We start from the raw sequence: 113,506 nt of genomic DNA, 5'->3' as shown, positions 1-113,506 counted from the left end.
CTGGCTGGGATCCAAGATCGCCAGACCACCGATGTGCATGTGCCAGCCCGCCGTTTCGGCTGACCAGAACGCCGCGTCGACGCCCGAAAGTCGCTGCATCGACCGAGACTAGCGCCGAACCCCCGGTCGCCGGACGCGGTTTGCCGTTAAGTTCCGGTGAATCAGTTGTCGGCCGCCACGTGCTTGGCGTGCACCTCGTCGGCAGGACGGGCTTCGGTCTGCTCCTTGGCCCAGCGGTAGTCGGGCTTGCCGGCCGGTGAGCGCTTGACCTCGTCGACGAACCACAGGCTGCGCGGCACCTTGTAGCCGGCGATCTCGGTGCGCGCGCAGGTGTTGATGTCCTCCAGAGACGGCCGGGCATTGCCGCGTGCCTGCACCACCGCGGCGACGTGCTGGCCGTAGCGGGCGTCGGGCACCCCGACCACCAGGGCGTCGAACACGTCCGGGTGGGTCTTGAGGGCTGCCTCGACCTCCTCGGGGTAGATCTTTTCGCCTCCGGAGTTGATCGACACCGAGCCGCGGCCCAGCATGGTGACGCTCCCGTCGGCCTCGACCTGTGCGAAGTCGCCCGGGATGGCGTAGCGCACCCCGTTGATGGTTTTGAAAGTCTCGGCGGTCTTCTTCTCGTCCTTGTAATAGCCGACCGGGATGTGGCCGCGCTTGGCGATGATGCCGCGCACGCCGGAGCCGGGCTGGACCTCGTTGCCGTCCTCGTCGAGCACCACGGTGGTCCTGTCGATGGTTACCCGCGGCCCGCCGGTGTGCGCTTCGCCCTTGGCGACGACGCTGGTGCCGCCGAACCCGGTCTCGCTCGACCCGATGGAGTCGGTGATGATCCGGTTGGGCAGCAGCTCCAGCAGTCGCTCTTTGATGCTGGGGCTGAACAGCGCCGCGGTGGAGGCCAGCAGGAACAGCGACGACAGATCGTAGTCAGCACCGTCGCTCGCGGCGACCAGCGCGTCCAGCAGCGGTCGCGCCATCGCATCCCCGGTGAAGAACAGCAGGTTCACCTTGTGGTCGTGGATGGTGCGCCACACCTTATCGGCGTCGAATTCCGGTGCCAGCACCACGGTTTGGCCGCTGAACAGCGACATCCAGGTCGCCGACTGGGTCGCGCCGTGGATCATCGGCGGTATCGGGTGGCGGATCATCGGCGCGTTGGCGGCGGCCTGCTTGGCCAAGTCGTACTCGTCGGCGATCGGCTCACCGGTGGCGAAGTCGGTGCCTCCGAACAACACCCGGTAGATGTCCTCGTGACGCCACATCACGCCCTTGGGGAACCCGGTGGTGCCGCCGGTGTAGAGCAGGTAGATGTCGTCAGCGCTGCGCGGCCCGAAGTCGCGCTCCGGTGAGCCCTGTTCGAGCGCCGTCTCGAACTCCACACCGCCGTAGCGGGCGTAGTCCCCATCGCTGCCGTCCTCGATCACCAGGACGGTCTTGAGATTCGGGGTCTCGGGCAGCACGTTGGCGACCCGGTCGCTGTACTGGCGCTCGTGCACCAGCGCGACCATGTCGGAGTTGTCGAACAGGTAGCGCAACTCGCCCTCGACGTAGCGGAAGTTGACGTTGACCAGGATGGCGCCGGCCTTGACGATGCCGAGCATCGCAACGACGATCTCGTTGCGGTTGCGGCAGTACAGGCCGACCTTGTCGTCCTTCTTGACGCCCTGGGCGATCAGATAATGAGCCAGCCGGTTGGCCTTCTCCTCCAGCTGCCCGTAGGTCAGCTGGTCGTCGCCACAGATCAGGGCAACCCGATCCGGAACGGCGTCGATGGCGTGTTCGGCGAGATCCGCGATGTTGAGAGCCACAACACACAAACTAGAACGTGTTACATTTCGTTTTCAAGTCGAGGCCCCAATCCGGAAAGGCGGACGTCGGTGAGCGAGTCGTCACAACAGCCCCACGCCCTGGTGGAACAGCGCGGACACACGCTGATTTTGACGCTGAACCGGCCCGAGGCCCGCAACGCTCTGAGCGGCGAAATGCTGCAGATAATGGTCGAGGCCTGGGACCGGGTGGACAGCGACGACGAGATCCGCTCGTGCATCCTGACCGGCGCCGGCGGTTACTTCTGCGCCGGCATGGACCTCAAGGCGGCCAACCAGAAGGCGCCCGGCGACTCGTTCAAGGACGGCAGCTACGACCCGTCGCGCATCGACGGGCTGCTCAAGGGCCGCCGGTTGACCAAGCCGCTGATCGCCGCGGTGGAGGGCCCCGCGATCGCCGGTGGCACCGAGATCCTGCAGGGCACCGATATCCGCATCGCCGGCGAGAGCGCCAAGTTCGGCATCTCCGAAGCCAAGTGGAGCCTGTACCCGATGGGCGGATCCGCGGTGCGACTGGTGCGCCAGATTCCGTACACGATGGCGTGTGACCTGCTGTTCACCGGTCGGCACATCACCGCCGCCGAGGCGCTGGGCATGGGCCTGATCGGCCAGGTGGTGCCGGACGGGCACGCGCTGACCAGGGCTCTGGAGATCGCCGAGCAGATCAACAACAACGGTCCGCTGGCCGTACAGGCGATGCTGCGCACCATCCACGAGACCGAGGGCATGCACGAGAACGACGCCTTCGCGATCGACACCAAGATCGGCATCAAGGTGTTCTTGAGCGAGGACGCCAAAGAGGGTCCGCGGGCTTTCGCCGAGAAGCGCAAGCCGGAGTTCAAGAACCGCTGATGCAGGTCGCGGTCACCGGCGGTACCGGCTACGTCGGCGCCCACACCGTCAAGACGCTGCTGGAAGCCGGCCACTCGGTACGACTGCTGGTCGCGCCGGGCTGCGGTTCCGAGCCCGTCATTCCCCGGCTTCGCGAGTTGGGCGCCCTGGAGGTGCTCGACGGCGACATCCGCGACGCCGGCGTGGTGGGGTCGTTGCTGGACGGCTGCGACTCGGTGCTGCACGCCGCCGGGGTGGTCGGCACCAACGACCGTCTGGAAAAGCTGATGTGGGACATCAACGCCCACGCCACCGAGGCGATCCTTACCCGGGCGGTGGAAGCCGGCCTGGATCCGGTGGTGTCGGTCAGCAGCTACAGCGCGCTGTTCCCGCCGCCCAACGGTGTGATCGGCCCGGACTCGCCGACCGTGCCCGGTCGCAGCGCCTACGCCCGCACCAAGGCCTACGGCGAGCGGGTGGCCCGACGATTGCAGGATGAGGGCGCCCCGGTGGTGGTCACCTATCCCTCCAGCGTGGTCGGTCCGGCCTTCTGGACGGCGCCGGGCGTCACGGAGCGGGGCTGGGCGCCGATCGTGAAGTACCGGGTGGCGCCGGTGGTGCGCGGCGGAATGGCGATGGTCGACGTCCGCGATGTCGGCCGCGTGCATGCCGCGTTGATGAAGCCCGGTCGCGGCCCGCACCGCTACCTGTGCGGTGGGATCATGGTCGGCTTCGACGAGATGATCACCGCGGTGGAGCAAGGTCTGGGTAAGCCGGTGCGACGGATCTCGGTAGCCCCCAGTGCGTTTCGCGGTATCGGGCGGGTAAGTGACCTGGCCAGCAAGCTGCTGCCGCTGCCCGAGGGCCTGAGTTACGAGGCGGCCTGGTTGTTGACCTCGGCCACCCCGACCGACGACTCGGCGACGTTGGCCGATCTCGGCATTACGTGGAGTTCGCCGGTCGAGGCGATTGTGGAGACGATGCGAGCAGCGGCTTAGCCCCTTCTCGACGCAGCCGTGGGTGCCGTTGGCGTGAACACCACCGGCATCGACTCCGGGCCGCTGACGAAGTTCGCCGGCCGCAGCGGCACCTCGGCCCCGTCGACCAGCCGCAGATCGGGCAGCCGCTGCAGCACCTTGCCCACCATCACGTTCAGCTCGAGGCGAGCCAGCTGGTTGCCCGGGCAGAAGTGCGCCCCGAATCCGAATGCCACGTGGCTGTTGGGGTCGCGCCGGATGTCGAACCGATCCGGGTCGTCGAAGACGGCTTCGTCGAAGTTGGCCGACTCGAACAGCAGCATCATCTTCTCGCCCTGACGCAGCTGGGTGCCGTGGAACTCGGTGTCGGCGGTCAACGTGCGGCACATGTTCTTCACCGGCGACGTCCAGCGCAGCATCTCCTCGACGGCGCCGGGCAGCAACTCCGGGTCGCGCTGTACCGCGTCCCACTGGTCGCGATTGCGCAGCAGCGCCAGCGTGCCGCCGCTCAAGGTGTGCCGGGTGGTCTCGTCGCCGCCGATCAGGATCAGCAGGGTCTCCATGACGAGCTCGTCGTCGGACATCCGCTGCCCGTCGACCTCGGCGTTGATCAGGACCGAGTAGAGGTCGTCGGTGGGTTCGGCGCGCCGTTTGGCGATCATGTCCATGGTGAACGCGGTGTAGCCGGCGAAGGCCTCCATCACCGCCTGGAAGATCTCCGACTCCGGGTCCAGGTGCGAACTCTGCCCGGTCACCAGGTCGTCGGACCACTTGAGCAGCATCGCGCGTTCGGTCGGCGCCACCCCGAGCATGTCGCCGATCACCGCCATCGGCAGCGGCGCGGCGATGTCGCGGACGAAGTCACACTCCCCGCGTTCACAGACCGCGTCGATCAGCGAGTCGCACAACTTCTCGATCGACGGGCGTCGGTCCGTGACCCGCTTGCGGGTGAAGCCGGCGTTGACCAGCTTGCGGCGCACCAGGTGCTCCGGGTCGTCCATGTCGATCATGTACGGCATACCCGGCTGGTCGGGACGGATGCCGCCGGTGTTGGAGAACAGCTCGGGGTTGCGCTCGGCATCGATCACCGCGGCGTAGCTGGCCGCCGCGGCCTGCCCGTTGCGGTCCCGGAACACCGGCTCGTGCGCCCGCATCCACTTGTAGGCGGCGCGCGCCCCGCCGTCGGCGTAGAACGTGCCGTCGGTCAGGTCGACGTCGGGCTTGGTCGTCGGCTTTACATCAGCCATTACCTCGGTCATCAGCGTCCTCCGGATTACAGTGGGCGTCATGGCTCTTTCGCAGCACACCATCGCTGGCACTGTGCTTACCATGCCCGTCCGCGTCCGTCAGGCAGATGTGCATAGCGCGATGTTCTCGGTTCCGTCAGACGCCGCACAGGCGATGATCGACTACAGCGGCCTGCAGGTTTTCCAGCACCGGCCCGGGCGGGCGGTGGTCAACCTGATGCTGGCCCGCTACATCGACGGCGATCTCGGTAAGTACCACGAATTCGGCACCGCGGTGATGATCAACCCGCCGGGTACGTCTGCCAGCGGCTGGCGCGCGCTGGGGTCCGCCGGCGCGTTCATCCATCACCTGCCGGTGGATCAGGAGTTCACCCTCGAGGCCGGACGCACCATCTGGGGATTCCCGAAGATCATGGCGGACTTCACCGTTCGCGACGGTAAGCGGCTGGGTTTCGACGTCGCCGCCGACGGCGAGCACATCGCCACGATGGAGTTCGGGCGCGGGTTGCCGGTGCCGGGTCTGTTCACCTCCCAGCCGCGGACATTGCAGGCGTTCAGCCACCTCGACGGTGTGACTCGCCAAGTAGCCTGGGAGATGCGGGTTTCCGGAGTTCGCGGCGCGATGGGCGGTACGACGCTGCGGTTGGGTACCCACCCGTACGCCCGTGAGTTGGCCGCACTGGGCCTGCCGAAACGGCCGATGATGTCATCGACGGTGGGGCATGTCGAGATGACGTTCGGGGATGCCGCTGTGGTCGGGGGCTAGCGAAGCTTCCCTTTGGGGATCGGCGGCGGGGGCGCGGGGTCTGTGATATCAAACCCCTGTGCGGCAAGCCATTTGGGGGCGTCATCGGCGCTGTCGGCGGCGGCGAGTAGGCCTTGGATGACGCCGACGATCTTTGTCACCGCCGCCCGGCTGGCAACGGCGGCATCGCTGTTGACGCGGTCTTTAATCGCGTTGAGTTGGGTGAGCTTGTCGGCGTCCGGCGCAGTCGAGGCGGCCGCCGCATTGCAGGCTTGATCCCCGGCTTCGCAGATTTCGGTGAGCCGGGCGCGCAGGTGGGTGACCGCAGCGGCTGCCGTCGTCCACGCCTGTTTCTTGTCAGCGGGATTCAACTCCGCTGTGGTCTCGGATTCCAACAGCTGCGTTAGTCCGGCCATCGCCGCACCGCACGGCGACCCGTCTGGTGCGCTCATACCGCGTGCCTGACCGGGGTGACCGCCTGATGCCAGGCCAGGTGGTAGCGGGCGAGTTCTTCGCTGCCGTCGATCAGGGCGTCGATGGCCGCCAACAGCATCCAGTCGGCGACATCCTTAGGGGCATGGTGAGGATAGGCCGACAGCACCCGGCCGGCGGCACCGGTGACCACTTCCCGGAACAGCTCGATTTCGTTTTCGGCGACACCGGATCTGCGGGCCACGGCGTGAGCGACGGTCTGCACGATGCGCGGCAACCACGAACTGGCGCCGGCCGCATCGATCAGGGTGGGGCCCAGTTCGTCGACGCGCTGGCCGTAGCGGGCGCGCTCCCCGGTCCCAGGCGCCGGATCGCCTGGGCCGGCGTCAGCTACATAGGTGTTGGGCTGATGTGTTGCGGTGGCGACGACCGCGCCGAGCAGATCGACCACGCTCAGGTCGTGACGGCGCTGTGCGGGGGCGAGCAACGTGACGCCAGGAGGCAATTGGACGTAGGGGGGGGTCCAGCCGCCGGCCAGGTCGGTGACCAGCACGGTGGTGGTCTCGTCGTCGCGCAGCCCGGCCGCCCACGCCAGGTTCGGTGCCTGACGGGCCACCGCATCAACCTTGCGCTGCAGATCGTCCTGTTCGGCCATCCGCTTGGCGGCTGTACCTGCCCCCGCCCCGGCCGTACCTCCGGCGGCCGCACCGCCGGCCAGCGCCGCACCCGACTGCCCACTTGTGCTCGCGGTTGGTTTGCCCGGCGCGAGACGATCACCGGAGGACGTGACGGCGGTTCCACCGGAGGTGGGTGTCGTGGGTCCGCCAGGCGGCGGTGACGTGGCGGCCGGAGGCCCGCCTGGGAGAGCTGGTGCGGCCGGCGCGGCGGCCCCGGCTGGCCGTAGATCCGCCCCGTAGCCGGGCAATGGGCCCGACGGCCCTGCTGGCCCGGCGCTGATCGGCGCCGACGGTACCGAGGCCGGCCCGGCTGTCATGGGAGGGGGCGCCGGTGTCGCCGCCGGCGCACCCGTGGTCGGAGCCGTCGGGGCGACCTCCGGGCTTGTGCCGCCCAGATGGCTCAGGTTGCCGAGCATGCCGCCCGCCATCGGCGTCACCGACGGCGACGGCGAAACCTGCGGACCCGACGACTGGCCAAATCCAGAGGAATCCGCCCCGCTCTGCGCCCACGGAGGTTGCGGTCCGCCTGGCCCTCCTGGCCCGGCCGGCCCCCCGGGCGTACCCGAGGCGAACGCCTGGCTCGGACCGCCGCCCGAAGGACCAGATGCGGTTGGGGCGCCGCCACCACTGCCACCGCCGAGGCCGGACATCGATGACATGGGTGATGCGCCAGCGAGTCCGCCGCCGGACCCACCGCCACCGGGGGTACCGATCCCCCCGCCGCCTCCAGTAAACCCAGGGGCGCCGCCCGGCGATCCGACGCCTGGGCCCGGTCCACTGCCGATGCTGCCACCACCGTTGGCCACCGTACTTGCGCCGCCGCTGCTACCACCGCCATTGGCCGCACTACCACCACCGCTGCCACCGCCGTTGGCCGCTGTTGTAGCGCTACCGCTCCCGCCACCATTGGCCCCACTACCACCACCGCTGCCACCGCCATTGGCCGCTGTTGTAGTCCCACTTCCGCCGGCGCCGCCGCCGTTGGCTCCAGTAGAAACGCCATTACCTCCACTCGGGGTGGCGTTGCCGCCGTTAGCACCGGCTGAAGCACCTCCGGGGTTGCTACCACCTCCGTTGCCGCCGCCACCCACGAAAGTGCCGCTGCCCCCCGCGTTTCCGCCGTTCCCGGCGGCTCCACCGTCGCCACCGCTGCCACCCGTTGTTGTTTGTGTACCCGTTCCGCTTCCACCGGCAGCCCCACCGTCACCACCGTTTCCGCCGGTGGTCGCAGGCGTACGCGCTCCACTCCCGCCGGCAGCCCCACCGTCACCACCGTTTCCGCCGGTCGTTGTAGGCGTATTACCTCCGCTTCCACCGTTACCGGCGGCTCCACCGTCACCCCCATTTCCGTTGGAAGTTGTAGGTGTACTACCCCCGCTTACACCGGCAGCGCCAGCTCCACCGTCACCGCCGTTCGCGCTATCGCCGCCGGCGGGTTGCGAACCGTTGGTGCCGAGACCGCCCTGTCCGCCGGCGCCGCCATCGCCATCAGGGTTTTGCGTTCTGGCTATCTGTTCGGCAGTGAGGGGTCCTCCCGGCGGTGGCACATCGAGATTCGCACCGTTGTTCTGCAGCCACTTTCGTGCCGTGGCATCAGCCCCGGTTTCGTCAAACATCTGTTGAGTAGCGTCGACTATTGCATTTATTGCAGTCGTCGCGGCATTGCCGGCGTCGGTGTTAGCTGTGAAGATTGCTGCGTTAACTTCGGGTAGTTTGGTTTCGATCGATCCTTGTCTTTTAAGGATCTCGTCGATTTTGTTGTTGCCGTCGTTTGCAATCGTTTTGAGGCGATCCCGCAGATGATTCACCGCCTCGGCGACGCTTTTATTCGCCTCGCTTTTACTACGACAGTGATGGGCAACACTGAGAAGACGTTTTTTGCCGAGGCGTAGACGAGTTAGCATATCTTCTGCCGTGTGGCCACTGTTGCGTTGCCCGAGCCAGGTAATAAGGTTGTCGATCTCTTGGGCTTCTCGCTGTTTGACGTCCTTGTGGCCGGACCAATAGGCGACTGCATCAGCCGGCCCGGTGGGCGGCGCAGGCCACCATGCGCCGATCAGTATCGGCGTGAATGGTCTCGAGTCGGGAAGATCAGTCACCGCACAAGCCCTTCATTGTGCGGTCCTTTGCATTCGTTTCATCGACAGCCGCCTGCCATTCACTCGGACTCGACATGCCGCGAGTACCTTTTGCGGCCATCTTTTGGTAGGAACCAGCTAGAGCGCGTGCGGCGTCTCGATACTTGCTTTCGAGTGCTGGATTCGCCGAGGCGGTCTCAAGGATCAAAGCGCCATTTGACATAGCGACCCGCGCTAACGCAACATCTCCGTCCGGAGCAGTCTCGATGCTCATCGCGTGCGCCGCGAGAAGGTATTGATCACATAATTGCGTCTTCGCCTCAGTCTTTTGCGCAGCCGTATAGGTAGGTTCTGCCCCTGACCCCGGCCGAGTAAGCGCCACGATCAGCGCCGCGGCGGCGAGGACGACCGCCAGGATGGCGAGGGCTGTGGCTAGCCAAGTACGGGGACGGCTGGGCTGCGGCGGCGTCGGCCAAGGCTGCGTCATGGTCACGTCACGGATGGTATCCCCGGAAGCCGCATTCGCGCTTACACCGTTGCTTCCGCTACGAAAATGCAGGCGGAGAGCCGATCTGCGGTGGGCGCGTATCGAGCGTGGTCAGGATGTAAACGGGATCCGGGCCGGTCGGCTATGTTTCCGCATGACGCCCCTTCCGTTGCTGGTCGGCTCCGCTGGGCTGGCGGCGTTGGCGGCGCCAGGCGTTAGCCGACGAGTCTGGGGTGACCCCGCCCGCGGCGGTGGCCTCAAATTGGCAGCGTTACAGCGGTCAGTAGGAGCAACAAGCGCGCCAGTAAATGCCTGGCTGCCTCGACTGCCCGATTTGCGGTCTTCCTCTCGTCTCCTCGTCTTGTCTCGTCGTTGCGGTAAGCGAAGCCGGGGCCGCCCATCTGCATGTAGACGGCACCGCGATGCCACCGAGCGCCCGCGGTCTGACCCGGGGTGTCGAAAGCGCTGACCATCACCCCGAGGGTTGAGGTTCTGACTGAATTGTCGGCGGCGGAAGCACGGGGTTACCGTTTTCGGCGTGCTTCAAGAACGCGGTGCGTTCGCCGATGCTGCGCGGAAACGCGAAACGCAATTGGCGCAACGGCTCGCGGCATCGGTGGCAGCAGACAAGGAGTTCGAGGCGGTGCTGCGAGGTGCCGTTGAACACAACCGCGAGTGCCGACAGCGACTCGATGCAGTCGAACGTGAGATCAAAGAGGCCGCCGCCACCTGGCGTGGCCTGGACACCCCTGCGGGGGCTCGCCAATTCCAGCAGTTCTTGGTCGGCAAGACCCGCGAAATCCGCAAAGTGGTTGCCGACGGTGTTGCCGACGGTCGGGCCAGGGCCGAAGCGGTGCAAGCTCTCAGCGGGGGTTACACGGTCGAGGGTGGTCTCCGCCGGGCGCCGACCGATGGTTCCGACGTCACGGCGCACCTGGCCGGCTGGGATCGGCCCCTGAGCCCGGCGCCTGGCACTTCAGAGGATCAGACGGCGTTCGATGATCTGTTGCGGGCCAACGATCGGGCTGTGCTCGAGGCGATGGCCCGGGTACGGGCCGCCCAAAAGGCCCTCGATGACGCCGCGGGCAAGGCCTATGCCCACGGCGCCGGCAGCGATGAGGCCCATGAGGCGATGACCCGACTTCCGACCTTGAAGAAGAACCTTGCCGATGCCCTCGATGAACTGGGCAAGATCCCCGACTACTCGACCATTGACCCTGCCTCGGTGCACCTGGGCGCCGACGGAGCATTGTCGTTCGCCTACACCCTTGAGGGCCAGAAAATGGTGGTGACTGGCACTCTCAAGAACGGTACCGGCGAAATCTACGACCAGGGCGCCGGTAGTGGCAGTAGCGCGTACTTCACCTACCAGGACGGCAAACTGGTCGCCTCCCGATTCCTCGACCCTGGCCGCGTCACCCCTGATGACGCACTGCTGCAGAACGTCATCTTCACCGCGGTGGGCGCCGGCCCGGCCGTCACCGCCGGCAAGGCCGGTGTCGAAGCCGGCTGGCAAGGCATGCGGGCCTTGTTCGCCCGCGAAGCCCTCGAAACCAGTGGCGGCAGCGCCGCCGGCCTGAGCGCCGACAACGTGTTGCCCCGAGCCATCGCTCACGCCGAAATCCGCGCCCAGGCCGCCGCCGACGATCTCGCCATCCACCACCCAGGACTGCATACCCCCATCACCACCAGCGGCGACCACGTCCCGCCCGTGATCACCCACGAACATCCACTGCCGGAAGCCGGCGTGCACGTTCCTCACACACTGCCTGAACCGGTGATACCGGGACCTGCTTTCACGTTGGACAACCCACTCGACCACATGAGTCCGCAGCTGCGGATCTTGTCCGAACAGCACCTCACCGGCACCGGCGAAACTGTCCTCGGACCATTTCAGCCGCTTGGGGGCCCGTCCTACATTGATGTCGCACGGGAACGCGGCGCCAGCTACTTCGACATCGGGCAGCACGCATGGAACGCAGCGACCGAGACCGAGCGACTCGCCGCAAACCAGCACGTACTTGATATCGCTGTCGCCAATCGCGATAGAATTACTCTGTCAGTACCATTTCGTATGATTCGGCAAGACAGTTATACGGGCGCCGAGATTCGGTACCTCGAATCCCACGGATACGTGCGCAGCGGCAACACGTTGATTCCGCCAGGACCAGGGAGTGGATAAATGACGCGATTATTGGAATTGTTCCTCAAGTATCTCCAGATGTTGTATCTGGACCCAAAATACCGGATCACCAACTCCACAACTACTGGTTCACCTGCCGAGGACGCATCGCTGCGGGTGACCGGCGACACGACCAGTTGGCAGGTAATCAACGACCGAGGCCAGATCTACGTAGCGGTCGCGCCAAGTCGCCTCGATACGACCGAAAACTGGTTCAGACTTACATCGATTCGGCAGTATCTTGATGGGGTTGAAGAGCGTACCACTCTGCTTACGGACGAGCTCGCGGTTTGGCTAAGTCAAAACATAGACCGAGTGGAAGCACTGTTTGTTGATTCGATTGTAGAAACTTCCTGCAAAGCCCTAATCAGTTTGGAGGAACTGAAGGCTACTGAGCTGTTCGGGCCGCCCTAACGATGACACTTAATGGCCTTCCGGAAGGTCAATCAGCGAACGCGTGGGCGTGGATACCTTGGCTCCAAATCGGAGGAAGGCCGTAATGAAGGCATGTTGGAATTCCATCTTCAGTACCTCGACTTCATCTATCGGAATCCCGATTTTCGGATAACGAACTCCCGAACCTCAGGTTCGGACACCATCAATGCCTCGCTCACCCTCACGGGAACGATACTAAGCTGGCAAATCGCTAACGACCGCGGTCAGATCTTATTCGACGTAGCACCAACCAAGTTGAGGTCACCTGACAACTGGTTCCGAGTCCCTATCGTCCGAGAGTACTTGGACGGCTACGACGAGACCAACGTGGTATCGCCAGCGGAGGCGGCATCATGGATCCGCGACAATGTGAGGCGCATCGAAGATTTGTTTGCCGACCCATCGGCAGCCCAGTCGTGCAAAGCACTTGCGGCACTAGAGGAAGCAAACACGCTGAAGCATTGGGGCCCACCGAGGTAGCTCCGTTTGCAGACGTGAACGCGGCGGGATGAACAAATCCCTCAAATCTTCGCGCCCCGCCCCTCCCAGTACGGGTCACGCAGCTTGCGCTTGTACAGCTTGCCGTTGGGGTCGCGCGGCATCTCAGCGATGTAGTCAATTGACTTGGGCAGCTTGAACTTCGCCAGCCGCGCAGCCGCGTACTCCATCAGCTCGGCGGTCAACGCGTCGTCACCGACCACACCCTCGGCGGGCTGCACCACGGCCTTGATTGCCTCGCCCCAGTCCTCATCGGGCACCCCGAACACCGCCACGTCGAGCACCTTCGGATGCATGATCAACTCGTTCTCGATCTCAGCCGGATAGACGTTGACCCCGCCGGAGATGATCATGTTGGTCTTGCGGTCCTGCAGGAACAGGTAACCGTCCTCGTCGAGGTAGCCGACGTCGCCCACGGTGAACAGGTCACCTGCGCGGCTCTCCTCGGTCTTCTTCTTGTCGTTGTGGTAGGCGAAGCTGGATCCGCCCATCTGCATGTAGACGGTGCCGGCCTCGCCGGGCGGCAGCTCGTTGCCGTCGTCGTCGAGCACCTTGACCACCGAGTACGGCCAGGCCTTTCCGACTGAACCCGGATGTGTCAGCCACTCGGCGCCGCTGATCTTGGTTCCGCCGCCCTCGGTGGCGGCGTAGTACTCGGTGATCACCGGGCCCCACCAGTCCAGCATCTGGCGCTTGACCTCGGGCGGGCACGGCGCCGCGCCGTGGATGATGTTGCGCAGCGAGGACATGTCGTAGCGCTCGCGCACCTCGGTCGGCAGCGCCAGAAGCCGGCGGAACTGGGTGGGCACCATGTGGCTGTGGGTGACCTTGTGGTCGGCCATGAGGCGCAGCATCTCCTCTGGTTCCCACTTGTCCATCAGCACCACCTTGTGGCCGAGCTGGATGGAGATGGCCGAGAAGTTCAGCACCGCAGTGTGATACAGCGGGGAGCCGCAGATGTGCACGTGGTTGTCGAACGGCGCCAGGTCGTACAGCGCGAAGAAGCCGGCGGAGGCGACCGGCACTGCGTCGGGGTCGGCTCCGGTCAGCGGACGTTTGACGCCCTTGGGCTTGCCGGTGGTGCCGGAGGTGTAGAGCATCGCCGCGCCCATGGTGCGCACGTCGGGCCGGCCCTCTTCGCCGGCGCCCAGCGACGACAGCGCAGTGAAGCCGTCGATGGCACCGACCGCGAACCGCCGGTCGGCGGCCAGGCCGGCCTCGTCGGCGGCGATCTTCGATGCCTCGGCGAATCGCTCGTGGGCGACAAGGACTTTCGCGCCGCTGTCGGAGAGAATGTAGCCGATTTCCGGGCCGGTCAGGTGCCAGTTGATCGCGACGATGTACAGGCCGGTCTGCATCGCGGCGAAGTACACCGCGAGGGTGTCGACGATATTGGGCAGCACCATCACCAGCACATCGCCGGGCTCCAAGCCCATTGCCTGCAGGCCTCGGCCGTAGCGGTCGGCGCGGGCGGCCAGCTCACCGTAGGTCAGCTGACCACCGTGCACGTCGACCACGGCGACGGCGTCGGGGGTGTCACGGGCGATGTTCCACAGGCCGGCTTCGCTCATCCGGCCAATCTAGAACGTGTTCTAGTCGGCGTGCAAGGCGAAGCTCAGATCAGCGACGCCAGCTGCTGAACCTGGGCGGTGTCGCGGGCGGCGACCACCATCATCGTCACCCCGGCGGTCTCCCACACCTTGATCTGGGAACGCACGTAGTCGATGTCACCGACGATCACGGCGTCGTCGACCAGCTCGTCCGGGATGACCTTGGCCGCTTGTTCTTTGCCGTCCTTCTGTCCGCTGCGGAACAGCTTGGTGACGTCGTCGACGACCTCCGAATACCCCATCCGGCGGTAGACCTCGGCGTGGAAGTTGGTGTCCTCGGAGCCCATGCCACCCATGTAGAGCGCCAGGAACGGCTTGATCCCGGCGAACGCCGCGGCGCGGTCCTCGGTGATGACCACCTGGGCGGTCGCGCAGATCTCGAAGTCCTCCCGGGTGCGCCGCGCGCCGGGCCGCGCGAAGCCCTCGTCCAGCCACTCGTTGTACATGTCGGCCAACCGCGGCGCGTAGAAGATCGGTAGCCAGCCATCGGCGATCTCGGCGGCCAGCGCGATGTTCTTCGGTCCCTCTGCGCCGAGCATCACCGGGATATCTGCGCGCCGCGGGTGCGTGATCGGCTTGAGCGCCTTGCCCAGTCCGGTGGTGCCCTCCCCAGAAAGTGGCAGCGGGTAGTGCGGTCCGGCACTGGTCACCGGGGCCTCGCGCGCCCACACCTGCCGCAGGATGTCGATGTATTCGCGAGTGCGGGCCAGCGGCTTTCCGAATCGCTGGCCGTACCAGCCCTCGACCACCTGCGGCCCCGAGACGCCCAGACCCAGGATGTGCCGGCCACCGGAGAGGTGATCCAACGTCAACGCGGCCATCGCGCACGCGGTCGGGGTTCGGGCTGACAATTGCACCACCGAGGTGCCCAGCCGCACCCGCGACGTCGAGGACCCCCACCAGGCCAGGGGGGTGTAGGCATCCGAGCCCCAGGCCTCGGCGGTGAAGACGGCGTCGAAGCCCGCTTCCTCGGCCGCAGCCACCAGTTCGGCGTGGTTGGTCGGCGGCTGCGCGCCCCAATATCCCAGTTGCAGTCCCAGCTTCATCGGTGAATTCCTCCTGGCCTTCTTGCTCAGATTGTTAGAACCTGTTCTACTCGATGCCGTGACCGTCAGCGAACACCGCTCCGCCCTGACAGAACACCCGGAACCGCCGCTGTCCGCACCCCTGGGGTTGTCTTTCGACTACACCCGTTCGACAGGTCCGGTCCTCGGCGCGTTCTTCACCGCTCTGCGTGAGCGCCGCATCGTCGGCGTCCGCGGCTCCGACGGTCGGGTGTACGTGCCGCCCGCCGAATACGACCCGGTCAGCTACGAACAGCTCACGGAGATCGTACCGGTGGCCAGTGTCGGCACTGTGGTGTCATGGACCTGGCAGCCGGAGCCACTGGAAGGCCAGCCCCTGGACACCCCGTTCGCCTGGGCGCTGATCAAGCTCGACGGCGCCGACGTGGCGTTGCTGCACGCGGTGGCCGCCGAAGGCCCCAAGGCGATCAGCACCGGTACCCGGGTGCACGCGCACTGGGTCGACGAGCCGGTCGGCGCCATCACCGACATCGCCTACTTCGCCATCGGTGAGGACGCCGAGCCGACTCCGCAGACCTCCGACGACGAACGCGACCCGGTGTCGATGGTCATCACCCCGATCGCGCTGGAGATCCAGCACAGCGCCTCGCATCCCGAGAGCGCCTACCTGCGTGCGCTCAAGGAGGGCAAGCTGCTGGGCGCGCGCACCACCGGCCCGAACGGGGAGAAAGGGAAGGTGTACTTCCCGGCCCGCGAGGCCGACCCGGCCACCGGCCGGCAGCTCACCGATTTCGTCGAGCTGCCCGACACGGGCACCATCACCACGTTCGCGATCATCAACATCCCGTTCCAGGGCCAGAAGATCAAACCCCCCTACGTAGTGGCCTACGTGTTGCTCGACGGCTCCGACATCCCGTTCCTCACACTGGTTTCCGACGTCGACGCCGCGGACGTGCGGATGGGTATGCGGGTGCAGGCGGTGTGGGCGCCTCGCGAGAACTGGACCTACGGCATGGAGAACATCGAGTACTTCCGGCCGACCGGGGAGCCGGACGCCGAATACGACACCTACAAGCACCACCTGTAAGGGGAACCCGCCAGATGAGCACTCGCGATGTCGCGGTGGTGGGCTTCGCCCATGCCCCGCACGTCCGCCGTACCGACGGCACCACCAACGGCGTCGAAATGCTGATGCCGTGCTTCGAACAGCTTTACCGGGAACTGGGCATCGAAAGCACCGACATCGGCTTCTGGTGTTCCGGTTCCTCGGATTACCTTGCCGGGCGGGCTTTCTCGTTCATCTCGGCGATCGACTCGATCGGCGCGGTTCCGCCGATCAATGAGTCGCACGTGGAAATGGACGGCGCGTGGGCACTCTACGAGGCCTACATCAAGGTGCTCACCGGTGAGGTCGACACCGCGCTGGCCTACGGATTCGGCAAATCCTCGGCCGGGCAGCTGCGCCGGATCCTGGCGCTGCAGACCGACCCCTACACCGTCGCCCCGTTGTGGCCGGACTCGATCTCGATCGCCGGGCTGCAGGCGCGGCTCGGCCTCGACGGCGGCCAGTGGACGCAAGAACAGATGGCCCGGGTGGCGCTGGATTCGTTCGCGGCCGCCGAGCGGGTGGATTCGGTGGAGTCCTCCACCAGCCTTGACGAGCTGCTGGAACGCCCGTTCTTCGCCAACCCGCTGCGCCGCCACGACATCGCGCCGATCACCGACGGTGCCGCTGCGATCATCCTGGCCGCCGGCGACAAGGCCCGCGAACTGTGCGAAAACCCGGCCTGGATCACCGGTTTCGAGCACCGCATCGAGTCGCCGGTGCTCGGCAGCCGGGACCTGACCCGCTCACCGTCGACCACCGCGTCGGCACGCGCGGCCAGCGGCGACGACATGCCGGCGGTGGACGTCGCCGAGATCCACGCGCCGTTCACCCACCAGCAGCTGATCCTCACCGAGGCGATGCGGCTGCCGTCCAAGGCGAAGGTCAACCCGTCTGGGGGCGCGCTGGCGGCCAACCCGATGTTCGTCGCCGGGTTGGAGCGCATCGGCTTCGCCGCCCAGCACATTTTCAATGGTTCGGCAGGCCGGGTGCTGGCGCACGCCACCAGCGGGCCTGCGCTGCAACAGAATCTCGTCGCGGTGATGGAAGGCCGAGAAGGGCGGAGTAACTGATGGCTGAGATCGCCGCGGTGCTGGGCACCGGGCAGACGAAGTACGTCAAAGCGCGTCACGACGTGTCGATGAACGGACTGGTGCGCGAGGCGATCGACCGTGCGCTCGCCGACTCCGGCTCGACGTTCGACGACATCGACGCGGTGGTGGTCGGTAAGGCGCCGGACTTCTTCGAGGGCGTCATGATGCCGGAGCTGTTCATGGCCGACGCAGTGGGCGCCACCGGCAAGCCGCTGATCCGGGTGCACACCGCGGGCTCGGTGGGCGGCTCGACTGCGATCGTCGCCGCCAGCCTGGTCAAGTCGGGTAAGTACCGGCGGGTGCTGGCGATGGCTTGGGAGAAGCAGTCGGAGTCCAACGCCATGTGGGGGTTGAGCATCCCGATTCCGTTCAGCAAGCCGGTCGGTGCCGGTGCGGGCGGTTATTTCGCCCCGCACGTACGCGCCTACATCCACCAGTCCGGCGCACCGCTGGACACCGGCGCCAAGGTTGTGGTCAAGGACCGGCTCAACGGCGCCCGCAATCCGCTCGCGCATCTGCATCAGCCCGACATCACCGTCGACAAGGTGATGGCCTCCCAGATGCTGTGGGACCCGATCCGCTTCGACGAGACCTGCCCGTCCTCGGACGGCGCGTGTGCGTTGGTGATCGGCAACGAGGCCGCCGCGCAGGCCCGGGTCGACGCGGGCGCACCGGTGGCCTGGATTCACGCCACCGCGCTGCGCACCGAACCGCTGGCCTACTCCGGGCGCGACCAGGTCAATCCGCAGGCCGGCCGGGATGCTGCGGCCGCACTGTGGCGCGACGCCGGGATCACCAGCCCGATCGACGAGATCGACGCCGCCGAGATCTACGTGCCGTTCTCCTGGTTCGAGCCGATGTGGCTGGAGAACCTGGGTTTTGCGGCGGTCGGTGAGGGCTGGAAGCTCACCCAGGCCGGCGAGACCGCGATCGGCGGGAAGCTGCCGGTGAACCCGTCCGGCGGTGTGTTGTCCTCCAACCCGATCGGCGCGTCAGGGATGATCCGGTTCGCCGAGTCGGCAATCCAGGTGATGGGCAAAGCCGGGGACCACCAGGTTCCGGACGCCCGTAAAGCCTTGGGCCACGCCTACGGCGGTGGCTCGCAGTACTACTCGATGTGGGTGGTCAGCAGCGACAAGCCCGATAAACCCGCCGGCTGATGAAATACACCCTGAGCGTCGCGATGGGGCCGGTCGAAGAACTGGTCGCACTGGCGCGATGCGCCGAAGAAGTGGGTTTCGACGCGGTCGCACTGCCCGACTCGCTGTTCTTCATGGAGTCCGCCGCCGCGGACTATCCCTACACCCCGGACGGTTCGCGGATGTGGAACGCGGACACCCCGTGGGTGGATCCGCTGATCGCCGCCGCCGCGATGGGGGCGGTCACGACGAGGCTGCGGTTCTACACCAACGTGCTCAAGCTGGGGTCACGCAACCCGCTGCTGCTGGCCCGCCAGGTGGGCTCGGTGGCCAACCTGACCGGCAACCGGTTCGCTTTGGGAGTCGGGATCGGCTGGGCGCCTGAGGAATTCGAGTGGTGCGGAGTGCCGTATGCCCGCCGTGGCGCCCGGGTCGACGAGATGATCGACGTCATCAAACTGGTGCTGGCCGGCGGGATGGTCGAATTCCACGGCGAGTTCTACGATTTCGACCGGCTGCAGATGAGCCCGGCTCCCGGCGAGCCGGTGCCCTTCTACGTGGGCGGGCACACCGACGTCGCGCTGAAGCGCGCCGCCCAGATCGGTGACGGCTGGACGTCGGCGATGATGACCGGCGCCCAGCTGGCCGAGACCATCGGCAAACTCCAGGCGCTGCTGGCCGAGCACGACCGCGCCGACGTGCCGTTCGAGTACCAGGCGGTGTGCATCGACAAGTTCGGCGTCGACGGGCACCGCGAACTGGCGGCGGCCGGCGTCACCGACAACATCGTGATCCCTTGGATGCTGGACGGATTGGGTTTCGACGCCCCGCTGGACGCCAAGCGGGAATCCCTGAAACGTTTTGCCGATACCTATATTCATTCCGGCTGGCAGGAGTAGACCCATGCAACTCGATCACCCCGCCCACGTGGCAGGCCAACGCTCCCGCGACGCGGTAGCCGCCCGCGACAAGGAGGCCTGGCTGTCCGTCTTCGCCGACGACGCCATCGTCGAGGACCCGATCGGCCCGTCTCCGTTCGACCCGGAAGGCACCGGCCACCGCGGCCGTGACGCGATCGCGGCGTTCTGGGACAAGGCGATCGCCGCGACCGACAAGATCGAGTTCAACTTCGTCGACACCTTCGCCTGCGGTGACGAAGAAGCCAACGTCGGCTCCATCGTGACCACCATGGCCGGCCACCAGATCACCACCGATGGGGTTTTCACCTACCGGGTGAACGACGCGGGCCAGCTCATCGCGCTGCGCGCCTACTGGGAGGTCGAGCGCGCCGCGAAGACCGCCCGCAAGATCTGAATCCGCTCGATTCGTTGACTACTGTCGCGGATGCGGAGTAACACAATCCGCACCCGCACGCGGGGCCTGAGCAGTTGCCGTTGCCCGACCAGGTAAAAAATGTTAATTTGCTGAAAAGAAAAAGGCGGCGTTTTACTTTTCAAGGGGCTTGTCATGCGGAGGACTCGCGTAGCGGTGGGAATCGTCGGCGCCGCGGTCGCACTCGCCGGCCACGCCGGCGCCGATGCGATCGACGACGGCTGGCCGTACGGCACGGGTCCGGGCATGGATCAGCCCGGCTTCTACGACGTCCTATCGTGGACCAACGGCGGGCGGGACCAGTTCGGGCCCATCAGCAACACCCACGGCGACTACACCGTCTACCACTCCCCCGGCGGCGCCGACTGGTACACGGCCCACATCAATAATTTCGTCATCCCCAGCTTCTACAGCAACGAGCACACCGAGGTCCTCAGCCTGCTCGATGATTCGGCCGGCTACCCCAGCGTGGGAACGGTTCTCGACACGACCGAGATGTTCAGCTTCGCTACCCCCGTTTTCGGCACGTTCGAGTTGTTCACCAACACCGTCATCAATGACCCGGAACTGGGGTACGCCACCCAATTCTCGTTTCTTATCCCCTCGATCAGCAACACCTTCCTGATCACCGAGGACGGCATGAAAGACGTGGTCAGTTTCGGGAATTCATTCACCCTGTTCGAGATCCCCTTCACCGCGGACTCGGGCGCCGGGGACGCCTCGGATGCCGGTGACTCCTTCGCCCTCCTGCTGGCAGCACTCGACGGCAGCACCTAGCCCGGCTGCACCGGTTCCAGGCCGGCGCGGTAACGCTGCGCGAGATCCTGGTAGTACTTCGGGTTCACGTTGATCCACATCTCGGCGCCCGTCCCGGCGAGCGGGCCTTTGACGACGGCAGGCGCACCGGTCACCAGAACCCCGTCGGGGATCTTCGTCCCGGCGAGCACCGTGGCACCCGCCGCAACCAGGCTGCGACTGCCGATCACCGCGCCGTCGAGCACCGTGGAGTGATTGCCGATCAGCGCCTCGGCGCCGATGTGCGCCCCGTGGATCAGGCACATGTGGGCCACCGTCGCACCGGGTCCGATGTCCACCGGAACACCCGGCGGAACGTGCAGCACCGACCCGTCCTGCACGTTGGCTCCCTCCCGCACCACAATGGGTGCGTCGTCGCCGCGAAGTATGGCGCCGAACCACACCGAAGCACCGGCCTCGATGGTGACGTCGCCGATCAGGGTGGCGGTCGGTGCGACGAATGCGGTGGGGTCGATCCGCGGAGAACGCCCGTTGAAAGAGAACAGCTGCATCGTTCAGATATACCAGGGACCAAAGACCCTGAACCAGCAGGGCTTATTGCGCAAACAGCTGTCAAAACTGTAACGTGTTCTAGTTAGAAGCTATGGGTTGGAGGCAACAGGTGAGCACTGACAACGCCGACGTCGGCGTCCGGGAGATCGACACCGGCGCACTGCCGGACCGCTACGCCAGGGGCTGGCACTGCCTGGGCCCGGTGAAAGAGTTCCTGGACGGCAAACCGCACTCGATCCACGCATTCGGCGCCAAGATGGTGGTGTTCGGCGACTCGCACGGTGACCTGCACGTACTCGACGCTTACTGCCGCCACATGGGCGGTGACCTGAGTCGCGGCACCATCAAGGGCGACGAGGTCGCCTGCCCGTTCCACGACTGGCGCTGGGGCGGCGACGGCCGCTGCAAGCTGGTCCCCTACTCCAAACGGACCCCGCGGATGGCCCGCACCCGCTCCTTCCCGACCGACGTGCGCGGCGGCCTGCTGTTCATGTGGCACGACCCGGAGGGCAACCCGCCCCCGGACGAGGTGCGGATCCCGGAGATCTCGGAGTGGTCCAGCGGCGAGTGGACCGACTGGCGCTGGAATTCCATGCTGATCGACTCCAACTGCCGCGACATCATCGACAACGTCACCGACTTCGCACACTTCTTCTACATCCACTACGGCCTGCCCACGTCGTTCAAGAACGTCTTCGAGGGCCACGTCGCCTCGCAGTACCTGCACAACGTCGGGCGTCCCGACGTGCCCGGCCTGGGCACCTCCTACGGGGAATCAGAACTCGATTCGGAAGCCTCGTACTTCGGGCCGTCGTTCATGATCAACTGGCTGCACAACACCTACGGCGGTTTCAAGGCCGAGTCGATCCTGATCAACTGCCACTACCCGGTGAGCCACGACCAGTTCCGGCTGATGTGGGGCGTCATCGTGCAGAAACCCAAGGGCCTGGACGACGCGACCACTGAAAAGATCGCTGACGCCATGACGGACGGCGTCAGCAAGGGCTTCCTGCAGGACGTCGAGATCTGGACGCACAAGAGCCGCATCGAGAACCCGCTGTTGGTCGAGGAGGACGGCGCCGTCTATCAGCTGCGCCGCTGGTACTCGCAGTTCTACGTCGACGCCGCCGACGTCACCCCCGAGATGACCGATCGCTTCGAGATCGAGATCGACGCGACGGTGGCCAACGAGAAGTGGAACGCCGAGGTGGCCGAGAACCTGCGGGGACAAGGCGAGGCAGAAGAGGGCGCAGAAAGCGCAGAGTCCGCCGAATCCGTTAACGCCGAGTAGCCGTCGCCATGAGCCCGGAGGAACACGGCGTCCCGGCCGCTGAAGACCTGGCGCGGTCCATGCTGGTGCTGTACGGCCCGCATGACGACCACGACCACGAGCCTGACGCCGACGATTCCGGCCCCGACACCCGCTACGCGCGGCAACCGCTGTTCCCGGTCGACCCGGACCGATACGAGGCGATACGTGCTGCGACGGAACGGGATTCGGATCGCTACCTGCACTCGGGCCTGGTGCCGGTCGAGTGCCGGCACTGCCGGGCCACTGTCGAGGTGAAGAAGCTGGGACCCGGATACACCTCAGTGCAGTGGGGTTCGGCTGCGCTGAAGCAGTGCGCGTACTTCGCCGCCGAGCGGGAAGCCGGCAACACCAGCAGCCGCGCCCGTGGTTGCCCGAACCTGGCAAAGAGCATTCGGCACGCGGTCGCCGAGGGCCACCTCGAGGAGAGCTCAAGCGCCCCGCCGCCCGGCGACGGCATCGACTGAGCCCGGGAAGCGCTAACGTCTCACAGGCCGGCGAAGCGCTCCTGCACCTGCTCGGTGGTCAGGCCGTAATCCTCCAGCGCGTAATGGTGTTTGGGCGCGCGCGGTCCGGTCTTGCTGGCGGCGTAGTCGTCGGCCATCGCCTGACGTGCCTCATCCGACAACGGCAGGCCGAAGCGCTCGTAGATACCCGCCGCGGCGGCCACCGGATCGGCGACGAAGTCGCGATAGTCGAGATCGCAGAACTGGGCCTGATCGTATTGGGCGCGCTGGCTGTTGAACAGCTCCAGCCCGCGGGCCCACGTCTCCAACTCGTCGGCGCCGATCTGCGCGCCGACAAAGGTGTTCGACTGGCCTTCGGTGGTGTGCTGGGCCAACGAGCACATCGACGCCATGATCGTCTCGGCCGGGCGGTGGCACTGCACGATGAGCGCATCCGGGTAGACGGCCATGATCGCGTCCAGGGCGAACAGGTGACTGGGATTCTTGAGCACCCACCGCTTCCCCGGGTCGTTGAGGCCGATCAGTTGCAGGTTGCGGCGATGCCGCTGATACGACGGCGCCCAATCCTGCTCGGAGAGCCAGCGCGAATAGCTCGGCAGATGCGCCAGGGTCTCATAGGACACCGAGTGCAGCGACTGACGCAGCAACTGCCAGCACTCCTCCAAGCCGTCGGCGGTCATGAAGTGCAGCCCGGTGTAATCCGGGTTCTCTTCATGGTGCCGGGCGAACTGCGCCTGCATCTGCGCGAAGACCGGATTGTCGTCCCAGGTGTCGCGGGGCGGGCGCGGCTGCGGGAACTCGGCCAGCCACATCTCCAGCCCCTGATGGTCCGGGTCGGCTCCCAGCAGCCGGTGCAGCGCGGTGGTGCCGGTGCGGGGCAGGCCGGTGACGAAGACCGGCCGCTCGACGGCGACGTCGGCGTACTCGGGATGCTGCTTCCAATTGGCCTGCGACAGCAACCGGGCCACCAGGGCGCCACGCAGGAAGAACCGATTCATCTTGCTGCCCAGCTCAGTGAGATCGGCCTCATGGGCGTAGGAGTCCAGCAGCACGCCGAGCGCTTCGCGGTAGTTGTCGTCGTCGGGGCCGAAGTCGTCGAGGCCGACCATCTTGGTGGCCGAGGCGTGCAGATCCTCGACGGTGCCCACATCGGTGCGCTGGGCCATCAGTTGTGGTACTCCCCGCAGTTGACGTCGAGGACCTGGCCGCTGATCCCGCTGGCCAGATCGCTGGCCAGAAAGAGCACCGCCGAGGCCACCTCATCCTCGGTGGGCAGGCGTTTCAGATCGGAGTTGGCGGCAGTGGCGGCGTAGATCTGATCGGCGGTGGTGCCGTACTTGCCGGCCTGGTGGTTGAAGTAGCTCTGCAGCGTCTCACCCCAGATATAACCGGGTGCAACGGAATTGACCCGGATTCCCTGCTCGCCGAGTTCGGAGGCCAACGATTGCGACATCGCCAGCAGCGCGGCCTTGGCCATCTTGTAGGCGCCGTACTTGGGCTGCGAGTGCCGGATCACCATCGAGTTGAGGTTGACGATCGCGCCGTTGGCCTGCGCCAGGGCCGGCGTGAAGCCCTGGGTCAGGCGCAGCGCCCCGAGCCCGCTGAGCTCGATGGCGTCCCGGATGTGCTGAAACGTGGTCTGCGCCAACGGCTTCATCGATGGGACCCGGAAAGCGTTGTTGATCAGCACGTCGATGTGGTCGTACTCGGCCGAGGCGGCCTGAACCAGGTTGGCGACCTGATCGTCGTCGGTGATGTCGGCGGGCACCGCCAGTGCGCGCCGACCGGCGGCGCGGACCTGTTGCGCCACCTCCTCGAGGCGATCCGCACTGCGCGCGGCCAGCACCAGGTCGGCGCCTTCGGCCGCGAACCGGTGCGCCAGCGTGCTGCCGAGCCCCGGCCCGACCCCGCTGATCACCACGACTTTGCCGTCCAGCATTCCGGTCATCTTCACCCCAGCATTCTGTTAGCGATTTGCTGCTGCCGCAGCGCGATACGCGCGCGCCAGCCCTCTTCCGAGATCTTGTTGTGGTCGTAGAAGGGCAGTGCCGCCGGCACCGCGTCGACGTCGACGAGTTCGACGGTCGGGCCGTCGGCCTCGGTCAGCGGTCGCGACACCCGCTGCCAGCGGAACTGCAGAAAGCCGCGGCGATGGCCCAGCGTCTCGACCCAGTTGGCGACACCGGGATTGGTGTCGGCGACCACGATCCGGATCTTGCCGTCCGGATCCGCTTGCGCCTGAGTCGCGTTCAGCGACGTCTGGTGGTTGATGTAGTCCAGCGAGATGTACCAGAGGCTGCCCAGCTGGAAGCCCAGATACGGCGCATCGGTCACCGGCAGGGTGATCACCAGGGCTTCGTCGGGCCGCAACTCGTAGTGCCCGGCGGACGAGTACTGGGTGGCCAGTCCACCAGGAGTGAGCCGCGGCGCCACCATGGTGTTGACCGGGAGATTGAGATAGAACCACTGCGGGAAGGCCAGCCAGGTTTTGACCCGGTTGATCAGTTGCTTCCCCGCTGCCGCATAACGCTTCTCGAGGAGTGCGCGGGTCAGGGGCGGCGGCGCAGTGCCCTCTGTGTCGGTTCGGGCGATCGAGAGCGTGCCGCGCTGGGCGGCCCAGTCGTTGTAGACCTCCCGGATCACCAGTTGCGCCGGCGTCTTCGGCTGGAATCGCCAGGTGAAGCTGCCGTCGGCGGCGACATCGAGCTCACGGTCGTCGAACGCCGCCTCGCTGGCCGGAACATTGTCGTCGGTGTATTCGCCGCCGAGCAGTTGGAAGCTCAGGTCCGTCGTGGTCCCCCGAGTCCCGCGAACCACGTAGTCGTTACCGGGGCGCACGACGGTGCCGAAGTACAGCGTGTCGGGATTGTCCAAGCCCATCTTGGTGAACGGCCCGGTGCCCGACATCAGGAACGGATGGTCGCGTTCGGAGTTGAACGCGGCGTGCACGCACGCTTCGACTCCCCCGGCCAGATACTGCAGACCCTCAAGCAGGTCGGCCTCGGTGTCGATGTGGGGGGCGGCGGCGACCAGCTTCTCCGCCTCGGCGATCGCGGCCGAAAGTGGCTCGGAGTACATCGCGCAGCACCTCACTGATCATCGGTTGGTTCACTATTGGACCGCATTGGTAGATATCTCGAACCGACTTTAGACGGTCGCGCTACCATGCTGCAATGGCTGTGCCCGGACAAGCGGCGCCCGGACAAGCGGCGCCCGGACAAGCGGCGCCCCGACAAGCCGTTCGGTCGTCGCCTCCCACCGAACGGGTGGTTGCCATCCTGGACTTTCTGGCGCAGCACCCCGACCAGCGCTTCGGCCTGTCCGAACTGGCCCGCCGGACCGGTCTGTCCAAGCCGACCTGCCTGGGTATCGCGACCACCCTGACCGACGCGGGCTACCTGATCCGAGACGGTTCGGACAAGGCCTACCGGCTCGGTCCAGGGCTGATCTCACTCGGGCGCGCTGCCCAGCAGTCACTACGGGTCGGCCCCGAGGCACGGGACGAATTGCGCCGGCTCTCGCACGCCTTCGCCACCTCGGCGGCGCTGAGCGCAGTGGTCGACGACCGGATCACGGTGCTGGAGTTGGTCGCGGCACCGAACACGCAGCTGAGGGTCCAGGCCGGCCAGAGCTATCCATTCGCGCCGCCGGTCGGACTGATGTTCGTGCTCTGGGACGACGCTGCCCTGCGGGACTGGCTGGCCCGACAGCCCACCATCCCACTGCGCTCGGAGAGCGAGCGGCTCGAGCGTGTCGTCGCCGAATGCCGCGCCGACGGCTACCTCGTCGAGCGGCTGACCCCGGGCGGGCAGCGGCTCTACGCCCTGATGGCGGGCCTGTCCAGCGACCTGCCCGACGAACTGCGGGCACTGCTCGGCGAACTGGTCTCGGCGATCGGCGAGCGGGTGTACCTGCGCGAAAAGGGCGGAGCAGCCGGCAATCGACAGCGCCACGACATCAGCGTCATCTCGGCGCCGGTCTACGACCATCATCAACGCCAGGCGATGGTCGTGTCGCTGCACGCCCAGCGGGCGCTGACCGACACCGAGATCACCAAGTGGGCCCGCGGGCTGCTCCGGACAGCCGACGCACTCACCACACAACTCGGCGGGACCAAGCCGACGCCGCAGTCGAGTTCGGCGCCATGACGGCGTTGGTGTTGCCCGTCGCCGATCGGCTGGAGCTGTCCGGGCTCGTGCACCGCTACGCCGCCTACGTCGACGGCCGGCGGTTCGACGAGGTGGCCGAATTGTTCACCGCCGATGGCGAACTGATCCTGCCCGAGCCGCCGGATCACTTGGAGCCGCACGTGCACCACAACGGCGGAGCCGGGATCATCGCGGCGATGGGGACGCTGGCCCGCATCACCCGAACGCACCACTCGATCGTCGGGGAGGTCTACACCGCCATCCAGACCGGGCAAGCCACCGGCGATGCGGCCAACGGGGCCATCACCGGGGTCGCGCACCACTGGGTCGAGAGCAGCGGTCAGATCACCGACCACGTCTGGTACCTGCGCTACAGCGACGTCTACCGCCGCGACGCACAGGGCTGGCGGATAGCGGTGCGCAGCCTGTCGATCGATGCCATCGAGACCCGGCCGACCCGAAAGGTGCGCGCGTGACTCCCCCCAAGAAGCCCCAGATCTCCATGCAGTTACGAACTTTCACCGACGACGCCGACTTTGACTGGGGTGCCACGCTCGCGCTGGGCGCCGCGATGGATGCTGCCGGGGTGGATCGCGTCGTGGTCTCCGACCATGTGGTGTTCGGTGAGAATCCGGATGCCTACGCCGATCCCAAGCTGGGTGGGGTCATCGGTGGGCGGCAGCCGACCGGTCCCGACGGCCAGTGGCTGGACCCGCTGATCGTGCTGACCGCGCTGGCGGCCACCACCGCCCGCATCCGGCTCGGCACCGCGGTGCTGCTGGCCGCACTGCGCCGACCGGCCGTGCTGGCCAAGCAGTTGGCCACCCTGGACGTGCTGTCGAGCGGGCGGCTCGATCTCGGCGTCGGCGTCGGCTGGCAACGCGAGGAGTACGAGGCCGCCGGCCTGCCGTTCGAACGTCGCGGCCGCCTGCTGGATCACACCCTCGAGGTGTGCCAGACGCTCTGGACCCGGCAGCGCAGCAGCTACGCCTCTCCGGAGTTGTCGTTCGAGAACATCCATCAGATGCCCAAACCCGCTCAGCCGGAAGGTGTCCCGATCTGGGTCAGCGGAACCGTCAACGACGCGGTGGCCCGTAGGTTGGCCCGGTTCGGCTCCGGCTGGATCCCGTGGGGCCCGGCGATCCAGGATCCGGCCGGGGCCATCGCGGCGATGAAGGACCGCGTCGCCGGCCTGGGAGGCGATCCGACCGGCCTTCAGGTGCTGGGCCACGCGAGAACCGTCAAGCAGGCCGACGGCTCCATCGACACCGCCGCCACCGCGGCGTCGGCGCCGGCACTGGTGGCCGCCGGCGTCACCGATGTACGGGTCACCTGCTCACTGCCTCGCGACACCGGCCGCGCGGCTGATCTGCTGAGCGAACTCGTCGAGGCGTTCCGCGCCGCAACCTAGGAGACACCATGGAAAAGGTCGTGATCATCGCACGGACAACCGATTTCAGCGACGACTGGTGCGCCAGGCTGCGCGGTCCGGTCGCCGCGGAGCTGCTGGATCTGGGAGTTCCGGGGCTCGCGGTCAACGTACGCGACGAGCCAGTGCGGGACGCCATGATGCAGCTGACCACCTTGGATCCGCCGGCGGCCGCGGTGATCAGCCTGTGGACCCAGCAGTATTACGGAGATCAGGCCCGGGCCGCCATTGCGCTGATCGAAGCTGAATCCGATTCGGCGGCAGCGTATCTGGTGACCGAATCGGCCCCGATGCCGCCACCGGACCCCGGCGACGGCGCGCGCACCCCCGGGCTGGCCAATGTGGCGCTGCTGCGCCGGCCCGCGGACCTGGACCAGGCGACCTGGTTGCATCGCTGGCACATCGACCACACCCAGGTCGCGATCGACACCCAGGCGACCTTCGGCTACACCCAGAACGTCGTGGTCCGCGCACTCACCGACGATGCACCGCCGATCGACGCCATCGTCGAGGAACTGTTCCCCGATCGCGCGGTGTCAGACCCGTACGTGTTCTACGGCGCGGCCGACGAGGCCGATCTCGCCGACCGGCTCAAGCGACTGCTGGGCAGCGTCTCCCGGTTCGGCGCGCACCAGAACATCGACACGGTGCCCACCAGCCGCTACTTGTACCGGTCGCCGTTCGTCACACGCACTGCTGAGACAGCGTGATCAACGCGTCCCGCACATGCGGGTGCCGTTCGAGGTAGGCGAGCGTCGGGTTCGGGGCGCCCGGGTCCTCCTGCCGCCCTCGTTCGTCCAGTTCAGCCCTGACGTCCGGATGCCGATTGAGGTACGAGTCGATGGATTCGCCGACGGTCTGATCGCACGGTGCGGCGTTTGCGACCGGCGCGATCGTCAAGACCACACCGGCCACACCGGCCCACACTGCTCGGGTCACGTTCATGCTTCGACGGTACCTGCGCTTCGCCGCAAGTTCAGCTGACGCTGGCCAGCGCAAACGGCAGCACCTGCGGCGCACCGGCGGCGCGCAGCACCCTGGCGGCCATCGTCAGCGTCCACCCGCTGTCGGCCACGTCGTCGACCAGCAGCACCGGGCCCGTATCCGCCGGGAGTTCGGCGGGCGGCTGCCAGGAACCCTGCAGGGCGGCAACCCGGTAGGCCGAGTTCGCCGCGGCCGTGGCCCGCCGGCCCGGCGCGTAGCACAACGTGTCCAGCCGAGTCAGCCGGCCGAGCTCGGCCAGCCGGTCGGTCAGTGAGCCGATCAGCACCGGATGAGTGGCCGAATCGAGCCCCATGATTGCGGTGGGCCTGGTCTTCCAGTCCCAGGCCGCCAGCACCGCCACCGCCGCACCCACCACCTCTTCGGGAACCTCCCGGTCCGGCTCGTCGAGCAGCCGTCGCAGCCGCGCGCCCCAGCCCAGGTCGGTGAGCCGGCCGATGACCCGGCCCGGCTCGGGCCCGTCGGTTATCCGGCCGGACAGGTCGACACCGAGTTTCGCCAGCCCGGACGGCCACTGGCGGCGCGGGGTGAGCTCGACGCCAGGACGCATCAGCCGCTCCCGGGTGGCCGCGGCGGCGGCCGCATCCACGTCAGCGGTGAACCGCGGCCCGGCGCAGTTGTCGCAGCGCCCGCAGCGTTCCCCGGCGCGCAGCTGCGGGTCGTTGAGCTGGGCACGCAGGAAGCTCATCCGGCACTCGCCGGTGGTCTGGTAGTCGAGCATCGCCTGCTGTTCGGCCCGGCGCAGCTCATCGAGGTTGCGGTAGCGCTGTTCGTCATAGCTCCACGGCTGCCCGGTGCCCAGCCAGCCGCCCTTGACCCGCCGCACCGCGCCGTCGACGTCGAGGACCTTGAGCACCATCTCCAGGCGCGACCGATTCAAGTCGACCAACGGTTCCAGGGCCGGCGTCGACAGCGGTCGCTCGCCGGAGAGCTCACTGATCACCCTGCGCACCAACGGTTCCGGCGGGAACGCCAGCGACGCGAAGTAACGCCAGATGTCTTGGTCCTCGGTACCGGGCAGCAGGATGACCTCGGCGCTGGCGGTGGAGCGCCCAGCCCGTCCGACCTGTTGGTAGTAGGCGATCGGCGACGACGGCGCACCCAGGTGGATGACGAAGCCCAGGTCCGGCTTGTCGAAGCCCATCCCCAGCGCCGAGGTGGCGATCAGCGCTTTGACCCGGTTGGCCAGCAGGTCGGCCTCGAGTTGCTCGCGGTCGGCCGCTTCGGTGGAACCGGTGTAGGCGGCCACCGGGAAGCCTTGGGCGCGCAGGTCGGCGGCGACGTCATGGGCCTGGGCCACGGTGAGTGTGTAGACGATCCCGGAGCCGGGCAGCGCATTCAGGTGGGCGCCGATCCAGGCGGCACGTTGCGCCGGACCGCCGGCCTGCACCACCGACAGCCGTAGCGACTCCCGGTCCAGGCCGCCGCGCAGCACCAGCGTGTTCTGGTCGTCTGGGCCGCCGACTCCGAGTTGGCCGGCGACGTCGTCGACCACCCGATCGTTGGCGGTCGCGGTGGTCGCCAGCACCGGGACTCCCACACCCAGATCTGCGATCAGGGTGCGGATGCGCCGGTAGTCCGGCCGGAAGTCGTGGCCCCAGTCCGAGACGCAGTGTGCCTCGTCGATGACGACGAGCCCGGCGGATTCCGCCAGCGCCGGCAGCACGGCGTCCCGGAAATCCGGATTGTTGAGCCGTTCCGGGCTGACCAGCAGCACGTCGAGGTCACCGGCGGCGACCTGCGCCTGGATCGTCGTCCAGTCGGTGACATTGGACGAATTGATGGTCGCCGCCGCCACCCCGGCGCGTTGGGCGGCCGCGACCTGGTTGCGCATCAGCGCCAGCAGCGGCGACACGATCACCGTGGGTCCGTGCCCGGTCGCCCGCAGCAGTTTGGCTGCGATGAAGTAGACCGCCGATTTGCCCCAGCCGGTGCGCTGCACCACCAGCGCCCGGCGGCGGCCCACCACCAGCGCCTCGATCGCGGTCCACTGGTCGTCGCGGAGGGTGGCGTGTTCTCCAGCCAGCTGCTCCAGAATCGCCTGAGCTTCGGCGCGTGCGGTCGAGTTGGCAGAGGAAGACACAGGCCCCATGGTGCCCGAGGGCCCCGACAGCTACTCGGCGGCCGCCCGCTCCCGCTGGATCTCCAAGGCGATGTCGATGAGCTGGTCCTCCTGGCCGCCGATGAGCTTGCGCTGGCCGGCCCGGTGCAGCAGTTCGTGGGCGGGCACCCCGTAGCGCTCACCCTGCCGGACTGCGTGCTTGAGGAAGCTGGAGTACACCCCGGAGTAGCCCATGATCAGCGCGTTGCGGTCCAGCACGCACTCGGCCGGCATCGCCGGGCGCACCACTTCCTCGGCGGCATCAGCGATGTCGAAGAAGTCGATGCCGGTCTTGATCCCGACCTTGTCGAACACCCCGATCAGCGCCTCGACCGGGGCGTTGCCCGCACCCGCGCCGAATCGGCGCACCGACCCGTCGATCTGCTTGGCACCGGCGCGCACCGCCTCCAGGGAGTTGGCCACGCCGAGCCCGAGGTTCTCGTGGCCGTGAAAGCCCACCTGGGCGTCGTCACCGAGCTCGGCGACCAGCGCAGCCACCCGGTCGCGAACACCTTCGAGCACCAGTGCGCCGGCCGAGTCCACCACGTACACGCACTGGCAGCCGGCGTCGGCCATGATCCGGGCCTGGGTGGCCAGCTTCTCCGGGGAGACGGTGTGGGCCATCATCAAGAACCCGACGGTCTCCAGGCCCAGCTCACGAGCCAACCCGAAGTGCTGGATGGAGACGTCGGCCTCGGTGCAGTGGGTGGCGATCCGGCAGATCACACCGCCGTTGCCCTGCGCCTCCTTCATGTCTTCCTTGGTGGCCACGCCGGGCAGCATCAGGAAGGCGATCTTGGCTTCCTTGGCGGTCTGCGCCGCGAGCTTGATCAGCTGCTGGTCCGGGGTCTTGGAGAACCCGTAGTTGAAGCTGGATCCGCCCAGGCCGTCGCCGTGGGTCACCTCGATCACCGGCACGCCGGCGGCGTCGATCGCGGCGACGATGGCGCCGACCTCGTCGGTGGTGAACTGATGACGCTTGTGGTGCGAACCGTCCCGCAGTGAAGTGTCGGTGATCCGCACGTCCCAAATACCGGTCATTTCGCGCCTCCAGCTTTCGCGGTCGCCATCTCGCGGGCGATCTCCTCGCCGACCTTGGTTGCCGCAGCGGTCATGATGTCCAGGTTGCCCGCATAGGGGGGCAGGTAGTCACCGGCGCCCTCGACCTCGACGAAGGTGGTGACGACCGCGCGTCCGCCGGAGTTCAGCGACGGCTCGTCGAACTGCGGCTCGTTGAGCAGCCGGTAGCCGGGCACATAGGTCTGCACCTGGGCGACCACGTCACGGATCGACGCGGTGATCGCGTCGCGGTCGGCATCCTCGGGGATCTGGCAGAAGATGGTGTCGCGCATGATCATCGGCGGATCGGCCGGGTTCAAGATGATGATCGCCTTGCCCTTTTGCGCGCCACCGATGGTCTGCACGCCCGCCGAGGTGGTCTTGGTGAACTCATCGATGTTGGCCCGCGTCCCCGGCCCCGCAGAAACGCTGGCGACGCTGGCGACGATCTCGGCGTAGGGCACCGTGCCGCCCTGTTCGGTGACCGCCCGGGTCACCGCGTAGACGATCGGAATGGTGGCCTGACCGCCGCAGGTGATCATGTTGACGTTCGGGGCGTCGACGTGTTCGTGCAGGTTGGCCGGCGGGATCACAGCCGGGCCGACCGCGGCCGGGGTCAGGTCGATGGCCCGGATGCCGGTCGCCTCGTAGCGGGGTGCGTACGCCTTGTGCACGTAGGCGCTGGTGGCCTCGAAGACGAAGTCGGGCAACTCGTCTTGGGCCAGCAACCAGTCCGCCCCCTCGGCCGAGGTTTCCAAACCCAGCTTGCGAGCCCGGGCCAGGCCCTCGGACTCCGGGTCGATGCCGATCATCCAGCGCGGCTCCAACCACTCCGAGCGCAGCAGTTTGTACAGCAGGTCGGTGCTGATGTTGCCCGACCCGACGATCGCGACAGACGCCTTAGCAGCCATGAACGCTCTCCTCTATTCGAAAACCAGCCGGACCGAACCCAGCCCGGCGAAATCGGCGACGCAGTCGTCGCCGGCGTGCACGTCGATGGCCCGGGTGGCGGTGCCCGGCAGGACGATGTCCCCGGCCTTCAACCGCACCCCGAAACTCTCCACCTTGCGAGCCAGCCAAGCCACCGCGGTGACCGGGTTGCCCAGCACCGCGTCACTGCGGCCCTGTGCGACCACCTCGCCGTTCTTGGTCAGCGTCGCGTCGATGTTCTTGATGTCTATGTCCCCCGGCTTGACCCGTTGTCTGCCGAGCACGAACCCGGCCGACGAGGCGTTGTCGGCGATGGTGTCGCACAGTTTGATCTTCCAGTCGGCGATCCGGCTGTCGATCAACTCGATCGCCGGGGCGAACGCCTCGGTCGCGGCCAGCACGTGCTCCTCTGTGCAGTCCGCACCCGGCAAGTCCTCGGCCAGAATGAACGCCACCTCCACCTCGACCCGCGGGTACAGGTAATTCGCCGCGGCGACCGGCTTGTCCTCGAACACCTGCATCTCGTTGAGCAGATGCCCGTAGTCCGGTTCGTCGACGCCCATCATCTGCTGCATCGCCTCGCTGGACAGGCCGACCTTGTGCCCGACGACCCGGGCGCCCTCGGCGATCCGCTGGCGGATGTTGATCAGCTGGATCTCGTAGGCGTCGACCACGTCGATGTCGGGCTGCCCCGCGGTCAACGGTGAGATCGGGACACGACTGCGCTCCGCTTGCGCCAATTCGGCGGCGAGTTCGTCCCGGATCTGGGCGCTGAGCATTTTTTGAAGTTCCCCTTGGTGTCGAGGGTATGAGCGGATCGAACCGCACGCTAACTGCAACTCTATAACGTGTTCTAGTTGCCGGGGGAAACTGCGTTCCGGCTACCGGGATCGTCGCTCAAAGACCGCGGAGGCCGACGGCGCGTTCGCCGCCGGCCTCTGCGGATCGGAGCCGAACAGAACCGCTTAAGCGCTGGTCAGGTCAGGACTTGCCGGTGTAGTCGACCTGCCAACGCTTGATCGCGTTCAGCCAGCCGGACTGCAGCCGGTCCGGGGCGGCCAGCGGCTTGAGGTCCGGGATGTGGTCGGCGATGGCGTTGAACATCAGGTTGACCGTCATGCGGGCCAGGTGGGTGCCGATGCAGTAATGCGCACCGGTGCCACCGAAGCCGACGTGCGGGTTGGGGTCACGCAGGATGTTGAACTGCTGCGGGTTGTCGAACACCTCGGGATCGAAGTTGGCGGCGCGGTAGAACATCACCACGCGCTGACCTTCCTTGATCTGCGTTCCATTGAGGTTGTAGTCGCGGGTCGCGGTGCGCTGGAACGACGACACCGGGCTGGCCCAGCGAACCACCTCGTCGGCGGTGGTCTCCGGGCGCTCCTTCTTGTACAACTCCCACTGATCGGGGTGGTCGATGAAGGCCATCATGCCCTGGGTGATCGAGTTACGGGTGGTCTCACTGCCGGCCACCGCGAGCAGGATGATGAAGAACCCCAGCTCGTCGTCGTTGAGCTTCTCGCCGTCGATGTCGGCCTCGATCAGCGTGGTCACGATGTCGCCGCCGGGGTTCTGCCGCTTCATCTCGGCCAGCTGCAACCCGTAAGCGATGATCTCCATCGCCGACGTCGCCGGGTCGTACTTCTCGGCGTACTCCGGGTCGTCATAGCCGGTCATCTGGTTGGTCCAGTTGAAGAGCTTGCCGCGGTCTTCCTGCGGCACCCCCATCAGGCCGGCGATCGCCTGCAGCGGCAGCTCGGAGGCCACCTCCACCACGAAGTCGCCGGTGCCCTTGGCGAGGGCCTCCTTGGCGATGGCCTGCGCACGCTCCTGCAGCTCGTCGTGCAGCGGCTGGATGTGGCGCGGGGTGAAGCCACGCGAGACGATCCGGCGCAGCCGGGTGTGCCGCGGCGCATCCTGGTTGAGCATGATCAACCGCTGTTGGTCGATCTGCTCACGCTGGATGTCGTCGTTGAACCGCGGGATGGCGGTGTTGACCTCGCTGGAGAAGACGTCGTCCAGCCGCGAGACCTCTTTGACGTCCTCGTGCCGGGTCACCGCCCAGTAGCCGCCGTCGTTGAAGCCACCGACTCCGTCCGGCTGTTCGATCCACTTGATCGGCTCGTTTTCGCGCAGCTCGGCCAACTCCGCATTCGGTATGCGCTCGGCCCAGATCACCGGGTCAGTGGGGTCGAATCCGGTCGCGATGTTGGGGGTGGCCACGCTGCGATCTCCTAACTCAGGGCATGTGCAAGCACGATGCATGCTCGTGCCAGTAAAACATGCCTCCGCCGCAGACGAAAGGCGAGAAGACGTCCTCGCCGGTAGGCAAACTGAAACGCGTTCTACCGGGCCAGCAACTCTGCCTGACCTGGCCGGGCCCGACGGGCTACGCGCTGGGTAAGGAGTGGTCGTCCGGGTGGACACCAACGTGGTACAGCCAGCCAACTGGCGCCCGGGCGGGGCAATTCTATAACGTGTTCTACATGGCCGAACAGGAGTACGACGTCGTCGTGGTCGGAAGCGGCGGCGCCGGGATGGTCGCCGCCCTCGCTGCCGCCCACCAGGGACTGTCAACCATCGTCATCGAGAAAGCCGCGCACTACGGCGGTTCGACCGCCCGTTCCGGCGGCGGGGTGTGGATTCCCAACAACGAGGTGCTCGCACGCGCGGGCGTCAAGGACGATGCCGAGGCCGCCCGCACCTATCTGCGCACGATCATCGGTGATGTGGTTCCGGCCGAGAAGATCGACACCTACCTGCAGCGCGGGCCGGAGATGCTGTCGTTCGTGCTGAAGAACTCGCCGCTGAAGATGTGCTGGGTTCCCGGTTACGCCGACTACTACCCCGAGTCACCCGGCGGCAAGGCGACTGGTCGCTCCATCGAGCCGAAGCCGTTCAATGCCCGCAAACTCGGTGCCGACGCGGCCGGCCTGGAGCCGGCGTACGGCAAGGTGCCGTTGAATGTCGTTGTCATGCAGCAGGACTACGTCCGGCTCAACCAGCTCAAGCGCCACCCCCGCGGGGTGCTGCGCAGCCTGAAGGTCGGCGCTCGCACCATGTGGGCCCAGGCCACCGGCAAGAACCTGGTCGGCATGGGCCGCGCGTTGATCGCCCCGCTGCGCATCGGCCTGCGCGACGCCGGTGTCCCGGTTGAACTGAACACCGCGCTGACCGACCTCTACGTCGACAACGGCGTGGTCCGCGGGGTCTATGTCCGTGACAGCGACGCCGCGGAGTCGGTGGAGCCACGGCTGATTCGGGCGCGACGCGGGGTCATCCTGGCCAGCGGTGGATTCGAGCACAACGAGCAGATGCGGGTGAAGTACCAGCGCGCTCCGATCACCACCGAGTGGACCGTAGGGGCGAAGGCCAACACCGGCGAGGGCATCTTGGCCGGCGAGAAGCTCGGTGCCGCGCTGGACGTCATGGAGGACTCCTGGTGGGGTCCCACCGTGCCGCTGCCCGGAGCACCGTGGTTCGCGCTCTCGGAGCGCAACTCACCCGGATCGATCATCGTGAACATGGCCGGCAAGCGGTTCATGAACGAGTCGATGCCCTACGTCGAGGCCTGCCACCACATGTACGGCGGCGAATACGGGCAGGGGCCCGGTCCCGGCGAGAACATCCCGGCGTGGCTGGTGTTCGACCAGCGCTACCGCAACAATTACATCTTTGCGGGATTGCAGCCGGGACAACGGATTCCGAAGAAGTGGCTGGAGTCGGGAGTGATCGTCTCCGCAGACACTCTGGATGAACTGGCCGAGAAGACCGGGGTGCCGGCCGCAGCGTTGGCCGCGACCGTCGAGCGGTTCAACGAGTTCGCCCGCACCGGTGTGGACGAGGACTTCCACCGCGGCGAGAGCGCCTACGACCGTTACTACGGCGACCCGACCAACAAGCCGAACCCGAACCTGGGCCAGATCGCCCAGGGGCCGTTCTACGCGGCCAAGATGGTGCCCGGCGACCTGGGCACCAAGGGCGGGATCCGCACCGATGTGCGCGGCCGCGCGCTGCGTGACGACAACAGCGTCATCGAGGGGCTCTACGCCGCGGGCAATGTCAGCGCCCCGGTGATGGGCCACACCTACCCCGGACCCGGCGGCACCATCGGACCGGCGATGACCTTCGGTTACCTGGCCGCTCTCGACATCGCGGGGAAGGCTTAGACATGGCAATCGATCTCGATGTGGCCCTGGGCGCGGAATTCGGCCGGGTCGAATTCTCCTGGAGCGCAACCAACGTGCAGCTCTACAACCTGGCGCTGGGCGCCGTGTCGGACCCGATGGACCCGGGTGAGCTGAGCTACGTCGTCGACGGCACCCCGCAGGTGCTGCCGACGTTCGGCTGCGTCGCGGCGTCGTTCAACGACGTCGACCCGCCCAAGGTGAGCTGGCCGGGCGTTGAGATCGATCTGGCCAAGATCCTGCATGCCTCCGAGAAGGTGATCGTGCCTGCGCCGCTGCCGCCGTCCGGTAGCGCGCGTGCCGTCAGCCGGATCGTCGACGTCTGGGACAAGGGCAAGGCCGCCGTCGTCGTGCTCGAGACCAGCGTGACCAGCGCCGACGGCAACCCGCTGTGGACGCAGCAGCGGTCCATCTTCGCCCGCGGCGAGGGCGGCTTCGGCGGCGAACGCGGACCGGCTTCGTCTTCCGAACTTCCCGACCGCGCACCGGATTTCGAGATCGATATCCCGACAGCACCGCAGCAGGCACTGCTCTACCGGCTCTGCGGTGACCGCAACCCGCTGCATTCGGACCCGAAGTTCGCGGCTGCGGCCGGCTTCGACCGGCCGATCCTGCACGGTCTGTGCACCTACGGCATGACCTGCAAGGCAGTCGTGGACACCGTGCTGGACTCCAATGCCGCCGCGGTGCGTTCCTTTAGCGCCCGATTCGCCGGCGTGGTCTTCCCCGGCGAGACCCTGCGGGCCCGTGTCTGGAAAGAGGGCGGCCGGCTGCTGGGCAACGTGGTGGCGCCGTCGCGCGACAACGCCGCCGTGCTCAGCGACGTGGAGCTGGTCTCGGCGTAGCGACGCCGGCCGGCGGGGTGCCGCCAGCCACGAACCCGCAGTAGTCAGGCCTCGGCTTGCTTGCCACCCACGCTTGCGTGAACCTAATTGAAAATGACTTTCATCTTCGATATGGTGAGCGCCGTGACAGCGCCGGTGTGGATGGCCTCGCCCCCCGAGGTGCATTCGACGGCGCTGAGCAGTGGCCCGGGGCCGGGTCCATTGCTGTCTGCTGCCGGCGCATGGTCGTCGTTGAGCCTGGAGTACACCGAGATCGCAGCTGCGTTGCGGGAGTTGCTGGGTGCCACCCAGGCAGCGGCGTGGCAGGGGCCCAGCGCTGATCGGTATGTCGCCGCGCATCTGCCCTACCTGGCGTGGCTGGCCACGGCAAGTGCCGACAGCGCCACGTTGGCGGCGCAGCACGAGACGGCGGCCACCGCCTACATCAGCGCGCTGGCGGCCATGCCCACGATGCCCGAGCTGGCGGCCAACCACACGATCCACGGCGTTCTGGTGGCCACCAATTTCTTCGGCATCAACACCATCCCGATCGCACTCAACGAAGCCGACTACGTACGGATGTGGATCCAGGCCGCCACCACCATGGCCACCTACGAAGCGGTGTCCGGCTCCGCGCTGGCCTCGGCCCCGCCCGCCTCCGCGGCACCGTCGATCGTGTTACACGACGAGGCCGGTAGCGCCCACGATGACCACGACCACGACCACGGCGGCGACGGAATCCACGACGGTGAGTTGGACCCGAGCGACCCGGAGTGGTGGCGGGACTTCTTCGGTGAGCTGGGCGAATACGGCGACACCATTCTCAACGACTTGCTGACCAACCCGGGTGCGCTGCTCACCGACCTCCCGTTCATATTGGCCGACTTGACCTTCCACGCCAGCCAAATAGCCTCGACGCTGAGCCAATTCGCTCCCGCTCTGATCCAGCCGGCGCTGGCCCTGGTGATCGGCAACCTGGGCTGGGCAGCCGGCTTGGCCGGACTGGCCGGAATTCAGCCCGTCCCGGTCGCCGCCGTCGGTGCGAATCCGATCCCGGCGGCGCCCACCGTGCTGCCGGCCGCAGGCGCTTCGTCCAGCACCCCGTCGGTTCCCGCCTCCACCACGGCGACGGTCCCCTCTTCTGCATCGGTACCCACGACCAGCGCGGCGCCCGCTGCCGCGCCGCCCGCGGCTCCCCCGGCCGGCGGAAGCCCGGGATTCTTCCCGCCCTATGTGATTGGGCCATCCGGGTCGACCGGGCGGATCAGCGCCACAGGGCGCACCCACGCCGTCAAGAAGGCCCCAAATCCGGATCAGGCGGTCGAGGCGGCTGCCGCGGCCGCACGGGATCGAACCCGGGCGCGCCGACGCCGCAGCGCCCGCGGGCACGGCAGCGAGTACCTCCGTATGTATGGTGACATGACCATGGATGCATCCGATAGCGGCACCGGCGCACTGGGTTTCGCCGGGGCGCACGCCGAGCTGGCCATGTCTGCAACGGGTTTGGCCACCTTGGCTGCCGACGGCTTCGGCAATGGGCCGACCGTTCCGCTGTTACCCGAGAGCTGGGATGATCCCGCCAACCGCTGACTGAAGCGGAGTCGAGGGATCTCCTAGCCCAGGATCAGACCCGAAGTGGGCACGCCGGTACCGGCGGTCACCAGCACGTGCTCCACGTTCGGCACTTGGTTGACCGAGGTGCCACGCAGCTGGCGCACCCCCTCAGCGATGCCGTTCATCCCGTGCACGTAGGCCTCGCCGAGTTGCCCGCCGTGGGTGTTGATCGGCAGCCGGCCGCCCAGCTCGATGGTCCCGCCGGCGATGAAGTCCTTCGCCTCGCCGCGACCGCAGAAACCCAACTCCTCCAACTGGATCAGCGTGTAGGGGGTGAAGTGGTCGTAGAGCACCGCGGTCTGGATGTCGGCCGGTGTCAGGCCGGACTGCGCCCACATCTGCTTGCCCACCAAGCCCATTTCGGGCAGCCCGAGCTCCTCGCGGTAATAGGAGTACATGGTGAACTGGTCGGCCCCGGCGCCCTGTGCCGCCGCTTCGATGACCGCCGGGCGATGCTTGAGGTCGCGGGCCCGCTCGGGTGTGGTGACCACGATCGCCACCCCGCCGTCGGTCTCCTGGCAGCAGTCCAGCAGCCGCAGCGGCTCGGCGATCCACCGCGAGTTCTGGTGGTCCTCAATGGTGATCGGCTTGCCGTAGAAGTGCGCCTTGGGGTTGGTCGCCGCATGCTTGCGATCGGCCACCGACACCACACCGAAATCCGCACTGGTCGCGCCGTATTCGTGCATGTAGCGCTGGGCGATCATCGCCACCGACGCGGCCGGGGTGCTCAGCCCGTGCGGGTAGGACCAGCTGTACTCCACGCCGCGGGAATCGGCGTTGACCGTCAGCCCGCTCATCACCTGGCCGAATCGGAACTCCGAGCGCTCGTTAAAGGCACGGTAAGCCACTACGACTTCAGCGACCCCCGTAGCCACCGCCAGGGCCGCCTGCTGCACCGTCGCCGCGGCCGCACCGCCGCCGTAACCGATCTGGGAGAAGAACTTCAGCTCACCGATGCCGGTGGCGCGCGCGACGGCGGTCTCCAGGTTGGAGTCCATGGTGAAGGTGACCAGGCCGTCGACGTCGGCTGGGCTCAGGCCCGCATCGTCGAGGGCATCGAGCACCGCCTCTGCGGCCAGGCGCAGTTCACTGCGGCCGGATTCCTTGGAGAAGTCGGTCGCGCCGATCCCGGCGATGGCGGCTTTACCGGACAACATCACGCCTCCCCGACGGTCAGTGTGGCGGTGGCGATGACATGGTCGCCAAGGCTGTTGTTGCCAACGACTTTCACGCTGACGAGGCCGTCGTCCACTGCAGTCACCTCACCGGTGAAGGTGACGGTGTCGTAGGCGTACCACGGCACGCCCAGTCGCAGGCCGATCGAGCGGATCACCGCATCGGGTCCGGCCCAGTCGGTGATGTAGCGCTGCACCAGGCCGGTATCGGTCAGGATGTTGACGAAGATGTCCTTGGAGCCCTTGGCCTGCGCTTTGTCCCGGTCGTGGTGCACGTCCTGGTAATCGCGGGTGGCGATCGCCGTGGAGACGATGAACGTCGGGTCGCCGTAGATCTTCAGCTCGGGCAGCTTGGTGCCCACTTCGACGGTCGGAGCGCTCATGCCCCGCCTCCTTCCACAGCCTGCCAGGCGTACAGGGTCCACGCCGGGCCGACATCGCTGGCGGGAAAATCGAGATAGGTTGCGCGAACCGGCATTCCGATAGCGACGGCGGCAGTGTCAATGCCGCGGAGCTCACCGAGCATCCGTACGCCCTCCTCGAGCTCCACCAGCGCGATCACGAAAGGCACGCTGCGGCCTGGAACTTTGGGGGCGTGGTGCACCACGTAGCTGAACACCGTTCCCTTGCCGCTGGAAACGACGTAGTCGGTGGTCTCGGTCTTGTCCTTCCAGATCGCCGGTACCGGCGGGTGCGCCAAGCTGCCGTCCGGGCGCTGCTGGATGCGCAGTTCGTGGGCGGCCACCCCGTCCCAGAAGTATTTGGAGTCCCTCGACCACGACGGTCGCATCATCTTGTCGGGTTCGAGATCTTCGGGCGCCGCAGCCGGCGCGGGACCTTGGCCGTTCTTCTCCCCCGGCAGGAACTTCAGGATGCGCCAGAGCATGTCGGCGACTTCGTCTTCGCCGACCCACCAGCGGATCTTCTGGGTGATGAAGTAGCCCTCACCCAGGCCGGTCTTCTTGGGACCCACGATGTCGGTGATGTCGGCGGTGACACTGACTTCTTCGCCGGGCTGCAGGTACCGGTGGTAGGTCTGCTCACAGTTGGTCGCCACCACCCCGACATAGCCTGCGCCGTCGAACAATTCCATCACTTTGCCGAGCGGATCGTCGGCGGGTCGCTCCCCGCCCAGGCCCATCATCGTCCACACCTGGATCATCGCCGGCGGTGCGACGATCCCAGGGTGACCGGCCGCCTTGGCGGCAGCCTCATCGATGTAGATCGGGTTGTCGTCGCCGATGGCATCGACCCAGTGGCGGATCATCGGCTGGTTCACCGGATCCCGGCCGGTTCGCGGCTCGCTGCGGCCGGCCGCCAATATCTGCTCGATCCCGGAGGAAAGGTCGCTCATCTGTCTCCTCGACTCATCGCGGCACCCGCGGGACCTTGAGGCCGGAAGCGGCGATCATCTCCCGCATCACCTCGTTGACTCCGCCACCGAACGTGATGACCAGGTTGCGCTTGGTCTGCGCGTCCAGCCAGCGCAGCAGTTCGGCGGTGGCCGGGTCGGCCGGGTTGCCGTAGCAGCCGACGATCTCCTCGGCCAGCCGCCCGGCGTACTGGATCCGCTCGGTGCCGAATACCTTCGTGGCCGCGGCGTCGGCTACCTCGATGATCTCGCCCGCAGCGGCGACCTGCCAGTTCAGCAGCTCGTTGATACGGAACATGGCGTGGATCTCGCCGAGCCCGCGTTTGACCGCCTCGTGGCTGATCGGGGACACCCCGTCGCCGCCGGGTTTGGTGGCCCAGCCGTAGACCTTGTCGTAGAGGGCGCCGAACCGGCCGGCCGGGCCCAGCATCACCCGCTCGTTGTTGAGCTGGGTGGTGATCAGCCGCCAGCCACCGTTCTCCTCGCCGACCAGCATGTCGGCGGGGACCCGCACGTCGTTGTAGTAGGTCGCGTTGGTGTGATGCGCGCCGTCGGACAGAATCATCGGCGTCCAGGAGTAACCCGGGTCCTTGGTGTCGACGATCAGGATCGAAATCCCCTTGTGCTTCACCGCGGTCGGATCGGTGCGGACCGCCAGCCAGATGTAGTCCGCGTCGTGCGCGCCGGTGGTGAACACCTTCTGGCCGTTGACGATGTAATGGTCGCCGTCACGAACAGCGGTGGTGCGCAACGACGCCAGGTCGGTGCCGGCCTCCGGCTCGGTGTAACCGATCGCGAAATGCACTTCCCCGGCCAGGATGGCGGGCAGGAACTTCTTCTTCTGCGCCTCGTTGCCGTACACCTGCAGGGTCGGCCCGACGGTCTGCAGGGTCACGGCCGGCAGCGGAATGTCGGCGCGCTGCGCCTCATTGACGAAGATCTGCTGTTCGATCGGCCCGAAGCCCAGGCCGCCGAACTCCTTGGGCCAGCCGACGCCGAGCTTGCCGTCGCTGCCCATCCGACGGATCACATCCCGATAGGCCTGGGAATGCCTGTCGGTGGACATCGCCTTCTCCTCATCGGGAGTGATCAGATTGGCGAAGTATTCCCGAAATTCGGCTTGCAGCTGGCGCTGCTCGGGGGTCAGATCGACGAACATTGTTCTCCAAGCATCTCGAGTCGCTGCGACCGTCCGCCCAGCAGGCGGTTCAGGTCCTTGATCGTGGAGTAGTAGCGGTCCATCGGGTAATCGACGTCCATACCCATCCCGCCGTGCAGGTGATGGCAGAGCTGCATCACCGGCGGCGCTTGCGAGGTGATCCAGTATCCGAGCACGCCGAGGTCATCGGTGGCGTCGAGGCCGTTGGCCAGCCGCCACACTACCGAGGTCGCCGCCAAAGTGATGGTGCGCGAGACGATGTAGACCTCCGAGAGCTGGGCGGCCACCGTCTGGAAGGTGGACAACGGCCGACCGAACTGCTCGCGGGTGCCGACGTAATCGGCGGTCAGCCGCAGCGCGCCGGCGACCAGACCGGAGGCGTAGGCACCGATCATGGCCAGCGCCAACTGATTCATCCGCTGCACCGACGCGCCGTCGAGTACGTCCACCTCTACATCGTCGAAGACGACCGCGTACTCGTCGCTGTGGTTGGCGGTCGGGGTCTTGGTCAGCGTCACACCGTCGGCGTTCGGCGAGACCACGACGACGCCGGTGTCGGCAGTGACCAGGATCCACTCGGCCTGCTCGGCGTAGGGCACGCCGACCTTGATGCCGGACAACCGATTACCGGCGAGCGTGGTGGCGGGCGCTTCGGGCAGCCCGACAGCGGGCTCGTCGAGCGCGGCAGTCAGCACCGCGCCCTTGGCCAGGCCGGCCAGGTAGCGGTCCTGCTGAGCCTCGGAAGCCAGCTCCAGCAGCGGCACCAAGCCGAACCCGAGGGTGGCCAGAGCGGGACTGATGGTCCCGTGCCGGCCGACCTCGGTGAGCGCCGTGGCCACTTCGGACAGCCCGACACCGTCACCGCCGAGCCGCTCCGGCACCGCGAGCGCCGTCACCCCACCGGCGACCAGCGCCTCCCAGCTGTTGTCCCGGTCGAGCACCGACGTGACGACGTCGGCGACAGCCTGCTGTTCCGGATCTGGACTGAAGTCCACCCGAATCTCCTTAAATCTAGTGGGCCACCGGGCATTTGCCGGTGTAGTCCATCTGCCAATGCTTGATGCCGTTGAGCCACCCGGACCGCAGCCGATCCGGCTTGGCCAGCGGCGTGAGGTCCGGAACGTGGTCGGCGACCGCGTTGAAGATCAGGTCGATCGTCAACCGGGCCAGGTGTGTGCCGATGCAGTAGTGCGCACCGCTGCCGCCGAATCCGACGTGCGGGTTGGGGTCGCGCAGAATGTTGAAGCTCGACGGCTCGTCGAAAGCGTCCTCGTCGAAGTTGGCCGAGCGGTAGAACATCACCACCCGCTGCCCCTTCTTGATCTGCGCTCCGGACAGTTCGTAGTCTTCCAGCGCGGTGCGCTGGAAACAGATCACCGGGGAGGCCCACCGCACGATCTCGTCGGCGGCAGTCTGCGGACGCTGGGACTTGAACAACTCCCACTGCTCGGGGTGTTCGGAGAACGCGATCATGCCGTGGGTGATCGAGTTACGGGTGGTCTCGTTGCCGGCCACCGCCAGCATCACCACGAAGAAGCCGAACTCGTCATCGGAGAGCTTTTCACCGTCGATCTCGGCGTTGATCAATGTGGTGACGATGTCTTCGCCCGGATTCTCCGCTTTGACCGCAGCCAGTTGCATGGCGTACTGGATCAGCTCGACCGACGAGGCCTGCGAGTCGACGTCGGCGTATTCGGGGTCCTCGCCACCGGTCATCTCGTTGGACCAGCGGAAGAGTTTGTCGCGGTCCTCCTGCGGCACGCCGAGCAGACCGGCAATCGCCTGCAGCGGCAGTTCACAGGACACCTGCTCGACGAAGTCGCCGGAGCCGGCCGCCGCGGCTTCCCTGACGATGGCCTGGGCGCGCTCGCTGAGCTCGTCGCGCAGCCGCCCGATCGTGCGCGGGGTGAAACCCCGGGAGATGATCCGGCGCAGCCGGGTGTGATGCGGTGCATCCATGTTGAGCATCACGAACCGCTGAAGCTCGATGTTCTCCCGCTGCATGTCGTCGGGGAACCGTGGGATCACACAGTTTTCGAAGCTGGAGAAGACGTCGCTGCGCAGCGACACCTCTTTGACGTCGTCGAGCTTGGTGACCGCCCAGTAGCCGCCGTCGTTGAATCCGCCGCCCTTGCCGGGGGCCTGCTCGATCCAACAGACCGGTGCCGCCTTGCGCAGCTGCGCGAACTCCTCCTCGGGTATGCCCTTGACGATGACGTCAGGGTCGAGGAAGTCGAATCCAGGGGGAAGTATGGACATGGTGGAACTAGCCTCCAGTGTTCGTTTGGTGATTCAGGCGGACTTGCCGGTGTAGTCGACCTGCCAGTGCTTGATGCCGTTGAGCCAGCCCGACCGCAGCCGGTCCGGGGCGGCCAGCGGCTTGAGGTCCGGGATCTGGTCGGCGATGGCGTTGAACATCAAGTTCACCGACATCCGGGCCAGGTGGGTGCCGATGCAGTAATGCGCACCGGTGCCACCGAAGCCGACGTGCGGGTTCGGGTCACGCAGGACGTCGAACTGCCGCGGGTTGTCGAACACCTCGGGGTCGAAGTTGGCCGCACGGTAGAACATCACCACCCGCTGGCCCGCCTTGATGTTCACCCCGGACAGCTCGTAATCGCGGGTTGCGGTGCGCTGGAACGACGTCACCGGGGTGGCCCAGCGAACCACCTCGTCGGCGGTGGTCTCCGGGCGCTGTTTCTTGTACAACTCCCACTGATCGGGGAACTCGGTGAACGCCATCATGCCCTGGGTGATCGAGTTGCGAGTCGTCTCACTACCGGCCACAGCCAGCAGGATGATGAAGAACCCCAGCTCATCGTCGTTGAGCTTCTCGCCGTCGATGTCAGCCTCGATCAGCGTGGTCACGATGTCGTGACCGGGGTTCTGCCGCTTCATCTCGGCCAGCTGCAGCCCGTAGGAGATGATCTCCATCGACGAGGTGGCCGGGTCGAAGTGGGCGTACTCCGGGTCGTCGTACGAGGTCATCTGGTTGGTCCAGTTGAAGAGCTTGCCGCGGTCTTCCTGCGGCACCCCCATCAGCCCGGCGATCGCCTGCAGCGGCAACTCGGAGGCCACCTCCACCACGAAGTCGCCGGTGCCCTTGGCGGCAGCCTCCTTGGCGATGGCCTGCGCACGCTCCTGCAGCTCGTCGTGCAGCGGCAGGATGTGGCGCGGGGTGAAGCCACGCGAGACGATCCGGCGCAGCCGGGTGTGCCGCGGCGCATCCTGGTTGAGCATCAACAGCCGTCCGACGTCGATGTTCTCCCGTTCGATGTCGTCGTTATAGCGCGGGATGGCCCCGTTGATCTCGCTGGAGAACACGTCGTCGAGCCGGGACACCTCTTTGACGTCGTGGTGACTGGTGATCGCCCAGTAGCCGCCGTCTTTGAAACCACCGCTCTTGTCGTCCGGCTGCTCGATCCAGGTGATCGGCGCTGCGGCCCGCACTTCGGCGAACTCTGCATCCGGGAGCCGCTCGGCGTAGATCTCCGGGTCGGTGAAGTCGAACCCCGGCGGCAGTTTGACACTCGACATCGGCAGACTCCTAAATGCAACGCGTTCTAGTAGCAGTAAAACATGGCCTCACCATAGAGCAAAGGCGTGTTCACGTCGTCGCTTGTCAGACTAATGAAACGTGTTCTAGCCTGGCCGCATGGGTAATCCTGTCATTGTCGAAGCCACTCGCAGCCCGATCGGTAAACGTAACGGCTGGCTGTCCGGCCTGCACGCCACCGAATTGCTCGGGGCGGTGCAGAAGGCACTGGTCACCAAGGCGGGGATCGAGCCGGGCAGCGTCGAGCAGGTCATCGGCGGCTGCGTCACCCAATTCGGCGAGCAGGGCAACAACGTCACCCGGCAGTCCTGGCTGATCGCCGGGCTGCCCGAGCACGTCGGAGCCACCACCGTCGACTGCCAGTGCGGCAGCGCGCAACAGGCCAACCACCTGATCGCCGGGTTGATCGCCGTCGGCGCCATCGACGTCGGCATCGCCTGCGGAATCGAGGCGATGAGCCGCGTGGGCTTGGGCGAGAACGGCGGCGGCGCCCGCGCCGCATCCTGGGACATCGATCTGCCCAACCAGTTCGAGGCCGCCGAGCGGATCGCCAAGCGCCGGGGCATCACCCGCGCCGACGTGGACGCGCTCGGACTGCGGTCCCAGCAGCTGGCCAAGCAGGCTTGGGCCGAAGGCAGGTTCGACCGGGAGATCTCCCCGATCGAGGCGCCGGTGATCGACGAGAACAAGCAACCCACCTCCGAGCTGACCGTCGTCGGCCGCGATCAAGGCTTGCGCGACACCACCATCGAGGGCCTGACCAAGCTGAACCCGGTGATCGAGGGCGGCATCCACACGGCCGGCACCAGCTCGCAGATCTCCGACGGCGCGGCCGCGGTGCTGTGGATGGACGAAGACAAAGCAAAAGCGCTCGGCTTCAAACCGCGGGCCCGGATCGTCAGCCAGGCACTGGTCGGCGCCGAGACCTACTACCACCTGGACGGGCCGGTTCAGTCCACCGCCAAGGTGCTGGAGAAGGCCGGGATGAAGATGGGTGACATCGACCTGGTCGAGATCAACGAGGCGTTCGCCTCGGTGGTGTTGTCCTGGGCCGCGGTGCACAACCCGGACATGGACCGGGTCAACGTCAACGGCGGGGCGATCGCGCTGGGCCACCCGGTGGGTTCCACGGGCAGCCGGCTGATCACCACCGCGCTGCACGAACTCGAGCGCACCGACAAGTCGACCGCGCTGATCACCATGTGCGCCGGCGGGGCACTGTCCACCGGCACCATCATCGAGCGGATCTGATGGTCGCGGTGCCGGACACCGACCGGATCGCGGCGGCCCAGGCCTACATCGACGCGCTGGTCAGCCACGACGCCTCCGCGGTCCGGTTCGCACCCGGCTGCACCCGCATCGAGGTCGGGCTCAAGACCGGTTTCTCCGGAAATCATTTGCGCCGCAGCCTGAATCGCGGTCCGCAGTTCAAGCTGATCTCAGCTGCCACCCTGCCGGAGTACAGCATCGACGGCGACGACGTGCGGGCGGTCTACGACATCATCACCAAGCCGTCGCTGTTCGGAATGCGCGTGTGCTCCCACGTCGACGAGATTTTTCGGATTCCCGCCGACAGCCCGGACGGCACCGCCACCATCCACCACATCCGGGCCGGGATCAAACCGTTCGTGCAACGTTAGGGTGGTGCGGTGGAGACACCAGAGAAGCCGAAGTCACTGGACTCGCCGGTCACCGGCACCGTAATCAAGTGGATGTCGCGGGCCAATACCTGGGCCTACAAGGCCACCGGCGGCCGGGTCGGCGGCAAATGGCGGCTGGGCACCAAGCATTTCGGGGAGCTTCCCGAGGTCGGCATCCTCACCACCACCGGACGTAAGACCGGCCAGCCACGCGAGTCCCCGCTGCTTTTCCTGCGGGAGGGCGACCGGGTGATCCTGGTGGCGTCTCAGGGCGGGCGCCCCACCAACCCGATGTGGTACCTGAACCTCAAAGCCAACCCGCAGGTTTCGTTTCGGATCCGCAGCGAGGTGTTGACGCTGCGCGCCCGCGATGCCGATGAGTCGGAGCGGGCCTCCTACTGGCCGAAGCTCGACGCGATGTACCCCGACTTCGTCAACTACCGCGCCTGGACCGAACGGGAGATCCCGATCGTCATCTGCGATCCCTAGGTGTAACCCGCGAAGTATCAGACGGTGTGGGCCTCGGAGGGGATCCGCTCCCACTGTTTCCAGCGCCGGATCTCATCGGCGTTCAGTTCCCGGCCGAGCACAGTGAACACTGCGACGCCGTGCTCCAAGTAGAGCTCCTCGTTGCGCCGCCACGCATGCAAGTAGCGATAGAACGGCAACCACGGGTGCAGGTGATGCACCAGGTGGTAATTCTGGGACAGCATCAGCGGAGCCATCAGCCATTCCATCCCGACCCGGAGACGGCTGGCGCGATACCGGTTCTCGCGCTGCGTGGCCTCAAGCCCATGATGCGGCAGCCAGTCGAACGCCCATCCGATGATGAAAAGACCAATGCGCTGCGGGATCAACACGACCTCCGCGAGCAGCCAGAAGTGGTTGGTGACGATCGCGCCGCCGATCACCGTGGCCGTCAGCGGCAGCAGCACCGCTGTTTCGGCGAGCTCGGCCACCGGACGCCGCCAAGAATGGCGAATCCGCCCCCACAGCTTGCGGGTATACCAGTACGCGTTGAAGAGGTCCAACAGCGCCCAGCGCAACGGCAGCTGGCAGGCCGGTGCGTGGGTGGCGAACATGTCCGGGTCGCGGTCAGCGTCATTGGCGTGGCGGTGATGCTCGCCGTGCACGTAGCCGAACGCCGGCAACGAGAACGGTGGCACCACGAACAGCCAGGCCAGCCGGCCAACCACCGCATTGATCCAGCGCACCGAGCAAAAAGAGCGGTGCAGGGCTTCGTGGGCCACCGAGAACATCACGTAGGAGACCATGGCGCTCAGCGGGATGACGACCCAGGCCGGAACGGATCCGCGGATCGCACCGGCGGCCACCAGCACGAAGACGGTCAGGGCGCCCACCGCGAGTCCGAAGGTGGGCCAAGCGAAAGTCGGTGTGCCCTCGCCAGGGTGCGGGTGCTGCCGGCGCCGGATCGCCGCGGGCGGGCTTTCCATCACCTCAGGCACCGACCCAAAACCTCCAGCAAACAGCAGCACGGAAAAAATGACGGGCGCGTAAAACTGAGAACAGATGAAGACTACTTCTTATTCGGACGAGGCGTAAGGCGCAACGCTCCATCGTCAGGCTAAGTAAGTATCACAATATTGACGCCGCTGTATAACACCGCTGCTCGTCGCAGCGGCGGCGCGCTGTCCGGGGCCTCCGGCCCCGTAGACCTCAGGCCCCGTAGACCGGCACCGGCGGCCGCGCCTGCGCCAGCAGGCCGGTCACGACCGGCGCCAGCTCGGCGGGGTCCCAGCGGGCACCCTTGTCGATCTCCGGGCCGTGGGCCCAGCCCTCGGCGACGCGGATCTTGCCGCCCTCGACCTCGAAGACCTTGCCGGTCACGTCCCTGGATTCCACGCTGCCCAGCCACACCACCAGCGGACTGACGTTCTCCGGAGCCATCGCGTCGAAGGACTGATCCTGGGTGGCCATCATGTCGGCGAACACGGTCTCGGTCATCCGGGTGCGCGCCGACGGGGCGATCGCGTTGACCGTGACCCCGTAGCGGCCCATCTCGGCCGCGGCGACCAGAGTCAGCGCGGCGATACCAGCCTTGGAGGCGCTGTAGGTGGCCTGCCCGACGCTGCCCTGCAGACCGGCGCCCGAACTGGTGTTGATGATGCGGGCGTCGACGGTTTCGCCGGCCTTGGACTGCGCCCGCCAGTAGGCGGCGGCGTGCTTCATGGTGGCGAAGTGGCCCTTGAGGTGCACCGCGGTAACGGCGTCGAATTCCTCTTCGGTGGCGTTGGCGAACATCCGGTCACGCACGATCCCGGCATTGTTGACCAGCACATCCAACCCGCCGAAGCTCTCCACCGCGGTCTGGATCAGCGCGGCGGCCTGATCCCAGTCGGCCACGTTGGATCCGTTGGCGACGGCTTCCCCACCGGCGGCGACGATCTCGTCGACCACGCCCTGGGCAGCGCTGCCCCCACCGGCCGGTGACCCGTCCAGGCCCACACCGATGTCGTTGACCACCACCCGGGCGCCCTCGGCGGCGAAGGCCAGCGCATGCGCCCGACCGATTCCGCCGCCCGCTCCGGTGACGATGACCACGCGGCCGTCGAGAAGTCCCATGTGTGCTCTCTCCCTTATTTGTTGGCGCTCGAGGCGTCGAGGTAGGCCGGCGGCTCGCCGCCGCCGTGAGTTTCCAGGGTGGCGCCGCTGATATATGCAGCGGCGTCGGATGACAGGAATGCCGCCGCCCACCCGACGTCGGCGGGCTTGGCGAGCCGGCCCAGCGGCACGGTGGCGCCGACCGCGGCCACCGACTCGGCGTCACCGTAGAACAGTTCGGACTGCTCGGTTTCGACCATGCCGACCACCACCGAGTTCACCCGGACTTTGGGGGCCCACTCGACGGCCAGCGTTGCGGTCAGGTTGTCCACGCCGGCCTTGGCCGCACTGTAGGCCGCCGATCCCGGCGAGGGCCGGTGGCCGCTGACGCTGGTGATGTTGACGATCGAACCGCCGCTGGACTGGGTCTGCATGACGGCGTTGGCGTGCTGGGCCACCTGCAGCGGCGCCAGCAGGTTGAGTTCGATGATCTTGCGGCTGAAGTTGGCCGAGGCCTGCGCCGCCGGCGCGTGCGGTGAACCGCCGGCATTGTTGACCACCACGTCGAGCCGGCCATGCCTGGCGACAATCGCCGCGATCATGCCCTTGACCGCATCGTCGTCACGCACGTCGCAGGCGTGGAACTCATACGGCAGGTTCTCCACAGGGCGCCGCGCGCAGGTCACCACCGTCGCGCCCTGGTCGGCGAAGACGGCGCTGATGCCCGCGCCGACGCCGCGGACTCCGCCGGTCACCAGGACTACTTTGCCGCTCAATCCGAGGTTGATCCCGTCAGCCACTGTGCTAGCGTACCAAGCAAGTGCTTGCTTAGGTACACATGGCCCCGAAACGACAGGGAAATCCGCCGATGCCGATCACATCCAGAACCGTCGAACCCGGGATCGTCGCGGTCACCGTCGACTACCCGCCGGTGAACGCCATTCCGTCGGCCGGCTGGTTCGAGCTGGGTGAGGTCATCACCGCCGCCGGCAACGACATGTCCACCCACGTGGTGATTCTGCGGGCCGAGGGCCGCGGTTTCAACGCCGGCGTCGACATCAAGGAGATGCAGAACACCGAGGGCTTCACCGCCCTGATCGACGCCAACCGGGGCTGCTTCGCCGCCTTCAAAGCGGTCTACGAGTGCGCGGTGCCGGTGATCGCCGCGGTCAACGGATTCTGCGTCGGCGGCGGGATCGGCCTGGTCGGCAACGCCGATGTGATCGTGGCCTCCGACGACGCCAAGTTCGGCCTGCCGGAGGTGGAGCGCGGCGCGCTGGGTGCGGCCACCCACCTTTCCCGGCTGGTGCCGCAGCACATGATGCGCCGGTTGTTCTACACCGCCGCCACCGTGGACGCCGCCACCTTGGCGAACTACGGGTCGGTGCACGAGGTGGTTCCGCGCGCCGAGCTCGACGAGGCCGCGCTGCGGGTGGCCCGCGACATCGCGTCGAAGGACACCCGGGTGATCCGGGCCGCGAAAGAAGCCCTCAACCTCATTGATGTACAGAAGGTCAACTCCAGCTACCGGATGGAGCAGGGCTTCACCTTCGAACTCAACCTCGCCGGGGTGGCCGACGAGCACCGCGACGCCTTCGCCGGCACCGAGAAGGGCGCCAAGAAATGACCAAGCTGACCACGCTCGACGATGCCGTCGCCGAACTGCGCGACGGCATGACCATCGGCATCGGCGGCTGGGGGTCGCGCCGCAAGCCGATGGCATTTGTCCGGGCGATCCTGCGCACCGACGTGAAAGACCTGACCGTGGTGACCTACGGCGGCCCGGATCTGGGGCTGCTCTGCTCGGCGGGCAAGGTGCGCCGGGCCTACTACGGCTTCGTCTCGCTGGACTCCGCACCGTTCTACGACCCGTGGTTCTCCAAAGCCCGTACCACCGGCGCCATCGAAGCCCGCGAGATGGACGAGGGCATGGTGCGCTGCGGGCTGCAGGCCGCCGCCCAGCGGTTGCCGTTCCTGCCGATCCGCGCCGGGCTGGGCAGCTCGGTGCTCGACTTCTGGGAGGGTGAGTTGAAGACCGTCACTTCCCCCTATCCAACGCCCTATGAGACGCCCGGCGGCGGGTACGAGACCCTGGTGGCGATGCCGGCACTGAACCTCGACGCCGCGTTCGTGCACATGAACCTCGGCGACGCCCGCGGCAACGCCGCCTACACCGGGATCGATCCGTACTTCGACGATCTGTTCCTGATGTCGGCGCAACGCCGCTTCCTGTCGGTGGAGAAGGTCCTGCCCACCGAGGAGCTGATCGCCGCCACGTCGCCGCAGACCCAGGTGATCAACCGGATGATGGTCGACAAGGTGGTGGAAGCACCCGGTGGCGCTCACTTCACCATCGGCGCAGCCGATTACGGCCGCGACGAGAAATTCCAGCGGCACTATGCCGAAGCCGCCAAGTCCGACGAGACGTGGGCGGAGTTCAAGGCCACCTACCTGTCCGGCAGCGAAGATGACTACCAGGCTGCGGTGAAGAAGTTCGAAGCGGAGGCCCAAGCATGACCGACTCACCCACTCGCGCGGAGATCTGCGCGATCGCCTGTGCCGAGTTGTTCCGCGACGCCGGTGAGATCATGGCCAGCCCGATGGCCACAGTGCCCTCGGTCGGCGCCCGGCTCGCCCGCCTCACCTTCTCCCCCGACCTGGTGCTCACCGACGGGGAGGCCCGTATCCTGGCCGACACCCCGGCGATCGGCAAGGTCGGGACGCTGGAAGGGTGGATGCCGTTCAATCGGGTCTTCGAAACCCTGTCGTGGGGCCGGCGCCATGTGATCATGGGCGCCAATCAGATCGACCGCTACGGCAACCAGAACCTGTCGGCGTTCGGTCCGCTGCAGCACCCGACCCGGCAGATGTTCGGGGTCCGCGGCGCACCCGGTAACACCATCAACCACACCACCAGCTACTGGGTGGGCGCACATTCGGCCCGGGTGTTCTGCGAGACCGTCGACGTGGTCTCCGGCATCGGCTACGACAAGGTCGATCCCGCCAACCCGGCGTTTCGTTTCTTCAATCTGGGCGGGGTGGTGACCAATCTCGGGGTCTTCGACTTCGGCGGCCCGGACCACCAGATGCGTGCGGTCTCGCTGCACCCCGGCGTGACCGCCGACGAGGTCGCCCAGAACACCTCGTTCGAGGTGCACGGGCTGGCCGATGCGGCTACGACCCGGCTGCCCGAGGTCGAGGAGCTGCAGCTGATCCGCGAGGTCATCGACCCGAAATCGCTGCGCGATAAGGAAGTCCGGTCGTGAGCAAGTTGCGCACCCCGCTGACCGAGCTGGTCGGCATCGAGCACCCGGTGGTGCAGACCGGGATGGGCTGGGTGGCCGGCGCGCGGCTGGTCTCGGCCACCGCCAACGCCGGCGGGCTGGGCATCCTGGCCTCGGCGACGATGACCATCGACGAACTGGCTGCCGCGATCGCGAAGGTGAAGTCGGCCACCGACAAGCCGTTCGGAGTCAACATCCGCGCCGACGGCGCCGACGCCGGCGACCGGGTGGACCTGATGATCCGTGAGGGCGTGAAGGTGGCGTCATTCGCCCTGGCGCCCAAGCAGGAGCTGATCGCGAAGCTCAAAGAGGCGGGCTCAGTGGTGATCCCGTCCGTCGGCGCGGCCAAGCACGCCAAGAAGGTGGCGTCCTGGGGCGCCGACGCCGTGATCGTGCAGGGCGGCGAGGGCGGCGGGCACACCGGACCGGTGGCCACCACACTGCTGCTTCCCTCTGTGCTCGACGCGGTCGCCGGGACCGGCGTGCAGGTGATCGCCGCCGGCGGCTTCTTCGACGGGCGCGGCCTGGCCGCCGCGTTGTCCTACGGGGCGACTGGCGTTGCCATGGGCACCCGCTTCCTGCTGACCAGCGATTCCACGGTTCCCGACTCGGTCAAGCAGCGCTATCTGGCCGCCGATTTGAGCGGCACCGTAGTCTCGACCCGGGTCGACGGCATGCCGCACCGGGTGCTGCGCACCGAACTTGTGGAGAAGCTCGAAAGCGGTTCGCGGGCCCGCGGTTTCACCGCTGCGATCCGCAATGCCGCGAAGTTCAAGAAGATGTCCCAGATGAGCTGGCCCACGATGATCCAGGACGGCCTGGCCATGCGGCACGGCAAGGAGCTCACCTGGTCGCAGGTGCTGATGGCCGCCAACACCCCGATGCTGCTCAAAGCCGGTCTGGTGGAGGGCAACACCGAAGCCGGTGTGCTGGCCTCGGGTCAGGTGGCCGGCATCCTCGACAGCCTGCCGTCGTGCGCGGAGCTGATCACCTCGATCGTCGACGAGGCGGTCGAGCACCTGCGCGCGGCCTCGTCCCTGATCGCCTAACCCTCAACTGACCCCGCGAGCCGGAATCTCACGACGCGACACGCCGTGGTGGCGTCGGGAGATTCCGAGTCGTGCCTCGGCCGGGCCATCCCGCGACGTACATCGCTTCCCGCACCCGGCCGATCAGCGTCGCCTCCCGATAGCGCAGCAACTCCGCGCTGACCCGGATGATCACCCAGCCCAGATCGGCTAACGCCACCTGCCGGTCGATATCGCGCTGCCGCTGCTTCGGGTCGGTCCAGTGCTGCTCGCCGTCGTACTCGATGCCGACCTTCAGGTCCCGGTAGCCCATATCGACCCGGGCCACGAATTGGCCATAGCCGTCGCAGACCACGATCTGGGTCTCCGGCCGAGGCAAACCGGCGTCGATCAGGGCCAGCCGGGTGCGGCTCTCCTGCGGAGATTCCGCGCCTGCGTCGACCAGCAGCAGGATTCGCCGCAGCCGGTTGAGGCCCCGCACGCCGGTATGCGCGGCGATAACGGCCTCGACGTCGACGATCCCGACGCCAGTGGCATTGGCCAGCGCGTCGAGCCGCTGCACGCCGAAAAGCCGTGACCGGGTTCGCCGCCCGACGTCGAAGGCGGTCCTGGCAGCAGTGGTAACCGCAATCCCGTCGACGGTGATCCGCTCGCTCGGCCTCAATGTGTCTTCGTGCACGACAAGCCTCGGGGGAGCCTTGTGGTTGTCATGGACGAGTTCGGCCGGCAGGCCCGAGCTCACCCACTTCGCTCCCAGCAGCGCCACGGCCGAGTTACCCGCGACTACGCCGCGACGCCGTGACCACAGCCAGGCCGCCTTCGCCCGTTGCGACGCATCCAGCTCGATCCCCGACGGTGCGTAGACGCCCGGGTAGACCGGCTGGTACAGCGTTCGCATGGCCCGCTCGGGAATCGCCTTGTCGGCCAATGCTTCGGTCCCCAGGAAGGGCCAGTCCAATTCGTCCACAGCCAGCAGTGTGACCGGGAACGCCGATTCGCGCCGACGCCCATCCACAGGCCGCGAGCCGGAATCTCACGACGCGACACGCGGTGGTGGCGTCGGGAGATTCCGGGTCGGCGTTGCAGTTTGGGGGCCGACCGGTCAGGCCTCCACCACCATCAGGGTGTGCCCGGTCGGGTCGCGGAACCAGAACATCGGCGGCACCGGCTCACCCATCCTTGCCACCTGCGCGTCGACGTCGATCCCGAGTTCCCGCATCGCGGCGTGGGTGGCGTCGATGTCGTCGGTGGTCAGCGTGATGCCGGTGACGGTCGGTTCGACCGGGCCGCTCTCCGGCGGCGGCGGAGCCAGCGCGATGCCAGTCGAACCGGTGGGCGGGTAGACCTCGATCCAGCGGTAGCCGCCGCCGAACTCGTCGTCGGTGCGCTTCTCGAACCCGAGCGACTCGTAGAACGCGACCGCCTTGTCCTGCTCGGGGGTCGGCACGCATACCAGGTTGATCGTCTTCAGGCCGATCTTGGTGGGGGACATCATGCTCCTTTTGTGTTGGGTTTAATCGGCGCCGTATGCCCGGGCGATGGTCAAGTCCAGGGACGTGGTGTACGTCGTCGTCGTGTAATTCTTCGAGGTGATGGTTTAGGCGGTCAGTGCCGCGGTGGTGTCCTCCTGTTCGGTCGGGGTGTCGTTGGTGGTGCGTGATTTGCTGAGGACGTCCAGGCCGAGGTAGCGCCGGGATTCGGCCCATTCGTCGTGTTGTTCGGCCAGCACCGCACCGACGAGGCGGATCAGGGCGTTGCGGTCGGGGAAGATGCCGACGACGTCGGTGCGGCGGCGGATCTCCTTGTTGAGGCGTTCCTGGGGGTTGTTGGACCAGATCTGGCGCCAGATCTGCTTGGGGAAGCTGGTGAACGCGAGCAGGTCCGGGCGGGCGTTCTCGAGGTGATCGGCGACCTTGGGGAGCTTGTCGGCTAGCGCATCGATGATCCGATCATATTGTGCAGCAACGGATTGTGCGTCTGGCTGATCGAACACTGAATGCAACAGGGTGCGCACCCACGGCCAGGATGACTTCGGGGTCACCGCCATCAGGTTGGTCGTGTAGTGCGTTCTGCAGCGCTGCCAGGCCGCCCCGGGCAAAGTCGCACCGATCGCGGCCACCAGCCCGGCGTGGGCGTCGGAGGTGACGAGCTGGACCCCGCACAAGCCTCGGGCGGTCAGCGACCGCCAGAAGGTGAGCCAGCCCGCGCCGTCCTCGGCGGTGCTGACGTCGATGCCGAGGATCTCGCGGTAACCCTCGGCGTTGACCCCGACCGCGATCAGCGCGTGCACGTTGACGACACGTCCCTGCTCGCGGACCTTGAGTACCAGGGCGTCGGCAGCGACGAACGTGTACGGCCCGGCATCCAAGGGCCGGCTGCGGAACGCCTCGACCGCGGTGTCGAGCTCCTTGGCCATCACTGACACCTGCGACTTCGACAACGACGTGATACCCAGGGTTTCGACCAGCTTGTCCATCCGACGCGTCGAGACACCCAGCAGATAACAGGTCGCAACGACGGTGGTCAACGCACGCTCGGCCCGCTTGCGCCGCTCCAGCAGCCAGTCCGGAAAGTAAGAACCCTGCCGCAGCTTGGGGATTGCCAGATCCAATGTGCCTGCACGGGTATCGAATTCGCGATGTCGGTAGCCGTTGCGCTGGTTGGTCCGTTCGGTGCTCCGCTGCCCATAACCCGCACCACACAGGGCGTCGGCTTCCGCACCCATCAGGGTGTGAATGAACGTGGCCAGCAGCTCGCGTAGCACGTCGGGGTGAGTGGTGGTGAGTCGTTCGACCAGCACCGTGGGCAGGTCGATATCGTGGGCAGTGGTCATCGCTTGATTCCTTTGCTCGAGTGACTTTGGCGGGTCTCTCGAAGAATCACGCGATGACCTTCAATCATTCGGCTACGACACGCCGGGACCGCTGATCAGGTCCGACTCGTACACCACTCTGCTGGACGCAACCCGGGCGATCTCCTGCGAGCTCGCCCAGCGGCTGTAGGTGGGGTACTGCGGCCAGCCGTCGGGCGAGTCCTGCCACTCTTCCTGGCGGCCGTAGGGCAGCACATCGATCAGCGAGAAGGTGTGGCTGAGCTGTTCGACTCCGCGCCCGGTGGTGTGCCAGGTGCGGTACACGCTGTCCCCTTGGCGCAGAAAGACGTTCAGGGCGAACCCGCCGGCCGACGGGGCATCGACATCGGCCCCGAACGGACTGTTGGCGGTGCTGTACCAGGCCATCTGATTACCCACCCGCCGTTTGTAGGCCAGCGCTTCGTCGATCGGCCCCTGGGTGACGATGACGAACCTCGCGTCGTAGGCGGACAGGAATCCGAGTCGGGTGAATTGCGAGGAGTACCCGGTACACCCCGGGCACTGCCACTCCTGACCCGGAGACCACATGTGGTGATAGACGATCAGTTGACTCTTACCCTCGAACACCTCAGCCAGGTGGACCGGTCCGTTCTCACCGTCGAGCACATAGTCCGCCATCGCGACCATCGGCAGGCGGCGGCGCTGCGCGGCGATCGCGTCGAGTTCGCGAGTAGCTGCCTTCTCCCGGACCCGCAGGGCGTCCAGCTCACGCTGCCAGGCCGACTGATCCACGACCGGCGGCAATCCCAACGTCGTCGTCACGAAAACCTCCCATTGTTATGTGTACGGCGTCTACATTGACTATGTTGACACCGTACACTTCGGATCGAGGGGGTTGTCAAGAGGTGGCGGGCACAAAGACCGGTTATCACCATGGCGATCTGTGCGCGGCACTGATCGAGGCCGGCTTGCAGCTCACCCGGAGCGGCGGCCCGGAGGCACTGACCGTCCGCGAGGCGACCCGGCGCGCCGGGGTCTCTCCCAACGCCGCCTACCGTCACTTCGCTGACCGCGAGGCACTGTTGAACGCGGTGGCGATAGCCATCGGTGACCGGATGGCGGCCCGCATGCGCAAACCCGTGAACCGGCGCGGTTCAGCGCAGACCCGGGCGCGCAGCCAGTTGCGTGGTGTCGGTCTCGGTTACATCGAGTTCGCCCTCGACGAGCCGGGGTGGTTCGCGGTGGCTTTCTTCGGTTCCGACCTCAACGCCGTGGGCGGCGACGAACGGGACCCACCGCCGTTTCGCGCACTGGTCGACGCGCTCGATGCGATGACGGATGCCGGTGTGCTGCATACCAACCGGCGCTCCGGCGCGGAGTGGCCCTGCTGGTCGGCCGTACACGGATTCGCCGAGCTGGCCCTGCGCGGACCGCTGCGCGGCACCAGCCGCCACGATCTGGACGCACTGGCGCGACGGACGGTCGACGACATCATCTCCGGGCTGGTGCGCTGACCCGCCTCACCAGCGCAGAGCCGGTTCAGCCGGTTTGGCCCGCAAGGTGGATCCCGTTTCCGACCGCGAGCACGAACGAGGTCAGGTCGTGGGTGAGATCATCGATCGACCTCGGCGGATCCACGTCGTGCAGGAAGTCGGCGACCAGCTCGAACACTCCCCCGACGGTGGCGACCGCCATCGCCCGGTAACCGACGTTCTCACCCACCTGCGCCTTGCTGCGCCAGAACGACTCGATGACGTCGGCGGCCCACTTGCGGTTCTCCCGCCGTTGCGCCTCGATCCGCGGCGAGATACCGGTGGACTCGCGAAACGTCACCACCGCCACCCGGGGATCGTCGACCAGCGCATGCGCGAACGCGGCGACCACCCGACGCACGGTCGCCTCTTCGGGCTCGTCGGGGGTGGTCCGCCCCAACTCCACCTCGATTTGTCCCTCGATGCGTTCGCCGATCTGGTTCATCAGCGCCAGGTAGCAGTCTTCTTTGCTGTCGAACAGTTCGTAGAACGCCTTGTTACCGACATAGGCGGTCTGGCAGATCTGCTCGATCGACGTGTTGACGTATCCATCCTGTGCAAAGAGGTCGAACGCCGCGGTCAGCAGTTGGTCGCGCCGCTGTGCGCGGCGCTGGTCCGCATCCAGGCCACGAATCTTGCGCCCCCCAGGCGCCGGCGCAGTCGTCATTCCACCCATAGAGCAGGAGTTTAGCTGTCCAGGCGTTCGATGATGGTGACGTTAGCCGTACCGCCGCCCTCACACATCGTCTGCAGGCCGTAGCGGCCGCCCGTGCGCTCCAACTCGTGCAGCATGGTGGTGAACAATTTGGCGCCGGTAGCCCCCAGCGGGTGCCCCAACGCGATCGCGCCACCGTTGGGGTTGACCTTGGCCGGGTCGATCGGGAATTCCTTCATCCAGGCCTGCACCACCGGGGCGAACGCCTCGTTGATTTCAACGACGTCAATATCGTCGATCCCCAACCCGGACTTCTCCAGCGCGTAACGGGTGGCCGGGATCGGGCCGGTCAACATGAACACCGGGTCGTCGCCCCGGGCACTGATGTGGTGGATGCGGGCACGCGGCGTCAAGCCGTGGTCTTTGACGGCCTGCTCTGAGGCGAGCAGCACGGCAGACGCACCGTCGGAGATCTGGCTGGCCAGTGCGGCGGTGAGCCGGCCACCCTCAACCAGGGGCTTCAATCCGGCCATCTTCTCGAGGGTCGATTCCCGCGGGCCCTCATCCACCCGGAAAGCCACACCGTCGACGTCGACCGGAATTATCTCCTTGTCGAAGCGGCCCCCGGCGATGGCGGCGAACGCCCGCTGGTGGCTCTGCAGCGCGAAGCGTTCCATCTCCTCGCGGGACAGGTCCCACTTCTCGGCGATCATCTCGGCACCGCGGAACTGCGAGATCTCCTGGTCACCATAGCGTTCCAGCCACTTCTTCGACTCGTTGGTCGGCGAGGTGAAGCCGAACTGTTCGCCGACGATCATCGCCGACGAGATCGGCACCCAGCTCATGTTCTGCATCCCGCCGGCCAGGATCAGTTCCGAGGTGCGCGACATGATGGCCTGTGCGCCGAACGAGATCGCCTGCTGACTTGAGCCGCACTGCCGGTCGACGGTGACCCCGGGAACACTTTCGGGGTAGCCGGCAGCCAGCCACGCCAGCCGTCCGATGTTGCCGGCCTGGCCGCCGATCGCGTCCACACAACCCGCGATCACGTCGTCGACAGCGCCCGGGTCGACATCGACCCGGTCCATGATCCCGCGGAACGCCAGCGCGCCCAGGTCAACCGGGTGCACGCCGGCCAGCGATCCGTTGCGCTTGCCGACCGCGGTGCGGCCCGCGTCGATGACGTAGGCCTGTGAAATTTGTGCGGCCATTTCAGACTCCTTCTTTGGTGATTCCACCCAGCACGATGGCGAGGTATTGACTGCCGACCTGTTCGGCGGTGAGCGGTCCGCCCGGCTGGTACCAGCGCACCGACACCCAGGTGGTGTCGCGGATGAAACGGTAAACGAGGTCGACGTCGAGGTCGGGCCGGAAGCATCCCGCCTCGATGCCCTGCTGCAGCACGTCGATCCACATCCTGCGCTGCTGCCGATTGCGCTCGTCGACGTAAGCGAAGCGCTCCTGCGACGAGAGCCGCTTGGCTTCGTCCTGGTAGATGACGACTTGGGCGTGCCGGTGCTCGATCGCATCGAACGACGCCAGGAACAGCCCCTTGAGGCGTTCGAGGGGATTCGGTTCCTGCTGCACTATCTGCTGGTAGCGCTCGAACAACCAATCGAGGAAATCGCGCAGCACCTCGTCGACCATCTCCTCCTTGGAGGAGAAGTGGTGATACAAACTCCCCGACAGGATCCCGGCGGCGTCGGCGATGTCGCGCACGGTGGTGGCGCGCAGGCCACGCTCGGCGATCATCGCCGCAGCCAGGTTCAGGAGTTCGTCACGGCGCGTCATGGCATCACGGGTGCTGACTGGAAACCGAGATGACCTCGCCGGTCAGATAACTGGAATAGTCGCTGGCCAGAAACGCGATGGTGGTGGCTATCTCCCACGGCTCGGCGGCCCGGCCGAACGCCTCGCCCTCGGAGAGCCGGTCCAACAGCTCGGCCGAGCTGGTCTTCTCCAGGAACTTATGCCGGGCGATGGACGGCGAGACGGCGTTGATCCGCACCCCGTACTCGACCGCCTCGATCGCGCTGCACCGGGTCAGGGCCATCACGCCGGCCTTGGCCGCCGCGTAGTGCGACTGGGAATGCTGCGCCCGCCACCCCAACACGCTGGCGTTGTTGACGATCACCCCACCATGCTCGACGCCCCGGAAGTAGCGCAACGCAGCCCGGGTCGCGCGCATCACGGAGTTGAGCGTGACATTGAGGACCCGGTCCCACTCGTCGTCGGTCATGTCGATCACCGGGGTTTGACCACCGAGTCCGGCGTTGTTGACCAGCACGTCGAGCCGGCCCATCTTCGCCACGGCGGTCTCGAACAGCGCGTCCACCGCGGCGGTGGAGGTGACGTCACAGACCACCGCCTCCACCCGGCCCAGGCCGAGACCGGCCAATTCATCGCGGGTCTCGCCGAGCCGACGCTCGTGAAAGTCGGAGACCACGACGTCGGCGCCTTCGACCAAGGCACGACGCGCGGTGGTGGAACCGATACCGGTGCCGGCGGCCGCGGTCACCAACACCGTCTTGCCCGCCAATAGGCCGTGTCCGGCAATCTCTTCCGGCGCCTTCGACAGATCCGACCTCGAGCTCATCCCTTTGCCTCCCGGGGTAGGCCGAGTACCCGCTCGGCGATGATGTTGCGCTGAATCTCATTAGACCCGCCGTAGATGGTGTCCGAACGGGTGAACAGATAGAGCCGCTGCCACTCGTCGAACTCGCCGTCGGCGAGCACCATCGACTCGCGCCCGATCACATCCATGGCGAGCTCGCCCAGGTCGCGATGCCAGTTGGCCCACAACAGCTTTGAGACGTTATCTTGGCCGGGTTGTTCGACGTCCATTGTGGCCAGCGCGTAGGACCGCATTGCCCGCAACCCGACCCAGGATCGGGTCAGCCGCTCGCGAATCAGCGGGTCCTCGGCGGCGCCGTTGCGTTGCGCCAGTTCGGCAAGGGCGGAAAGTTCACGCGCGTAACGGATCTGCTGCCCCAGTGTCGACACGCCACGCTCGAAGGTGAGCGTGCCCATCGCCACCTTCCAGCCGTCACCGGGCTCACCGACCACCAGGTCGGCGTCGGTGCGGGCGTCGTCGAAGAACACTTCGTTGAACTCCGAGGTGCCGGTCAGCTGCACGATCGGGCGGATTTCCACGCCCGGCTGGTCCAGGGGCACCAGCAGGTAGGACAGACCGTTGTGGCGTTTGGAGCCCTTCTCGGTGCGGGCCACCACAAAGCACCACTGGGACAGGTGCGCCAGCGAGGTCCACACCTTCTGGCCATTGATCACCCACTTGTCGCCGTCCAGCACCGCGGTGGTGGCGACGTTGGCCAAGTCGGACCCGGCGCCGGGCTCGGAGTAGCCCTGGCACCACAGCTCGGTGACGTCGCGGATGCCGGGCAGGAAGCGCTGCTGCTGCGCAGGGGTGCCGAAGGCGATCAGCGTCGGCCCGAGCAGCTCCTCGCCGAGGTGGTTGACCTTGTCAGGAGCGTCGGCGCGGGCATACTCCTCGTAGAAGGCCACCCGATGCGCCACCGACAGGCCGCGACCGCCGTGCTCCACCGGCCAGCCCAGGCAGGTCAGGCCGGCATCGGCGAGATGGCGGTTCCACGCCATCCGCTCCTCGAAGGCCTCATGCTCCCGCCCGGGGCCGCCGAGGCCCTTGAGCTCGGCGAACTCCCCAACCAGGTTGGCATCCAGCCATGCGCGGACCTCAGCCCGGAACTCCTCGACTGCTTGCACCCTTGTAGGCTAACCTACCAAGCACTTGCTTTGTTAGCCCGAGTCGGGAGTCTTAAATGACCAGGGGGTACCACCCGCTTGCGGGGGACGAACCGCGGACCACGCCTGCGGCGCTGGACCACATCGCGCGTGCCCTTCCCGACCATGATGCGCTGATCACCGACGACAACCGGCTCACCTACGCCGAGCTACGCGAACAGGTGCGCCGCGTCGCCGCCGCGCTGATCGCACGCGGCGTGGCACCCGGCGACCGGGTCGCACTGTGGTCGCCGAACACCTGGCACTGGGTGGTCACCTGCCTGGGCACCCACTACGCCGGCGGCGTGTTGGTGCCGCTGAACACCCGCTACACCGCGTCGGAGGCCACCGACATCCTGGTCCGCAGCAAAGCCAAGGTCTTGGTCGGGATGGGCCGCTTCCTCAAGGCCGACCGGCTCGCGGAACTCGACAGTGACGAGCTGCCGGCACTTGAGCACACCGTCCGGATACCCGTGCAAAAAGAGGACGCGGCGGCCGCAACGTCATGGGACGAGTTCATTGCGGCCGGCGCCTCGATACCCGACGCCGAAATCGACGCTCGGGCGGCGTCTGTCGGGCCCGACGACCTGTCCGACATCCTGTTCACCTCCGGAACCACCGGCCGCAGCAAAGGTGTGCTGTGCGCGCACCGGCAATCGCTGGCCGGCCCGGCCGCCTGGGCGGAGTGCGGCCAGATGACCGCCGAAGACCGCTACCTGTGCATCAACCCGTTCTTCCACAACTTCGGCTACAAGGCCGGGATCCTGGCCTGCCTGCAGACCGGGGCCACCTTGATCCCGCAGTTGACCTTCGACCCGGCCGGCGCGCTGCGCGCCATCGCCGAGCACCAGATCACCGTGCTGCCCGGACCGCCCACGATCTACCAGACCCTGCTGGATCACCCCGATCGCGACCGACATGACCTGAGCTCGCTGCGATTCGCGGTCACCGGGGCGGCGACCGTGCCGGTGGTGCTGATCGAGCGGATGCAGACCGAACTCGACATCGACATCGTGCTCACCGCCTACGGGCTGACCGAGTCCGGCGGGTTCGCCACCATGTGTCGTGCCGACGATGACGCCGTCACCGTCGCCACCACCTGCGGGCGGCCGATCGGCGACTTCGAGCTGCGGATAGATCATGGCCCGGACTCCGAGGCCGGGGAGGTGCTGCTGCGCAGCGCCAACATCATGCTCGGCTACCTCGACGACGCCGACGCCACCGCCGCGGCCATCGACGCCGACGGCTGGCTGCACACCGGCGACGTCGGCACCGTCGATGAGGCCGGAAATCTGCGAATCACCGACCGGCTCAAGGACATGTACATCTGCGGCGGCTTCAACGTCTACCCGGCCGAGATCGAGCAGGTGCTGGCCCGGCTCGATGGCGTTGCCGACGTGGCGGTGATCGGCGTGCCCGACGAACGCCTCGGCGAAGTGGGCCGGGCATTCATCGTGCGCCGGCCCGGGGCGCAGACGGACTCGGAGCTGGACGAGGCAAAAGTGATCGCCTACGCCCGTGAACATTTGGCGAACTTCAAGGCACCGCGATCGGTGACCTTCGCCGACTCCCTGCCGCGTAATCCCGGCGGCAAGGTGGTCAAACATGAGTTGAGAGAGTGGGCCTAGATGGACCTGAACATCGATCCGTACGTCGAAGAGTTCCGCCTGGAGGTGCGGGACTTCCTGGCGGCCAACAAGGCATCGTTCCCGACGGAGTCCTACGACACCGCCGAGGGTTTCGAGCAGCACCGCCGTTGGGACAAGGTGCTTTTCGACGCCGGGCTGTCGGTGATTTCCTGGCCGAAGAAATACGGCGGACGCGACGCCACCCTGCTGCAGTGGGTGGTGTACGAGGAGGAGTACTTCCGCGCCGGCGCGCCGGGCCGGGCCAGTGCCAACGGCACCTCGATGTTGGCGCCGACGCTGTTCGCGCACGGCACCGAAGAACAACTGGACCGGGTGCTGCCCAAGATGGCCAGCGGCGAGGAGATCTGGGCGCAGGCCTGGTCGGAGCCGGAGTCCGGCAGTGACCTGGCGTCACTGCGTTCGACGGCCACCAAGGTCGAGGGTGGCTGGAAGCTCAACGGGCAGAAGATCTGGAGCTCGCGCGCACCGTTCGGCGAGCGAGGCTTCGGGTTGTTCCGCTCCGACCCGGAGGCCCAGCGCCACCAGGGGCTGACCTACTTCATGTTCGACCTGAAGGCCGACGGGATCACCGTGCGTGCCATCGAGCAGCTCGGCGGGGAGACCGGTTTCGGCGAGATCTTCCTCGATGACGTGTTCGTGGCAGACAACGACGTGATCGGCGTACCGAACGAGGGTTGGCGTGCCGCGATGAGCACGTCCAGCAACGAGCGCGGCATGAGCCTGCGCAGCCCGGCCCGGTTCCTGGTGGGCGCCGAGAAGCTGGCCGCGCTCTGGCGCGAGCACGGCAGCGATCCGGCGTTCACCGCTCCTGTCGCCGACGCCTGGATCAAGGCGCAGGCCTACCGGCTGCAGACCTTCGGCACGGTGACCCGGCTGGCCGCGGGCGGTGAACTGGGCGCGGAATCGTCGGTGACCAAGGTGTTCTGGTCCGACCTGGACGTCGCGCTGCACCAGACCGGCCTGGATATCCGCGGCGCCGACGGCGAGCTGGCCGACGCCTGGACCCACGGCTACCTGTTCGCGCTGGGCGGCCCGATCTACGCCGGCACCAACGAGATTCAGCGCAATATCATCGCCGAGCGGCTGCTGGGCCTGCCCCGGGAGAAGAAGTGAAATTCGATCTGGATCAAGAGCAGCGCGACTTCGCGGCCAGCATCGACGCCGCTCTCGGCGCCGCCGACGTACCGGGTGCGGTGCGCGCCTGGGCGCAAGGCGACGCCGAGCCGGGGCGGCAGGTGTGGAGCCGGCTCACCGAGCTCGGTGTCACCGCGCTGGCAGTGCCGGAGGAGTACGACGGCATCGGCGCGCACCCCGTCGACCTGGTGCTGACCATGGAGGCGCTGGGCCGCTGGTGTGTGCCGGGTCCGGTGGTGGAATCGATTGCGGTGGCACCGGTCTTGCTGGCCGGGCGGGGCGAGCAACTCGCCGCCCTGGCCGCCGGTGAGCTGATCGCCACGGTGGCGCTGCCGCCGCACACCCCCCGGGCCCTGGATGCCGAGACCGCCGACCTCGTCCTGCTGGCAGAGAACGGCAAGGCCGGCATCGCGCAGGCCGGCGAGCAGCATCGCTCGGTGGACCCGAGCCGCGGCGTCTTCGACGTCGCAATGGATTCAGCCACCGGCGAGTCCTGGGACGCCGACGTCACCCGCGCCTACGAGTTCGGCGCACTGGCCACCGCCGCGCAGCTGATCGGCGCCGGACAGGCCATGCTCAACACGGCCGTCGACTACGCCAAGCAGCGCACCCAGTTCGGCCGGGTGATCGGCGGCTATCAGGCGATCAAGCACAAGCTGGCCGACGTGCACATCGCCCTGGAGCTGGCCCGCCCGCTGGTCTACGGGGCGGCACTGTCCCTCGCCGATGACTCCACCGACACCGCCCGCGACGTCAGTGCGGCCAAGGTGGCCGCCTCCGACGCAGCCCTGCTGGCCGCGCACTCGGCGCTGCAGACGCACGGCGCGATCGGCTTCACCAGTGAATGCGACCTGTCACTGTGGCTGCTTCGGGTACAGGCCCTGCGCCCGGCCTGGGGGGACCCGACCGCCCATCGGCGACGAGTGTTGGAGGCGATCTGATGTCGGCCCGTAACACCGAAGGTGACTCGCGAGTGAGGGACGAACGAGCGGGAGCCGAGGCATGAGCACCGAACGCGACCTGCTGCGCCAGACCGTCGCCGCGCTGGTCGACAAGCACGCCACACCCGAAGCAGTCCGGGCGGCGATGGAGTCCGACCGCGGCTACGACGAAACGCTATGGCGACTGCTGTGCGAGCAGGTCGGTGCAGCCGCCCTGGTGGTCCCCGAGGAGCTCGGCGGCGCCGGTGGCGAACTGGGCGATGCCGCAGTGGTTCTCGAGGAACTGGGCAAGGCGCTCGTGCCCACCCCGCTGCTGGGTACCGTCCTGGCCGAGCTGGCCCTGCTGGCCGCGCCCGAACCCGACGCACAGGCCTTGGAGCAGCTGGCGGAAGGCAGCGCGATCGGAGCGGTCGTCTTCGATGCCGACTACGCCGCGAACGGAGACATCGCGGACATCGTCATAGCTACTGACGGTCAGCAGCTCAGCCGATGGTCCACCTTCGAAGCGCTGCCGGCGGCCACCATGGACCCCACCCGCCGCCTAGGCCGAATCACCGCCGGGCAGACGCAGGAGATCGGGACCGACCCCGGCATCGCCGACTACGCCGCGATCCTGTTGGCCGCCGAGCAGATCGGCGCGGCCACCCGCTGCCTGGACCTGACCGTGCAGTACACCAAGGACCGGGTGCAGTTCGGCCGGCCGATCGGCAGCTTCCAGGCGCTCAAGCACCGGATGGCCGACCTGTACGTGGCCGTCTCGGCCGCTCGCGCCGTCGTCGACGACGCCCTCTCAGAGCCGTCCGCCACCTCTGCCGCACTGGCCAGAGTCGTTGCCAGCGAGGCATTCTCCAAGGTGGCCGGCGAGGCGGTCCAGTTGCACGGCGGGATCGCGATCACCTGGGAAAGCGACATTCAGCTGTATTTCAAACGCGCGCACGGCAGTTCGCAGTTACTCGGTCAGCCGGCCGAACACCTGCGCCGGTTACAGGCCGAGGTGTTCTAGAAGCCCGTACGGTAGACGCATGTGTACCCGATTGGTTTACCTGGGGCCTAACGGCAACGTCATCACCGGACGGTCGATGGACTGGAAGCTGGACCTGGCCACCAATCTCTGGGCGCTGCCGCGCGGAATCCGACGGACCGGCCGGGCCGGGGCGAACTCCATAGAATGGACCGCCAAGTACGGCAGCGTGGTAGCCACCGGCTACGACATCTGTACCACCGACGGCCTGAACGAGGCCGGGTTGTCCGCCAACCTGCTCTGGCTGGCCGAATCGGTGTACCCGCACTATGACGGCAGCCGGCCCGGCCTGTGCATCTCCGTCTGGGCGCAATACGTGCTCGACAACTTCGCCACCGTGGCCGAAGCCGTCGCGGCGCTGAGCGCCGAACAATTCGAGGTAGTCACCGACGGCGTGCCCGGCGAGGATCGCCTGGCCACCCTGCACCTGTCGCTGTCGGATGCCGATGGCGACAGTGCGATCGTGGAATACGTTGACGGCAAACAGGTCATCCACCACGGTCGCCAGTACCAGGTGATGACGAACTCGCCGATATTCGACCAGCAACTCGCCGTCAACGCCTACTGGGAGCAACTCGGCGGCACCGTCATGCTGCCGGGCACCAATCGGGCTGCGGACCGGTTCGCGCGCGCCTCGTTCTACGTCAATGCGATACCCAAATCCGACGACCTGAAGATCGCGCTCGCCTCGGTGCTGTCGGTGGTGCGCAACGTGTCGGTTCCGTTCGGCATCTCCACGCCAGGTGAGCCCAACATCTCCTCGACCCGCTGGCGCACAGTCGCCCACCACACCCGCAAGCTGTACTGCTTCGAATCCGCGCTGACACCCAACGTGTTCTGGGTGGACCTGAACAAGCTCGACCTGCATGAAGGCGCCGCGGTGCGCAAGCTCGACCTCGGTTCCGACGACAGCAATATCTTCGCCGGTGAGACATCGTCGGACTTCGCAGCCGCCGAACCTTTCACCTTCCTCGGCGTCACCCCGTGAACGCAGGCCGGCGCGCCGGAGCGGTCCTGCTGACACTGCTGCTGTGCGCCCCAATATCTTTCGGGACTGCCAGCGCGGCGCCGGCACCGGACTGGTCGGCACTGGATGCGGGCGCCTACACCGGCTCCATTCCCGCCGAAGGGGATCTGATCACCTCGGTACCGCTCGACCCGGCGCTGTCGGTGACGGGCGCCGCCCGGGCGTTCCGGATCCTGTACGCCACGCCCGACCAGCACGATCGGCCGGCGGTGAGCACCGCCGCGGTGTTCGTGCCACCCGGAGCGCCCCCGGCGGGCGGCTGGCCGGTGATCGCCTGGGCGCACGGCACCGTCGGTCTGGGCGACGACTGCACCCCGTCGGCCCGACCCCGCAGCCCCCGCGACAACGAGTACCTGTCGCACTGGCTGGACCAGGGCTACGTGGTGGTCGGCACCGACTACGCCGGGCTCGGCACACCGGGGCTGATGAGCTACCTCAACAGCGTCACCGAAGCGCACTCGGTGATCGACTCCGTGCGAGCCGTCCACCACCTGGACCTGCCGCTGTCCCCCAAGTGGGCGATCGTCGGCCAATCCCAGGGCGGCGGCGCGGCGATCAACAGTGCCTGGTGGGCCAACAGGCTCACGGCCGGCACCGGCCTGGACTATCGCGGCGTGGTCGCCACCGGCACTCCGGCCAACATCGAACGGCTGGTCATCCAGGCCGGCCCCGACATGCCGTCGCAGCCGGTGCCGCCCGCGGCGATCAGCTACGCCTCGTACATCATGGCCGCACTGCGCGAAGCGCATCCCGACATTCCCGTCGATGAGGTGCTGACTACTCGCGGGCGCGAGCTGGCCGACCAGGCCGAAACTGTCTGCAAACCGGAGCTGGATCAGCAGGTCGCGGGAACCACACTCAACGAGCTGTTCAGCGCTCCGGTGAGTTCGCTGGACGGCATCGGCGCCGCACTCGACGGCTTCATGGGCACCCCGACTGACGGGTATGACCGGCCGATCTTTCTCGGGCACGGCCTGCTGGACACCGACGTGCCGCCCAGCTCCAGTCAGACGCTGTATCAGCAGCTGATCGACAACCACCAGAATGTCGAGCTGCACATATATCCCGACCACGACCATTCCGGCACTGTGCTCGCCTCAATGCCGGACTCCACCCGCTTCCTGCAACGCGTCATGAGGGAGGAAAGCCCATGACCGATCGCGTCGCGCTGCGCGCCGGTATCCCACCGTTCCACGTGATGGATGTCTGGCTGGCCGCCGCCGAACGTCAGCGCAGCCACGGCGACCTGGTGAACCTGTCCGCTGGGCAGCCCAGCGTGGGCGCACCCGAACCGGTGCGCGCCGCCGCTGCAGCGGCCCTGCAGACCAACCAACTCGGCTACACCGTCGCGCTGGGGATCCCGGAGCTGCGCTCGGCCATCGCCGGCTCGTACGCGGATCGCTACGGCCTGGCCGTCTCCGCCGACGACGTGGTGGTGACCACCGGCTCGTCCGGCGGATTCCTGCTGGCGTTTCTGGCCTGCTTCGACGCCGGCGATCGGGTGGCGATCGCCAGCCCCGGCTACCCGTGTTACCGCAATATCCTGACCGCGCTGGGCTGCGAGGTGGTCGAGATCCCGTGCGGGCCGGAGACTCGCTTCCAGCCCACCGCAGCGGCGCTGGCCGACATCCCCGGGCCGCTGGCCGGGGTGATCGTCGCCAGCCCGGCCAACCCGACCGGGACCGTGCTGGAACCGGCGGAGCTGGCCGCGATCGCGCGCTGGTGCGACGACTCCGGGGTGCGGCTGATCAGCGACGAGGTCTATCACGGGCTGGTCTACTCCGGCGCCCCGCAGACCAGCTGCGCCTGGCAGACCTCACGCAACGCGGTGGTCGCCAACAGCTTCTCCAAGTATTTCGCGATGACCGGCTGGCGGCTGGGCTGGCTGCTGGTGCCGCCGGCGCTGCGCCGCGCGGTAGACCGTCTGACCGGCAATTTCACCATCTGCCCGCCGGTGCTGGCCCAGTACGCGGCGGTCGCCGCCTTCACACCCGAAGCGATCGCCGAATCCGACGGCCACCTGCGGCACTACGCGGCCAACCGCAGCCTGTTGCTGGACGGGCTGCGCAGCATCGGCATCGACCGGCTGGCGCCCACCGACGGGGCGTTCTATGTCTACGCCGACGTCGCCGAGCACACCGACGACTCCCTGGCGTTCTGCGCACGATTGCTCGCCGACACCGGAGTCGCGCTGGCGCCGGGCATCGACTTCGACACCGAACGCGGCAATACCTTCGTCCGGCTGTCGTTCGCCGGCCCGACCGTCGACATCGCGCAAGCCCTGCACCGGATCAGCAGGTGGCTGCCACTCCGGTAGGTTTACTCACAAGCTCGACTTACCTGATCGAAGGGACCACAGCAATGCGCACAACCACGACTTCTCGTCGAGGCTCGCTGAATCGCCTGGCGATCGGCGCGGCAGCCGTCGGCATCTTCGGCGCGGTGGCCGCCTCGGCGACGGCCGGGCAAACTGCACCAGCAGCTGATGCCGCACCGGCGTCCTGCACGGCGGCCGGGCTGTCCAGCACCGCCAGCGGGGTGCTGGGCCAGGCCGGCGGATTCCTCAACGACCACCCGGAGACCAACGACGTGCTGACCGCCGCGGCCTCGATGCCCGCGGAGCAGGCCAAGTCCTCGGTGCAGGGCTACTTCATCGGCCACCTCGACCAGCTGTCGACCCTGCAGGGCATCGCCCAGCCGCTCACCGACCTGAAGAACCAGTGCGGGATCGCGGTCTCCCCGACCCAGCTGGCCATGCTGCTGGAGACCGTCAGCAAGTAGGACCGGGCGATGAGCCTGGCGATCAGCGACCACGAACGGGCCGCGTTGGCGCAGGCGGCGGGCTTCGGCCTGTTCGCCGCGATCACCGGACGCCGGTCGCGGCGGTTCCCGGTCGGCGGTGCCATTCCGGCCGGTGCCCTGGCCTACGCGAGCCGCCGCCCGGTACAGCCGCTCTCCGAAGTCGAACGGGCGCTGTTGCTGTCGTTGATGGCCGGGGTCACCGGTTGGCACGACGGCATCGCGCACCACCCGGGATACGCTCCCGCGCTGCCGAACTACCCCGGCAGCGCCACCGGCCGGGCCGTCCCATCGGCGGCGGGCTTTCACACCAGCCAGCTGTTCTTCACCGACGACACCGGCTGCTACCTGCTGCCCACCCGCGATCAGGAGCCGCGGGAATTCGACACCATCGAGGATTGGATCGGCCACACCGCGGATTCCTATGTGCGGCTTTCAGATTCCCGCTTAGAGCTGCCGCACGAAGAGCCCTACATGGAAGGCCACAACACCTGGATCGGCAACCACCCGGGCAGCCTGCTGGCTTTCGCCGTGGCCGATCTGGCCGAGCACCTGATGGAGAACCTGTGGTTCTTCGCGGCCAATGGATACCCGATCCGCGATGACATCAACGGCCGCGAGATCCCCGGTCTGCAGGCGTTTTCCGGGCTGGCACATGCCGATGACCCGATACCGCTGTCGTTCGTCGAGCAGTACACCCTGACCGAGGCCAGCGCCGAGCTGTCCATCGCCGCCCACAACGGGGCCCTGGGGCTGCAGGCCCTCGGCCTGGGGGGCTGGATCTTCGACGGGCTGGACCGGCTGTCGGTGCTGGGCGGCTCCGGTGACCCGCGGGCACCCGGGCTGGGCTTTGTCGCCGATACCGATCCACGCTGGCCGTTCCCGAATGTCACCGGGCTGCCCGGCCACTTCGAGACGCTCAGCCCGCCGCATGTGGCGTCGGTGGCCGACGGCGTACAGCAACTGGTGGCCCGAAAGTTCGGTCCCGGCGGGCCGTTACACCCCGATACGCCCGGACCCTGGTCGCAGAGTCCGGCCGTGCGCGGTTCGGCGCTGCCGCCGGACGGCATCGCCGAACTGGTCACCGCCGAGGCCTCCTACATCTACGACACCTTCGGCAAGCTGCCCGGCACCGTGCCGACCGTGCACGTGCTGATGTACCTGCAGGCCCAGCACCTCGACACCGACTTCTACGACGAGTTCTACGGCCCCGGGGCGTATCTGCGCACCCACGCCGAACACCAGCAACGCTGGCACGGCTAGCGGTTCCGGCTCGGCGAGAAGACTACAGCCAGGTGTCGTCGGTGGTGGCGGTGAGGAACGCCTCCAGATCGTCGCGCCACTGCGCGGGCGTGGTCTTGTCCGGCTCGATGCCGGTGTAGTCACCGCGGTAGAACAGCAGCGGCCGCGGCTTCACCTCGGGTACGTCCGAAAGGGATTGCACCGCACCGAAGACCACGAAGTGGTCGCCTCCGTCGTGCACCGAGGACACCGTGCAGTCGATGTGGGCCAGCGACCGGGCCAGGACCGGCGAACCCAGCGGGGAGGGCTCCCAGTCCACGCCGGCGAATTTGTCCGGTTCGCGGGAACCGAACCGGGCGCAGACGTCCTTCTGCTGCTCGGCCAGGATGTTGGCGCAGAACTTTCCGCTGGCCTCGATGGCCTGCCAGGACCGCGACATCTTGGTCGGACAGAACAGCACCAGCGGCGGGTCCAGCGAGAGCGCCGCGAACGACTGGCAGGCGAATCCGATCGGCGCACCCTCGTGCATGGTGGTGATGATCGTGATGCCGGTGCAGAACTGACCGAGCACGCTGCGGAAAGCGCGCGGGTCGATCAGTTGGTCTCCTGCTGTCGATTCAGAGCTCACTGCACTACTGCTTCTCTATGCCCACCGTGAAGTCATGCCCCCACAGGCTGACCGCGGTGCTCTCCCGCGCCACCCAGTCGTCGTCGTCGACTTCCAGGCCCTCGCAACCGAATTCGATCTGAAAACCACTGGGCGACTTCATGTAGAACGACAGCATCTTGTCGTTGACGTGGCGGCCCAGGGTGGCGGCCATCGGCACCTTGCGGCGCTCGGCCCGGTCCAGACAGAGTCCGACGTCGTCGGCCTCGCCCACCTCGATCATCAGGTGCACGATGCCAGTCGGGGTCGGCATCGGCAGGAACGCCAGGCTGTGGTGGCGCGGGTTGCAGCCGAAGAACCGCAACCACGCCGGGTCACCGTCTGCCGGGCGGCCCACCATCTGCGGAGGAAGTCGCATCGAGTCACGCAGTCTGAAGCCGAGCACGTCGCGGTAGAAGTGCAGGGCCTCGGCGTCGTCGTCGGTCGACAGCACCACGTGGCCCAGACCCTGCTCCTCGGTGACGAATCGGTGCCCGTAGGGGCTGACCACCCGGCGGTGCTGCAGCGCCACACCGTGGAACACCTCCAGGGTGTTGCCGGAAGGGTCGGCGAAAGTGATCATCTCGACGACGCGGCGCTCGGCGAGTTGGGCGGCGGTGGCTTCCTTGTACGGGGTGCCCTCGACCTCCAATGCCTGCCGGATCGCCTGCAGCCCTTCGGCGTTGGCGCACTCCCAGCCGGAGGACAGCAGCCGGTCGTTGTCGCCGGGCACGATCACCAGCCGGGCCGGGAACTCGTCCATCCGGAGATACAGCGCACCTTCGGTGGTGCCTTCGCCCTCGACCATGCCGAGAATCTTGCACCCGAACTCCCGCCAGGCCGCCATATCGGTGGCCTGGATCCGCAGATACCCCAGCGAACGAATACTCATCGGTGATACCTCCAACAGCTCGTCTATATCCCAGCGTCCCAGCCCGGTCCAGTCCGATCAGACCATTGTGTCGCCCGGCGGCAACCCGAATTCGTGGTTGCCGAAGATCATGTATGCCCGCTCCGGGTCGTTGGCCGCGTGCACCCGGCCCGCGTGCGCGTCGCGCCAGAACCGCTGCACCGGCGCGTCGTTGGACAGCGCGGTGGCACCGGCCGCCTCGAACAGCCGGTCGATGGAGGCGATGGCCCGGCCGGTGGCGCGCACCTGGTCGCGACGGGCGCGAGCCCGCAGGTCGAACGGAACCTCCTCGCCGGCCGCCAGCAGGGCGTACTCGTCGGCGACGTTGCCGATCAGCTGCCGCCAGCCGGCGTCGATGTCACTGGCCGCCTCGGCGATACGAACCTTGGCGAACGGGTCGTCCTTGGCCTTCTCCCCGGCGAACGCCGCCCGGACACGCTTGCCCTGGTGCTCGACGTGGGCGTCGTAGGCGCCGTAGGCCATGCCCATGATCGGGGCCGAGATCGTGGTCGGGTGCATGGTGCCCCACGGCATCTTGTAGACCGGGGCGGTGTTGGTGGCGTAGCCGCCGGCGGTCTGGTCGTTCATCGCCTTGTAGGACAAGAACCGGTGCCGCGGCACGAAGACGTCCTTGACCACGACGGTGTTGCTGCCGGTGCCGCGCAGGCCGACCACGTGCCAGACGTCGTCGATCGTGTACTCGGTGCGCGGGATCAAGAAACTGCCGAAGTCCACCGGCTTGCCGTCTTTGATCACCGGGCCGCCCAGGAACGCCCAGGTGGCGTGGTCGCAACCCGACGACCAGTTCCAGGCGCCGTTGACGATGTAGCCGTCGGCGTTCTCGGTCACCACACCGGCGCCCATCGGGGCGTAGGAGGACGACACCCGCACGTTGGTGTCCTCGCCCCAGACCTCAGCCTGGGCCTGCTGGTCGAACAGCGCCAGGTGCCAGTTGTGCACACCGATGATCGAAGCCACCCAGCCGGTGGAGCCACACGCGCTGGCGATGCGGCGGACCGCCTCGTAGAACACCGCGGGGTCGCACTGCAGGCCGCCCCACTGCTCGGGCTGCAACAGCGTGAAGAAGCCGATCTCCTCAAGCGCCTTGATGTTGGCGTCGGGAATCTTGCGCAGATCCTCGGTCTCCTGAGCGCGCTCGCGCAACTGCGGAAGAAGATCGTCGATGGCCGAAAGCACCGACCGCACGTCACGCTGTTGAATGGACGTCACTAGATTGCCTCCCAGGAGTGAGCAGGTATAGCGGCCCGTTTTTCAACCAGCCTAGAGTGAGATTAGAACACGTTCCGATTTGTGTCGAGCGGGGTGTTCCTGCGGCTGGTAGCGATACCGGACCACTTTTCTGTAACCTGTTCTAGTTATGACCGAAGATGAAGGGCGGGCTGTGGCGGAGACCATTCCGGACGAACCACTCGGTGCTCACGTCCTGGAATTGCAGATCACGCAAGTCGTCACCGAGACCGACGACGCGTGTTCGCTGGTATTCGGCGTGCCGGACGGGCCCGACGATCCGGAGGTCCCCGCGCGGCGGCTGAAGTACTCGCCGGGCCAGTTCCTGACGCTGCGGATCCCCAGCGACCGCACCGGCTCGGTGGCCCGCTGCTACTCGTTGTGCAGCTCCCCGTTCACCGACGACTCCCTGACCGTCACCGTCAAGCGGACCGTGGACGGCTACGCATCGAACTGGCTGTGCGACCATGCCCGCCCCGGGATGCGGGTGCACGTGCTGGCGCCTTCCGGCACGTTCGTGCCCAAGTCCCTGGACACCGACTTCCTACTGCTGGCCGCCGGCAGCGGCATCACCCCGATGATGGCGATCTGCAAATCGGCGCTGTCGCAGGGCGACGGCAAGGTGGTGCTGGTCTATGCCAACCGCGACGAACGGTCGGTGATCTTCGGTGCCGCGCTGCGCGAGCTGGCCGCGAAGTACCCCGACCGGCTGACGGTCGTGCACTGGCTGGAGTCGGTGCAGGGCTTGCCGAGCTCAACCGCGCTGGCCCAGCTTGCCGCCCCCTACACCGACCGCCAGGTCTTCATCTGCGGACCGGGCCCGTTCATGCAGGCTTCGCGGGACGCCCTGGACGCCTTGAAAGTCCCCGCCGGGCAGGTGCATCTCGAGGTGTTCAAGTCGCTGGACAGCGACCCGTTCGCCGCGGTCAAGATCACCGAGGCGCCGGAAGCTGCCGAGAGTGCTGCGCCGCCGGCCACCGTCACGGTCGAATTGGACGGCGAGACCCACACCGTGCAGTGGCCGCGCCACGTCAAGCTGCTGGACCTGCTGCTCGACAAGGGCCTCGACGCCCCGTTCTCCTGCCGGGAGGGGCACTGCGGCGCCTGCGCCTGCGTACTGAAGAACGGCAAGGTCACCATGGAGGTCAATGACGTGCTGGAACCGCAGGACCTCGACGAGGGGCTGATCCTGGCCTGCCAGGCACATCCTGAGACCGATTCGGTGGAAGTGACCTACGACGAGTGATCTCAGGTCTAGGTTGGTGCGACATGAAACGGTTGCTGATGATGCCGGCGGCGTTGACGTTGTTGGCCGCGTTGATCCCGTCCGCGATCGGATCCGCGGCAAATGACACCAAGACCACGTTGGTCCCGGTCAACGACTTCGACCAACTGCAGACCCACAGCTGGGTCGAGTGCACCGCGCCGCCGCTGTGTCGTTTCACCGTCGGGGTGCAACTGCAGACGCCCGAGGGGATGGCCGGCTTTCCGCCCGACCTGTGGGCCCGGCAGAGCACCGAGATCCGCTCGTCGAAGCGGACGGCTTATCTGGACGTGCACACCGACGGTGGCGAGGGCTGGTTCAAAGACCGCGGCGGCCCGGGGACGAAGGTGTTCAAGGACGGCACCGGTGCGGTGATCCAATCGATGTACTACGGCGAAGGTCCGCCGGAGAAATACCAGACCAACGGCAGCATCGACGTCCTGGAATACTCCACCGGCCAGCCCAAGACCGACGCCAACGTGATCGTCTGCACCCACATACAGGTGGTCTACAGCGGGGTCAACGTGACCACGCCGGCCACCTGCGCCCAGACGGTGTTCTAAGCGCGCAGCACCGCGAACGACTGCCCCGGCAGTTGCGTGGTTTCGTTCTCGAATGTTGGTGACCCCCAGGCCAGTACCAACTCGCCGGATACCGGCACACTCACCGCGGCCTCGCTCAGGTTGCAGACGAGCACCAACTGACCGCGGCGCATGGCGATCCATCGGTTGTCCTCGTCGTAGTCGACAATGAGGTGGCTCAACCAGGGATCAGCCAGATCGGCTTCGGCGCGAAGCCTGATCAGCGCCTTGTAGACGCCGTGCAGCTGCAGGTGGCCTTGCCCGTCGACTTCGTCCCAGTCCAGCTTGGACCGCTCGAAGGTCTTCGGGTCCTGCGGGTCCGGGATGTCGTCGGCGTTCCAGCCGTGCTCGGCGAACTCGGCTTTGCGACCTTCGGCGGTGGCGCGTGCCACTTTCGGGTCCTCATGCGAACTGAAGAATTGGAACGGGGTCAGCGCGCCCCATTCTTCGCCCATGAAAAGCATTGCGGTATAGGGCGACAGGAGCACCAGTGCAGCCTTGACAGCGAGCTGTCCGGCGGTCAGGTTCTGCGAGGGGCGATCGCCGAGTGCTCGGTTGCCGACCTGATCGTGCGTGCAGGTGTACGCCAGCAGCCGGGTAGCCGGAATCCGCGAGGCGGGCAACGGCCGGCCGTGACGCCGGCGGCGAAACGACGAATACGTGGCCGCGTGGAAAAAGCCGTTCCGGAGCGTGGTCGCGCACGTGGCGATGCTGCCGAAGTCGGCGTAGTAGCCCTGCCGCTCTCCGGATACCGCGGCGTGAATGGCGTGATGAATATCGTCATCCCATTGCGCGGTGATCCCGTAGCCACCGTCTTCACGGCGGGAGATGGTCCGTGGATCGTTGCGGTCACTTTCCGCGATCAGCGACAGCGGGCGACCCAACTGTGCAGCGAGCAGGTCGGTTTCGGCGGCCAGCTCCTCGAGGATGTGGATCGCGGTGGTGTCCACCAGCGCATGCACTGCATCCAGCCGTAGTCCATCGGCGTGGAAGACACGCATCCAGCGCAGCGCGCAGTCGATGATGTAGCGGCGTACTTCGTCGGAGTCGGCGCCGTCGATATTGATGGCATTACCCCAGGGGTTACGGGCCTCCGACAGGTACGGCCCGAAACGGGGCAGGTAATTCCCGGACGGTCCGAGGTGGTTGAAAACGGCGTCGATCAACACACCCAGGCCGCGGCCGTGGCAGGCGTCGACAAAGCGCGCCAGCCCATTCGGGCCGCCGTAGGGCTCATGCACCGCATACCACAGCACACCGTCGTATCCCCAGCCGTGCGTACCGGAGAAAGCGTTGACCGGCATCAGTTCTACGAAGTCGACACCCAGGTCGACCAGATGATCCAGCTTCTCGATGGCGGAATCGAATGTGCCCGCGGGAGTGAATGTGCCGATGTGCAACTCGTAGATCAGCGCACCTTCGACGGGCCGTCCGGCCCAGTCGTCGTCGGTCCAGGTCAGGCTGGTCTCATCCCATAATGCCGAGCGTGCGTGCACGCCGTCGGGCTGACGGGCCGACCGCGGATCCGGCAGAATCGCAGGATCGTCGTCGAGCAGGTACCCGTAGCGCGCATCGGCGGGTACGTCGAGCGTCGTTCGCCACCAGCCGTCGTCTGCACGGCCCATCGGGTAGGACACACCGTCGACATCGAGGCCGACGGCTGCGGGAGTTGGTGCCCAGACGGCGAACTCAGTCATCGCCACGCTCCAGCAGCGCAACCGGCAGCTTCGCGAAGAGTTCCGCAGCCGGCACCGATCCGCTGTGCTTGCCGCCGGACAGTGAGTCGGTCCAGGTGCCCGGCGGTAACGTGACGGCGGTATCGCGCCATCCGGTGTCACGCAGCCTCACCGTCCAACGGCTGACCGCGACCACGACGTCCTCGTCCCGACGAAACGCGACGACATGTTCGCCGGCCGAGCCTGACGCCAACACGGGGTGATAGCTGCCGTGCAGGAAGGTGTCGGGACGGGTTCGTCGCATCCGCAACGCCGCGGCCACCACCCGTATCTTCGGGTGACGCAAAGACTTGAGCGCCTCGCGACGGGCGACGTAGTCGACAGGTCGCCGGTTGTCCGGGTCTACCAGATTGTCGTCCCACAATTCGGTGCCCTGATACACATCCGGGATGCCGGGCACGGTCAACGCCAGGAGCTTCTGGCCCAGGATGTCGCTTTCAACGTACGGAGCAAGTTCGGTGACGAGCTCGGACAATTGCTGCGCGACAGGTCCGTCCAAGATGTCGTCGAGCCAACGGTGTACGGCGTCCTCGAACTCCGTGTCGGGATCATGCCATGAGGTTCCCCGCGCCGCTTCGCGAACGGCCTTCTCGGCGTATGCGTGCAGTCGCCGGCGAAGGGTGCTGGTCACGTCATCGTCGCGGGGCCAAACACCGAAGATGTTCTGCCACAGGAACAGTCCGGTAGCCAGGTCAGGCGATGGAACACTCGCCTCCCAACGGGCGACGAACTCGGACCACAACGCCGGCACCTGGGACAACACGGCGATCCGGGCCCGCACGTCCTCACCGCGTTTGGTGTCATGGGTGGACAAGGTGGTCATCGTGTGCGGCCAGCGTCGAGCCCTGGTAGCGGCCCGTTGATGAAACTCCGCCGACCCCACACCGAAGTACTGGGGGTCGCCGCCGACTTCGTTGAGCGACACGAGCCGCGCGTCGCGGTAGAACAGGCAGTCTTCGCTCGCCTTGGCAGTCACCGCCCCGCACAGCTGTTGCAGTCGGACCGCGGATTCCTCGTCATCGGCGATCGCAGCTGCGACCAATGCGAGCGGCTCACCGAGTTCGGGCTCCACGGCCTGTGTTTCGGCCAACGCAACGGGCAGTATCGCGGCCGTGCCCGGGTAGTCGCTGCGGTAGACCCCGGTCCGACCGAGCACTGCTGCAATGGCATCGGGCAGCAGGGGATGGTCGGCGCCGGTGGCACGGACCACGCAACGGCGCAACCGCGCCAGCTCACTGCCCAGCGACTCGGCGGCCGCGACCCTTTTCTCTTCGGCCAACAGGGTCGGCATCGCCCGGTAGTCGACGCCGGCGGTCTCAAACAGCTCGGTCAGCGCCGGCTCGCCGTTCGGGTCGATGAACAGGCCACCGATCTCCCGCAGGACGTCATAGCCGGTGGAGCCGGCCACCGGCAGGGTCGGTTCGAGCGACTCGTCGACGGCCAGAATCTTTTCCACGACGATCCAGGCGTCCGGTCCGACCAGCGCGCGCAACCATTGCAAATACCCACCCGGATCCGACAGGCCGTCCGGGTGGTCGACCCGCACGCCATCGACGAGCCCGTCGCGAAACCAGCGGGAAAGCTCGACGTGCCACGCATCGAACACTGCCCGATCCTCTTGACGCAATCCGGCCAGCGACGTGATCGAGAAGAAGCGGCGGTACCCGCACGTGCCGTTGCGCCACCCGACCAGCCGGTAGTGCTGGCGATCGTGGACTTGGGCGCCGCTGCCGGTGCCGGTTCCGGGCGCGATGGGAAACACCAGATCACCCAACCGCAGCAGCTCACCGTCGACCACCAAGTCGGCCGCATCACCGTCAGACCCCAACACCGGCAGAATGATTCGGCCGTCACCGAGCTCCCAATCGATGTCGAAGAACGCCGCGTACTGCGAGGACCGGCCATGGGTCAGCACATGCCACCACCACGGGTTCTGCTCCGGCCTCGCCACGCCGACATGGTTCGGCACGATGTCGATGACGAGACCGATTCCGCGATCACGCGCTGCCGCCGACAGCCGCGCCAACCCCTGCGCACCACCCAATTCGGCGGACACCGTAGTCGGATCGACGACGTCGTAGCCGTGCGACGAACCGCGTACCGCGGTCAACACCGGTGAGAGGTAGAGGTGCGAGACGCCGAGTTCGTCGAAGTAGTCGAGTAGTTCCTCGGCGTCGGCGAAGGTGAAACCGAATCCGCTTTCCGGGCCGCGCAGCTGTAACCGGTAGGTGGACAGCACCGGGCGCGCCATGGGTCAGCGCACTTTCCGCAGCACGAGCAGTGACCGCCCGGGCACATGCATCGCATCACCGGCCTGCACCACCCGCTCGGCCGGCACCGTCGACTCTGCGGTGTCCAGTTCGACGGCCCACTCCTGCCCGTAATCCCCGCTGAGAACGGAGAACTCGACCGTCTCCCCGTGCGCATTGAAACAGAGCAGAAACGAGTCGTCCACAACCCGCTGGCCGCGCCCGTCCGGCTCGCGGATCGCCTCACCGTTGAGGAAGACCGTGATGCACTTGTCGAAGCCGTTGTCCCAATCGTCTTGGTTCATCTCCCCGCCGCTGGGGGTGAACCACGCGATGTCGCCGATCTCGTCGTCGTGGCGACCCGGACGGCCCTCGAAGAACCGGCGGCGACGAAACACCGGATGTTCCTTTCGAAGCCGGGTCACGTGGCGGGTGAAGTCCAGCAGATCGGCATTCGTCTCCGCCAGAGACCAGTCCATCCAGGCGATTTCGGAGTCTTGGCAGTAGGCGTTGTTGTTGCCGTGCTGAGTGCGGCCCATTTCGTCGCCGTGCGCGAGCATCGGGGTGCCTTGGGACAGCATCAGGGTGGCCATGATGTTGCGCATCTGCCGAGCCCGCAGCGCCTGGATGTCCGGGTCGTCGGTGGGTCCTTCGACACCGCAGTTCCACGACCGGTTGTGGCTCTCGCCGTCCGTGTTGTCGTCGCCGTTGGCCTCGTTGTGCTTTTCGTTATAACTGACCAGGTCATGCAGGGTGAATCCGTCGTGGGCGACCACGAAGTTGATGCTGGCGCCGGGCCGGCGTCCGGTCGCCTCGTAGAGGTCCGACGACCCGGTGAGCCGGGAGCCGAACTCGCCCAGCGTCTCCGGTTCGCCGCGCCAGAAGTCACGCACCGTGTCCCGGAACTTTCCGTTCCATTCGGTCCACAGGCCGGGAAAGTTTCCGACCTGGTAGCCGCCTTCCCCCACGTCCCACGGCTCGGCGATCAGTTTGACCTGACTGACCACCGGATCCTGCTGGATCAGGTCGAAGAACGCCGACAGCCGGTCGACGTCGTAGAATTCGCGGGCCAATGTCGATGCCAGGTCGAAGCGGAAACCGTCGACGTGCATCTCGGTCACCCAGTACCGCAGCGAGTCCATGATCAGCTGCAGCGCATGCGGGTTGCGCGCGTTGAGGCTGTTGCCCGTGCCGGTGTAATCCATATACAGACTGCGGTCATCCTCGACCAGCCGGTAGTACGCGGCGTTGTCGATTCCGCGGAAGTTGATGGTCGGACCGAGGTGGTTGCCCTCTGCGGTGTGGTTGTAGACCACGTCGAGGATCACCTCGATGCCGGCTTCGTGGAAGGTGCGCACCATGGTCTTGAATTCCGCGACGGCCGCGCCGGGCTGCTGACTCGCCGCGTACTGACTGTGCGGGGCGAAGAACCCGAAAGTGTTATATCCCCAGTAGTTCCGCAGGCCCATCTGCAGCAAGCGGTCGTCGTGCATGAACTGGTGTACCGGCATCAGCTCGACAGCCGTGACATTGAGCGCCTCGAGGTGGTCGATGATGACCGGGTGGGCCAGCCCCGCGTAGGTGCCGCGCAGTTCCTCGGGGATGCCCGGGTGGGTCTGCGTCATGCCCTTCACATGGGTCTCGTAAATGATCGTTTCGTTGTAGGGGGTCTTCGGTGGCCGATCCGACGCCCAGTCGAAGTACGGGTTGATCACCACGCTGGTCATGGTGTGACCGAGCGAGTCGACCCTCGGCAGGGTTTGCGATCGCGGCGGGTCGTCATCGTTCAAGCCCGCGGCCATGTCGTAGGAGAACAGCGCCTGGCCGAAGTCGAAGTCCCCGCCGAACGCCCTGCCGTAGGGATCGAGCAAGAGCTTGCTGGAATCACAGCGGTGTCCGGCGGCCGGGTCGAACGGCCCGTGCACCCGGAACCCGTAGTGCTGCCCCGGCGACACCGTCGGCAGGTAGGCGTGCCAGACGTATCCGTCCACCTCCTCGAGCGGGATGCAGGCCTGGTCGCCGTTCTCGTCGATCAGGCACAGATCGACCCGGTCGGCAATCTCGGAGAACACCGCGAAATTGGTTCCGCCACCGTCGTAACCGGCTCCGAGCGGCGCGCTGCTACCCGGCCAGATGGTGGGTGACACCGGCGGCTTTTCGGCGGAATCCCCGACCGCGGTGACATCTCTGGCCGGATCTCGGGTAATGCCCATATCCACCCAATCTCGTCCACAACTTTCGATTCGGCGACACCCGGGGTGTGGCTACCCGCCTGCCGGGCGGTCAAACTTTCGCCGTCTACGACATTACGGTCAGGTTCGCGATCCGGCGGCCGGGCGTTGAAAGACCTCGTACGCGGGTATAGCCGTTGTCGTGGTGCCCGATGACCTGCGGCGGCTGGCAGCCGCACACGGCGTGGCCACCTGCTATCGCAATGCGGAGCGCGAACTGGTGCAGGTCGATGCCGACGTCGTGATCCGGGTACTTCGGCTGCTCGAAGTCGAGGCCGACACCGAAGCGAACAGACGCCACGAGTTGATCAGGCTGGACGAACGCGACCGCGCCGATGCGGTGTCACCCACGGTGGCCGTGCGGGTGACCGGATGTTCCCAGCCGCTGCCCGGGGCCGCTTGGCTGGTCAGCGAGGACGGCGAACGCACGACGGTGCGCGATGAACTGCCCGAACGCCTGGCGCCCGGTTGGTATGAGCTTGCGCTGCGCAACGGCCGGCAGATCACGCTGGTGGCCGCCCCTGCGCAAGTGCCGGCGGCACCGGCCACTTGGGGATGGATGCTGCAGTTGTACGCGTTGCGGTCCGCCCGCTCGTGGGGTGTCGGCGACTTGTCGGATCTTCGCGATTGGGTGACATTCACCGCCGCCGAGCACGGAGCCGGAGCGGTCCTGCTCAACCCGCTGCACGCGCCGGGACCGACGCACCCGGTGCAACCGTCGCCGTATACGCCGTCGAGCCGGCGGTTCGCCAACCCGCTGGCACTGTGCCTCGAAGACCTCGACGTCTATCACCGGGCCGACCCGGACACCCGGGCGGAAGTCGATGCGCTGCGGGTCGACGCGCACACCCCGCGAATCGACTACGACCTCGTCTGGGCTGCCAAACGCGCCGCCTTGGAGTTGCTCTGGCGAGCTGACGGCCGCCCCGGTCCGCTTGACGAGTCGCCGGCGAACAAGGCGTTGCGCGACTGGGCCACCTACTGTGCGTTGGCCGAGCGCCATGGCGGCCGGTGGACGACATGGCCCGCGCCGCTGCACGACGCGGCCGGGTCCGCGGTGGCGGAGGTGCGGCGGGAGCTCGCACCGAGAGTCGCGTTTCATGCCTGGGTGCAGCAACGCTGTGCCGAGCAGCTGCTGGCGGTGCGCAACGCGGCAAAAGATTCCGGTATGGCGCTGGGGGTGTTGCACGACCTGGCCGTAGGCGTCGACGCCGATGGCGCCGATGCGTGGGCGCTGGCCGACGTGCTCGCCGGTGAAGCCCGGATCGGGGCACCCCCGGACGCGTTCAGCCCCCATGGCCAGGACTGGAGCCTTCCGCCGTGGCGGCCGGACCGCCTGGCGGCCACCGGCTACAGCGCGGTGCGTGACATGCTGCGTGCCGTCCTGGCCCACGCCGACGGTGTTCGTATCGACCACGTCGCCGGTTTGTGGCGGCTGTGGTGGATCCCGCCCGGCGAGGGTCCGGACCGCGGGACCTACGTCCACTACGACGCCGATGTGATGCTCGCGGTGCTGGCGCTGGAAGCGCACCGAGCCGATGCCGTCGTCATCGGCGAGGACTTGGGAACCGTCGAACCGGAAGTCACCCAGGCACTGGCCGATAACGGAATGCTGGGGTGCGCGGTCTCCTGGTTCACCCGCGATGAATCGGCGCCCGGCCAGCCGTTGCTTCCACCGGGGAAGTGGCCTTCGCGGGTAGCCGCCAGTATTTCCACCCACGACCTGCCCACCGCGGCCGGATTTCTGCGCGCCGAGCACGTGCGGGCACGCGCCGAGTTGGGCCTGCTCGACGACGCGGCCGCCGCGCAAGCCGCCGCTGATCAGGAACGAGCCGAATGGCTGGCGCTGCTGCGTTCTGAAGGACTGCTGGCGCCCCGTGAAAATCAAGCCCCCGGAAGCGGCGGAACCCCGGACGAGTCGCTCATCATCGAAGCCATGCACCGCTTTTTGGCGGCCACGCCGAGCCGGCTGAAGCTGCTCTCCCCCTACGACGTGCTGGCCGAACCCCGCCAGCCCAACCTGCCCGGCACCGTCGACCAATATCCGAACTGGCGGCTCCCACTGCCCGAACCTCTTGAGCAGCTGCGCAGCGACCCGCGGATTGCCCGCGTCGCGGCGTTGTTCTCGAACGGTCCCGGCGGGTCAATACCCACCGAAGTCGGTGATCCCCGCCGATGGTAGGTAATCGTGGCCGGAATGGGGTACATGTCGAGATATGGCTCCCGAGGTTGACGACGAGTTCGGTCAGGACCTGCCCGACCCCGCAGCGGGCAGCCATGTCGAGGACGGCGTGGTGGAGCATCCGAGCGCCGACGACTTCGGCGATGCCGCTGCCGTGGCTGCTGATCCCGACTGGTTCAAGCGCGCGGTGTTCTACGAGGTGCTGGTCCGGGCGTTCTACGACTCCAACGGAGACGGCATCGGTGACCTGCGCGGGCTGACCGAGCGGTTGGACTACCTGCAGTGGCTCGGCGTCGATTGCCTATGGCTGCCGCCGTTCTACGATTCGCCCTTGCGCGATGGTGGCTACGACATCCGGGACTTCTACAAGGTGTTGCCGGAGTTCGGCACCGTCGATGATTTCGTCGAGCTGCTCGACGCCGCACACCGGCGCGGCATTCGGGTCATCACGGACCTGGTGATGAACCACACCTCCGACAGCCACCCCTGGTTCCAGCAGTCCCGCCACGACCCGGAGGGGCCGTACGGCGACTACTACGTGTGGAGTGACACCAGCGAGCGGTACGCCGACGCCCGGATCATCTTCGTCGACACCGAGGAGTCCAACTGGACCTTCGACGCGGTGCGCAAGCAGTTCTACTGGCACCGGTTCTTCTCCCACCAACCCGACCTGAACTATGAGAACCCGGCGGTGCAGGAGGCGATGATCGACGCGCTGAGGTTCTGGCTGAATCTCGGCATCGACGGTTTTCGGCTGGACGCGGTGCCGTATCTGTTCGAGCGAGAAGGAACCAACTGCGAAAACCTGCCCGAGACACACGATTTCCTCAAACGTTGCCGCAAGGTGGTCGACGACGAGTTCCCGGGCAGGGTGCTGCTGGCGGAGGCCAATCAATGGCCCAGCGACGTGGTCGAGTATTTCGGTGATCCCGACACCGGTGGGGACGAGTGCCACATGGCCTTCCATTTCCCGCTGATGCCACGCATTTTCATGGCGGTGCGCCGGGAATCGCGTTTTCCGATTTCGGAGATCATGGCGCAGACGCCGCCGATCCCCCATCTGGCGCAGTGGGGAATCTTCCTGCGCAACCACGATGAGCTGACGCTGGAGATGGTCACCGACGACGAACGCGACTACATGTACGCCGAATACGCGAAAGATCCGCGGATGAAGGCCAACGTGGGGATCCGGCGCCGGCTGGCGCCGCTGCTGGACAAGGACCGCAACCAGATCGAACTGTTCACCGCACTGCTGCTGTCCTTACCGGGATCACCCATCCTCTACTACGGTGACGAGATAGGAATGGGCGACATCATCTGGCTGGGCGACCGCGACGCGGTGCGCACGCCCATGCAGTGGACACCCGACCGCAACGCCGGTTTCTCCACCGCGAACCCCGGCCGCCTGTACCTGCCACCCATTCAAGACGCGGTCTACGGCCATCAGTCGGTCAACGTCGAAGCACAACGTGACACCTCGACGTCGCTGCTCAACTGGACCCGCACCATGCTCGCCGTTCGGCGCCGGTACGACGCATTCGCCCTCGGCGGGTTCCGCGAATTGGGCGGCTCCAACCCGTCGGTGCTGGCCTACGTGCGGGAGATGTCCGGCGAAGACGGGGACACGGTCTTATGCGTCAACAACCTGTCCCGGTTTCCCCAGCCGATCGAATTGAATCTGCAGCACTGGGACGGCCACGCGCCGGTGGAACTGACCGGTTCCGTGGAGTTCCCGCGGATCGGAAAACTCCCGTATCTGCTCACTCTGCCCGGACACGGCTTCTACTGGTTTCAACTGTGCGAGCCGAGGGGGGAGATGTCATGACCGGCGAACCGGCAGGCCTGCCGTGGGCGGAATGGCTGCCGACACGACGCTGGTACGCGGGGCGTAATCGCCACCTGGCCGGCGCGGAACCCATCCAGGTGGTGGCGTTGGGTGATCGACTGGATCTGGTCTTGATCGACGTCGACTACACCGAGGGGGCCGCCGAGCGTTACCAGGTGATCGTCAGCTGGGACGTCGACCTGCCGCCGGAGTATGCCCAGATCGCGATGATCGGAACCTACGACGGGCACACCGCCTACGACGCGTTGTACGACGCTGCGGCAACCCGATCCTTGTTGTCGCTGATCGATTCGTCGGCCACCCGCGGCGAAGTCACCTTCACACCGCAGGCGGGGGCGGCACTGCCTGTCGGGGAGCACGCGCGCGTGTCGGAAGCCGAGCAGAGCAACACCAGCGTGATCCTCGAGGAGCAAGTGGTCCTCAAGGTGTTCCGGCGGCTCAAAGACGGCATCAACCCCGACATCGAATTGAACGCGGCACTGGGTCAGGCGGCCAATCCGCACGTGCCGAAACTGTTGGGCTCCTACCAGATCGAGTTGCCCAGCGACTCCGGAACCGAGCCCTACGCGCTGGGCATGATCAGCGAGTACGCGATGAACTCGGCCGAGGGCTGGGCGATGGCCACCGCCAGTGTGCGTGACCTCTTCGCCGAAGCCGACCTGTACGCCTACGAAGTGGGCGGCGACTTTGCCGGCGAGTCCTACCGACTCGGTGAGGCCGTCGCGTCGGTGCACCGGACGCTGGCCGACAGCTTGGGGACCTCGCAGGCGGTATTCCCGGCGGAGGCCCTGTTGGCGCGGCTGTCGGCAACAGCGGAGACGGTGCCGGAAGTACGGCCGCACGTCGCCGCCATCCAACAGCGATTCCATGCCCTGGCCGGGCAGACGATCACGGTGCAACGAGTCCACGGTGACCTGCATCTGGGCCAGGTGCTGCGCACCCCGAACGGTTGGCTGCTGATCGATTTCGAGGGAGAACCCGGCGCGCCGTTGCCCGAACGCCGGAGGCCGGACTCGCCGCTGCGGGATGTCGCGGGCGTGCTGCGGTCCTACGAGTACGCCGCCTACGGGAAATTGGCCGATCTGTCCCGCGATGGACAGGACAGGCAATTGGCCACCCGTGCCCGCGAATGGCTGGACCGCTGCCGCAGTGCCTTCTGCGAGGGCTACGGCGCCGAATCCGGTGCCGACCCCCGTGACTCAGCGGCGCTGCTGGCCGCCTATGAAGTCGACAAGGCGGTCTATGAAGCCGGCTACGAAGCCCGGCACCGGCCCGGCTGGCTGCCGATTCCGCTGCGGGCGCTGACTCGCCTGACCGCGCGGTGATCGCAAGCGCGGCGGAGCCGGGCGAAGCGGGTCACCGCCATCAGCCCGCGTGACGGCATCACTGGTCAAGTACGAGCCACAGCGCAGCTAGCGCGGGAAGCACCAGCACGGCTGAGGCCGGACGGCCGTGGCGAGGCTCTTCGACGGCGTCCACGCCACCGAGGTTGCCGGCGCCGCCGCCGCGGTAATCGACGGCATCGGTGTTGAGTATCTCGCGCCACCGGCCGACTGAGGGCAGCCCGAGCTGGTAGTTGGCGTGCGCCACACCGGAGAAGTTGAACACGGCGGCCAGCACCGATCCATCGGCGCCGTAACGCAGGAAGCTCAGCACGTTGTTCGCGGAGTCGTTGGCGTCGATCCAGGAATAGCCCGCCGGGGTGATGTCTTGGCTCCACAACGCGGGACTGCTGCGGTAGACGGTGTTGAGATCGCGTGTCAGGCACAGGATTCCAGCGGAGAATCCGCCTTCCTCAAGTTCTGGGTCGAGCTGAAACCAGTCCAGCCCCCGCTGCTCGGACCACTCGGCGCGCTGACCGAACTCCTGGCCCATGAACAACAGCTGCTTGCCCGGGTGGGCCCACTGGTAGGCCAGCAGACTGCGTACCCCGGCCGCCTTTGCGTGATCGTCACCCGGCATCCGGCTCCACAGCGTGCCCTTGCCGTGCACTACTTCGTCATGGCTGATGGGCAGCACGAAGTTCTCGCTGTAGGCGTACAGCATCGAGAAGGTCATCTCGTGATGATGGTAGGAGCGGTGCACCGGGTCATGACCGAGAAAGGCCAGGGTGTCGTGCATCCAGCCCATATTCCACTTCATCGAAAAGCCCAGCCCACCAAGGCTGGTCGGTCGTGACACGCCGGGCCACGAAGTCGACTCCTCGGCGATGGTGACGATACCGGGCGCGACCCGGTGAGCCGTCGCGTTCATCTCCTGCAGGAACTGCACCGCCTCCAGGTTCTCTCGGCCGCCGTGGACGTTGGGCGTCCAACCGCCTGCGGGGCGCGAGTAATCCAGGTAGAGCATCGACGCGACGGCATCCACTCGTAGCCCGTCGATATGAAACTCGGTGAGCCAATACAGCGCGTTGGCCACCAGGAAGTTGCGCACCTCCGGGCGGCCGAAGTCGAAGACATAGGTGCCCCAGTCGAGTTGCTCACCACGGCGCGGATCAGCGTGCTCGTATAACGGGGTGCCGTCGAACCGGCCCAACGCCCAGGCATCTTTCGGGAAGTGTGCCGGCACCCAGTCCACGATGACTCCGATCCCGGCGCGATGCAGCGCGTCGACCAACACACGGAAGTCATCGGGCGTGCCGAATCGGGCGGTGGGTGCGTAGTACGAGGTGACCTGATACCCCCAGGATCCACCGAACGGATGCTCAGCAACCGGAAGAAGTTCGATATGGGTGAATCCATGTTCCACAACATAATCCGTCAACTCGGTGGCGAGCTGACGGTAGCTCAGACCCGGACGCCAGGACCCGAGGTGCACCTCGTAGGTGCTCATCGGTTCGATGGTCGGATTCCGGTTCGCACGCCGTCTCATCCATTCGCCGTCACTCCAGGCATAACGGCTGGTGACCACGCGAGACGCGGTGTGCGGCGGAGTTTCGGCGGCGAACGCCATCGGATCAGCCCGCTCGGTGACCACATCGTCTGCCCCGTGAACCCGGAACTTGTACAGGCCGTCGATCGGAAATCCCGGCCAGAACAGTTCCCACACACCGGAAGAGCCGAGCGCCCGCATCGGCGCACCGGCGCCCTCCCACCCGGTGATATCACTGATCAGACCGACTCCCCTGGCGTTTGGCGCCCACACCGCGAACGACACCCCGGTCACCGTCCCGTCTGCAGTGGTGAACGTGCGGGGATGGGCACCGAGCACCTCCCACAGTCGTTCGTGTCGTCCCTCGCCGAACAGGTGCAGGTCGACCTCGCCCAGGGTGGGCAGAAAACGATATCCGTCGGCCACGACCTGCGGCTCTTCGCCGGCATACGCGATTTGCAGTCGATAGTCGATCAGGCCGGCGAACGGCAACGTCGTGGCGAACAACCCGTCGGCCAGGTGCTGCATCGGCAACCGGTCGCCACCCACCAGGACCGTCACGGCATCCGCGCCCGGCCGCAGGGCCCGGATCACGGTGCGTTCACCGTCGTCGTGCGCGCCGAGGATGGCGTGCGGATCGTGATACACGCCGGCCGTCAAACGGTCGACGTCCTCGGCATCAACCGCAAGTCGGTGCTTACCGTGTTTACTCCGTGTCATCGGGCCTCACCTCACAAGCCTGGCTCGCGCGTCGGCATTCATCGCCGGCATATTGACGATATGGGCGACCGCTCGGCTCGGGTCGAGTCGCACGTAATTCTCCTGACCCCACTGGTATTCCTCCCCGCTGATCTCGTCGCGCACCCAGAACCGCTGGTATGACTCCATACCCAGCGCCGCCATGTCCAGCGACAACGTCGCCTCTTCGGCGGCGAAGGCGTTCAACGTCACCACCACCAGCACCGTGTCACCGCCGGCCGGGTCGAACTTGCTGTAGGCCAGCAGCGCATCGTTGTCCACGTGATGAAAACGCAGGGTGCGCAGTTGCTGCAGCGCAGGATGGCGACGGCGAATGGCGTTGAGGCGCGCGATGAACGGCTCCAGCGATCTGCCCTCTTCCAGGGCGGTGGCGAAATCACGTGGACGCAGTTCGTACTTCTCCGAATGAAGGTATTCCTCGCTTCCGTCGCGCAACGCCTGGTGCTCGAACAACTCATAGCCGGAGTACACCCCCCACGACGGTCCCATCGTCGCCGCCAGCACCGCCCGGATCGCGAACATGCCCGGCCCGTGATGCTGCAGACTGGCGTGCAGGATGTCCGGCGTGTTGACGAACAGATTCGGACGGCGAAAATCCGCGAATTCGGCGATCTCCTCGCCGAACTCGACGAGTTCGGACTTGGACGTGCGCCAGGTGAAGTAGGTGTACGACTGGGTGAAGCCGAGCTTGGCCAGGCCGTACTGGCGTGCCGGCGGAGTGAACGCCTCGGACAAGAACAACACGTCGGGATCGGTGGCCTTCACCCTCGCGATCAACCACGCCCAGAAGCCCGGCGGTTTGGTGTGTGGATTGTCTACCCGAAATGCCCTGACCCCGTGCTCGATCCAGAGCTGCACCACTCGAAGCACCTCGGCATACAGGCCGGCGGGATCGTTGTCGAAGTTCACCGGGTAGATATCCTGGTATTTCTTCGGCGGATTCTCCGCATAGGCGATCGTCCCGTCCGGCAACTCGGTGAACCACTGGCGGTGCCGGCGGACCCACGGGTGATCGGGCGCGCACTGCAACGCCAGATCCAAGGCCACCTCCAAGCCGAGTTCGCGTGCCCGAGCGACGAATCGGTCGAAATCGTCGAACGATCCCAGGGCTGGGTGCACGGCGTCGTGACCGCCCTCGTCGCTGCCGATCGCCCACGGTGAACCCACGTCGCCAGGTTCGGCGACAGTGCTGTTGTCACGGCCCTTTCGGTGAACCTTTCCGATCGGGTGGATCGGCGGCAGGTAGACCACGTCGAACCCCATCTGGACGATGCGCGGTAGCGCCGACGCCGCAGTGGCCAGCGTGCCGTGCACCGGGTGGCCTGCGGCATCCCATCCGCCGGTGGAGCGGGGGAACATCTCATACCAGGCGCCGAACCGGGCCAGCGGTCGATCCACCCAAACCCGATACTGCTGTCCCCGGGTCAACAGGTCGCGAAGTGGGTAACACGTGACCAGCTCGGTGACCTCATGCGACAACGCCGGCGCCGACCGGGTCATCGGATCGCCGGGATCGCGCAACGCCGCGGCAGCCGCCAGCAGAGGCTCGCGCTTGCTGCGCGGCACCCCTGCGGCCGCACGGTCGAACAGCTCGGCGCCGATCAACAAGTCGTTGGACAGTTCAGCCTCGCCCTGACCGGCGTCCAGCTTCGCAACCACCGCGTCGCGCCAGCTGCGGATCGAATCGCTCCACCCGTCAACCCGGAAAGCCCACAACCCGACCCGGTCCGGAACGAACTGGCCGTGAAAGACGTACGGTTGCGCCCCGGTCCTCATCGGAACCAGCAGCGGTTTCACCCGCGGGGATGCCGCAACGGCGTCCTGCTCGTCCCCGCGCGTACCCGACGGCGCCGGGTAATCACGACCGAGGTAGCGCACCACCAGGGTCGCCGCGACGACGTCGTGCCCCTCACGCCAGGCCGTGGCGACGACCGGCACCACCTCCCCGACCACCGCCTTGGCGGGTTGCCTGCCGCAGGACACAACCGGCGTAACGCCATCGACCTCGATTCGGCCCGGCACCCACCACCCCGTTCGTCGGTTCCTGTTCCGACAGGGGGTACCCGCAGCGACGTGAAGCTACCCGCGCGGCAGCCCGAGCAGCCGTTCGGCGGCCAGAGTCAACAGAATCTGCTCGGTGCCACCGGCGATCGACAGGCAACGGGTGTTGAGGAAGTCGTGCACCTCACGCCCGGCCACGGCGCCGGCCCCGTCGGTCACATCCATCCGGTATTCGGCCAGCTGTTGGCGATAACGCACCCCGATCAGCTTGCGCACCGAAGACTCCGAGCCGGGGTCCTGGCCGCCGACCGCGAGCTGGGCGATGCGCTGATCCAGCAGCGAACCCGCCTGGGCGGCGAGGATCAGCCGGGCCAGCCGGTCGGCGGTGGCGGTGTCGGTCTCCCGATCGGCTTCCCCGCCGAACAGGACTTGCAGCAGTTCCTCCATCGGGTTGCCCAGCGCAGTGCCACCGGCGATCGCGACCCGCTCGTTGGCCAGTGTGGTGCGGGCCAGCCGCCAGCCGTCGTTGACCCCGCCGACCACCATCTCATCGGGCACGAACACGTCGTCGAGGAAGACCTCGTTGAACAGGGCATCACCGGTGATCTCGCGCAGCGGCCGGATATCGATGCCCTCGGCGGCCATGTCGAGCAGGAAGTAGGTGATGCCCTTGTGTTTGGGCGCGTCGGCGTCCGTTCTGGCCAGGCAGATACCCCACTGCGAATCGTCCGCCCGCGAGGTCCACACCTTCTGCCCGGTCAGTCGCCAGCCGCCGTCGACCTTCACCGCCTTGGTGCGCAGCGCCGCCAGGTCCGAGCCTGCGCCCGGCTCGGAGAACAGCTGGCACCAGAACACCTCGCCGGTCAGGGTGGCCGGGATGAAACGCTCGATCTGTTCGGGTGTGCCGTGCTCGAGGATGGTGGGCGCCGCCCACCAACCGATCACCAGGTCGGGGCGTCCGACACCGGCCGCAGCGAGCTCCTGGTCGATCACCAACTGTTCGCCCGCACCCGCCGCGCGCCCGTACGGCGCCGGCCAGTGCGGCGCCAGCAGGCCGGATTCGGCCAGTGCCACCTGGCGCTGCTCGTCGGGTAGCGCGGCGATCCGGGCTGCCTCCGCGGCGATCTCGGGCCGGATGTCGCTCACCGCGTCGTCCTGGCCGAGGTCCACCTCCAGCCGGCGCCGCACCCCGGCCCGGGTCAGTGCGGCCGTACGACGCAGCCAGCGCTGTTCGCCGCCCAGCGCCTGGCCGATGCCGTAGGCGCGGCGCAGATACAGGTGTGCGTCGTGCTCCCAGGTGATGCCGATGCCGCCGAGCACCTGGATGCAGTCCTTGGCGTTGGCCTTGGCGGCGTCGATGCAGATGGCGGCCGCTACCGCGGCAGCGATCGCGAACTGCTGGTCATCGGGGTCAGCCGCGGCGCGAGCCACATCACTGGCGGCTACCGCGGCCTGTTCGGCCCTGCACAGCATCTCGGCACACAGGTGCTTGACGGCCTGGAAACTGCCGATCGGCTTGCCGAACTGCTCGCGCACCTTCGCGTAGGCGACGGCGGTGTCCAGCGCCCAGCGGGCGACGCCGGCCGCCTCGGCGGACAGCACCGTGACCGCCAGGCTCTCCACCCGGCTCCCCGCTTCGAGCACCACTGCCGGCGCCGCGGTCAACGTCACCTTCGCCAGCGGCCGGGAGAAGTCGGTGGCCGTCAGCGGCTCGACGGCTACCCCGTCGGCCCGCGCGTCCACCAGCACCCAGTTCTGGCCGGCCGGCAGCACCAACAGCGCGTCGCCGGTCGCCCCCAGCACCCGCTCGGCGGTGCCGGTCACTTGGCCGGCCGCGGCGTCGAAGCGCACCGTCGCAGCGTCGGCGTCGATCGAAACCCCGGCGACCCGTTCGCCTCCCGCCAGGGCTTCGGCCAGCTGCGGATCGGCGACCACCAGGGTGGCCAGCGCGGTGCTCGCCACCGGGCCGGGAACCAGTGCCTTGGCGGCCTCGTCGACCATCGCGCAGAGGTCTTCGAGCCGGCCGCCGGCGCCCCCGCACTCCTCGGCTACGGCAACCCCGAACAGGCCCAGATCGGCCAGGCGGGCGAAAACCGGCTTCCAGGCACCGGTTTCGCCCAGTTCCACGGCACGAATCGCCTCCGCGCTGCCCGCCGTGGCGGCCCAGTCGCGGACCAGGTCACGGGCGGCGAGCTGTTCGTCGTTGATGGTCACCGGCACGCTGGGCTCCTCGGGGTTATAACGGTGGTGAACTTCAGCAGTGAGGAAGTCCACCACACTCACTAGAACGTGTTCTAATAGTGCCAGCGTCCAGGCGTCAAGTCGAACCGTTGTGGCAGGACACGTCACGTCCCGCCGCTGTTGGGAGTGAGAGATTCAGCTACGCGATACGTATCCTTACTGGCGAGTAGGCCGACTGAAGGAGTTGCTCACCACATGTCGTCACCAGCCGACAGCAATCGAGGGCGCGGATCGAGCACCCAGCCCCGCGAGGTCACCAGCGTGGCTGTGCTGACCGAGTCCGACCTCGGCTCCGAGGCGCAGCGGGAACGCCGCAAACGCATCTTGGACGCGACGCTGGCGATCGCCTCCAAGGGCGGCTACGACGCGGTGCAGATGCGTGCGGTGGCCGACCGCGCCGACGTCGCCGTCGGCACCCTGTATCGATACTTTCCGTCGAAAGTCCACCTGCTGGTCTCGGCGATGGGCCGCGAGATCGCACGTGTCGACACCAAGACCGATCCGGTGACGTACGCCGAAACCAGCCGGCACCAGCGGCTCAACCTGGTGGTCAACAAGCTCAACCGTGCCATGCAGCGCAACCCGCTGCTCACCGAGGCCATGACCAGGGCGTACGTCTTCGCCGACGCGTCGGCCGCCGGTGAGGTCGACCACGTCCAGAAGCTGATCGACTCGATGTTCGCCGGGGCGATGAGCGACGGCGAGCCGACCGAGGAGCAGTACCACATCTCCCGGGTGATCTCCGACGTGTGGTTGTCCAACCTGCTCGCCTGGCTGACCCGGCGGGCCTCAGCCACCGACTTCAGCACGCGACTCGACCTGGCGGTCCGGTTGCTGATCGGCGACGACGACAGTCCCAAGGTTTAGCCGATTCGCCGATGCGCCTCAAGCCCGGCAGGCCCGATATCGGCCAGTATGCGCACCGGTTCGCGGTGCCGGCGGCCGCGCCGGATGCACCACTGTCGGTGACGTGGCTCGGCGTGACCAGCATGCTGATCGACGACGGGTCGTCGGCGCTGATGACCGACGGCTACTTCTCGCGGCCCGGTCTGGCCCGGGTGGCACTAGGCAAGGTGTCGCCGTCGGCAGCCCGCGTCGACGGCTGCCTGGCCCGGGCCGGAGCGCGCCAGCTGGCCGCAGTGATCCCACTGCACAGCCACATCGACCACGCGCTGGATTCCGCGGTGGTGGCCGAACGCACCGGCGCAGCCCTGATCGGCGGCGAGTCCACCGCCAATATCGGCCGGGGCCAAGGACTTTCGGATGACAGGATAATCGTCGCGACGCCCGGAGAACCCATCACCGTGGGCGCCTACGAGGTCACTCTGGTCGAGTCGCGGCACTGCCCGCCGGACCGGTTCCCCGGCGTCATCACCACCGCGGTGGTACCGCCGGTGAAGGCCTCGGCCTACAAATGCGGTGAGGCATGGTCGGCGCTGGTGACCCACCGGCCTTCGGGGCGACGGCTGCTGACCGTGGGCAGCGCCGGCTTCATTCCGGGCGCATTGGCGGGCCGCACCGCCGAGGTGGTCTACCTGGGTATCGGCCAGCTCGGCATTCAGCCCCGGCAGTATCTGGTCGACTACTGGAACGAGACGGTGCGAGCGGTGGGTGCTTCGACCGTGGTGGCGACCCACTGGGATGACTTCTTCCGCCCGCTGTCAAAGCCGTTGCGCGCCTTACCGTATGCCGGCGACGACCTGAACTTCTCGATGCGGGTTCTCAGCGAGTTGGCCGAGGCCGACGGCGTTGCCCTGCACCTGCCCACGGTGTGGCGGCGCGAAGACCCGTGGACCTGAACCCTGCCCTTGCGCTGCTGCTGCTCGCGGTGGTTCTGGCGTTCGCGGTGGCCCGTCCGCGGGGGTGGCCAGAGGTGGTCGCAGCGGTGCCCGCAGCAGCCATCCTGGTCGGGACCGGCGCGATCTCGCTGCACGACGCGGCCGCCGAAGCCGCCACCCTGCTTCGGGTCGTCGCGTTCCTGGGTGCGGTGCTGGTGCTGGCGCAGCTCTGCGACGACGAGGGCCTGTTCGAGGCCGCCGGAGCGGCCATGGCGCGTGGCGACGTGGGACCCCCACAGCACCTACTGCGCCGGGTGTTCGTCATCGCGGCCACCATCACCGCGGTACTGAGCCTGGACGCGACGGTGGTGCTACTGACCCCGGTGGTGCTGATGATGGCCCGCCGCCGTCGCGCGCCGATACGCCCGCATGCCTACGCGACCGCACACCTGGCCAACACCGCATCACTGCTGCTTCCGGTGTCCAACCTGACCAACCTGCTGGCGTTCCACCAGACCGGTCTGTCGTTTGCGAAGTTCACCGCGCTGATGGCGGCACCGTGGCTCGCCGCGACGGCCGTCGTCTATCTGATCTTCCGGTGGTTTTTCCGCGCCGATCTGCGCGCGACGCCGGTGCACCGCCACGCCGGCCCGCCACCGCCGATCCCGGTGTTCGTGCTGGCCGTGCTGGGTCTGACGCTGGCTGGTTTCGTGGTCGCCGAGACGTTCGGTGTCGCGCCGGCCTGGGCGGCGTTCGCCGGTGCCGCCGTCCTGGCTGTGCGCGGTCTGGCGTTGCGGCGCAGCACACCGGCCGGCATCCTGCGGGCCGCTAACGCGGGCTTCCTGGTGTTCGTGCTGGCCCTCGGTGTGGTGGTGCGCGCCGTCGTCGACAACGGGCTGGGCGATCGGATGAGCGCGCTGCTGCCGGCGGGCTCCGGGCTGGTGGCGCTGCTGGGTGTGGCGGCGGTGGCCGCGGTGCTGGCCAACGTGGTCAATAACCTGCCGGCAACGCTGGTGCTGGCGCCGATGGTGGCACCTGCCGGCCCGGTCGCGGTACTTGCGGTGCTGATCGGGGTCAATATCGGACCCAACCTCAGCTACACCGGTTCGCTGTCGAACTTGCTGTGGCGCCGGGTGCTGCGCAGGCACCGCGTACCGGCCGGTGTCAGCGAATACACCCGGCTGGGGTTGTGCACAGTTCCGGCGACATTGGCGGTGGCGGTGCTGGCACTGTGGGCCGGTGCGCAATTGCTGGGTGTCTAGCGTCGCCGCGGCGTCAGCGATACGCCCGCGGCAGCGGCATGCCCAGCTCGGCCAGTACCGCGCGTGTCCGCGCCGGGTAATCGGTGATGAGTCCGTCGACCCCGGCGGTAATCTGTTCGCGCATCGCATCGGCGTCGTTGACCGTCCACGGAATCACCTTGAGCCCCGCGGCATGTGCGCGGTCGACGAAGGCCCGATCCACCACCGGGTAGTCCGGGGACACGATGTCGGCGCCGACGGTCGCGGCGCCGGCGATCGGATCGGGCCCCCGCTCCCACAGCGCGACAACGGGAATGGCCGGCTCGACGGCGCGCACCAGCGACAGGGTGCGCCAGTCGAAACTCTGGATCGCGACGGCGTCCAGCTTGCCCGCGGCCCGCACCGCAGCCAGTATCACCTCTACGATCTGCTGCGGGTTCTGCGCATCGGACTTGGTCTCGATGTTGTAGCGCACGTCGGCGTGGTAGGAGTCGGCGAGCGTGAACACCTCCGGTAATGTCGCGATCACGTTGCCGTGCACCACTTCCGCGTCGGGGAACTCCGGTAGCGGCTTGCCGCAGTCCAGTGTGCGTAGCTGTGCCAGGGTGAGGTCAGCCACCCGCTTGCCCACGTACGGGTGGTGCGGGTCGCCGGCGAAGGCCGGCCCGGTGTCGGCACACTTGGCCGGCTCGATCACCGGGTCGTGCCACACCAGTGGTTGGTTGTCGCGGGTCAGTACGACATCGAATTCCAGTGTGGTGACGCCTAATCGAATCGACTTGGCAAAAGCCCGCAGTGACTCCTCGGTGGTTTCGCCGCGACCGCCGCGATGCGCCTGCAGATCGAATGTCGCCGGCTGTGCCGCAGCCGGCGGGCCGACGAGCACCGCAACCACCGCTACCATCGCGGTGGTTGCGCGGCGAATCACCGCCGCTGACGGGCGATCTCGGCCAGCACCACTCCGGCAGCCACCGAGGCGTTCAGCGACTCGGTGGGCCCGGCCATCGGAATCGACACGATGGCGTCGCAGTTCTGCCGGACCAGCCGGGACAGGCCCTTGCCCTCGGAGCCGACGACCAGCACCATCGGGCCGGTGCCGTCCAACTCTTCGACGACGGTGTCGCCACCGGCGTCCAAACCGACCACCTGCAGGCCGCGATCGGCCCACGCCTTGAGGGTTTGGTTCAGGTTGGGTGCGCGCCCAACCCGGATCCGTGCTGCCGCACCGGCACTGGTGCGCCAAGCCACCGCGGTCACCGACGCCGACCGACGCTGCGGGATGAGCACGCCGTGCCCGCCGAATGCCGCCGCCGATCGCACGATGGCGCCGAGGTTGCGCGGATCGGAGATGTTGTCCAAGGCGACCAGCAGCGCGGGCGCCACGTCTTGCCGCGCGGCGGCGAGCAGGTCGTCGGGGTGCGCGTAGTTGTAGGGCGGAACCTGCAGCGCGATGCCCTGATGCAGGCCGTTGGTGGTCATCTTGTCCAGATCCGACCGGGGGACCTCCAGGATCGGCAAGCCGGAATCTGCTGCCCGGGTTACTGATTCGGTCAGCCGCTCGTCCGCTTCGGCACCGAGCGCCACGTACAGCGCGTTGGCCGGGATCCCCGCCCGCAGGCATTCCAGTACGGGGTTGCGGCCCAGCACCGTTTCGTTCTCGTCGGTGCGCTTGGTGGTCCGGTATACCCGCTGCTTGGTTGCGCGTTTGGCGGCTTTTGCGGCCGGGTGATAGTCCCGCTGGTGTGCGGGTGGGGTGGCGCCGCGGCCCTCGAGCCCTCGGCGGCGCTGACCGCCGGAGCCGACGGTGGGGCCCTTCTTGGTCCCGGGTTTGCGCACGGCGCCCTTGCGCTTGGAGTTGCCGGCCATCTATCCCGTCCCGTCTACCAGTAGCGACCACTGCGGGCCGTCCCCGGTGTCGGTGACGTCGATCCCAGCGTCTTTGAGCCTGCCGCGGATCTCGTCGGCCAGCGCCCAGTCTTGTTCGGCTCGTGCGTTCGCCCGGCGTTGCAGCTCCGCGCGCACCAGCACGTCGACCGCCGCCAGCGCCGCCGAGGTCTCGTCGCGCGACTCCCAGCGTTCGTCGAGCGGGTCGCAGCCCAACACCCCCATCATTGCCCTGATGGCACCGGCGGCGGCCAGGGCACCGTCGTGGTCGCCGGCGTCCAGGGCCCGATTGCCCTCCGCGCGGGACCGGTGCACCTCGGCCAGTGCGATCGGCACCGAAAGGTCGTCGTCGAGCGCGGCGGCGAACCGCGGCGTCCAGCAGCCGGGGACCACCGTGCCCGCCCGGTTGCGCACCCGGTGCAGGAAGTCCTCGATGCCGACGTAGGCGTTGACGGCGTCGTGCAGGGCGTTCTCGGAGAACTCCAGCATCGAACGGTAGTGCGCGCTGCCCAGGTAGTAGCGCAGCTCGGCGGGGCGGACCCGTTGCAGCACAGCCGACATCGACAAGACGTTGCCCAGCGACTTGCTCATCTTCTCGCCACCCAGGGTGACCCAGCCGTTGTGCAGCCAATAGTTGGCGAACCCGTCGCCGGCGGCACGACTCTGGGCGATCTCGTTCTCATGGTGCGGGAAGATGAGATCCATCCCGCCACAGTGGATGTCGAACTGCGGGCCGAGGTAGGAGCGGGCCATCGCCGAACATTCCAGGTGCCAGCCGGGGCGACCCGGCCCCCAGGGCGTCGGCCAGCTGGGTTCACCGGGTTTGGCGCCTTTCCACAGCGTGAAATCGCGCGGATCGCGTTTGCCGGTGGCCGCCCCCTCGCCCTGGTGCACGTCGTCGATCCGGTGACCGGACAATTGGCCGTAGTCGGGGTAGCTGAGGACGTCGAAGTACACGTCGCCGCCGCCGGTATAGGCGTGGCCCGAGTCGATCAGCCGCTCGATCAGCTCGACCATCTGGGTGATGTGCCCGGTGGCGCGCGGCTCCGCCGACGGCGGCAGCACGCCCAGCGCGTCGTAGGCGGCAGTGAACTCCCGTTCGTGGACGGCAGCCCACTCCCACCAGGGCCGGCCCGCCGCGGCGGCCTTGTTGAGGATCTTGTCGTCGATGTCGGTCACGTTGCGTACGAAGGCGACGTCGTAGCCGCGGGCGGTCAGCCACCGGCGCAGCACATCGAACGCCACACCACTGCGGACGTGACCGATGTGCGGCGGGGCCTGAACGGTCGCACCGCACAGATAGATCGACACATGGCCGGGCCGCAGCGGAACGAAATCACGAACGGCGCCGGTTGCCGTGTCGTGCAGCCTCAAGCTGGGGCGATCGGTCACGGCGGGCCAGCTTACCGGTCCCGGTGGCTAGCAACGGTCGCGACCGTCTCTACCAGGTATTTCCCAGGAACGGATACCCATTACCGTATCGGTGGACAGGTGGTCACCGGTCGCATATATTGCGGAAGTGAGCAGACGTCTGGCGGCAGCCTCGGGAGCCCTTCTAGCTGCGGCCGCAATCGCTTCGGCAGGCACCGTGTACGCCGAGGAACCCAATGACCAGGGCGCGCAGGGATCTTCCCAGGCGCCTGCTGGGGCGAATCTGGCCGGCGCGGTACAGCCGGCCGAACCCGGCATGCCGGGTCCGGCCGATGCCGGCACGCTGGCACCGCCCGCTGCCGGCCCGGCGCACCCGCACGCTGCGGGCCCGGCCAACGACGACACGGCGAAGCCGGCTGACGACGAGGCGACACACCCCGGCGACGACGGTGGGGCGGCGGCAGCTGCTCCGGCCGCTGCCGGCGGCATGGGCGGGATGGGGTCCTCCATCGGCATGTCGATGGCGATGATGGGCCCGATGATGGCGATGTACGTGCCGATGATGGGTTTGCCGCTGCTGATGAACGGTCTGGGCGGCCTGGGCGCCGCTCCGTCTACCGGCGCGGACGTCGCAGCCACCGGTGCGGACGCCGCAGCCACGGGCGCGGCTGCCGCAACCGCCGGTTCGGCCGCGGCCACCGACGCTCTTGGCCTGCCAACGTCGGTTGCCAGCGACCTGTCCAACCTCGACCTGACCCCGAACCTCGACGCCGGGGGTTTGGCGGATGTGACCACAGACGCCTTGGCCAACTCGCTGACCAGCCTGCCGCTCGACGCGCCGCTGCCCGATGTACCGCTCGACGTCGATCCGACCGCGCTGACCGATACCCTGGGCGACGTGCTGCCGGGTATCGCCGCCGACACCGGCGCTACCGTCGGCACGGAGGCCGCTGGCAGTGGCGTGTGCCTGGGCCTTGCCTTCCTCGGCCTCTGCTAACCCCCACCACGCGAATTACCGCGGCACCACCAGCGCGGTAGCGACCGCGGCCAGGCCTTCACCCCGGCCGGTCAGCCCGAGTCCGTCGGTGGTGGTCGCTGACACCGACACCGGTGCGCCCAACAGTTCGGACAGCAGCGCCTGTGCCTCGGCACGGCGCGGTCCCACCTTCGGCCGGTTCCCGATGACCTGCACCGCGGCATTCCCGAGCAGGAAGTCGCTGTCGCTGAGCAGGCCGCGCACATGGCCCAGCATCACAGCCCCGGTTGCCCCGGCCCAGCGTGGATCGTCGACGCCGAAAACCGCGCCCAGGTCTCCCAACCCTGCCGCGGAGAGCAGCGCGTCGCACAGCGCGTGTACAGCGACGTCGCCGTCGGAGTGCCCGGCGCAGCCGTCGGCGTCGGGAAAGAGTAATCCCAGCAGCCAGCAGGGTCGCCCCGGCTCGATCGGATGCACATCGGTGCCCAGCCCGACCCGCGGCAGCACACTCACCGGCTCACCACCGCCTCGGCGAGCATCGCGTCCAACGCGGTGGTGATCTTGAAAGCCAGCGGATCGCCGTCGACGATCTGGACCTGGCCGCCGATGTGCTCGACCATCGATGCGTCGTCGGTGAACTGCGTCCGTTCACCGGCCTGCTGATAGGCGCGCAACAGTAGGTCGGCGGCGAACCCCTGCGGGGTCTGCACCGCCCGCAGGCCGGCCCGCTCCGGCGTGCCCAGCACCACCCCGTTGGCGTCGACCGCCTTGATGGTGTCCGACACCGGCAGCGCGGGGACCACCGCCCGGTGCCCGGCGCGCAACGCCTCGACGACCCGTACCACCAGGGATGGTGGGGTCAACGGCCGTGCGGCGTCGTGGACCAGGACGAACTCGGGTGCTCCGGCACTCTCCAGCGCCAACCGGACCGAATCGACCCGGTTCGCGCCACCGGCGACGACGGCGGCCTTACTTCCGAGGATCAGCTTGGCCTCATCGGTGCGATCCGGCGGCACCGCGACCACCACCTGGTCGACGACGCCGGATTCCCGCAGGCCGGCCACAGCGCGCTCGACCAGGGTCTGCCCGCCGAGTAGAAAGAACGCCTTCGGAACGCCGGCACCGAGCCGCACACCCGAGCCCGCGGCCGGAACCACGGCTACTGTGCTTGCCACCGATACCCCGGCGACTCAGGACGCCGCGGCCAGCACCTCGTCGAGGATGATCTCCGCTTTGGCGTCGTCGGTGTTCTCGGCCAGCGCCAGCTCACCGACCAGGATCTGACGTGCCTTGGCCAGCATCCGCTTCTCGCCGGCGGACAGGCCGCGCTCCTGGTCGCGACGCCACAGGTCACGAACGACTTCAGCTACCTTGTGCACATCCCCGGAGGCGAGCTTCTCCAGGTTGGCCTTGTAACGGCGCGACCAGTTGGTCGGCTCTTCGGTGTGCGGGGCGCGTAGTACCTGGAAGACCTTGTCCAGACCCTCCTGGCCGACGACGTCACGCACGCCGACGTATTCGGCATTTTCAGCGGGAACTCGAACGGTGAGGTCACCCTGTGCCACCTTGAGGACCAGATAGTCCTTCGGCTCGCCTTTGATGGTCCGGGATTCGATCGCCTCGATTAACGCTGCACCGTGGTGTGGATATACGACGGTGTCTCCGACCTTAAAGATCATCTGATTTGAGCCCCTTTCGCTACCCCATCCTAACACGTCGCCCAGACACCGGACGATCAACGGTGCAGGTCAGGGGCATCGCAGCCATGGGCGGGGGCTTGACAGCAACGATAAACCATGCATGACGTGGGCCACTGCGGGCCGGTTCGGGGCGGTCCATCACCAGCTGAAGCGAGGCCCCAACCCTGAGCTACCGCCGCTACCAGCGTGCTACTACAGTCCATAGTCACAAACCGCAGCGCCGAGCAGGAGGCCTCAAGTGAACCGGTTCAACAGGGTCGTCACCGCGTTGGCCGTGGCCGCGGCACTCGCCGGGTGCGGCACCGGCCAGATCTCCCAGACCGCCGATCAGGCGTCCGCGGTCAACGGCGCTTCGGCCACCGTCGGCGATCTGGCGCTGCGTGACGTGCGCATCCAGGCGGTGCAGACCGGCGACGCGCTGGAGGCCGGCCAGACGGTCGATCTGGTGTTCGTCGCCAGCAACCAGTCGATTGACACCGGCGACGAACTCACCGAGATCCGCACCTCAGTCGGCAATGTGTCGGTGACCGGCGGCAGGTCGGTGCCCGCCGGCGGCGTCCTGGTCGTCAGCGCCCCGGCCGGCCCGGACCTGCCGACGGCACCTGCCTCCAGGGCGCTGCCCGAGGTCACCGACGCCAGCACCGCGGCGGCCACGGTGACACTGGACAAGGCGATATCCAACGGGCTGACCTACGACTTCACCTTCGACTTCAAGAAGGCCGGCCCGATCCGCCTGGCCGTGCCGATCTCGGCCGGCGGACTTTCGCACCACTGACTCCCGCGCCGCTGCCCGGCAGTGCCGGACACGCGTCGTCGGACACGCGTCGTCGGACACGCGTTGACGGACACGCGTTGTCGGACCCACCCGATACGGTCAGCAGGTGGCCAGAACCTCCAAGGCTCGTTCGCTGTATCGCTGTTCGGAATGCGGGAACACCTGCGCGAAATGGCTGGGTCGCTGCCCGGAGTGCGGCAGCTGGGGCGGCATTGATCCGGTAGCCGAATCAGCCGCACCGCCGAACGGCCTGCAGGCGGCCACACCGGCCCGGCCCGCGGTTCCGATCAGCTCCATCCCGGCGGGCTGCGCTCGCCACCAGCAGACCGGTGTGGCCGAACTCGACCGGGTGCTGGGCGGCGGAGTGGTCCCCGGCTCGGTGACATTGCTGGCCGGCGACCCCGGCGTCGGAAAGTCCACGCTGCTGCTCGAGGTCGCGCACCAGTGGGCGCTGGCGGGGCGGCGGGCGCTGTACATCTCCGGCGAGGAGTCCGGCGGCCAGATCCGGCTGCGCGCCGAACGCACCGGGTGCAGCCACGACGAGATCTACCTGGCCGCCGAATCAGACCTGCAGACCGTGCTCGGCCACATCGAGGCGGTGCGGCCGACCTTGGTGGTGGTGGACTCGGTGCAGACCATCGCTGCCGCCGACACCGACGGCGTAGCCGGCGGGGTCACCCAGGTGCGTGCCGTCACCGCCGCACTGACCGCGGCTGCCAGGAGTGCGGACGTGGCGCTGGTCCTCGTCGGTCATGTGACCAAGGACGGTGCGATCGCCGGACCGCGCTCACTGGAACACCTCGTCGACGTGGTGCTGCATTTCGACGGCGACCGTGATTCGGCGTTGCGGATGGTGCGGGCTGTGAAGAACCGCTTCGGCGCCACCGACGAGGTGGGCTGTTTCCTGCTCCGCGACAGCGGCATCGAGGGGATCGCCGATCCGTCCGGGCTGTTCTTGGACCAGCGCAGCGAACCGGTGCCCGGTACCGCGATCACCGTCGCGCTGGACGGCAAGCGCCCGCTGATCGGTGAGGTACAGGCGCTGCTGGCCAACCCGGCGGGCGGGTCACCGCGCCGGGCGGTCAGCGGCATCGACTACTCCCGGGCCGCGATGATCACCGCGGTGCTCGACAAGCACGCGAAGCTGCCGATCGCGGCAGCCGACATCTACCTGTCCACCGTGGGCGGCATGCGGTTGACCGATCCGTCGACCGATCTGGCCGTCGCCATCGCCCTGGCGTCGGCGTATGCGGGCCTGCCGCTGCCCGCGACCACCGTGGTGGTCGGCGAGGTGGGCCTGGCCGGCGACCTGCGTCCGATCAGCGGGATGGATCGTCGATTGACCGAGGCGGCCCGGCTCGGCTTCACCACCGCGCTGACACCGCCGGGCGCCCCGGCCACCGTGGGTGGCCTGCGCACCGTCGCGGCGGCCAATATCGTTGCGGCGCTGCACCACCTGGTCGACATCGCTGATCATCGCGCCGACAGGCCTGCGCCGCCACAGCTACTGCGACGGGTCTAGGGCGAATACGGCGACCCGCCGCACCCGGCTCCGCCGCGCTTGCGATCGCCTGGGGCAAATACGGCGATCAGTTGCCCGGCGGCGGCGCCTCCGGTCCCGGGACGCCGTCGACCGGCGGTGGCGCGTCCGGCGAGGGCTCGGTCAGCATGAATGGCACCGTCGCGGATCGCAGATTGCCCAATTGAACGACGAGGTTGTAGATGCCCGGACCGATCGACTGTCGCGGAAGCGGACATTGCGGCGCCGAACCCATACCCGTCCAGGTCACCGTGGTCGTCACCTGTTCGCCGGGATCGAAAGTCTTCACCAGGGTCTCGTTCGACGGCGCGCAGTCCAGGTTCGACCACAGCCGCTGGTTGTCCAGGGAGTAGACGTAGGCGGCCAGCACCGCCGCCCCCACATCCCGCTTGCAGGCGACCAACCCGATGTTGGTGACCACCATGGTGAACTGGGGCTGCTCCCCCACCGTGTACTGCGGACCGGTCAGACCTTTGACTGCCAGCGTCGAGTCGGGGCAGTCGTCGCCCTCCTTGAGCACCGGCGGCGGGATCACCGCTGCGGTCGGAGTCGGAGAGGGTGGTGGCGCCTGCTCGGCAGGCGGCACTACGGGCGTCTTGACCTCTTCGCCCGGGGCGCCTTGCGGCTTGGCGTGCTGCGCGGCGGTCGTCTTTTTCCCGTCGGCGTTCTCGGCGCCCGCACTGGTGTGTACGACAGCGAAGATGATGGCCGACACCACCGCGATCACCGCGACCGCGATGCCCAGCGCCAAACCACGGCGTCGCCAGTAGATCTGCGAAGGCAGCGGACCCTGCGGTTCCAAATCGAGCACGTTCTCACGGTAGGACGAGCTCACCTCGAGTTGTCCGACCTCTCTCGGCGTGTCGTTGCCGCGTTGTGACCTTCGGCGACTAATCGGCCCTAATCGCCGATATTGCCGAGATGTCCGCGCGCCGACACCCGCCCGTCCGCCAGGTGATAGGTGGCGCCGACGATGGCCAGCGTCCCCGCCGCGATCTGGTCGGCGATGACCGTCGAACGTGCAGCCAATTGCGTCACGGTCTCGTTGACGTGGCGGGCCTCGAACTCGTCGACGGCGGTCAACCCGTCACGCCGACCCAGCAGGATCGACGGCATCACCCGTTCGACGATGTCCCGCAGGTAACCACCCGGCACGGCGCCACCGTCCAACGCCGCCAGCGTCGCCTTGACCGCGCCGCAGCTGTCGTGGCCCAGCACGACGATCAGCGGCACGTCGAGCACCGCCACTCCGAACTCGATCGAACCCAGCACCGCCGAGTCGATGACGTGACCGGCGGTGCGCACCACGAACATGTCGCCCAGACCTTGGTCGAAGATCAACTCGGCGGCGACCCGGCTGTCACCGCAGCCGAACACCACCGCAGTCGGCTTCTGGCCGTTGGCCAGTGCAGCGCGGCGCGCGACGTCCTGGCTGGGGTGGCTGGGCTCGCCGGCGACGAAACGCTCGTTACCCTCCTTGAGTGCTTTCCACGCGGATATCGGATTCGAATTCGGCATATCCAACATTGTGCACGGCCCGCCGATGAGCATCGATGCCGACGACCTACTCGGCTGGTTCGACTCCGCTGAACGCGACCTGCCCTGGCGAGCCGGCGATGTGACGCCGTGGCAGATCCTGGTCAGCGAGTTCATGCTGCAGCAGACCCCGGTGGCGCGGGTGCTGCCGATCTGGCCGGATTGGGTGGCACGCTGGCCGACACCGTCGGCGACGGCGGCCGCGACCCCCGCCGACGTGCTGCGGGCCTGGGGAAAGCTCGGTTACCCCCGCCGGGCCAAGCGGCTGCACGAATGCGCGACCGTGATCGCCCGGGACTTCGCCGACGTGGTCCCCGACGACGTCGACGTCCTGCAGCAGCTACCGGGGATCGGCAGCTACACCGCGCGGGCGGTGGCCGGCTTCGCCTACCGCAAACCCGTTCCGGTGGTCGACACCAACGTGCGTCGAGTGGTGGCGCGGGCCGTGCACGGGCACGCCGATGCCGCAAGCCCGTCGGCGAAGCGCGACCACGCCGACGTCGCCGCGCTGCTGCCCGATGACGGTCGGGCCGCCCGGTTCTCCGCGGCGCTGATGGAGCTCGGAGCCATGGTGTGCACGGCCCGGGCGCCACGCTGCGACGGCTGCCCGTTGCGCTCCTGCGCGTGGCGAGACCGCGGATTCCCGCCCGGCAGCGCGCCGAAGCGACCCGTCCAACGCTACGCCGGCACTGACCGTCAGGTACGGGGCCGTCTACTGGATGTGTTGCGGGACAACGCGTTTCCGGTCACACGTGCAGAACTTGACTTGGCATGGCCGGTGGACACGGTACAGCGGGAACGCGCCCTGACCTCACTGTTGGGCGACGGGCTTGTGGAACATCTCGCCGACGACCGCTTTGCGCTGCCGGGTCAGGACAGAAACGACTCGACGGCCTCGCGGTAGACCTGCGGCGCCTCGTCGTGCACCAGATGACCGGCATCCGGGACGTGCAGATAGGTGCTGTCGAACGCGACGCGGTGCATTTCGCGCATCTGGCCGGGCGGCGTCACCGAGTTGCCGGCTTCGATCAACAATGTCGCGCAGCGCACCTCCCGCCACTGCTCCCAGTAATCGCGGGTTCCCCACTCGGCGGCGATCTGCACCCACCGTGCAGGCTGACCGTGCAGCCGCCAGCCGGTCTCGGTGCGGTCGAAAGCTTCCAGGAAGTACCGACCGGCGACCTCTCCGAATTCGGCGACCACCTCTTCTGCCCGGGCGAATTCGACCGGCAGGGCGTGCACCCACGGCTCCCACGGCCCGGTGGTACGGCCCCGGAAGTCCGGCGCCATGTCCTCCACCACCAGGGCGGAGACCAGATCGGGATGGCTTGCCGCCAGGCACCACGCGTGCAGCGCCCCCATCGAGTGACCGACCAGGCGCACCGGGCCCGGCAGCTGCTCCACCGCCACGGCCAGATCGGCTACGAAACGCTCGGTGGCGATCGGATGCGGGTCGACGACGTCGCGGCCGCGATGCCACGGCGCATCGTAGGTGTAGACCGCCCCGAACCGGGTCAGCCAGGGCAGTTGCCGAGGCCAGGTGCTGCCACGCCCCATCAACCCGTGCACCAGGACCAGCGGCGCGCCGTGCCCACCGCGATAGCTCAGCAGCTCGCTCGGGGCGGTGTCCACCCGGGGCACGGTAGCCTAGGCCGCATGTCAGTGGTGAAGATCAACGTCATCGAGGTCCCCGAGGGTGCCGGTCCGGAGGTGGAGAAGCGGTTCGCCGACCGGGTCGACACCGTGGAGAACTCCCCGGGCTTCCAGGGCTTTCAGCTGCTACGCCCGGTCAGGGGTGACAACCGCTACTTCGTGGTCACCCGATGGGAGTCCGACGAAGCGTTCGAGGCGTGGGTCCGTGACCGCTCGGAGGCAGCGCACAGCGGCTACGGCAAACCCGTCTCAACCGGCGCCGCCAACCTGGAGTTCGAGGTCGCATTGGACGTTGCGGGAACCGCCGGAACTGCCGCAAAGGCTTAGCCCGTGCGGCGCCATCTGGCGGCATGCACGACCGCTGTAGCCCTGTTGAGCCTTGTCGGCGTGTCAGCTGTCGGCTGCGCCCCCTCCCCGGCGTCGCCCGCCGACGCCGGCGACGGCGCGGTGACGATCTCGACCAAAACCCCACCGGGTCTGCGCGCCAAGCAGACCATGGACATGCTGAACTCCGATTGGCCTATCGGCCCGGTCGGGGTGGCCACTCTGGCCGCACCGGACAAGGTCGAGCAGGTCGTCACCACCATGGAATCGCTGTGGTGGGACCGACCGTTCCGCCTCGACGGCGTCGACATCCGCGCCGGCGCCGCCACCCTGCACCTGACCACCTCCTACGGCGCCCGGCAAGACGTCAGGATCCGCACCGACGACAACGGCATGGTGGATCTGTTCAAGCCGACCACCGAGGCGCCACCCATCGGTTCCTGGCATGACGTGGACGCGGTGCTGAGCCGGACCGGCGCCCGCTACTCCTACCAGGCGTCGCGCATCGAAGGCGGCGTGTGCAAGCCGGTGGCCGGCACCAACACCAGCCAGTCCCTGCCGCTGGCGTCGATCTTCAAGCTGTATGTGCTGCTGGCCGTGGCCGATGAGGTGAAGGCCGGGACGGTGTCCTGGGACGATCCGCTGACCATCACCGGCCGGGCCAAGGTGGTCGGCTCGTCCGGGCTGGAGGAACTGCCCGACGGCGCCCATGTATCGGTTCGCAAGGCCGCCGAGAAGATGATCGCCACCAGCGACAACATGGCGACCGACCTGCTGATCGACCACGTGGGAACCCGTGCTGTCGAGCGGGCGCTGGCGGTGGCCGGCCACCACGACCCGGCCAGCATGACGCCGTTTCCCACCATGTACGAACTGTTCTCGGTGGGCTGGGGCAAACCCGACCTGCGCGAGCAATGGCAGCACGGCTCACCCCAGGAGCGGGCAAAGCTGCTGCGGCAGGCCGACTCTCGGCCGTACGAGCCGGATCCGATCCGCGCGCACGTTCCGGCGTCGGCATACGGCGCCGAGTGGTACGGCAGCGCCGAGGACATCTGCCGGGTGCACGTCGCGCTGCAAGCCGGTGCGGTGGGCAAGGCCGCGCCGGTCAAGGAGATCCTCTCCGCGGTCCGCGGCATCGACCTGAAACGCGCCGACTGGCCCTACATCGGCTCGAAAGCCGGCGGCCTGCCCGGCGACCTGACCTTCAGCTGGTACGCCATCGACCGGGCCGGGCAGCCGTGGGTGGTCAGTTTCCAGCTCAACTGGCCACGTGACCACGGCAAGAGCGTCGGCAGCTGGATGCTGCAGATCGCCAAGCAGGCTTTCGGCCTGCTGCCCGTAGGGCACTGAACCCGGCGGTTCAGCGAGGCCCGACGAAGGAGAGCCGAAGCTGGGACCGCCGCATAAACCCGCCGAACACGCACAAAAGCCCCCGATTCCCTCTTTGCCAGTCTGGTTGTGAGTCAGTCGGCTCGCATTCAGTGGAGGGAGTGGTCGTTGTCGATCAGTGCAGGG

At 67.2% G+C, this 113,506-nt stretch carries 107 protein-coding genes (1 of these 107 cut by a window edge); 52 read left to right on the top strand and 55 right to left on the bottom strand.

All coding sequences use genetic code 11. The features are described from left to right. Both ACZYY4_RS00535 and ACZYY4_RS00530 read right to left on the bottom strand, forming a co-directional pair. Positions 1–99 carry the start of a WS/DGAT/MGAT family O-acyltransferase gene (locus tag ACZYY4_RS00535; RefSeq protein ID WP_085261555.1) on the bottom strand. It extends 1,317 nt beyond the left edge of the window, so only the first 99 of its 1,416 coding nucleotides appear in the window; its start codon is at positions 97–99; the stop codon falls past the left edge of the window. Positions 100–161: 62 nt separating this feature from the next. Beyond that, entirely contained in the window at positions 162–1,820 is a 1,659-nt protein-coding gene (locus ACZYY4_RS00530; RefSeq protein WP_463807460.1) for an acyl-CoA synthetase, read from the bottom strand. Between the two features lie 60 nt (positions 1,821–1,880). Between ACZYY4_RS00530 and ACZYY4_RS00525 the strand changes: the two genes are divergently transcribed. Both ACZYY4_RS00525 and ACZYY4_RS00520 read left to right on the top strand, forming a co-directional pair. Then, a complete protein-coding gene (locus ACZYY4_RS00525; RefSeq protein ID WP_463807459.1) occupies positions 1,881–2,681 on the top strand; it encodes a crotonase/enoyl-CoA hydratase family protein in 801 nt (266 codons plus the stop codon). Continuing rightward, a complete protein-coding gene (locus ACZYY4_RS00520) occupies positions 2,681–3,658 on the top strand; it encodes an NAD-dependent epimerase/dehydratase family protein (RefSeq protein WP_463807458.1) in 978 nt (325 codons plus the stop codon). The genes ACZYY4_RS00525 and ACZYY4_RS00520 overlap by 1 nt, the downstream gene beginning before the upstream one ends. On the opposite strand, the gene ACZYY4_RS00515 is transcribed toward ACZYY4_RS00520, so the two are convergent. Then, a complete protein-coding gene (locus ACZYY4_RS00515; protein ID WP_463807935.1) occupies positions 3,655–4,884 on the bottom strand; it encodes a cytochrome P450 in 1,230 nt (409 codons plus the stop codon). The genes ACZYY4_RS00520 and ACZYY4_RS00515 overlap by 4 nt on opposite strands. Before the next feature lie 40 nt (positions 4,885–4,924). Here ACZYY4_RS00515 and ACZYY4_RS00510 point away from each other — a divergent pair, with 40 nt between their 5' ends. Continuing rightward, positions 4,925–5,650 (top strand): acetoacetate decarboxylase family protein, encoded by a 726-nt coding sequence (locus tag ACZYY4_RS00510; RefSeq protein ID WP_463807457.1) that lies wholly within the window; start codon positions 4,925–4,927, stop codon positions 5,648–5,650. On the opposite strand, the gene ACZYY4_RS00505 is transcribed toward ACZYY4_RS00510, so the two are convergent. Both ACZYY4_RS00505 and ACZYY4_RS00500 read right to left on the bottom strand, forming a co-directional pair. After that, complete coding sequence (locus ACZYY4_RS00505; RefSeq protein ID WP_463807456.1) at positions 5,647–6,045, bottom strand: hypothetical protein; 399 nt, start codon at positions 6,043–6,045, stop codon at positions 5,647–5,649. The genes ACZYY4_RS00510 and ACZYY4_RS00505 overlap by 4 nt on opposite strands. 32 nt (positions 6,046–6,077) lie before the next feature. Next, positions 6,078–6,716, bottom strand: a complete 639-nt coding sequence (locus ACZYY4_RS00500; RefSeq protein ID WP_463807455.1) for a DUF5631 domain-containing protein — start codon at positions 6,714–6,716, stop codon at positions 6,078–6,080. 1,752 nt (positions 6,717–8,468) lie between these two features. On the opposite strand from ACZYY4_RS00500, the gene ACZYY4_RS00495 reads away from it, so the two are divergent. Continuing rightward, a complete protein-coding gene (locus tag ACZYY4_RS00495; RefSeq protein ID WP_463807454.1) occupies positions 8,469–8,630 on the top strand; it encodes a hypothetical protein in 162 nt (53 codons plus the stop codon). Positions 8,631–8,829: 199 nt separating this feature from the next. Here ACZYY4_RS00495 and ACZYY4_RS00490 read toward each other — a convergent pair whose 3' ends face one another. Next, positions 8,830–9,303 (bottom strand): hypothetical protein, encoded by a 474-nt coding sequence (locus ACZYY4_RS00490; protein WP_463807934.1) that lies wholly within the window; start codon positions 9,301–9,303, stop codon positions 8,830–8,832. A 538-nt stretch (positions 9,304–9,841) separates the two neighbouring features. On the opposite strand from ACZYY4_RS00490, the gene ACZYY4_RS00485 reads away from it, so the two are divergent. Next, positions 9,842–11,485, top strand: a complete 1,644-nt coding sequence (locus tag ACZYY4_RS00485; protein ID WP_463807453.1) for a DUF4226 domain-containing protein — start codon at positions 9,842–9,844, stop codon at positions 11,483–11,485. Beyond that, positions 11,486–11,899 (top strand): hypothetical protein, encoded by a 414-nt coding sequence (locus tag ACZYY4_RS00480; protein WP_463807452.1) that lies wholly within the window; start codon positions 11,486–11,488, stop codon positions 11,897–11,899. A gap of 542 nt (positions 11,900–12,441) precedes the next feature. On the opposite strand, the gene ACZYY4_RS00475 is transcribed toward ACZYY4_RS00480, so the two are convergent. Both ACZYY4_RS00475 and ACZYY4_RS00470 read right to left on the bottom strand, forming a co-directional pair. Next, a complete protein-coding gene (locus tag ACZYY4_RS00475; protein ID WP_463807451.1) occupies positions 12,442–13,989 on the bottom strand; it encodes an acyl-CoA synthetase in 1,548 nt (515 codons plus the stop codon). Between the two features lie 44 nt (positions 13,990–14,033). Further along, the gene (locus ACZYY4_RS00470) at positions 14,034–15,074 is read right to left on the bottom strand and encodes an LLM class F420-dependent oxidoreductase (RefSeq protein ID WP_463807449.1); all 1,041 of its coding nucleotides are present in this window, start codon (positions 15,072–15,074) and stop codon (positions 14,034–14,036) included. Between the two features lie 85 nt (positions 15,075–15,159). On the opposite strand from ACZYY4_RS00470, the gene ACZYY4_RS00465 reads away from it, so the two are divergent. From ACZYY4_RS00465 to ACZYY4_RS00440, 6 genes are all read left to right on the top strand, one after another. Then, the gene (locus ACZYY4_RS00465) at positions 15,160–16,140 is read left to right on the top strand and encodes a Zn-ribbon domain-containing OB-fold protein (RefSeq protein ID WP_463807933.1); all 981 of its coding nucleotides are present in this window, start codon (positions 15,160–15,162) and stop codon (positions 16,138–16,140) included. 14 nt (positions 16,141–16,154) lie between these two features. Beyond that, positions 16,155–17,231, top strand: coding sequence for a thiolase domain-containing protein (locus ACZYY4_RS00460; RefSeq protein WP_463807447.1), 1,077 nt, complete (start codon positions 16,155–16,157; stop codon positions 17,229–17,231). Then, positions 17,231–18,412 (top strand): thiolase domain-containing protein, encoded by a 1,182-nt coding sequence (locus ACZYY4_RS00455; RefSeq protein WP_463807446.1) that lies wholly within the window; start codon positions 17,231–17,233, stop codon positions 18,410–18,412. The genes ACZYY4_RS00460 and ACZYY4_RS00455 overlap by 1 nt, the downstream gene beginning before the upstream one ends. Continuing rightward, positions 18,412–19,290, top strand: a complete 879-nt coding sequence (locus tag ACZYY4_RS00450) for a TIGR03619 family F420-dependent LLM class oxidoreductase (RefSeq protein ID WP_463807445.1) — start codon at positions 18,412–18,414, stop codon at positions 19,288–19,290. Before ACZYY4_RS00455 ends, ACZYY4_RS00450 begins: the two co-directional genes overlap by 1 nt. Before the next feature lie 4 nt (positions 19,291–19,294). Beyond that, on the top strand, positions 19,295–19,705 hold the full coding sequence (locus ACZYY4_RS00445; RefSeq protein ID WP_463807443.1) for a nuclear transport factor 2 family protein: 411 nt from the start codon (positions 19,295–19,297) through the stop codon (positions 19,703–19,705). A gap of 153 nt (positions 19,706–19,858) precedes the next feature. Further along, on the top strand, positions 19,859–20,500 hold the full coding sequence (locus tag ACZYY4_RS00440; protein ID WP_463807442.1) for a hypothetical protein: 642 nt from the start codon (positions 19,859–19,861) through the stop codon (positions 20,498–20,500). Here the strand turns inward: ACZYY4_RS00440 and ACZYY4_RS00435 are convergent. Further along, positions 20,497–21,030: a gamma carbonic anhydrase family protein gene (locus ACZYY4_RS00435; RefSeq protein ID WP_463807441.1), complete on the bottom strand. Its 534-nt coding sequence runs from the start codon at positions 21,028–21,030 to the stop codon at positions 20,497–20,499. The genes ACZYY4_RS00440 and ACZYY4_RS00435 overlap by 4 nt on opposite strands. A 110-nt stretch (positions 21,031–21,140) precedes the next feature. On the opposite strand from ACZYY4_RS00435, the gene ACZYY4_RS00430 reads away from it, so the two are divergent. Both ACZYY4_RS00430 and ACZYY4_RS00425 read left to right on the top strand, forming a co-directional pair. Then, positions 21,141–22,322, top strand: coding sequence for a Rieske 2Fe-2S domain-containing protein (locus ACZYY4_RS00430; RefSeq protein WP_463807440.1), 1,182 nt, complete (start codon positions 21,141–21,143; stop codon positions 22,320–22,322). Between the two features lie 8 nt (positions 22,323–22,330). Then, positions 22,331–22,807: a hypothetical protein gene (locus ACZYY4_RS00425; protein WP_463807439.1), complete on the top strand. Its 477-nt coding sequence runs from the start codon at positions 22,331–22,333 to the stop codon at positions 22,805–22,807. A gap of 20 nt (positions 22,808–22,827) precedes the next feature. On the opposite strand, the gene ACZYY4_RS00420 is transcribed toward ACZYY4_RS00425, so the two are convergent. Genes ACZYY4_RS00420 through ACZYY4_RS00410 form a run of 3 tightly spaced genes read right to left on the bottom strand, consistent with a single transcriptional unit; the run spans position 22,828 to position 25,885 of the window. Next, a complete protein-coding gene (locus ACZYY4_RS00420) occupies positions 22,828–23,973 on the bottom strand; it encodes a sulfotransferase family protein (protein ID WP_463807438.1) in 1,146 nt (381 codons plus the stop codon). After that, complete coding sequence (locus ACZYY4_RS00415; RefSeq protein ID WP_463807932.1) at positions 23,973–24,755, bottom strand: SDR family oxidoreductase; 783 nt, start codon at positions 24,753–24,755, stop codon at positions 23,973–23,975. The genes ACZYY4_RS00420 and ACZYY4_RS00415 overlap by 1 nt, the downstream gene beginning before the upstream one ends. A 2-nt stretch (positions 24,756–24,757) precedes the next feature. Continuing rightward, positions 24,758–25,885 (bottom strand): hypothetical protein, encoded by a 1,128-nt coding sequence (locus tag ACZYY4_RS00410; protein WP_463807437.1) that lies wholly within the window; start codon positions 25,883–25,885, stop codon positions 24,758–24,760. A 95-nt stretch (positions 25,886–25,980) separates the two neighbouring features. On the opposite strand from ACZYY4_RS00410, the gene ACZYY4_RS00405 reads away from it, so the two are divergent. The 4 genes from ACZYY4_RS00405 to ACZYY4_RS00390 are packed head-to-tail and all read left to right on the top strand — an operon-like array spanning position 25,981 to position 29,094. Continuing rightward, a complete protein-coding gene (locus ACZYY4_RS00405) occupies positions 25,981–26,955 on the top strand; it encodes an IclR family transcriptional regulator (protein WP_463807436.1) in 975 nt (324 codons plus the stop codon). Beyond that, entirely contained in the window at positions 26,952–27,431 is a 480-nt protein-coding gene (locus ACZYY4_RS00400; protein ID WP_463807435.1) for a nuclear transport factor 2 family protein, read from the top strand. Before ACZYY4_RS00405 ends, ACZYY4_RS00400 begins: the two co-directional genes overlap by 4 nt. A gap of 26 nt (positions 27,432–27,457) precedes the next feature. Then, positions 27,458–28,366, top strand: coding sequence for a TIGR03619 family F420-dependent LLM class oxidoreductase (locus ACZYY4_RS00395; protein WP_463807931.1), 909 nt, complete (start codon positions 27,458–27,460; stop codon positions 28,364–28,366). A gap of 8 nt (positions 28,367–28,374) precedes the next feature. Further along, positions 28,375–29,094 carry an EthD domain-containing protein gene (locus ACZYY4_RS00390; protein WP_463807434.1) on the top strand — a complete coding sequence of 240 codons (720 nt, stop codon included), beginning with the start codon at positions 28,375–28,377 and terminating at the stop codon, positions 29,092–29,094. Here the strand turns inward: ACZYY4_RS00390 and ACZYY4_RS00385 are convergent. The 6 genes from ACZYY4_RS00385 to ACZYY4_RS00360 form a co-directional block, all read right to left on the bottom strand. After that, a complete protein-coding gene (locus ACZYY4_RS00385; protein WP_463807433.1) occupies positions 29,069–29,329 on the bottom strand; it encodes a hypothetical protein in 261 nt (86 codons plus the stop codon). The genes ACZYY4_RS00390 and ACZYY4_RS00385 overlap by 26 nt on opposite strands. A gap of 31 nt (positions 29,330–29,360) precedes the next feature. Continuing rightward, positions 29,361–31,469, bottom strand: a complete 2,109-nt coding sequence (locus tag ACZYY4_RS00380; RefSeq protein WP_463807432.1) for a RecQ family ATP-dependent DNA helicase — start codon at positions 31,467–31,469, stop codon at positions 29,361–29,363. Positions 31,470–31,499: 30 nt separating this feature from the next. Next, positions 31,500–32,528 carry a 4-hydroxy-2-oxovalerate aldolase gene (dmpG, locus tag ACZYY4_RS00375; RefSeq protein ID WP_463807431.1) on the bottom strand — a complete coding sequence of 343 codons (1,029 nt, stop codon included), beginning with the start codon at positions 32,526–32,528 and terminating at the stop codon, positions 31,500–31,502. After that, positions 32,525–33,457 (bottom strand): acetaldehyde dehydrogenase (acetylating), encoded by a 933-nt coding sequence (locus tag ACZYY4_RS00370; RefSeq protein WP_463807430.1) that lies wholly within the window; start codon positions 33,455–33,457, stop codon positions 32,525–32,527. Before ACZYY4_RS00370 ends, dmpG begins: the two co-directional genes overlap by 4 nt. A gap of 12 nt (positions 33,458–33,469) precedes the next feature. After that, positions 33,470–34,255 (bottom strand): 2-keto-4-pentenoate hydratase, encoded by a 786-nt coding sequence (locus ACZYY4_RS00365; protein ID WP_463807428.1) that lies wholly within the window; start codon positions 34,253–34,255, stop codon positions 33,470–33,472. A gap of 202 nt (positions 34,256–34,457) precedes the next feature. Continuing rightward, positions 34,458–35,699, bottom strand: coding sequence for a cytochrome P450 (locus tag ACZYY4_RS00360; protein WP_463807427.1), 1,242 nt, complete (start codon positions 35,697–35,699; stop codon positions 34,458–34,460). Between the two features lie 263 nt (positions 35,700–35,962). On the opposite strand from ACZYY4_RS00360, the gene kstD reads away from it, so the two are divergent. The 3 genes from kstD (at position 35,963) to ACZYY4_RS00345 (ending at position 40,077) form a co-directional block, all read left to right on the top strand. Then, positions 35,963–37,645 carry a 3-oxosteroid 1-dehydrogenase gene (gene kstD, locus ACZYY4_RS00355; protein WP_463807426.1) on the top strand — a complete coding sequence of 561 codons (1,683 nt, stop codon included), beginning with the start codon at positions 35,963–35,965 and terminating at the stop codon, positions 37,643–37,645. Positions 37,646–37,647: 2 nt separating this feature from the next. After that, a complete protein-coding gene (locus ACZYY4_RS00350) occupies positions 37,648–38,508 on the top strand; it encodes a MaoC/PaaZ C-terminal domain-containing protein (protein ID WP_463807425.1) in 861 nt (286 codons plus the stop codon). Between the two features lie 111 nt (positions 38,509–38,619). Continuing rightward, a complete protein-coding gene (locus tag ACZYY4_RS00345) occupies positions 38,620–40,077 on the top strand; it encodes a PPE domain-containing protein (protein ID WP_463807930.1) in 1,458 nt (485 codons plus the stop codon). Between the two features lie 23 nt (positions 40,078–40,100). Here the strand turns inward: ACZYY4_RS00345 and ACZYY4_RS00340 are convergent, their stop codons facing one another. Genes ACZYY4_RS00340 through ACZYY4_RS00310 form a run of 7 tightly spaced genes read right to left on the bottom strand, consistent with a single transcriptional unit; the run spans position 40,101 to position 47,344 of the window. Beyond that, a complete protein-coding gene (locus ACZYY4_RS00340) occupies positions 40,101–41,258 on the bottom strand; it encodes a lipid-transfer protein (RefSeq protein WP_463807424.1) in 1,158 nt (385 codons plus the stop codon). Then, positions 41,258–41,659 carry a MaoC family dehydratase gene (locus ACZYY4_RS00335; RefSeq protein WP_463807423.1) on the bottom strand — a complete coding sequence of 134 codons (402 nt, stop codon included), beginning with the start codon at positions 41,657–41,659 and terminating at the stop codon, positions 41,258–41,260. The genes ACZYY4_RS00340 and ACZYY4_RS00335 overlap by 1 nt, the downstream gene beginning before the upstream one ends. After that, positions 41,656–42,630 carry a bifunctional MaoC family dehydratase N-terminal/OB-fold nucleic acid binding domain-containing protein gene (locus ACZYY4_RS00330; protein WP_463807422.1) on the bottom strand — a complete coding sequence of 325 codons (975 nt, stop codon included), beginning with the start codon at positions 42,628–42,630 and terminating at the stop codon, positions 41,656–41,658. Before ACZYY4_RS00330 ends, ACZYY4_RS00335 begins: the two co-directional genes overlap by 4 nt. 13 nt (positions 42,631–42,643) lie before the next feature. Beyond that, positions 42,644–43,807, bottom strand: a complete 1,164-nt coding sequence (fadE29, locus tag ACZYY4_RS00325) for an acyl-CoA dehydrogenase FadE29 (RefSeq protein ID WP_463807421.1) — start codon at positions 43,805–43,807, stop codon at positions 42,644–42,646. Continuing rightward, positions 43,792–44,802, bottom strand: coding sequence for an acyl-CoA dehydrogenase family protein (locus ACZYY4_RS00320; protein WP_463807420.1), 1,011 nt, complete (start codon positions 44,800–44,802; stop codon positions 43,792–43,794). Before ACZYY4_RS00320 ends, fadE29 begins: the two co-directional genes overlap by 16 nt. Before the next feature lie 16 nt (positions 44,803–44,818). Then, positions 44,819–46,066, bottom strand: a complete 1,248-nt coding sequence (locus ACZYY4_RS00315; RefSeq protein WP_463807419.1) for a cytochrome P450 — start codon at positions 46,064–46,066, stop codon at positions 44,819–44,821. 33 nt (positions 46,067–46,099) lie between these two features. After that, positions 46,100–47,344, bottom strand: coding sequence for a cytochrome P450 (locus ACZYY4_RS00310; RefSeq protein WP_463807418.1), 1,245 nt, complete (start codon positions 47,342–47,344; stop codon positions 46,100–46,102). A gap of 118 nt (positions 47,345–47,462) precedes the next feature. Between ACZYY4_RS00310 and ACZYY4_RS00305 the strand changes: the two genes are divergently transcribed. The 3 genes from ACZYY4_RS00305 (at position 47,463) to ACZYY4_RS00295 (ending at position 49,492) form a co-directional block, all read left to right on the top strand. Continuing rightward, the gene (locus tag ACZYY4_RS00305; RefSeq protein ID WP_463807417.1) at positions 47,463–48,614 is read left to right on the top strand and encodes a steroid 3-ketoacyl-CoA thiolase; all 1,152 of its coding nucleotides are present in this window, start codon (positions 47,463–47,465) and stop codon (positions 48,612–48,614) included. Beyond that, positions 48,614–49,003 (top strand): DUF8021 domain-containing protein, encoded by a 390-nt coding sequence (locus tag ACZYY4_RS00300; RefSeq protein WP_463807416.1) that lies wholly within the window; start codon positions 48,614–48,616, stop codon positions 49,001–49,003. The genes ACZYY4_RS00305 and ACZYY4_RS00300 overlap by 1 nt, the downstream gene beginning before the upstream one ends. A 72-nt stretch (positions 49,004–49,075) precedes the next feature. Next, positions 49,076–49,492, top strand: a complete 417-nt coding sequence (locus ACZYY4_RS00295; protein ID WP_463807929.1) for a nitroreductase family deazaflavin-dependent oxidoreductase — start codon at positions 49,076–49,078, stop codon at positions 49,490–49,492. Between the two features lie 17 nt (positions 49,493–49,509). Here the strand turns inward: ACZYY4_RS00295 and ACZYY4_RS00290 are convergent, their stop codons facing one another. From ACZYY4_RS00290 to ACZYY4_RS00280, 3 genes are all read right to left on the bottom strand, one after another. Beyond that, a complete protein-coding gene (locus ACZYY4_RS00290; RefSeq protein ID WP_463807415.1) occupies positions 49,510–50,469 on the bottom strand; it encodes a fatty acid desaturase in 960 nt (319 codons plus the stop codon). Positions 50,470–50,680: 211 nt separating this feature from the next. Beyond that, positions 50,681–51,586, bottom strand: a complete 906-nt coding sequence (locus ACZYY4_RS00285) for an SDR family oxidoreductase (protein ID WP_463807414.1) — start codon at positions 51,584–51,586, stop codon at positions 50,681–50,683. A gap of 14 nt (positions 51,587–51,600) precedes the next feature. Further along, positions 51,601–52,365 (bottom strand): SDR family oxidoreductase, encoded by a 765-nt coding sequence (locus ACZYY4_RS00280; protein WP_463807413.1) that lies wholly within the window; start codon positions 52,363–52,365, stop codon positions 51,601–51,603. Positions 52,366–52,433: 68 nt separating this feature from the next. Between ACZYY4_RS00280 and echA20 the strand changes: the two genes are divergently transcribed. The 4 genes from echA20 to ipdC are packed head-to-tail and all read left to right on the top strand — an operon-like array spanning position 52,434 to position 55,898. Continuing rightward, entirely contained in the window at positions 52,434–53,192 is a 759-nt protein-coding gene (gene echA20, locus ACZYY4_RS00275) for a (7aS)-7a-methyl-1,5-dioxo-2,3,5,6,7,7a-hexahydro-1H-indene-carboxyl-CoA hydrolase (protein ID WP_463807412.1), read from the top strand. Further along, a complete protein-coding gene (ipdA, locus tag ACZYY4_RS00270) occupies positions 53,189–54,082 on the top strand; it encodes a cholesterol ring-cleaving hydrolase subunit IpdA (protein WP_463807411.1) in 894 nt (297 codons plus the stop codon). The genes echA20 and ipdA overlap by 4 nt, the downstream gene beginning before the upstream one ends. Beyond that, positions 54,079–54,831: a cholesterol ring-cleaving hydrolase subunit IpdB gene (gene ipdB / locus ACZYY4_RS00265; protein WP_463807410.1), complete on the top strand. Its 753-nt coding sequence runs from the start codon at positions 54,079–54,081 to the stop codon at positions 54,829–54,831. The genes ipdA and ipdB overlap by 4 nt, the downstream gene beginning before the upstream one ends. After that, positions 54,828–55,898 carry a (3aS,4S,5R,7aS)-5-hydroxy-7a-methyl-1-oxo-octahydro-1H-indene-4-carboxyl-CoA dehydrogenase gene (gene ipdC / locus ACZYY4_RS00260; protein WP_463807409.1) on the top strand — a complete coding sequence of 357 codons (1,071 nt, stop codon included), beginning with the start codon at positions 54,828–54,830 and terminating at the stop codon, positions 55,896–55,898. Before ipdB ends, ipdC begins: the two co-directional genes overlap by 4 nt. Positions 55,899–55,926: 28 nt before the next feature. Here the strand turns inward: ipdC and ACZYY4_RS00255 are convergent, their stop codons facing one another. The 4 genes from ACZYY4_RS00255 to ACZYY4_RS00240 form a co-directional block, all read right to left on the bottom strand. After that, positions 55,927–56,844, bottom strand: a complete 918-nt coding sequence (locus ACZYY4_RS00255; protein ID WP_463807408.1) for an endonuclease domain-containing protein — start codon at positions 56,842–56,844, stop codon at positions 55,927–55,929. Positions 56,845–56,979: 135 nt separating this feature from the next. Then, positions 56,980–57,369 (bottom strand): VOC family protein, encoded by a 390-nt coding sequence (locus ACZYY4_RS00250; protein ID WP_463807407.1) that lies wholly within the window; start codon positions 57,367–57,369, stop codon positions 56,980–56,982. A 105-nt stretch (positions 57,370–57,474) separates the two neighbouring features. Then, positions 57,475–58,710 (bottom strand): IS256 family transposase, encoded by a 1,236-nt coding sequence (locus tag ACZYY4_RS00245; RefSeq protein ID WP_463807406.1) that lies wholly within the window; start codon positions 58,708–58,710, stop codon positions 57,475–57,477. Between the two features lie 72 nt (positions 58,711–58,782). Next, on the bottom strand, positions 58,783–59,511 hold the full coding sequence (locus tag ACZYY4_RS00240) for a DUF899 domain-containing protein (protein ID WP_463807405.1): 729 nt from the start codon (positions 59,509–59,511) through the stop codon (positions 58,783–58,785). An 83-nt stretch (positions 59,512–59,594) separates the two neighbouring features. Here ACZYY4_RS00240 and ACZYY4_RS00235 point away from each other — a divergent pair, with 83 nt between their 5' ends. Beyond that, positions 59,595–60,203, top strand: coding sequence for a TetR/AcrR family transcriptional regulator (locus tag ACZYY4_RS00235; protein ID WP_463807404.1), 609 nt, complete (start codon positions 59,595–59,597; stop codon positions 60,201–60,203). Between the two features lie 25 nt (positions 60,204–60,228). Here ACZYY4_RS00235 and ACZYY4_RS00230 read toward each other — a convergent pair whose 3' ends face one another. Genes ACZYY4_RS00230 through ipdE1 form a run of 5 tightly spaced genes read right to left on the bottom strand, consistent with a single transcriptional unit; the run spans position 60,229 to position 64,617 of the window. Next, positions 60,229–60,897 (bottom strand): TetR/AcrR family transcriptional regulator, encoded by a 669-nt coding sequence (locus tag ACZYY4_RS00230; RefSeq protein ID WP_463807403.1) that lies wholly within the window; start codon positions 60,895–60,897, stop codon positions 60,229–60,231. Positions 60,898–60,908: 11 nt separating this feature from the next. Continuing rightward, the gene (fadA6, locus tag ACZYY4_RS00225; protein ID WP_463807928.1) at positions 60,909–62,075 is read right to left on the bottom strand and encodes a steroid 3-ketoacyl-CoA thiolase FadA6; all 1,167 of its coding nucleotides are present in this window, start codon (positions 62,073–62,075) and stop codon (positions 60,909–60,911) included. A gap of 13 nt (positions 62,076–62,088) precedes the next feature. Then, a complete protein-coding gene (gene kstR2, locus ACZYY4_RS00220) occupies positions 62,089–62,667 on the bottom strand; it encodes a TetR family transcriptional regulator KstR2 (RefSeq protein ID WP_463807402.1) in 579 nt (192 codons plus the stop codon). Positions 62,668–62,671: 4 nt separating this feature from the next. Next, complete coding sequence (gene ipdF / locus ACZYY4_RS00215) at positions 62,672–63,472, bottom strand: (5R,7aS)-5-hydroxy-7a-methyl-1-oxo-2,3,5,6,7,7a-hexahydro-1H-indene-carboxyl-CoA reductase (RefSeq protein ID WP_463807401.1); 801 nt, start codon at positions 63,470–63,472, stop codon at positions 62,672–62,674. After that, on the bottom strand, positions 63,469–64,617 hold the full coding sequence (gene ipdE1 / locus ACZYY4_RS00210) for an acyl-CoA dehydrogenase IpdE1 (RefSeq protein WP_463807400.1): 1,149 nt from the start codon (positions 64,615–64,617) through the stop codon (positions 63,469–63,471). Before ipdE1 ends, ipdF begins: the two co-directional genes overlap by 4 nt. Before the next feature lie 56 nt (positions 64,618–64,673). Here ipdE1 and fadD3 point away from each other — a divergent pair, with 56 nt between their 5' ends. The 9 genes from fadD3 to ACZYY4_RS00165 all read left to right on the top strand — a co-directional run bounded on the left by fadD3 (position 64,674) and on the right by ACZYY4_RS00165 (position 74,469). Beyond that, positions 64,674–66,263, top strand: coding sequence for a 3-((3aS,4S,7aS)-7a-methyl-1,5-dioxo-octahydro-1H-inden-4-yl)propanoate--CoA ligase FadD3 (gene fadD3, locus ACZYY4_RS00205; RefSeq protein ID WP_463807399.1), 1,590 nt, complete (start codon positions 64,674–64,676; stop codon positions 66,261–66,263). Beyond that, entirely contained in the window at positions 66,264–67,397 is a 1,134-nt protein-coding gene (locus ACZYY4_RS00200) for an acyl-CoA dehydrogenase family protein (RefSeq protein ID WP_463807397.1), read from the top strand. Continuing rightward, positions 67,394–68,359, top strand: a complete 966-nt coding sequence (locus ACZYY4_RS00195) for an acyl-CoA dehydrogenase family protein (RefSeq protein ID WP_463807396.1) — start codon at positions 67,394–67,396, stop codon at positions 68,357–68,359. Before ACZYY4_RS00200 ends, ACZYY4_RS00195 begins: the two co-directional genes overlap by 4 nt. 61 nt (positions 68,360–68,420) lie before the next feature. Beyond that, entirely contained in the window at positions 68,421–69,362 is a 942-nt protein-coding gene (gene ipdE2 / locus ACZYY4_RS00190) for an acyl-CoA dehydrogenase IpdE2 (RefSeq protein WP_463807395.1), read from the top strand. A gap of 19 nt (positions 69,363–69,381) precedes the next feature. Beyond that, positions 69,382–70,368 (top strand): linear amide C-N hydrolase, encoded by a 987-nt coding sequence (locus tag ACZYY4_RS00185; RefSeq protein ID WP_463807394.1) that lies wholly within the window; start codon positions 69,382–69,384, stop codon positions 70,366–70,368. Further along, positions 70,365–71,561 carry an alpha/beta hydrolase family protein gene (locus ACZYY4_RS00180; RefSeq protein ID WP_463807393.1) on the top strand — a complete coding sequence of 399 codons (1,197 nt, stop codon included), beginning with the start codon at positions 70,365–70,367 and terminating at the stop codon, positions 71,559–71,561. The genes ACZYY4_RS00185 and ACZYY4_RS00180 overlap by 4 nt, the downstream gene beginning before the upstream one ends. Then, entirely contained in the window at positions 71,558–72,724 is a 1,167-nt protein-coding gene (locus ACZYY4_RS00175; RefSeq protein WP_463807392.1) for a pyridoxal phosphate-dependent aminotransferase, read from the top strand. Before ACZYY4_RS00180 ends, ACZYY4_RS00175 begins: the two co-directional genes overlap by 4 nt. A 44-nt stretch (positions 72,725–72,768) precedes the next feature. Then, positions 72,769–73,188: a heme-binding protein gene (locus ACZYY4_RS00170; protein WP_463807391.1), complete on the top strand. Its 420-nt coding sequence runs from the start codon at positions 72,769–72,771 to the stop codon at positions 73,186–73,188. A 9-nt stretch (positions 73,189–73,197) separates the two neighbouring features. Next, entirely contained in the window at positions 73,198–74,469 is a 1,272-nt protein-coding gene (locus ACZYY4_RS00165; protein WP_463807390.1) for a hypothetical protein, read from the top strand. Positions 74,470–74,491: 22 nt separating this feature from the next. Here ACZYY4_RS00165 and hsaB read toward each other — a convergent pair whose 3' ends face one another. The 3 genes from hsaB to hsaA are packed head-to-tail and all read right to left on the bottom strand — an operon-like array spanning position 74,492 to position 77,234. Next, entirely contained in the window at positions 74,492–75,046 is a 555-nt protein-coding gene (hsaB, locus tag ACZYY4_RS00160) for a 3-hydroxy-9,10-secoandrosta-1,3,5(10)-triene-9,17-dione monooxygenase reductase subunit (protein ID WP_463807927.1), read from the bottom strand. 34 nt (positions 75,047–75,080) lie between these two features. Then, a complete protein-coding gene (gene hsaC / locus ACZYY4_RS00155) occupies positions 75,081–75,986 on the bottom strand; it encodes an iron-dependent extradiol dioxygenase HsaC (RefSeq protein ID WP_463807389.1) in 906 nt (301 codons plus the stop codon). A gap of 57 nt (positions 75,987–76,043) precedes the next feature. Next, positions 76,044–77,234 carry a 3-hydroxy-9,10-secoandrosta-1,3,5(10)-triene-9,17-dione monooxygenase oxygenase subunit gene (gene hsaA, locus ACZYY4_RS00150; protein ID WP_463807388.1) on the bottom strand — a complete coding sequence of 397 codons (1,191 nt, stop codon included), beginning with the start codon at positions 77,232–77,234 and terminating at the stop codon, positions 76,044–76,046. A gap of 172 nt (positions 77,235–77,406) precedes the next feature. Between hsaA and ACZYY4_RS00145 the strand changes: the two genes are divergently transcribed. Beyond that, positions 77,407–78,498, top strand: a complete 1,092-nt coding sequence (locus ACZYY4_RS00145; protein ID WP_463807926.1) for a 2Fe-2S iron-sulfur cluster-binding protein — start codon at positions 77,407–77,409, stop codon at positions 78,496–78,498. A 23-nt stretch (positions 78,499–78,521) separates the two neighbouring features. Next, a complete protein-coding gene (locus ACZYY4_RS00140; protein ID WP_463807387.1) occupies positions 78,522–79,079 on the top strand; it encodes a hypothetical protein in 558 nt (185 codons plus the stop codon). Here ACZYY4_RS00140 and treZ read toward each other — a convergent pair. The 3 genes from treZ to glgX are packed head-to-tail and all read right to left on the bottom strand — an operon-like array spanning position 79,076 to position 85,295. Further along, a complete protein-coding gene (gene treZ / locus ACZYY4_RS00135) occupies positions 79,076–80,794 on the bottom strand; it encodes a malto-oligosyltrehalose trehalohydrolase (RefSeq protein WP_463807386.1) in 1,719 nt (572 codons plus the stop codon). The two genes, ACZYY4_RS00140 and treZ, sit on opposite strands and share 4 nt — an antisense overlap. After that, the gene (gene treY, locus ACZYY4_RS00130; protein WP_463807385.1) at positions 80,787–83,084 is read right to left on the bottom strand and encodes a malto-oligosyltrehalose synthase; all 2,298 of its coding nucleotides are present in this window, start codon (positions 83,082–83,084) and stop codon (positions 80,787–80,789) included. The genes treZ and treY overlap by 8 nt, the downstream gene beginning before the upstream one ends. A 3-nt stretch (positions 83,085–83,087) precedes the next feature. After that, the gene (gene glgX / locus ACZYY4_RS00125; RefSeq protein WP_463807383.1) at positions 83,088–85,295 is read right to left on the bottom strand and encodes a glycogen debranching protein GlgX; all 2,208 of its coding nucleotides are present in this window, start codon (positions 85,293–85,295) and stop codon (positions 83,088–83,090) included. 160 nt (positions 85,296–85,455) lie between these two features. Between glgX and malQ the strand changes: the two genes are divergently transcribed. From malQ to ACZYY4_RS00110, 3 genes are read left to right on the top strand one after another with little or no spacing between them, the layout of a single operon-like run. Next, positions 85,456–87,495, top strand: a complete 2,040-nt coding sequence (gene malQ / locus ACZYY4_RS00120) for a 4-alpha-glucanotransferase (protein WP_463807382.1) — start codon at positions 85,456–85,458, stop codon at positions 87,493–87,495. Between the two features lie 34 nt (positions 87,496–87,529). Next, complete coding sequence (gene treS, locus ACZYY4_RS00115; RefSeq protein WP_463807381.1) at positions 87,530–89,320, top strand: maltose alpha-D-glucosyltransferase; 1,791 nt, start codon at positions 87,530–87,532, stop codon at positions 89,318–89,320. After that, positions 89,317–90,666, top strand: coding sequence for a maltokinase N-terminal cap-like domain-containing protein (locus tag ACZYY4_RS00110; protein WP_463807380.1), 1,350 nt, complete (start codon positions 89,317–89,319; stop codon positions 90,664–90,666). The genes treS and ACZYY4_RS00110 overlap by 4 nt, the downstream gene beginning before the upstream one ends. 58 nt (positions 90,667–90,724) lie before the next feature. On the opposite strand, the gene glgB is transcribed toward ACZYY4_RS00110, so the two are convergent. From glgB to ACZYY4_RS00095, 3 genes are read right to left on the bottom strand one after another with little or no spacing between them, the layout of a single operon-like run. After that, complete coding sequence (glgB, locus tag ACZYY4_RS00105; RefSeq protein WP_463807379.1) at positions 90,725–92,932, bottom strand: 1,4-alpha-glucan branching protein GlgB; 2,208 nt, start codon at positions 92,930–92,932, stop codon at positions 90,725–90,727. Positions 92,933–92,938: 6 nt separating this feature from the next. Then, on the bottom strand, positions 92,939–94,993 hold the full coding sequence (locus ACZYY4_RS00100) for an alpha-1,4-glucan--maltose-1-phosphate maltosyltransferase (RefSeq protein WP_463807377.1): 2,055 nt from the start codon (positions 94,991–94,993) through the stop codon (positions 92,939–92,941). A 57-nt stretch (positions 94,994–95,050) separates the two neighbouring features. Next, positions 95,051–97,192, bottom strand: a complete 2,142-nt coding sequence (locus ACZYY4_RS00095; RefSeq protein WP_463807925.1) for an acyl-CoA dehydrogenase family protein — start codon at positions 97,190–97,192, stop codon at positions 95,051–95,053. A 282-nt stretch (positions 97,193–97,474) separates the two neighbouring features. Here ACZYY4_RS00095 and kstR point away from each other — a divergent pair, with 282 nt between their 5' ends. The 3 genes from kstR to ACZYY4_RS00080 are packed head-to-tail and all read left to right on the top strand — an operon-like array spanning position 97,475 to position 100,253. Further along, the gene (gene kstR, locus ACZYY4_RS00090) at positions 97,475–98,080 is read left to right on the top strand and encodes a cholesterol catabolism transcriptional regulator KstR (protein WP_463807376.1); all 606 of its coding nucleotides are present in this window, start codon (positions 97,475–97,477) and stop codon (positions 98,078–98,080) included. An 11-nt stretch (positions 98,081–98,091) separates the two neighbouring features. Beyond that, complete coding sequence (locus ACZYY4_RS00085) at positions 98,092–99,012, top strand: MBL fold metallo-hydrolase (RefSeq protein ID WP_463807375.1); 921 nt, start codon at positions 98,092–98,094, stop codon at positions 99,010–99,012. Next, positions 99,009–100,253 carry an SLC13 family permease gene (locus tag ACZYY4_RS00080; protein ID WP_463807924.1) on the top strand — a complete coding sequence of 415 codons (1,245 nt, stop codon included), beginning with the start codon at positions 99,009–99,011 and terminating at the stop codon, positions 100,251–100,253. Before ACZYY4_RS00085 ends, ACZYY4_RS00080 begins: the two co-directional genes overlap by 4 nt. Positions 100,254–100,266: 13 nt before the next feature. On the opposite strand, the gene ACZYY4_RS00075 is transcribed toward ACZYY4_RS00080, so the two are convergent. Genes ACZYY4_RS00075 through cysS form a run of 3 tightly spaced genes read right to left on the bottom strand, consistent with a single transcriptional unit; the run spans position 100,267 to position 103,508 of the window. Beyond that, complete coding sequence (locus ACZYY4_RS00075) at positions 100,267–101,136, bottom strand: glycerophosphodiester phosphodiesterase family protein (protein ID WP_463807923.1); 870 nt, start codon at positions 101,134–101,136, stop codon at positions 100,267–100,269. 20 nt (positions 101,137–101,156) lie between these two features. Next, positions 101,157–102,098, bottom strand: a complete 942-nt coding sequence (gene rlmB, locus ACZYY4_RS00070; protein WP_463807374.1) for a 23S rRNA (guanosine(2251)-2'-O)-methyltransferase RlmB — start codon at positions 102,096–102,098, stop codon at positions 101,157–101,159. After that, positions 102,099–103,508 (bottom strand): cysteine--tRNA ligase, encoded by a 1,410-nt coding sequence (gene cysS / locus ACZYY4_RS00065; RefSeq protein WP_463807373.1) that lies wholly within the window; start codon positions 103,506–103,508, stop codon positions 102,099–102,101. It abuts the gene before it with no gap. A gap of 127 nt (positions 103,509–103,635) precedes the next feature. On the opposite strand from cysS, the gene ACZYY4_RS00060 reads away from it, so the two are divergent. Further along, positions 103,636–104,484, top strand: coding sequence for a hypothetical protein (locus ACZYY4_RS00060; RefSeq protein ID WP_463807372.1), 849 nt, complete (start codon positions 103,636–103,638; stop codon positions 104,482–104,484). Between the two features lie 15 nt (positions 104,485–104,499). Here the strand turns inward: ACZYY4_RS00060 and ispF are convergent, their stop codons facing one another. From ispF to carD, 3 genes are read right to left on the bottom strand one after another with little or no spacing between them, the layout of a single operon-like run. Then, the gene (gene ispF / locus ACZYY4_RS00055) at positions 104,500–104,976 is read right to left on the bottom strand and encodes a 2-C-methyl-D-erythritol 2,4-cyclodiphosphate synthase (RefSeq protein WP_463807371.1); all 477 of its coding nucleotides are present in this window, start codon (positions 104,974–104,976) and stop codon (positions 104,500–104,502) included. Further along, the gene (gene ispD, locus ACZYY4_RS00050) at positions 104,973–105,638 is read right to left on the bottom strand and encodes a 2-C-methyl-D-erythritol 4-phosphate cytidylyltransferase (protein ID WP_463807370.1); all 666 of its coding nucleotides are present in this window, start codon (positions 105,636–105,638) and stop codon (positions 104,973–104,975) included. Before ispD ends, ispF begins: the two co-directional genes overlap by 4 nt. Before the next feature lie 15 nt (positions 105,639–105,653). After that, on the bottom strand, positions 105,654–106,142 hold the full coding sequence (gene carD / locus ACZYY4_RS00045) for an RNA polymerase-binding transcription factor CarD (RefSeq protein ID WP_463807369.1): 489 nt from the start codon (positions 106,140–106,142) through the stop codon (positions 105,654–105,656). A gap of 259 nt (positions 106,143–106,401) precedes the next feature. On the opposite strand from carD, the gene ACZYY4_RS00040 reads away from it, so the two are divergent. Both ACZYY4_RS00040 and radA read left to right on the top strand, forming a co-directional pair. Next, complete coding sequence (locus ACZYY4_RS00040) at positions 106,402–106,938, top strand: copper chaperone PCu(A)C domain-containing protein (protein ID WP_463807368.1); 537 nt, start codon at positions 106,402–106,404, stop codon at positions 106,936–106,938. Between the two features lie 106 nt (positions 106,939–107,044). After that, on the top strand, positions 107,045–108,460 hold the full coding sequence (radA, locus tag ACZYY4_RS00035; RefSeq protein ID WP_463807367.1) for a DNA repair protein RadA: 1,416 nt from the start codon (positions 107,045–107,047) through the stop codon (positions 108,458–108,460). Positions 108,461–108,527: 67 nt separating this feature from the next. Here radA and ACZYY4_RS00030 read toward each other — a convergent pair whose 3' ends face one another. Further along, positions 108,528–109,289, bottom strand: coding sequence for a hypothetical protein (locus tag ACZYY4_RS00030; RefSeq protein WP_463807366.1), 762 nt, complete (start codon positions 109,287–109,289; stop codon positions 108,528–108,530). A gap of 89 nt (positions 109,290–109,378) precedes the next feature. Next, positions 109,379–109,996 (bottom strand): carbonic anhydrase, encoded by a 618-nt coding sequence (locus ACZYY4_RS00025; protein ID WP_463807365.1) that lies wholly within the window; start codon positions 109,994–109,996, stop codon positions 109,379–109,381. 25 nt (positions 109,997–110,021) lie between these two features. Here ACZYY4_RS00025 and ACZYY4_RS00020 point away from each other — a divergent pair, with 25 nt between their 5' ends. Continuing rightward, positions 110,022–110,918, top strand: a complete 897-nt coding sequence (locus tag ACZYY4_RS00020) for an HhH-GPD family protein (RefSeq protein ID WP_463807364.1) — start codon at positions 110,022–110,024, stop codon at positions 110,916–110,918. Here the strand turns inward: ACZYY4_RS00020 and ACZYY4_RS00015 are convergent. Beyond that, positions 110,885–111,571: an alpha/beta fold hydrolase gene (locus tag ACZYY4_RS00015; RefSeq protein ID WP_463807922.1), complete on the bottom strand. Its 687-nt coding sequence runs from the start codon at positions 111,569–111,571 to the stop codon at positions 110,885–110,887. The two genes, ACZYY4_RS00020 and ACZYY4_RS00015, sit on opposite strands and share 34 nt — an antisense overlap. A 99-nt stretch (positions 111,572–111,670) precedes the next feature. Here ACZYY4_RS00015 and ACZYY4_RS00010 point away from each other — a divergent pair, with 99 nt between their 5' ends. Then, complete coding sequence (locus ACZYY4_RS00010) at positions 111,671–111,994, top strand: antibiotic biosynthesis monooxygenase family protein (RefSeq protein ID WP_463807363.1); 324 nt, start codon at positions 111,671–111,673, stop codon at positions 111,992–111,994. Between the two features lie 3 nt (positions 111,995–111,997). After that, positions 111,998–113,341 (top strand): serine hydrolase, encoded by a 1,344-nt coding sequence (locus tag ACZYY4_RS00005; RefSeq protein ID WP_463807362.1) that lies wholly within the window; start codon positions 111,998–112,000, stop codon positions 113,339–113,341. Positions 113,342–113,506: the final 165 nt, after the last annotated feature.

This window comes from Mycobacterium sp. IDUB_21, from assembly GCF_055419425.1.
Note: the sequence above shows the minus strand (reverse complement) of the source record. Positions and strands in the feature narration are given on the sequence as shown.

Coding starts and splice junctions, on each gene's coding strand:
- ACZYY4_RS00520 (WP_463807458.1), top strand. CDS start 2,681: ATGCAGGTCGCGGTCACCGGCGGTACCGGCTACGTCGGCGCCCACACC.
- ACZYY4_RS00515 (WP_463807935.1), bottom strand. CDS start 4,884: ATGGCTGATGTAAAGCCGACGACCAAGCCCGACGTCGACCTGACCGAC.
- ACZYY4_RS00510 (WP_463807457.1), top strand. CDS start 4,925: ATGGCTCTTTCGCAGCACACCATCGCTGGCACTGTGCTTACCATGCCC.
- ACZYY4_RS00505 (WP_463807456.1), bottom strand. CDS start 6,045: ATGGCCGGACTAACGCAGCTGTTGGAATCCGAGACCACAGCGGAGTTG.
- ACZYY4_RS00500 (WP_463807455.1), bottom strand. CDS start 6,716: ATGGCCGAACAGGACGATCTGCAGCGCAAGGTTGATGCGGTGGCCCGT.
- ACZYY4_RS00490 (WP_463807934.1), bottom strand. CDS start 9,303: ATGACGCAGCCTTGGCCGACGCCGCCGCAGCCCAGCCGTCCCCGTACT.
- ACZYY4_RS00480 (WP_463807452.1), top strand. CDS start 11,486: ATGACGCGATTATTGGAATTGTTCCTCAAGTATCTCCAGATGTTGTAT.
- ACZYY4_RS00475 (WP_463807451.1), bottom strand. CDS start 13,989: ATGAGCGAAGCCGGCCTGTGGAACATCGCCCGTGACACCCCCGACGCC.
- ACZYY4_RS00470 (WP_463807449.1), bottom strand. CDS start 15,074: ATGAAGCTGGGACTGCAACTGGGATATTGGGGCGCGCAGCCGCCGACC.
- ACZYY4_RS00460 (WP_463807447.1), top strand. CDS start 16,155: ATGAGCACTCGCGATGTCGCGGTGGTGGGCTTCGCCCATGCCCCGCAC.
- ACZYY4_RS00455 (WP_463807446.1), top strand. CDS start 17,231: ATGGCTGAGATCGCCGCGGTGCTGGGCACCGGGCAGACGAAGTACGTC.
- ACZYY4_RS00450 (WP_463807445.1), top strand. CDS start 18,412: ATGAAATACACCCTGAGCGTCGCGATGGGGCCGGTCGAAGAACTGGTC.
- ACZYY4_RS00445 (WP_463807443.1), top strand. CDS start 19,295: ATGCAACTCGATCACCCCGCCCACGTGGCAGGCCAACGCTCCCGCGAC.
- ACZYY4_RS00440 (WP_463807442.1), top strand. CDS start 19,859: ATGCGGAGGACTCGCGTAGCGGTGGGAATCGTCGGCGCCGCGGTCGCA.
- ACZYY4_RS00435 (WP_463807441.1), bottom strand. CDS start 21,030: ATGCAGCTGTTCTCTTTCAACGGGCGTTCTCCGCGGATCGACCCCACC.
- ACZYY4_RS00425 (WP_463807439.1), top strand. CDS start 22,331: ATGAGCCCGGAGGAACACGGCGTCCCGGCCGCTGAAGACCTGGCGCGG.
- ACZYY4_RS00420 (WP_463807438.1), bottom strand. CDS start 23,973: ATGGCCCAGCGCACCGATGTGGGCACCGTCGAGGATCTGCACGCCTCG.
- ACZYY4_RS00415 (WP_463807932.1), bottom strand. CDS start 24,755: ATGACCGGAATGCTGGACGGCAAAGTCGTGGTGATCAGCGGGGTCGGG.
- ACZYY4_RS00410 (WP_463807437.1), bottom strand. CDS start 25,885: ATGTACTCCGAGCCACTTTCGGCCGCGATCGCCGAGGCGGAGAAGCTG.
- ACZYY4_RS00405 (WP_463807436.1), top strand. CDS start 25,981: ATGGCTGTGCCCGGACAAGCGGCGCCCGGACAAGCGGCGCCCGGACAA.
- ACZYY4_RS00400 (WP_463807435.1), top strand. CDS start 26,952: ATGACGGCGTTGGTGTTGCCCGTCGCCGATCGGCTGGAGCTGTCCGGG.
- ACZYY4_RS00395 (WP_463807931.1), top strand. CDS start 27,458: ATGCAGTTACGAACTTTCACCGACGACGCCGACTTTGACTGGGGTGCC.
- ACZYY4_RS00390 (WP_463807434.1), top strand. CDS start 28,375: ATGGAAAAGGTCGTGATCATCGCACGGACAACCGATTTCAGCGACGAC.
- ACZYY4_RS00385 (WP_463807433.1), bottom strand. CDS start 29,329: ATGAACGTGACCCGAGCAGTGTGGGCCGGTGTGGCCGGTGTGGTCTTG.
- dmpG (WP_463807431.1), bottom strand. CDS start 32,528: ATGACCGGTATTTGGGACGTGCGGATCACCGACACTTCACTGCGGGAC.
- ACZYY4_RS00370 (WP_463807430.1), bottom strand. CDS start 33,457: ATGGCTGCTAAGGCGTCTGTCGCGATCGTCGGGTCGGGCAACATCAGC.
- ACZYY4_RS00365 (WP_463807428.1), bottom strand. CDS start 34,255: ATGCTCAGCGCCCAGATCCGGGACGAACTCGCCGCCGAATTGGCGCAA.
- kstD (WP_463807426.1), top strand. CDS start 35,963: ATGGCCGAACAGGAGTACGACGTCGTCGTGGTCGGAAGCGGCGGCGCC.
- ACZYY4_RS00350 (WP_463807425.1), top strand. CDS start 37,648: ATGGCAATCGATCTCGATGTGGCCCTGGGCGCGGAATTCGGCCGGGTC.
- ACZYY4_RS00345 (WP_463807930.1), top strand. CDS start 38,620: ATGGTGAGCGCCGTGACAGCGCCGGTGTGGATGGCCTCGCCCCCCGAG.
- ACZYY4_RS00340 (WP_463807424.1), bottom strand. CDS start 41,258: ATGTTGTCCGGTAAAGCCGCCATCGCCGGGATCGGCGCGACCGACTTC.
- ACZYY4_RS00335 (WP_463807423.1), bottom strand. CDS start 41,659: ATGAGCGCTCCGACCGTCGAAGTGGGCACCAAGCTGCCCGAGCTGAAG.
- ACZYY4_RS00330 (WP_463807422.1), bottom strand. CDS start 42,630: ATGAGCGACCTTTCCTCCGGGATCGAGCAGATATTGGCGGCCGGCCGC.
- fadE29 (WP_463807421.1), bottom strand. CDS start 43,807: ATGTTCGTCGATCTGACCCCCGAGCAGCGCCAGCTGCAAGCCGAATTT.
- ACZYY4_RS00315 (WP_463807419.1), bottom strand. CDS start 46,066: ATGTCCATACTTCCCCCTGGATTCGACTTCCTCGACCCTGACGTCATC.
- ACZYY4_RS00310 (WP_463807418.1), bottom strand. CDS start 47,344: ATGTCGAGTGTCAAACTGCCGCCGGGGTTCGACTTCACCGACCCGGAG.
- ACZYY4_RS00305 (WP_463807417.1), top strand. CDS start 47,463: ATGGGTAATCCTGTCATTGTCGAAGCCACTCGCAGCCCGATCGGTAAA.
- ACZYY4_RS00300 (WP_463807416.1), top strand. CDS start 48,614: ATGGTCGCGGTGCCGGACACCGACCGGATCGCGGCGGCCCAGGCCTAC.
- ACZYY4_RS00295 (WP_463807929.1), top strand. CDS start 49,076: ATGTCGCGGGCCAATACCTGGGCCTACAAGGCCACCGGCGGCCGGGTC.
- ACZYY4_RS00285 (WP_463807414.1), bottom strand. CDS start 51,586: ATGGGACTTCTCGACGGCCGCGTGGTCATCGTCACCGGAGCGGGCGGC.
- echA20 (WP_463807412.1), top strand. CDS start 52,434: ATGCCGATCACATCCAGAACCGTCGAACCCGGGATCGTCGCGGTCACC.
- ipdA (WP_463807411.1), top strand. CDS start 53,189: ATGACCAAGCTGACCACGCTCGACGATGCCGTCGCCGAACTGCGCGAC.
- ipdB (WP_463807410.1), top strand. CDS start 54,079: ATGACCGACTCACCCACTCGCGCGGAGATCTGCGCGATCGCCTGTGCC.
- ACZYY4_RS00250 (WP_463807407.1), bottom strand. CDS start 57,369: ATGTCCCCCACCAAGATCGGCCTGAAGACGATCAACCTGGTATGCGTG.
- ACZYY4_RS00245 (WP_463807406.1), bottom strand. CDS start 58,710: ATGACCACTGCCCACGATATCGACCTGCCCACGGTGCTGGTCGAACGA.
- ACZYY4_RS00230 (WP_463807403.1), bottom strand. CDS start 60,897: ATGGGTGGAATGACGACTGCGCCGGCGCCTGGGGGGCGCAAGATTCGT.
- kstR2 (WP_463807402.1), bottom strand. CDS start 62,667: ATGACGCGCCGTGACGAACTCCTGAACCTGGCTGCGGCGATGATCGCC.
- ipdF (WP_463807401.1), bottom strand. CDS start 63,472: ATGAGCTCGAGGTCGGATCTGTCGAAGGCGCCGGAAGAGATTGCCGGA.
- fadD3 (WP_463807399.1), top strand. CDS start 64,674: ATGACCAGGGGGTACCACCCGCTTGCGGGGGACGAACCGCGGACCACG.
- ACZYY4_RS00200 (WP_463807397.1), top strand. CDS start 66,264: ATGGACCTGAACATCGATCCGTACGTCGAAGAGTTCCGCCTGGAGGTG.
- ipdE2 (WP_463807395.1), top strand. CDS start 68,421: ATGAGCACCGAACGCGACCTGCTGCGCCAGACCGTCGCCGCGCTGGTC.
- ACZYY4_RS00185 (WP_463807394.1), top strand. CDS start 69,382: ATGTGTACCCGATTGGTTTACCTGGGGCCTAACGGCAACGTCATCACC.
- ACZYY4_RS00175 (WP_463807392.1), top strand. CDS start 71,558: ATGACCGATCGCGTCGCGCTGCGCGCCGGTATCCCACCGTTCCACGTG.
- ACZYY4_RS00170 (WP_463807391.1), top strand. CDS start 72,769: ATGCGCACAACCACGACTTCTCGTCGAGGCTCGCTGAATCGCCTGGCG.
- ACZYY4_RS00165 (WP_463807390.1), top strand. CDS start 73,198: ATGAGCCTGGCGATCAGCGACCACGAACGGGCCGCGTTGGCGCAGGCG.
- hsaC (WP_463807389.1), bottom strand. CDS start 75,986: ATGAGTATTCGTTCGCTGGGGTATCTGCGGATCCAGGCCACCGATATG.
- ACZYY4_RS00140 (WP_463807387.1), top strand. CDS start 78,522: ATGAAACGGTTGCTGATGATGCCGGCGGCGTTGACGTTGTTGGCCGCG.
- treZ (WP_463807386.1), bottom strand. CDS start 80,794: ATGACTGAGTTCGCCGTCTGGGCACCAACTCCCGCAGCCGTCGGCCTC.
- treY (WP_463807385.1), bottom strand. CDS start 83,084: ATGGCGCGCCCGGTGCTGTCCACCTACCGGTTACAGCTGCGCGGCCCG.
- glgX (WP_463807383.1), bottom strand. CDS start 85,295: ATGGGCATTACCCGAGATCCGGCCAGAGATGTCACCGCGGTCGGGGAT.
- treS (WP_463807381.1), top strand. CDS start 87,530: ATGGCTCCCGAGGTTGACGACGAGTTCGGTCAGGACCTGCCCGACCCC.
- ACZYY4_RS00110 (WP_463807380.1), top strand. CDS start 89,317: ATGACCGGCGAACCGGCAGGCCTGCCGTGGGCGGAATGGCTGCCGACA.
- glgB (WP_463807379.1), bottom strand. CDS start 92,932: ATGACACGGAGTAAACACGGTAAGCACCGACTTGCGGTTGATGCCGAG.
- ACZYY4_RS00085 (WP_463807375.1), top strand. CDS start 98,092: ATGCGCCTCAAGCCCGGCAGGCCCGATATCGGCCAGTATGCGCACCGG.
- ACZYY4_RS00075 (WP_463807923.1), bottom strand. CDS start 101,136: ATGGTAGCGGTGGTTGCGGTGCTCGTCGGCCCGCCGGCTGCGGCACAG.
- rlmB (WP_463807374.1), bottom strand. CDS start 102,098: ATGGCCGGCAACTCCAAGCGCAAGGGCGCCGTGCGCAAACCCGGGACC.
- carD (WP_463807369.1), bottom strand. CDS start 106,142: ATGATCTTTAAGGTCGGAGACACCGTCGTATATCCACACCACGGTGCA.
- ACZYY4_RS00025 (WP_463807365.1), bottom strand. CDS start 109,996: ATGCCGAATTCGAATCCGATATCCGCGTGGAAAGCACTCAAGGAGGGT.
- ACZYY4_RS00020 (WP_463807364.1), top strand. CDS start 110,022: ATGAGCATCGATGCCGACGACCTACTCGGCTGGTTCGACTCCGCTGAA.
- ACZYY4_RS00015 (WP_463807922.1), bottom strand. CDS start 111,571: ATGGGGCGTGGCAGCACCTGGCCTCGGCAACTGCCCTGGCTGACCCGG.
- ACZYY4_RS00010 (WP_463807363.1), top strand. CDS start 111,671: ATGTCAGTGGTGAAGATCAACGTCATCGAGGTCCCCGAGGGTGCCGGT.